86 protein-coding genes, 2 tRNA genes, 17 pseudogenes and 1 riboswitch are annotated in these 99,039 nt (G+C 58.4%); of the genes and pseudogenes, 51 read left to right on the forward strand and 54 right to left on the reverse strand.

Features of this window, described 5'->3' with window-relative positions; genetic code table 11:
* The 4 genes and pseudogenes from CES87_RS27490 to CES87_RS27505 all read left to right on the forward strand — a co-directional run.
* A pseudogene (locus tag CES87_RS27490) lies at positions 1-658 on the forward strand (MFS transporter); the annotation flags it as partial.
* A gap of 418 nt (positions 659-1,076) precedes the next feature.
* Positions 1,077-1,418 (forward strand): annotated as a pseudogene (locus tag CES87_RS27495) (LysE family translocator); the annotation flags it as partial.
* A gap of 197 nt (positions 1,419-1,615) precedes the next feature.
* Positions 1,616-1,780, forward strand: a complete 165-nt coding sequence (locus tag CES87_RS33750; protein WP_128608576.1) for a stress protein — start codon at positions 1,616-1,618, stop codon at positions 1,778-1,780.
* A 72-nt stretch (positions 1,781-1,852) separates the two neighbouring features.
* Positions 1,853-2,356: a DUF4142 domain-containing protein gene (locus CES87_RS27505; protein WP_128608577.1), complete on the forward strand. Its 504-nt coding sequence runs from the start codon at positions 1,853-1,855 to the stop codon at positions 2,354-2,356.
* Between the two features lie 37 nt (positions 2,357-2,393).
* Here CES87_RS27505 and CES87_RS27510 read toward each other — a convergent pair whose 3' ends face one another.
* Entirely contained in the window at positions 2,394-2,804 is a 411-nt protein-coding gene (locus CES87_RS27510) for a low affinity iron permease family protein (protein ID WP_128608578.1), read from the reverse strand.
* A 185-nt stretch (positions 2,805-2,989) separates the two neighbouring features.
* On the opposite strand from CES87_RS27510, the gene CES87_RS27515 reads away from it, so the two are divergent.
* Both CES87_RS27515 and tam read left to right on the forward strand, forming a co-directional pair.
* Complete coding sequence (locus CES87_RS27515; RefSeq protein ID WP_128608579.1) at positions 2,990-4,075, forward strand: type I restriction endonuclease; 1,086 nt, start codon at positions 2,990-2,992, stop codon at positions 4,073-4,075.
* Positions 4,076-4,244: 169 nt separating this feature from the next.
* On the forward strand, positions 4,245-5,015 hold the full coding sequence (gene tam, locus CES87_RS27520; RefSeq protein ID WP_128608580.1) for a trans-aconitate 2-methyltransferase: 771 nt from the start codon (positions 4,245-4,247) through the stop codon (positions 5,013-5,015).
* A 394-nt stretch (positions 5,016-5,409) separates the two neighbouring features.
* Here tam and CES87_RS27525 read toward each other — a convergent pair whose 3' ends face one another.
* From CES87_RS27525 to CES87_RS27595, 18 genes and pseudogenes are all read right to left on the reverse strand, one after another.
* Positions 5,410-5,679, reverse strand: a complete 270-nt coding sequence (locus CES87_RS27525) for a short-chain dehydrogenase (RefSeq protein ID WP_128608581.1) — start codon at positions 5,677-5,679, stop codon at positions 5,410-5,412.
* Positions 5,680-6,106: 427 nt separating this feature from the next.
* Positions 6,107-6,466 carry a type II toxin-antitoxin system HigA family antitoxin gene (locus CES87_RS27530; protein ID WP_128608582.1) on the reverse strand — a complete coding sequence of 120 codons (360 nt, stop codon included), beginning with the start codon at positions 6,464-6,466 and terminating at the stop codon, positions 6,107-6,109.
* A complete protein-coding gene (locus CES87_RS27535; RefSeq protein WP_128608583.1) occupies positions 6,466-6,768 on the reverse strand; it encodes a type II toxin-antitoxin system HigB family toxin in 303 nt (100 codons plus the stop codon). The genes CES87_RS27530 and CES87_RS27535 overlap by 1 nt, the downstream gene beginning before the upstream one ends.
* A 385-nt stretch (positions 6,769-7,153) precedes the next feature.
* Positions 7,154-7,227: transfer RNA gene (locus tag CES87_RS27540), tRNA-Gly, on the reverse strand.
* A 158-nt stretch (positions 7,228-7,385) separates the two neighbouring features.
* Positions 7,386-8,270: an alpha/beta fold hydrolase gene (locus tag CES87_RS27545; RefSeq protein WP_128608584.1), complete on the reverse strand. Its 885-nt coding sequence runs from the start codon at positions 8,268-8,270 to the stop codon at positions 7,386-7,388.
* Positions 8,271-8,581: 311 nt separating this feature from the next.
* Positions 8,582-9,274, reverse strand: coding sequence for a pseudouridine synthase (locus tag CES87_RS27550; RefSeq protein WP_128608585.1), 693 nt, complete (start codon positions 9,272-9,274; stop codon positions 8,582-8,584).
* A gap of 34 nt (positions 9,275-9,308) precedes the next feature.
* Positions 9,309-9,527 (reverse strand): cysteine-rich CWC family protein, encoded by a 219-nt coding sequence (locus CES87_RS27555; RefSeq protein WP_128608586.1) that lies wholly within the window; start codon positions 9,525-9,527, stop codon positions 9,309-9,311.
* Entirely contained in the window at positions 9,514-11,007 is a 1,494-nt protein-coding gene (locus CES87_RS27560; protein ID WP_128608587.1) for a diguanylate cyclase, read from the reverse strand. Before CES87_RS27560 ends, CES87_RS27555 begins: the two co-directional genes overlap by 14 nt.
* A 272-nt stretch (positions 11,008-11,279) precedes the next feature.
* Positions 11,280-13,052: an allophanate hydrolase gene (gene atzF, locus CES87_RS27565; protein WP_371858274.1), complete on the reverse strand. Its 1,773-nt coding sequence runs from the start codon at positions 13,050-13,052 to the stop codon at positions 11,280-11,282.
* A 24-nt stretch (positions 13,053-13,076) separates the two neighbouring features.
* A pseudogene (locus tag CES87_RS34645) lies at positions 13,077-14,367 on the reverse strand (carboxyltransferase domain-containing protein); the annotation flags it as partial.
* 141 nt (positions 14,368-14,508) lie between these two features.
* Positions 14,509-16,313 (reverse strand): annotated as a pseudogene (locus CES87_RS34650) (5-oxoprolinase/urea amidolyase family protein); the annotation flags it as partial.
* A gap of 117 nt (positions 16,314-16,430) precedes the next feature.
* Positions 16,431-16,699, reverse strand: a pseudogene (locus CES87_RS34655) (biotin carboxylase N-terminal domain-containing protein); the annotation flags it as partial.
* A gap of 85 nt (positions 16,700-16,784) precedes the next feature.
* Complete coding sequence (locus CES87_RS32470; protein WP_178081492.1) at positions 16,785-17,000, reverse strand: hypothetical protein; 216 nt, start codon at positions 16,998-17,000, stop codon at positions 16,785-16,787.
* Positions 16,991-17,656 (reverse strand): urea amidolyase associated protein UAAP2, encoded by a 666-nt coding sequence (locus CES87_RS27575; RefSeq protein ID WP_128608589.1) that lies wholly within the window; start codon positions 17,654-17,656, stop codon positions 16,991-16,993. Before CES87_RS27575 ends, CES87_RS32470 begins: the two co-directional genes overlap by 10 nt.
* Positions 17,657-17,667: 11 nt before the next feature.
* The gene (locus CES87_RS27580; protein ID WP_128608590.1) at positions 17,668-18,393 is read right to left on the reverse strand and encodes an urea amidolyase associated protein UAAP1; all 726 of its coding nucleotides are present in this window, start codon (positions 18,391-18,393) and stop codon (positions 17,668-17,670) included.
* A gap of 12 nt (positions 18,394-18,405) precedes the next feature.
* On the reverse strand, positions 18,406-19,194 hold the full coding sequence (locus CES87_RS27585; protein WP_128608591.1) for an ABC transporter ATP-binding protein: 789 nt from the start codon (positions 19,192-19,194) through the stop codon (positions 18,406-18,408).
* Positions 19,191-20,006, reverse strand: a complete 816-nt coding sequence (locus CES87_RS27590) for an ABC transporter permease (RefSeq protein WP_128608592.1) — start codon at positions 20,004-20,006, stop codon at positions 19,191-19,193. The genes CES87_RS27585 and CES87_RS27590 overlap by 4 nt, the downstream gene beginning before the upstream one ends.
* Positions 20,007-20,021: 15 nt before the next feature.
* Positions 20,022-21,088: pseudogene (locus tag CES87_RS27595) on the reverse strand (putative urea ABC transporter substrate-binding protein).
* A gap of 61 nt (positions 21,089-21,149) precedes the next feature.
* A riboswitch (guanidine-I (ykkC/yxkD leader) is annotated at positions 21,150-21,250 on the reverse strand.
* A 317-nt stretch (positions 21,251-21,567) separates the two neighbouring features.
* On the opposite strand from CES87_RS27595, the gene CES87_RS33755 reads away from it, so the two are divergent.
* Complete coding sequence (locus tag CES87_RS33755) at positions 21,568-22,011, forward strand: hypothetical protein (RefSeq protein ID WP_128608593.1); 444 nt, start codon at positions 21,568-21,570, stop codon at positions 22,009-22,011.
* 112 nt (positions 22,012-22,123) lie between these two features.
* Here the strand turns inward: CES87_RS33755 and CES87_RS27610 are convergent, their stop codons facing one another.
* Positions 22,124-23,236, reverse strand: a complete 1,113-nt coding sequence (locus CES87_RS27610; protein WP_128608594.1) for an enoyl-CoA hydratase/isomerase family protein — start codon at positions 23,234-23,236, stop codon at positions 22,124-22,126.
* Positions 23,237-23,368: 132 nt separating this feature from the next.
* Here CES87_RS27610 and ung point away from each other — a divergent pair, with 132 nt between their 5' ends.
* On the forward strand, positions 23,369-24,061 hold the full coding sequence (gene ung, locus CES87_RS27615) for a uracil-DNA glycosylase (RefSeq protein ID WP_128608595.1): 693 nt from the start codon (positions 23,369-23,371) through the stop codon (positions 24,059-24,061).
* Between the two features lie 118 nt (positions 24,062-24,179).
* On the opposite strand, the gene CES87_RS27620 is transcribed toward ung, so the two are convergent.
* The 5 genes and pseudogenes from CES87_RS27620 to CES87_RS27640 all read right to left on the reverse strand — a co-directional run bounded on the left by CES87_RS27620 (position 24,180) and on the right by CES87_RS27640 (position 29,554).
* On the reverse strand, positions 24,180-25,220 hold the full coding sequence (locus CES87_RS27620; RefSeq protein WP_128608596.1) for an AbrB family transcriptional regulator: 1,041 nt from the start codon (positions 25,218-25,220) through the stop codon (positions 24,180-24,182).
* Positions 25,213-26,726, reverse strand: a pseudogene (locus CES87_RS27625) (tripartite tricarboxylate transporter permease). The gene CES87_RS27620 and the pseudogene CES87_RS27625 overlap by 8 nt, the downstream one beginning before the upstream one ends.
* Before the next feature lies 1 nt (position 26,727).
* Positions 26,728-27,186, reverse strand: a complete 459-nt coding sequence (locus tag CES87_RS27630; RefSeq protein ID WP_128608597.1) for a tripartite tricarboxylate transporter TctB family protein — start codon at positions 27,184-27,186, stop codon at positions 26,728-26,730.
* A gap of 58 nt (positions 27,187-27,244) precedes the next feature.
* The gene (locus CES87_RS27635) at positions 27,245-28,222 is read right to left on the reverse strand and encodes a tripartite tricarboxylate transporter substrate binding protein (RefSeq protein ID WP_128608598.1); all 978 of its coding nucleotides are present in this window, start codon (positions 28,220-28,222) and stop codon (positions 27,245-27,247) included.
* 39 nt (positions 28,223-28,261) lie between these two features.
* Positions 28,262-29,554 carry an OprD family porin gene (locus tag CES87_RS27640; RefSeq protein ID WP_128608599.1) on the reverse strand — a complete coding sequence of 431 codons (1,293 nt, stop codon included), beginning with the start codon at positions 29,552-29,554 and terminating at the stop codon, positions 28,262-28,264.
* Between the two features lie 237 nt (positions 29,555-29,791).
* Here CES87_RS27640 and CES87_RS27645 point away from each other — a divergent pair, with 237 nt between their 5' ends.
* Both CES87_RS27645 and CES87_RS27650 read left to right on the forward strand, forming a co-directional pair.
* Positions 29,792-30,463: a response regulator gene (locus tag CES87_RS27645; protein WP_128608600.1), complete on the forward strand. Its 672-nt coding sequence runs from the start codon at positions 29,792-29,794 to the stop codon at positions 30,461-30,463.
* Positions 30,456-31,843, forward strand: a pseudogene (locus tag CES87_RS27650) (sensor histidine kinase). Before CES87_RS27645 ends, CES87_RS27650 begins: the two are co-directional and overlap by 8 nt.
* A gap of 145 nt (positions 31,844-31,988) precedes the next feature.
* On the opposite strand, the gene CES87_RS27655 reads toward CES87_RS27650, so the two are convergent.
* Positions 31,989-32,810: an HDOD domain-containing protein gene (locus tag CES87_RS27655; RefSeq protein ID WP_128608601.1), complete on the reverse strand. Its 822-nt coding sequence runs from the start codon at positions 32,808-32,810 to the stop codon at positions 31,989-31,991.
* A 35-nt stretch (positions 32,811-32,845) separates the two neighbouring features.
* Positions 32,846-33,787 (reverse strand): folate-binding protein YgfZ, encoded by a 942-nt coding sequence (locus CES87_RS27660; protein WP_128608602.1) that lies wholly within the window; start codon positions 33,785-33,787, stop codon positions 32,846-32,848.
* 149 nt (positions 33,788-33,936) lie between these two features.
* On the opposite strand from CES87_RS27660, the gene CES87_RS27665 reads away from it, so the two are divergent.
* Positions 33,937-34,191: a succinate dehydrogenase assembly factor 2 gene (locus CES87_RS27665; protein WP_077430733.1), complete on the forward strand. Its 255-nt coding sequence runs from the start codon at positions 33,937-33,939 to the stop codon at positions 34,189-34,191.
* Positions 34,175-34,627 (forward strand): protein YgfX, encoded by a 453-nt coding sequence (locus CES87_RS27670; protein ID WP_128608603.1) that lies wholly within the window; start codon positions 34,175-34,177, stop codon positions 34,625-34,627. Before CES87_RS27665 ends, CES87_RS27670 begins: the two co-directional genes overlap by 17 nt.
* On the opposite strand, the gene nadB is transcribed toward CES87_RS27670, so the two are convergent.
* Positions 34,596-36,212: an L-aspartate oxidase gene (gene nadB, locus CES87_RS27675; RefSeq protein ID WP_128608604.1), complete on the reverse strand. Its 1,617-nt coding sequence runs from the start codon at positions 36,210-36,212 to the stop codon at positions 34,596-34,598. The genes CES87_RS27670 and nadB overlap by 32 nt on opposite strands.
* A 557-nt stretch (positions 36,213-36,769) precedes the next feature.
* Here nadB and rpoE point away from each other — a divergent pair.
* The 4 genes from rpoE (at position 36,770) to CES87_RS27695 (ending at position 40,539) form a co-directional block, all read left to right on the forward strand.
* Positions 36,770-37,351, forward strand: coding sequence for an RNA polymerase sigma factor RpoE (rpoE, locus tag CES87_RS27680; protein ID WP_003172477.1), 582 nt, complete (start codon positions 36,770-36,772; stop codon positions 37,349-37,351).
* Positions 37,352-37,382: 31 nt separating this feature from the next.
* Positions 37,383-37,970 carry a sigma-E factor negative regulatory protein gene (locus tag CES87_RS27685; RefSeq protein WP_128608605.1) on the forward strand — a complete coding sequence of 196 codons (588 nt, stop codon included), beginning with the start codon at positions 37,383-37,385 and terminating at the stop codon, positions 37,968-37,970.
* Positions 37,971-37,978: 8 nt separating this feature from the next.
* On the forward strand, positions 37,979-38,935 hold the full coding sequence (locus CES87_RS27690; RefSeq protein WP_128608606.1) for a MucB/RseB C-terminal domain-containing protein: 957 nt from the start codon (positions 37,979-37,981) through the stop codon (positions 38,933-38,935).
* A gap of 176 nt (positions 38,936-39,111) precedes the next feature.
* On the forward strand, positions 39,112-40,539 hold the full coding sequence (locus CES87_RS27695) for a DegQ family serine endoprotease (protein ID WP_128608607.1): 1,428 nt from the start codon (positions 39,112-39,114) through the stop codon (positions 40,537-40,539).
* 79 nt (positions 40,540-40,618) lie between these two features.
* On the opposite strand, the gene CES87_RS27700 is transcribed toward CES87_RS27695, so the two are convergent.
* A complete protein-coding gene (locus CES87_RS27700) occupies positions 40,619-42,052 on the reverse strand; it encodes a M48 family metalloprotease (protein WP_128608608.1) in 1,434 nt (477 codons plus the stop codon).
* 98 nt (positions 42,053-42,150) lie between these two features.
* Between CES87_RS27700 and CES87_RS27705 the strand changes: the two genes are divergently transcribed.
* The gene (locus CES87_RS27705; RefSeq protein ID WP_128608609.1) at positions 42,151-42,390 is read left to right on the forward strand and encodes a sulfurtransferase TusA family protein; all 240 of its coding nucleotides are present in this window, start codon (positions 42,151-42,153) and stop codon (positions 42,388-42,390) included.
* A 31-nt stretch (positions 42,391-42,421) separates the two neighbouring features.
* Positions 42,422-43,491, forward strand: a pseudogene (locus CES87_RS27710) (AI-2E family transporter).
* Positions 43,492-43,625: 134 nt separating this feature from the next.
* On the opposite strand, the gene CES87_RS27715 reads toward CES87_RS27710, so the two are convergent.
* Together CES87_RS27715 and CES87_RS27720 are read right to left on the reverse strand one after the other, a co-directional pair.
* Entirely contained in the window at positions 43,626-44,099 is a 474-nt protein-coding gene (locus CES87_RS27715) for a peroxiredoxin (protein ID WP_128608610.1), read from the reverse strand.
* Between the two features lie 10 nt (positions 44,100-44,109).
* Complete coding sequence (locus CES87_RS27720) at positions 44,110-44,670, reverse strand: glycine cleavage system protein R (protein ID WP_128608611.1); 561 nt, start codon at positions 44,668-44,670, stop codon at positions 44,110-44,112.
* Positions 44,671-44,998: 328 nt separating this feature from the next.
* Between CES87_RS27720 and dapA the strand changes: the two genes are divergently transcribed.
* The 5 genes from dapA to CES87_RS27750 all read left to right on the forward strand — a co-directional run bounded on the left by dapA (position 44,999) and on the right by CES87_RS27750 (position 48,689).
* Complete coding sequence (gene dapA / locus CES87_RS27730; RefSeq protein ID WP_128608613.1) at positions 44,999-45,877, forward strand: 4-hydroxy-tetrahydrodipicolinate synthase; 879 nt, start codon at positions 44,999-45,001, stop codon at positions 45,875-45,877.
* Positions 45,878-45,894: 17 nt separating this feature from the next.
* On the forward strand, positions 45,895-47,010 hold the full coding sequence (bamC, locus tag CES87_RS27735) for an outer membrane protein assembly factor BamC (protein ID WP_128608614.1): 1,116 nt from the start codon (positions 45,895-45,897) through the stop codon (positions 47,008-47,010).
* Positions 47,011-47,014: 4 nt separating this feature from the next.
* Entirely contained in the window at positions 47,015-47,773 is a 759-nt protein-coding gene (locus CES87_RS27740; RefSeq protein ID WP_128608615.1) for an MBL fold metallo-hydrolase, read from the forward strand.
* A 28-nt stretch (positions 47,774-47,801) separates the two neighbouring features.
* On the forward strand, positions 47,802-48,515 hold the full coding sequence (gene purC, locus CES87_RS27745; RefSeq protein ID WP_128608616.1) for a phosphoribosylaminoimidazolesuccinocarboxamide synthase: 714 nt from the start codon (positions 47,802-47,804) through the stop codon (positions 48,513-48,515).
* An 84-nt stretch (positions 48,516-48,599) separates the two neighbouring features.
* Positions 48,600-48,689, forward strand: a tRNA-Ser gene (locus tag CES87_RS27750).
* 149 nt (positions 48,690-48,838) lie between these two features.
* Here CES87_RS27750 and CES87_RS27755 read toward each other — a convergent pair.
* The 4 genes from CES87_RS27755 to CES87_RS33765 form a co-directional block, all read right to left on the reverse strand.
* Entirely contained in the window at positions 48,839-49,390 is a 552-nt protein-coding gene (locus tag CES87_RS27755) for a TetR/AcrR family transcriptional regulator (protein WP_128608617.1), read from the reverse strand.
* Between the two features lie 211 nt (positions 49,391-49,601).
* Positions 49,602-50,972 carry an outer membrane protein transport protein gene (locus CES87_RS27760; protein WP_128608618.1) on the reverse strand — a complete coding sequence of 457 codons (1,371 nt, stop codon included), beginning with the start codon at positions 50,970-50,972 and terminating at the stop codon, positions 49,602-49,604.
* Positions 50,973-51,115: 143 nt separating this feature from the next.
* Positions 51,116-51,529, reverse strand: coding sequence for a GMC family oxidoreductase (locus CES87_RS33760; protein ID WP_256591117.1), 414 nt, complete (start codon positions 51,527-51,529; stop codon positions 51,116-51,118).
* Between the two features lie 633 nt (positions 51,530-52,162).
* A complete protein-coding gene (locus tag CES87_RS33765) occupies positions 52,163-52,759 on the reverse strand; it encodes an NAD(P)-binding protein (protein ID WP_256591118.1) in 597 nt (198 codons plus the stop codon).
* A 183-nt stretch (positions 52,760-52,942) separates the two neighbouring features.
* Here CES87_RS33765 and CES87_RS27770 point away from each other — a divergent pair, with 183 nt between their 5' ends.
* The 4 genes from CES87_RS27770 to CES87_RS27785 are packed head-to-tail and all read left to right on the forward strand — an operon-like array spanning position 52,943 to position 56,202.
* Entirely contained in the window at positions 52,943-53,788 is an 846-nt protein-coding gene (locus CES87_RS27770; protein WP_128608619.1) for an alpha/beta fold hydrolase, read from the forward strand.
* 35 nt (positions 53,789-53,823) lie between these two features.
* The gene (locus tag CES87_RS27775) at positions 53,824-54,222 is read left to right on the forward strand and encodes a helicase (protein WP_128608620.1); all 399 of its coding nucleotides are present in this window, start codon (positions 53,824-53,826) and stop codon (positions 54,220-54,222) included.
* 20 nt (positions 54,223-54,242) lie between these two features.
* Entirely contained in the window at positions 54,243-54,956 is a 714-nt protein-coding gene (locus CES87_RS27780) for a helix-turn-helix domain-containing protein (RefSeq protein ID WP_218196414.1), read from the forward strand.
* A complete protein-coding gene (locus CES87_RS27785) occupies positions 54,946-56,202 on the forward strand; it encodes an NADH:flavin oxidoreductase/NADH oxidase family protein (RefSeq protein WP_128608621.1) in 1,257 nt (418 codons plus the stop codon). The genes CES87_RS27780 and CES87_RS27785 overlap by 11 nt, the downstream gene beginning before the upstream one ends.
* Positions 56,203-56,389: 187 nt before the next feature.
* On the opposite strand, the gene CES87_RS27790 is transcribed toward CES87_RS27785, so the two are convergent.
* On the reverse strand, positions 56,390-56,965 hold the full coding sequence (locus CES87_RS27790; protein ID WP_128608622.1) for a TetR/AcrR family transcriptional regulator: 576 nt from the start codon (positions 56,963-56,965) through the stop codon (positions 56,390-56,392).
* Positions 56,966-57,100: 135 nt separating this feature from the next.
* On the opposite strand from CES87_RS27790, the gene CES87_RS27795 reads away from it, so the two are divergent.
* Together CES87_RS27795 and CES87_RS27800 are read left to right on the forward strand one after the other, a co-directional pair.
* On the forward strand, positions 57,101-58,192 hold the full coding sequence (locus CES87_RS27795; protein ID WP_128608655.1) for an alkene reductase: 1,092 nt from the start codon (positions 57,101-57,103) through the stop codon (positions 58,190-58,192).
* A 69-nt stretch (positions 58,193-58,261) separates the two neighbouring features.
* A complete protein-coding gene (locus CES87_RS27800; protein WP_128608623.1) occupies positions 58,262-59,047 on the forward strand; it encodes an SDR family oxidoreductase in 786 nt (261 codons plus the stop codon).
* Between the two features lie 163 nt (positions 59,048-59,210).
* On the opposite strand, the gene CES87_RS27805 is transcribed toward CES87_RS27800, so the two are convergent.
* Positions 59,211-59,417, reverse strand: coding sequence for a hypothetical protein (locus CES87_RS27805; RefSeq protein WP_128608624.1), 207 nt, complete (start codon positions 59,415-59,417; stop codon positions 59,211-59,213).
* A 246-nt stretch (positions 59,418-59,663) separates the two neighbouring features.
* Here CES87_RS27805 and CES87_RS27810 point away from each other — a divergent pair.
* Positions 59,664-60,589: pseudogene (locus tag CES87_RS27810) on the forward strand (LysR substrate-binding domain-containing protein).
* Positions 60,590-60,646: 57 nt separating this feature from the next.
* Positions 60,647-61,012 (forward strand): 5-carboxymethyl-2-hydroxymuconate Delta-isomerase, encoded by a 366-nt coding sequence (locus tag CES87_RS27815; protein ID WP_128608625.1) that lies wholly within the window; start codon positions 60,647-60,649, stop codon positions 61,010-61,012.
* Between the two features lie 3 nt (positions 61,013-61,015).
* Here the strand turns inward: CES87_RS27815 and CES87_RS27820 are convergent, their stop codons facing one another.
* The 3 genes from CES87_RS27820 to CES87_RS27830 all read right to left on the reverse strand — a co-directional run bounded on the left by CES87_RS27820 (position 61,016) and on the right by CES87_RS27830 (position 64,165).
* Positions 61,016-61,951: a LysR family transcriptional regulator gene (locus tag CES87_RS27820; protein ID WP_128608626.1), complete on the reverse strand. Its 936-nt coding sequence runs from the start codon at positions 61,949-61,951 to the stop codon at positions 61,016-61,018.
* 97 nt (positions 61,952-62,048) lie between these two features.
* On the reverse strand, positions 62,049-62,966 hold the full coding sequence (locus tag CES87_RS27825; RefSeq protein WP_128608627.1) for a DMT family transporter: 918 nt from the start codon (positions 62,964-62,966) through the stop codon (positions 62,049-62,051).
* A gap of 14 nt (positions 62,967-62,980) precedes the next feature.
* Positions 62,981-64,165: a cyanate transporter gene (locus CES87_RS27830; RefSeq protein WP_128608628.1), complete on the reverse strand. Its 1,185-nt coding sequence runs from the start codon at positions 64,163-64,165 to the stop codon at positions 62,981-62,983.
* A 243-nt stretch (positions 64,166-64,408) separates the two neighbouring features.
* Here CES87_RS27830 and CES87_RS27835 point away from each other — a divergent pair, with 243 nt between their 5' ends.
* The 5 genes and pseudogenes from CES87_RS27835 to CES87_RS27855 all read left to right on the forward strand — a co-directional run bounded on the left by CES87_RS27835 (position 64,409) and on the right by CES87_RS27855 (position 69,391).
* Positions 64,409-66,058, forward strand: a complete 1,650-nt coding sequence (locus tag CES87_RS27835) for a phosphoethanolamine transferase (protein ID WP_128608629.1) — start codon at positions 64,409-64,411, stop codon at positions 66,056-66,058.
* 72 nt (positions 66,059-66,130) lie between these two features.
* Entirely contained in the window at positions 66,131-66,793 is a 663-nt protein-coding gene (locus CES87_RS27840; RefSeq protein ID WP_128608630.1) for a class I SAM-dependent methyltransferase, read from the forward strand.
* A 123-nt stretch (positions 66,794-66,916) separates the two neighbouring features.
* Positions 66,917-68,050 carry a ribonuclease D gene (gene rnd, locus CES87_RS27845; RefSeq protein ID WP_128608631.1) on the forward strand — a complete coding sequence of 378 codons (1,134 nt, stop codon included), beginning with the start codon at positions 66,917-66,919 and terminating at the stop codon, positions 68,048-68,050.
* Positions 68,047-68,340, forward strand: coding sequence for a YcgL domain-containing protein (locus CES87_RS27850; RefSeq protein ID WP_128608632.1), 294 nt, complete (start codon positions 68,047-68,049; stop codon positions 68,338-68,340). The genes rnd and CES87_RS27850 overlap by 4 nt, the downstream gene beginning before the upstream one ends.
* A gap of 120 nt (positions 68,341-68,460) precedes the next feature.
* Positions 68,461-69,391 (forward strand): annotated as a pseudogene (locus CES87_RS27855) (D-2-hydroxyacid dehydrogenase).
* Between the two features lie 125 nt (positions 69,392-69,516).
* Here the strand turns inward: CES87_RS27855 and CES87_RS27860 are convergent.
* Positions 69,517-70,109 (reverse strand): annotated as a pseudogene (locus CES87_RS27860) (nitroreductase family protein).
* A 279-nt stretch (positions 70,110-70,388) separates the two neighbouring features.
* Here CES87_RS27860 and CES87_RS27865 point away from each other — a divergent pair.
* Both CES87_RS27865 and CES87_RS27870 read left to right on the forward strand, forming a co-directional pair.
* Complete coding sequence (locus tag CES87_RS27865) at positions 70,389-70,838, forward strand: YcgN family cysteine cluster protein (protein WP_128608633.1); 450 nt, start codon at positions 70,389-70,391, stop codon at positions 70,836-70,838.
* Between the two features lie 36 nt (positions 70,839-70,874).
* Complete coding sequence (locus tag CES87_RS27870; protein ID WP_128608634.1) at positions 70,875-72,101, forward strand: hypothetical protein; 1,227 nt, start codon at positions 70,875-70,877, stop codon at positions 72,099-72,101.
* A gap of 50 nt (positions 72,102-72,151) precedes the next feature.
* On the opposite strand, the gene CES87_RS27875 is transcribed toward CES87_RS27870, so the two are convergent.
* From CES87_RS27875 to CES87_RS27890, 4 genes and pseudogenes are all read right to left on the reverse strand, one after another.
* Positions 72,152-72,529 (reverse strand): DUF2892 domain-containing protein, encoded by a 378-nt coding sequence (locus tag CES87_RS27875; protein WP_128608635.1) that lies wholly within the window; start codon positions 72,527-72,529, stop codon positions 72,152-72,154.
* A 106-nt stretch (positions 72,530-72,635) separates the two neighbouring features.
* Positions 72,636-73,106, reverse strand: coding sequence for an RNA methyltransferase (locus CES87_RS27880; protein ID WP_007911337.1), 471 nt, complete (start codon positions 73,104-73,106; stop codon positions 72,636-72,638).
* Between the two features lie 183 nt (positions 73,107-73,289).
* On the reverse strand, positions 73,290-73,661 hold the full coding sequence (locus tag CES87_RS27885; protein ID WP_007944009.1) for a YajD family HNH nuclease: 372 nt from the start codon (positions 73,659-73,661) through the stop codon (positions 73,290-73,292).
* Between the two features lie 49 nt (positions 73,662-73,710).
* Positions 73,711-74,396 (reverse strand): annotated as a pseudogene (locus CES87_RS27890) (spermidine synthase).
* A gap of 95 nt (positions 74,397-74,491) precedes the next feature.
* Here CES87_RS27890 and CES87_RS27895 point away from each other — a divergent pair.
* Complete coding sequence (locus CES87_RS27895) at positions 74,492-74,782, forward strand: hypothetical protein (protein ID WP_128608636.1); 291 nt, start codon at positions 74,492-74,494, stop codon at positions 74,780-74,782.
* On the opposite strand, the gene CES87_RS27900 is transcribed toward CES87_RS27895, so the two are convergent.
* Entirely contained in the window at positions 74,779-75,252 is a 474-nt protein-coding gene (locus CES87_RS27900; RefSeq protein ID WP_128608637.1) for a cyclic nucleotide-binding domain-containing protein, read from the reverse strand. The two genes, CES87_RS27895 and CES87_RS27900, sit on opposite strands and share 4 nt — an antisense overlap.
* A 198-nt stretch (positions 75,253-75,450) precedes the next feature.
* Positions 75,451-77,504, reverse strand: a pseudogene (locus tag CES87_RS27905) (S9 family peptidase).
* Between the two features lie 213 nt (positions 77,505-77,717).
* Here CES87_RS27905 and CES87_RS27910 point away from each other — a divergent pair.
* The 3 genes from CES87_RS27910 to CES87_RS27920 are packed head-to-tail and all read left to right on the forward strand — an operon-like array spanning position 77,718 to position 79,580.
* Entirely contained in the window at positions 77,718-78,215 is a 498-nt protein-coding gene (locus tag CES87_RS27910) for an MFS transporter (RefSeq protein WP_128608638.1), read from the forward strand.
* A gap of 32 nt (positions 78,216-78,247) precedes the next feature.
* Positions 78,248-79,024, forward strand: coding sequence for a class II glutamine amidotransferase (locus CES87_RS27915; RefSeq protein WP_128608639.1), 777 nt, complete (start codon positions 78,248-78,250; stop codon positions 79,022-79,024).
* A 13-nt stretch (positions 79,025-79,037) separates the two neighbouring features.
* Positions 79,038-79,580: a DUF2937 family protein gene (locus tag CES87_RS27920; RefSeq protein ID WP_128608640.1), complete on the forward strand. Its 543-nt coding sequence runs from the start codon at positions 79,038-79,040 to the stop codon at positions 79,578-79,580.
* Between the two features lie 94 nt (positions 79,581-79,674).
* Here the strand turns inward: CES87_RS27920 and CES87_RS27925 are convergent, their stop codons facing one another.
* From CES87_RS27925 to CES87_RS27935, 3 genes and pseudogenes are all read right to left on the reverse strand, one after another.
* Complete coding sequence (locus tag CES87_RS27925) at positions 79,675-81,786, reverse strand: TonB-dependent receptor (RefSeq protein WP_128608641.1); 2,112 nt, start codon at positions 81,784-81,786, stop codon at positions 79,675-79,677.
* Positions 81,787-81,800: 14 nt separating this feature from the next.
* Positions 81,801-83,011: pseudogene (locus CES87_RS27930) on the reverse strand (MFS transporter).
* Positions 83,001-84,921 (reverse strand): annotated as a pseudogene (locus tag CES87_RS27935) (IucA/IucC family siderophore biosynthesis protein). Before CES87_RS27935 ends, CES87_RS27930 begins: the two co-directional pseudogenes overlap by 11 nt.
* A 263-nt stretch (positions 84,922-85,184) precedes the next feature.
* On the opposite strand from CES87_RS27935, the gene CES87_RS27940 reads away from it, so the two are divergent.
* Genes CES87_RS27940 through CES87_RS27950 form a run of 3 tightly spaced genes read left to right on the forward strand, consistent with a single transcriptional unit; the run spans position 85,185 to position 87,561 of the window.
* Positions 85,185-85,937, forward strand: coding sequence for a 5-oxoprolinase subunit PxpA (locus CES87_RS27940; RefSeq protein ID WP_128608642.1), 753 nt, complete (start codon positions 85,185-85,187; stop codon positions 85,935-85,937).
* Complete coding sequence (pxpB, locus tag CES87_RS27945; protein ID WP_128608643.1) at positions 85,934-86,638, forward strand: 5-oxoprolinase subunit PxpB; 705 nt, start codon at positions 85,934-85,936, stop codon at positions 86,636-86,638. Before CES87_RS27940 ends, pxpB begins: the two co-directional genes overlap by 4 nt.
* A complete protein-coding gene (locus CES87_RS27950; protein WP_128608644.1) occupies positions 86,635-87,561 on the forward strand; it encodes a biotin-dependent carboxyltransferase family protein in 927 nt (308 codons plus the stop codon). Before pxpB ends, CES87_RS27950 begins: the two co-directional genes overlap by 4 nt.
* A gap of 112 nt (positions 87,562-87,673) precedes the next feature.
* Here CES87_RS27950 and CES87_RS27955 read toward each other — a convergent pair whose 3' ends face one another.
* Positions 87,674-88,852: a VWA domain-containing protein gene (locus CES87_RS27955; protein WP_128608645.1), complete on the reverse strand. Its 1,179-nt coding sequence runs from the start codon at positions 88,850-88,852 to the stop codon at positions 87,674-87,676.
* Positions 88,853-88,877: 25 nt separating this feature from the next.
* On the reverse strand, positions 88,878-89,723 hold the full coding sequence (locus tag CES87_RS27960; RefSeq protein ID WP_128608646.1) for a MoxR family ATPase: 846 nt from the start codon (positions 89,721-89,723) through the stop codon (positions 88,878-88,880).
* A 203-nt stretch (positions 89,724-89,926) separates the two neighbouring features.
* Here CES87_RS27960 and CES87_RS27965 point away from each other — a divergent pair, with 203 nt between their 5' ends.
* Together CES87_RS27965 and CES87_RS27970 are read left to right on the forward strand one after the other, a co-directional pair.
* A complete protein-coding gene (locus CES87_RS27965; RefSeq protein ID WP_178081494.1) occupies positions 89,927-90,157 on the forward strand; it encodes a DUF4160 domain-containing protein in 231 nt (76 codons plus the stop codon).
* The gene (locus CES87_RS27970; RefSeq protein WP_128608648.1) at positions 90,145-90,639 is read left to right on the forward strand and encodes a DUF2442 domain-containing protein; all 495 of its coding nucleotides are present in this window, start codon (positions 90,145-90,147) and stop codon (positions 90,637-90,639) included. Before CES87_RS27965 ends, CES87_RS27970 begins: the two co-directional genes overlap by 13 nt.
* Here the strand turns inward: CES87_RS27970 and CES87_RS27975 are convergent.
* Complete coding sequence (locus CES87_RS27975) at positions 90,636-91,712, reverse strand: DUF748 domain-containing protein (RefSeq protein ID WP_128608649.1); 1,077 nt, start codon at positions 91,710-91,712, stop codon at positions 90,636-90,638. The genes CES87_RS27970 and CES87_RS27975 overlap by 4 nt on opposite strands.
* Before the next feature lie 127 nt (positions 91,713-91,839).
* Here CES87_RS27975 and cysK point away from each other — a divergent pair, with 127 nt between their 5' ends.
* A complete protein-coding gene (gene cysK / locus CES87_RS27980) occupies positions 91,840-92,814 on the forward strand; it encodes a cysteine synthase A (RefSeq protein WP_128608650.1) in 975 nt (324 codons plus the stop codon).
* A 276-nt stretch (positions 92,815-93,090) separates the two neighbouring features.
* Positions 93,091-94,029, forward strand: a complete 939-nt coding sequence (locus tag CES87_RS27985) for an aspartyl/asparaginyl beta-hydroxylase domain-containing protein (protein ID WP_128608651.1) — start codon at positions 93,091-93,093, stop codon at positions 94,027-94,029.
* Between the two features lie 168 nt (positions 94,030-94,197).
* Here the strand turns inward: CES87_RS27985 and CES87_RS27990 are convergent, their stop codons facing one another.
* The gene (locus CES87_RS27990) at positions 94,198-95,106 is read right to left on the reverse strand and encodes a DMT family transporter (protein WP_128608652.1); all 909 of its coding nucleotides are present in this window, start codon (positions 95,104-95,106) and stop codon (positions 94,198-94,200) included.
* Positions 95,107-95,284: 178 nt separating this feature from the next.
* Between CES87_RS27990 and aceK the strand changes: the two genes are divergently transcribed.
* Together aceK and hrpA are read left to right on the forward strand one after the other, a co-directional pair.
* Positions 95,285-97,003 carry a bifunctional isocitrate dehydrogenase kinase/phosphatase gene (gene aceK / locus CES87_RS27995; RefSeq protein ID WP_128608653.1) on the forward strand — a complete coding sequence of 573 codons (1,719 nt, stop codon included), beginning with the start codon at positions 95,285-95,287 and terminating at the stop codon, positions 97,001-97,003.
* Positions 97,004-97,178: 175 nt separating this feature from the next.
* A pseudogene (gene hrpA / locus CES87_RS28000) lies at positions 97,179-99,039 on the forward strand (ATP-dependent RNA helicase HrpA); the annotation flags it as partial.

Below are 99,039 nucleotides of genomic sequence, written 5' to 3' on the forward strand. Positions count from 1 at the left end.
GAAGACGCTGCTGGCCAGTCGCATCGCTCAGCATGAACCGCACAAGAGTGGTGGCTCGTGCTCGCGGCGCTGAAGATTCCGGGTTTCCTGACCCTGGGCCTGATCTACTTCCTGATTCAAGTGGCGTCCTACGGCTTGAATTTCTGGGCACCGCAACTGATCCGTAGCGCCGGTACCGAAAGCCCGGTGATGATCGGTCTGTTGACGGCTATCCCGTACATTTGCGGCGCCATCAGCATGGTGGTGATCGGGCGCTTGTCCGATGCCTCTGGCGAGCGGCGCAAGTTTGTCGCAGGGCTAGTCGCGGTCGGCGCGATCGGTTTCTTCTGCGCCGGGATCTTCGCCAACCATACGACCTTCCTGATTGTTGCGTTGGGCTTGCTTGGCGCCGGGATCATCGCCTCGATCCCGAGCTTCTGGACCCTGCCACCCAAACTGTTGGCCGGTGCCGGCGCAGGCGCTGCGGGCGGCATCGCGGTGATCAACACCCTGGGCCAGTTCGGGCGGCATCGTCAGCCCGGTCATGGTCGGACGGATCAAGGACCTGACCGGTAGCACCACACCGGCGCTATACGTGATAGGCGTCTGCGCGCTGATCGCAGTGGCGCTGCTGATGTGGGGACTGCCGCAGAAGCTGCGCACACTGGACAAGTTCTAACGGTTCGCAGACTACGCCGGTTCCTGCACGGACCACGCATCCGGGCAGGGGCTGGCGCAGACTGCGATTAAAGCACTGAAATCTGCAGTGCCAGATAAATCGCTTTCGCGAGCAAGCCCGCTCCCACAGTGGGTCGGTGGCGAACATAAAAATTGTGTTTCCGCAGTCCTGGTGGGAGCGGGCTTGCTCGCGAAGACGGACTGACAACCGCCATCGCACTGTCTGCTACTCACTCAACCCGCCGTTAGTAAAGCGGGTGCCTTTCTCTCTCTGCCGCGCCTGCGGCAGTGCCTTTCCCTTGATCCTCGACTCTCGAAGCCCCTGTCGGTGATGAAGTTCTTCGACGATCAGTCAGTCAACGCCCAATAACCTGATATAGACTGGCCACCATTGACCAGATAGTTCAAAAGGCCTTCCCATGACCCCATCGCTGCTAATGGCCGTGCTCGCCTCGGGTTTCATCTACGGCATCACCCCGGGCCGGGTGTGCTGGCGGGTTCGGGATTGGCGCGGCGCATGGGCGGCGGGCGGGGCGGGGTTTCTCTGCGGGCATTTGTTGGGGGATGTGATCTGGTGCAGCGCGGCGCTGGTGGCGATTGTCGGTGCGCGGGAAATCGGCAGCACCGCGTTTGATGTGCTGGGTGTGCTAAGCGGGCTCTATCTGTTCTGGCTCGGCTGGCGTGCGATGCGGGCGCGACGCAGTGGTGCGGAAGTGCCACAGGGGCCGGCGCGGCAGCCGTTCTGGCATGGCATCCTGTGGTAACGGTCAGGGATGGTTTCTTATTGCTGCATAGGTCGGAAACGTTTTTGGCGCGCGCGCATCACTTGCGTCTGGTCTGAACGTCGGCTGCCGTTCGTCGCAGCATGAGCGCATTTTTCTAAACCTTTTGGCGTGCGCAAATTCAGAATCTATGCGGGCTACTGCTCGCCGCGATTATCACCAAGAGGTAGAGAATCATGCCTAACTCAAGAAACTCGAACTCGGGCAACGCCAACGATCGAACCAAGGCGCCTGACGCTGGTCGCAAAGGTGGGAAAACCACTACCACGACTGTCGATAAAGAGCCTGCGAAACCCGACATGGGCCGTAAAGGCGGACAAGGGGAACAGAAATCCCGCTAGTGGATGAAGGTGGTTTTGATTGAGAAGCGGGGGCGAAAGCTCCCGTTTGAATTTTTAGAGGAGGGCGCGACCATGAGCCGGATGGCCACCCAATTTCGCAACACCGTTTTTGCTACTTTAATGGGGCTGAGTGCCAGCAGTGCGTTCGCCCAGACACCCACTGAATTCATCAACGATGCCTCGGCCAAAGAAGTGGCCGAAATCGAAGCCAGTCGCCTGGCGCACCAGAAATCCGAATCCAAAGAGGTCAAAGACTACACCATCGTCGTGATCAACGACCGCACTACCGCCAACCAGCGTCTGGCGAAAATCGCCAGGCAACTGGATTTGCCGGTCGCCCCGCGCGAAGAAGTGGTCGATAAAGCCAAAGCCTTGATGCCCGAAGTCATGGAAGGCGCGAGCTTCGATGAGGCCTATGCGGCCAGTCAGGTGAAAACCACCGAAGAAGCCATCGAGCAGCTCGAGCAAACGGCGCAGACCACCGACGTGCCGCAGATCAAGGCGTTCGCTGAAGAAACCCTGCCTAAGCTGCAGAATCACCTGCAGATGGCCAAAGCCTTGCAGGCCAGCCGCTAACCATTGGCGTGCGCGGGTGCCTCCCGCGCATTGCCGATCAGCATTCATTGAGATCCTGCTTGCCTTTTTCCTCGACGGCGTTGCCCTCAAGGGAAACCGTTTCGCCCTCGCCCAGTTTTCGGTATTGCTTTCTCAACGCTTCCAGCTGCTGCAGGTCCAGCGCCTCGAGCCCCAACATCGCGTTCTGAGCTTCTGTCGTCACCCGCAGCAACTCATCGATCTTCAGGTGCAAGATGTCTGTGTCGCGGTTTTGCGTGTTCTGGATCAGGAACACCATCAGGAAGGTGATGATGGTGGTCGAGGTATTGATGATCAGCTGCCAGGTATCGTCAAAATGAAAATACGGCCCACTCAAACCCCACAAGAAAATCAGGATGATCGCCCCCAGGAACGTCCTGGGATTACCTGCCCAGAGGGCGAGTTTCTGCGCAACTTTTGCGAATTTCATGGCCGTGTTCCTTATAAGAGGGCGCCTGAATTTCAGACAGTGACGGCGGGATGAAAATTCGACTGGTGTTGGGGGCTGCATTTCCTGATCGGTATCTTTCTTTGTGCCGGTTTGTGGCTAGTATCAATGGCAGTCAGTTTGCCAGCATGCAAAGACACGGATCGAAACCAGATAAGAGGCCACTCATGGAATTTTTCGAAAAGCTCGCAAGTCTCTCTGCCAAAGTTCGTCTACAGGGCGCTGCCATTCAGACTGAGGAGGCGACCAAGAATGCTTTCGTCATGCCCTTCATTAGCACGGTACTGGGCTACGATGTCTTCGATCCTACAGAGGTGACGCCTGAATTCGTTTGCGATATCGGAACGAAGAAGGGGGAGAAGATCGACTATGCAATCATGAAGGGAGGGGAGGTCCAGATCCTCATCGAGTGCAAAAAAATTGGTGAGTCGCTGCACATCAATCATGCCTCACAGCTGTTTCGCTATTTCCATGTCACCAGCGCTCGAATCTCCATTCTCACCAACGGTCAGGTCTACAAGTTTTTCACTGATCTGGATGCGCCCAATAAAATGGATGAGAAGCCCTTCCTTGAACTCGATCTGCTGGATATCGACGAGTACTCCGTCCCCGAATTGATCAAGCTCACCAAGTCAGCGTTTGATGTGGAGTCGATCATTAGCGCTGCAGGTGAGTTGAAATACGTCAGCCAAATCAAAAAGGTCATTGCTTCTCAGGTCAGTAAGCCAGACGACGATTTTGTAAAAGTGTTCGCTTCGCGCGTATACGATGGGGTGATTACTCAGAAGGTGCGCGAGCAATTTCATGAGCTAACGAGAAAGGCCGTAGTGCAGTTTCTCAACGACCAAATCAATGAAAGGCTCAAGTCGGCCATGAGTGGCGCTATCCAACCAGCGTTGGCCTCTTTGCCGGTTTCTTCCAGCGGTGCCGAGCAAACGGATGCAAGGGATGAGTCAGAGGACAAAGTTCTGACGACCTTGGAGGAATTGGAGGGCTATCACATCGTCCGGGCTGTGGTTCGATCTGTCGTAGATGCCAAGCGAATTGTTCAGCGCGATACCCAGAGTTACTTCGGCATTCTGCTCGACGACAACAACCGCAAACCGATCTGTCGTCTGCACTTCAACCGCTCGCAGAAGTACATCGGTATATTTGATGAAGAGAAAAACGAAACCCGGCATGCGATCAATTCAGTCGATGATATTTACGAGTATTCGGATCATTTGAAGAAAACCGTCGGGTATTACAATTAAGACCATTTTCCAGCGATGAAAAAAAACCGGCCAGTAACGCCGGTTTTTTGCTAAAGAGTTCACAGGCATATCCCGCCAAAGGTGGAATGGAGCTAAACCTGCGAGTGGCTGTATCGTAGCGAACCGGTTGTCTGTTCCGATTACGACAACGCACCGACAGGAGAACGCAATGAGTTGGTCCGCCAAACAATACGTCGCTTTTGAAGATGAACGCACCCGCCCCGCCCGTGACTTGCTGGCGGCGATCCCCGCCGGGGACGTGCGCTTGGTCATCGACATCGGTTGCGGCCCCGGGAATTCCACCGAGTTGCTGGTGGAGCGTTTTGCCGATGCCACGGTGCGCGGGCTGGACAGTTCGGCCGACATGATCGAAGCCGCCCGCAAGCGCTTGCCGCAGGTGCGTTTCGATATTGCTGATATTGATACCTGGAACGACAGTGGCCCCTTCGATGTGATTTTCGCCAATGCGGTGTTGCAGTGGGTACCGGATCACGCTGTGTTGCTGCCTTCGCTGGTGAACAAGCTTGCACCCGGTGGCAGTCTGGCGATTCAGATGCCGGACAATCTCAATGAGCCTTCACACCGCTTGATGCGCGAAGTCGCGGCTGATGGTCCCTGGGCGGGCAAGCTTGCCGGAGCCGCTGGGCAACGTACGGAAATGGCCGATGCCAGTGGCTATTACTCAATCCTGAAAGCCTGCTGCACCCGCGTCGATGTGTGGCGCACCACCTACCATCATCCGCTGGCGGGCGGTGCGTCGGGTGTGGTCGAGTGGTTCAAGGGCAGCGGTCTGCGGCCGTTTCTCGATCCGCTGGATGAGGCCGAACGCACGCACTATCTGAAGCAGTACCTGACGGCCATCGGGCAGTCCTATCCGGCGCTGCCTGATGGCTCGGTGCTGCTGCCGTTCCCGCGGTTGTTTCTGGTCGCGACCCGCTGATGTGAAAAAGGGACGGATGACGATAAGTGTCATCCGCCCCTTTTCTTTGTGCGCCTGGCGCTCAAGTATTCAAAAACAAACGAAGCAAAGCCGAACAACCCGATCATTGAAATGATCATGATCCCCAACTCTGAACTGTCCATGCTGACCTCTAAGCGAACGGTGAGTCGGCAGAATAGGGCATCTGCCGTCAGGCACAACACAGCGCTACGGCATCTTTACGTGTGTGCGGGGATCTATACGCAAACGATACCAATGCCTGCAAGAAACACTTGGCGCTGAGCGCCGCAAACCTTGTGGGAGCGAGCCTGCTCGCGATAGCGGTCGCACATTCGCATCTGAGTTGCCTGCCAGGCCGCCATCGTGAGCAAGCTCACTCCCACAGGGTGTTACGTCAGGACGGTTCTGCATCCATGCGTCGAGCGATAACGTCCAGCACATCGCAACCGTCACGCAAAGGCACGCAGCAGAGCAATGCAAAGTCGCTGAGGATTACCGAGTCAGTGGTGATGTCACCTCGCATTGCGAGGTTTTCAAGGATCTGCGTCACGGCTCGAATTCTGTAACTGGCCGTGCTGAGCAGGGAGTGCAGGGGTTGTGTGGTGTTGACGAACAGCGAGGGTAGATCGTCGGCGTTGCTGGTTAAAGCCATGAACTCTTGCATGAGTAAAGCTCCACTTAGTTGAGGTTTCCAGCCGATCGTCGCCAAACGAAAGGGTGGCAACTGTACGCAGGTTGGCGAACCGGAGTGGAAGCCGGCAGATCCGAAGATCTCCCGCATACAGTTGCCATAAAACGACAACTCTACAAATGCAAAAACGCCTGCAAGCAAGCCAGTGCGCTCTTGCATTCCACTTCAGGTCGCCAAACCCGACACGCCATTTTGGGCGCGCTCGGACTATAGACCTCGTGGCAAAAGCACAGCAATGCGCAAGTGTACGGACAATTCCCAGACGGTTGTAGGACGTTGCTTTATTTAAAAATGGCGTCGCCTGAGATCCAGCGCATCACTAAATGCCGTCCACAAAAAACCGGCCACAACGGGCCGGTTTTTTCGCAGCAACTCCTAAAACTGAAGTATGCCTGAAGCCTCAGGCCACGCCTGCAAGCAAGCTCTCGTAAGGAATTCGCAACCCATCGTGTAGGCGCTTGATCATCGACAGGCTCAATTTGCGCTTACGGTTCAGTACTTCGGATACGCGTCCGCTTGTACCAATAAAGGGTTCCAGGTCGCGAGGGGTCAAGCCCTGCTGATCCATGCGAAATTTAATGGCCTCAATCGGGTCGGAGGGTGGCATTGGATAATGCTCGTCTTCGTATTTCTCGATGAGCAGCGCCAAAATCTCCAATTCATCACCTTCAGGCGAACCAATCTCTGCCCCCCACAACTGCTCCACACGAGCAAATGCAGCCGTCAGATCTTCTTGGCTACGAATAGGTTTAATGTTCATTACACGGTCTCCGCGTTGATCTGATCATACTGGGCGTGGGTGCCAACAAACCGTATGAAGCCAAGCTGTCGCTGATAATCAATTGCCAGGATCACTCGGTACTTGTTGCCGCCGATGTTGAAGACAACCCTGCCGCCCTTAAGGATGCTTGCCGTTCTCAGCTCCGCCTTGACCTCTTGTGGTGTGCGATAGATGGCTTTTTCCATGTGTCGATACCATTCAGCAAGCGGTGTTTCGGCGTCAGCATGAGCTGGGCTGCTTTCCCAGAATTCCCGCAAGGTCCCTTTTGCAATCACTCGCACCGCACATCCTCCCGTTTTGGGAGATGTTAGTCTTCGCTTTGCAGAGATGCAATCTCTGATATGCAGCCAATTTGGACCACTCAAATTTAGGCCACAAAAAGCCAGCCACTTGGACCGGTTCACTGCTACCTCTACCGGTACGAAAAGACTATCGCTTGATGAAATTTGATAATAAATCGGTATTTTTCGAGAAAAACGTTAACGGATTCAGGTTGCTACCATTCCGGAAGCACTTGCAGAACAGTAGGGTGAGTTGGACCAAAATGGCGAATGACTCACTAACCCAATCCCACCAAACCCCAGATACAAAAAAACCGGCCATCAAGGCCGGTTTTTTCTTTACCTGCATCCCCCGTCAAAGAACGACGTGAGACAAAAATTCGATTGGAGCGGGTGAAGGGAATCGAACCCTCGTTATCAGCTTGGGAAGCTGGAGTAATGCCATTATACGACACCCGCTCAGAGCGGCTGACTTTGTACCAGATGTGCGCGTGGAAATGAAGTTTTTCTTTACGCCAGATGGCTTTAGCGCAGGTGAAACAAAGCGGACCGCGTTGCGGTCGTTCGCGGGCAAGCCTTGCTCCTACAGAGCGGGGCTTGCTCGCGATGACGCTGTTTCAGATGGCCAATGCATGGTGGTCCTGGACGTAGTGGTAACGCGGTCGGCTTTCGTGTTGCGAAGGCTTCAGGAATCCCAGCAGTGCATTACGGCTTTCCTGGCAGGCGGCTTTGTGTTCCATGTCGAGAAAGTGGCCGGTGGACAGCAGGGTGCTGAAAGTACTGTGTTGCACGTGACCGGCGAACAGTTGGGCGTCTTCGGCGGCGGTGTATTCGTCCCATTCGCCGTTCATGAACAGCACAGGAACATTGATCTTCTTCGCCGCGTTCAGGTAGCACTGCCGATCACTGTTAAGCACATCGCTGATGTGAAAGTGCATCTGTCCGTATTCATGCTCGGCCAGGCTGCTGACGTGACGGTAGTTGAAGCGTTTGAACAGCGATGGCAAGTGTTTGCCGATGGTGCTGTTCACCAGGTTGCCGACCCGGTCGCCGTCCCGGCTGCCGAGGTAATCGACACCGCGCTCGAGGTAATCGAGCATGTGTGCGTTGACCACCGGGGAGAACGAACTGATGACGGCTTTTTCGATGCGCCGTGGCCGTTGCGACAGCGCGACCAGGGTCGCGGCGCCACCGAAGGAAAATGACAGCACGTGTTCGGCGGCGAAGTGCTCGATCAGCTCCAGGAGGATCTGCCCTTCGATTTCCTTGGTCAGCATTTGCTCATGCAGGTTGTGGGCTTTTGACTTGCCCGCGTAAGGCTGGTCGTAGCAGACCACGTTGAATTGCGGATGAAGGTTTTTCACGGTTTGTGCAAACGACGCAGTCGTGGCCATCGAGCCATTGACCAGAATGATGGTCTTTTGCGCGGCGTCTGCGCGATAGAACTCTGTGTAAACCCGATACTGACCTTGTATATCCAGCACAGCAATTTCTGGCCTCATGTCATAAGACTCCTGGCAAGCGGGTATGCGCGCAAAAGAGATTGCACGAGCTTTGTGACAGGTAGGCATACGCCTTGGAATTTGCTGGCCCATGTCGATCCAATGCAGTCCGGTCGACGGGTATTGTTATTGGCGGGCAGTCTGCCGTATGAGGCCGGAACCCAAGGGCTCCTGACGGCAAAAAGTTTCTTGGAAGTATATTGTGACTCGTCGGTCACATTTCGGCCGACGTCCTGATTCAAGCAGGGGTCACATCATTGCGCAAGTGCTTTGGCAAATTGTTCTACAACTTCTGCTCAGCGGTAGGCTGCTTAGATCGATTCGATCTCTTCATCGCTTAACGGGCGGTATTCACCCGGTTTCAAGGCGTCGTCGAGTACCAGTGGGCCCATGCGCTCACGGTGCAGGCGCATCACTTTGTTGTCGAAGTGGCCGAACATCCGCTTCACCTGATGGTAACGACCCTCGACGATGCTCAGGCGTGCTGATTTCGGCCCCAGCAGTTCTAGCCCGGCCGGTTGGGTGGTGAGGTCTTCGAAGGCGAAGTACAGGCCCTCAGAGAATTTGATGGCGTATTCGGGGCCGATGTCCTGCTCGGTTTCGACGTAATAGACCTTCGGCAATTTGGTCCGCGGCTGAGTCAGGCGTCGTGACCAGCTGCCATCGTTGGTGATCAACATCAGGCCCGTCGTGTTGAAGTCCAGGCGACCGGCGATGTGCAGTTCGTCCTTGTTCGGCTCATGGATCAAGTCGAGCACGGTCGGGTGCTGCGGGTCACGGGTGGCGCTGACGCAACCGGCGGGTTTGTGCAGCATGAAGTGACGTAGCGGCTTGCCGGTTTGCAGTACCTCATCATCGACTTCGACGCGGCTGAACTCGCGGACTTCGGCGTGCGGATCGCTGACGATTTTTCCGTCAATCCTGACGCGCTTTTCTACCAGTAACAGGCGCACCTGCTTACGGTTGAAGCGGGGCAGGTTGCTGAGGAAACGGTCGACGCGCATGACTTAAGGATCGGTGAAGAAAGGGCCGCGCATCTTACTTGATCGGCTGGGCGGCTGCTTGCAACTGCGCCTCGACCTCGGCGCAGCGTGGGCACAGGCAGGAGGCGTTGCGCAGCTCGGCTGGCAGCGCTTGTAGCACCGCCGGGTCGATGCTGACGCCGTAGCACCAGCACGCCCGATCGGCGGTTCGCGGGTCGGCCAGGGTGCAGTCGTTGGGCGCGCCGCAGGCCGGGCAGAGATCAGACTGGTTCATAAACGGAGTGAGGCATTTCCACGCAGGTACGGTTGCGGCCACGTTGTTTGGCCCGATACATCGCATGATCGGCCCGCGACAGCAATGTGTGCAAGGTGTCATCGGCTTGCAGGGTGGTCAGGCCGATGCTGACTGTCAGCTGTAAGCTACTGCCGTTGTAGGCATAAAGCTGTAGTTCCACATGCTGACGAATTTTCTCGGCGATCATCAGACCGGTCTCACCGTCGGTGTCCTTGAGCAGCACGATGAACTCTTCACCGCCCCAGCGGCAGACGATGTCGGAGTGGCGCAGACAACTCTCCAGGTCCCGGGCGAAGCCGATCAGCACCTGATCGCCGGCCAGGTGGCCGTAGGTGTCGTTCAAGGCCTTGAAGTGGTCCAGATCCAGCAGCAACGCGGTCAGCGGTTTGGGTTCGCGCTGGGCCTCATGCATGGCTTGCGCGGCCAGCAGGTCGTAGCCGCGACGGTTGGGCAGTTCGGTCAGGCTGTCGAGAGTTGCCTGGGTCTGGATCTTGTTCTGGTAACGGTTGATCACCCGGTGGAGCAGAGCCAGCACGGTCAAGGTGACCACGAGGCAGATCAACAGGTTCAGGTACAGCGAGCGGCGGATATCGCTCAGGTCGCCATCTTCGCGTTTGTCGACGAACAAGTACCAGTTCAGTTCTGGAATGAACCGCACGTTGAGGAAATGTCCTTGGCCCTGACCGGAATATTCGTAGCTGCCGCTGTGGGGTTGGGGCAACTGGCTGACCAGGTTTTTCATGCTGTCCAGATCACTGAGGGGCTGCCCGGCCCGTGCTCCTTGCGGGCCGCCTTCGGCGCCGGTGAGCACCAGGCGTCCGAAGGTGTCGACGAAGTACACGCTGCGTTGGTAATGCTGCTGATACTTGTCGATCAGCTTGATCACCGCATCGACCGTCAGCCCGACGCCCGCCGCGCCAATGAAGCGGTTGTTGTAGTCGAAGACCTTGTAGTTGATGAAGAAGGTCAGGTTGTCTTTGTTGGCAAGATCCGGATCGACGTTTATCTCGTAGGGATCTTTCATGTCGCGCACGCGAAAGTACCAGGCATCGCGGGGTTCGGTGGCCTTGACCTGCTTGAGGACGCCCTTGGCGTGGTAGTAAGTGAGGCTGGTATTGGAAACGAAGAATGCGGTGTAGGCGCCGTAGTGGGTCATGACCTCGTTGAGGTAGCGGGTCATCTGGTCGGTGTCGCGTTCGCCGTTTACCACCCAGTCACGCATAAAGGTGTCGCGGGACATCATCGATGAAATCAGGATCGGTCTGACAAGGTCTTTCTGGATTTCCGAGTAGACGGTGTCCGATGTCAGCGGCAGTTCGGTGTTGACGATGTTGTCGCGGATCGACGTCCGCGAGGCGTAGTAGCTGAGGAAGGAGGTGGCCAGGAAACCTGCGCCCAACAATGCGACCAGCGTGAGTACTAACGAGCGTTGAGAGTACAGCGGCGAGCGAAGCGGCATGGCAATTCCATTGGCAATAATCCGATGGCGAGCATTCTAGAGGTAACTGCTGGGAAATGACCGCTGCATTTGTGGGGCGAATCGGTATGGATCAGGGTTTGGTGGCGCCTGAGCCGGCGCCTTCGCTGGCAAGCCAGCTCCAATTACAGGGGGGGCGTATTGATCGTTCCCATGCTCCGCGTGGGAATGCATCCTGTGACGCTCTGCGTCACGCCTGGGAAGGGACGCGGAGCGTCCCGGGCGGCATTCCCACGCAGAGCGTGGGAACGATCTCAGGAACGGGTATTCAGGTACGCACGCCATCCGCCCAGATGACTGATATCCACCGCACCCTCCAACCCATACCCCTCACAGATAAATCCGCTCTCCCAACGCCCATCCGCCAGTTGCACCCTACCCAACCCCAGCGGCGCTGGAATGCCGGTCAGGAACGAGCCCAATTCGCTGCTCGGCAATTCCCACACTTCCACGGCAATCGCCACACCGCCATCTTTCACCCGAACCATACCCGGACGGAATGGCGGGCCACCGGCCAAGGCATACAGGTGATAGTCGGGTGAACTGAACGTTGTTTCCACGAGTCGGGCGCTGCGCTGCTTGAGTTGCCAGTTCAACGCCAATCCGTCCAGATGCGCGCCACAGACCACCAGTCGCGCACGATCATGACGGGCGACAGCCGCAGGTGCAGGTATCGCCAGACCTTGCTGGCGCTGCAAGCCATCGGCCACGCTCAACAAGTATTGATCGGTAAACGCCCGGCCAAACAGCGTAACGCCCCAGGGCAAGCCGTTGTCCATGTAGCCGCTCGGTACCGCGATGGCGGCGTAGTCGAGCAGGTTCATGAAGTTGGTGTAGTAACCCAGTTCCGAGTTGCGCTGCACCGGTTCAGCCGCAAGCTCTGCCAGCGTGACAGGGCGACCGATGGTTGGCGTAATCACGCAATCGAGCCCTTCCAGCGCCTTGTCACACAGAGCTTTCAGGGCTTGCAACCGATACTGTGCGCGGAAGGTTTGTACGCCGCTCACCGCCGGTGCCTTGGCCAGCACGGTGCGAATCACCGGCAGCACGGCTTTGGGATTTTGCTCCATCAATTCACCGGCCACGCTGTAGCGCTCAGCCACCCACGGCCCTTCGTAAAGCAAACGCGCCGCTTCGAGAAACGGCGACAAGTTGAACTCCACCGCTTCCCCGCCCAACGCCTTGAGATGCTCGATGGCCCTACTGAACAACACCGGGCCTTGGGTGCAGCCGAAGAACTCCAGGTCCTGCTTGCGCGGTACGCCAAACTGGAATGGGCGAGGCGTGCCAAACGCCGAGCCGTCATTCCACAGTGGATTACTGCGGCTGTACTCGTCCCGTGGATCGAGGCGAGCGGTGAGCGCCAGCAACTGACTGGCCTCCCGCGCGGTTGCGGTAAACGTGGTCACGCAATCAAGTGTGCGACAGGCCGGCACAACGCCCGCCGTAGAGATCAAGCCTTTAGTGGCCTTCATCCCGACCAGATTGTTCAACGCCGCCGGCACCCGTCCGGAACCCGCGGTATCGGTACCCAACGCAAAACTCGCCACGCCCAGTGCGACCGCCAGCGAAGAACCTGCGCTGGAGCCTCCCGACGGATACTCGGGCAACACACTATTGGGGCACGCGCCATACGGTGAGCGACTGCCATTGAGCCCTGTGGCGAACTGGTCGAGATTGGTCTTGCCCAGAGGAATCGCCCCCAGTGCCAGCAACTGCTCGACTATAGTCGCCGAACGCTGCGGCACATAGGCGAACGCCGGGCAAGCAGCGGTGGTCGGAATACCTGCCAGGTCGATGTTGTCCTTGATCGCGAACGGCACGCCGTACAGCGGCAGGCTGTCGATATCGCGGCCATCGAGCGCGGCGAGGTACGGTTCCAGTTCCAGGTCGCTGAGCAAATGGATAAACAGGTGATAGTCCGGGTTCAGCGCCGCCGCTTTTTCCCGCAAATCCAACAGCAGTTTGCGCGGTGAGGTCTCGCCGGTGCGGTAGGCAATACGCAGGGCATCGAGTTGCAAATTCATGGCGTTCATCCTTTAGAAATGGGTTCAGTCGAGTTCCAGCACCACCACGCGCTGTCCGGCGCGCACCGCCGAACCGGGCTGCAGGCGAATCTCGCGCACCACGCCGGCCATTGGCGCGAGCAGTGGAATTTCCATCTTCATCGACTCCAGAATCACCAGCACATCCCCGGCCTCGACCCGGCTACCGGTTTGCACCTGGACCTGCCACAGGTTGCCGGCGATGTGGCTGTCGACGCTCATTTGATCGCTGCCCAGCGGCGCGTCTTCGGTCATTTGCGGAGCCGTTTCTTCGCTGTCGAAATGCGCCTGGCCGCTGGCAATCCAGCGCTCGCGCTCGGCGTTGAACGCGCCTTGTTGTTGAGCCCGAAATGCCGCGATGGTCTCGGCCTCTTTCGCCAGAAACGCCTGGTAATCCGCCAGGTTCAGCTGACTGTGCTCGATGTTCAGATCGAAGCGCCCGAGGGGGAAATCGCGGCGAATGCGCATCAGTTCATCGGCGCTCACCGGGTAGAAACGGATCTGGTCGAAGAAGCGCAGCAACCACGGTTTGCCATCGAACGCGGCGACTTCGCGGTAGCGGTTCCACATCTGCAAAGTGCGCCCGACAAACTGATAACCACCGGGGCCTTCCATGCCGTAGACACACATGTAGGCGCCGCCGATACCCACCGAGTTTTCCGCGGTCCAGGTGCGGGCCGGGTTGTACTTGGTGGTCACCAGGCGATGCCGCGGATCGAGCGGGGTGGCGACCGGTGCACCGAGATAGACATCGCCCAGGCCCATTACCAGATAGCTGGCATCGAACACCGTGCGCTGTACTTCATCAAGGTTCGGCAGGTCGTTGATGCGGCGGATGAACTCCAGGTTGCTCGGGCACCACGGTGCGTCCTTGCGCACGGTAGTCATGTATTTTTCGATCGCCAGCTGGCAAGCCGGGTCGTCCCAGGACAGCGGCAGGTGGACGATACGCGACGGCACTTGCAGGTCCTTGGCGGCACACACGGCATCCCATTCGCCCGCGACGATGCCCAGCAGATCGGCCAGCGGCAGTTGCTCGGGTTGGTAGTGCACTTGCAGCGAGCGGATGCCTGGGGTCAGGTCGATCACACCGTGCAGGTGTTTGCTTTCCAGCGCTTGCATGAGGGCGTGGGCGCGGAAGCGCAGGACGAGGTCGAGTTCGGGTGCGCCGATTTCCAGGAGCAGTGGGTGTCGCCGGACAGCCTCGCGACCAGACGCGTATCGTCCTGCCCGATATCCAACACCACAGGCGACACAACCCCCTGTAGGAGCTGGCTTGCCAGCGAAGAGGCGTGTCAGTCGATATTTGTGTATCTGACACACCGCTTTCGCTGGCAAGCCAGCTCCTACAGAGTTTTCGGGCGTCTTCAAGATTGACCGGCACGAACTGCACTTTGTCCCCAGCCTTGAGCTGCCCCAGTTGCCAAAGATCCGCCTCGATCACCGTCACCGGACACACGAATCCGCCGAGGCTTGGGCCATCCGGACCGAGGATTACCGGCATGTCGCCGGTGAAGTCCACGGCGCCAATCGCATAGGGATTGTCATGAATGTTCGACGGATGCAGCCCGGCTTCACCACCGTCGGCGCGCACCCATTCCGGCTTCGGTCCAATAAGACGCACGCCGGTGCGACTGGAGTTGAAATGCACTTCCCACTGCGTGGCGAAGAAGGTGCCGATGTAGTTTTGTGTGAAGTATTCCGGCGCGCCATGGGGCCGTAAATCACACGGATTTGCCTTACGACGGGCAGTTCGATGACCTGGGTTTCAGGCAGTTGTGCGCCCACGCTGCGGTCGCTCAAGGCCGGCACATGCAACACGTCGCCGGCCCGCAAGGCACGACCGCCGTGGCCGCCGAACTGTCCGAGGGTGAAGGTACTTTTGCTGCCCAGATAGTCGGGCACTTGCAGGCCACCGCGCAGGCACAGATAACTGCGCGCACCTGCACCGGCGATTGTGCCGAGGCTCAACGTAGCGCCTGCCGGCACCCGCAATGACGTGTTCATCGGTACGGTTTCGCCGTTGAGCGTCAGTGGAATTATCGCCCCGGTCACCGCGATCACGGCTTCGCAATTGAAGCGCAGCAATGGCCCGCTCATGGTGATTTCCAGCGCCGCAAAGCCTTCGTCGTTGCCCAGCAACAGATTACCCAGCCGCAAGGCCCGACTGTCCATCGGCCCCGACGGCGGCACGCCTACTGCCCAATAGCCAAGGCGGCCGGGGTAATCCTGAACGCTGGTCTGCGTGCCAGCGCTGAGCACTTCAAAGGTGTTGGCCTGATAGATCAAGCCATCAAGGCACCGGGTCCACGGCTGACCACTGGCGAACGGCACATCAAGCAGGATTTGCCGCAGGTAATCGCGGTTGGTTTCCACGCCATAGAGCAGGCTGTCGCCCAGGGCTTGATGCAGATCGGCGCGGGCTTCTTCGCGGGTCGGTGCCCAACTGATGACCTTGGCGATCATCGGATCGAAGTACGGCGGGATCTCGCAACCGGCCTCGACCCAGGTGTCGATGCGCAGATGTTTGCCATCGGTGACAGGGAAATTCACGGCGGTGAGCAAGCCGGGGCTCGGTTGAAAATCCCGGCCTGGATCTTCGGCATACAGCCGCGCCTGAATCGCATGACCCTCGGCTCGCAAGCCTCGATACAGCTCACTCAACGGCGGCAGATCACCGGCCGCCAGTTGCACCATCCAGCGCACCAGATCCACGCCCCACACCTGTTCGGTGACGCCATGTTCGACCTGCAAGCGGGTGTTCACTTCAAGAAAGTAAAAGCGCTGAGCGTCACTGTCGAAGACGAATTCCACGGTGCCGGCGCTGCGATAGTTCACCGCTTCCGCCAGTTTGATCGCAGCTGTGCACAGCTCATCGGCCATGCCGTCAGGCAGGTTCGGTGCCGGGGTTTCTTCGAGGACTTTCTGGTTGCGTCGTTGTACCGAGCAATCGCGCACGCCGAGGGCGATCACTTCACCGTGGCCGTCGCCAAACACTTGTACTTCCAGATGTCGGGCGCGCTGGATGTACTTCTCGATGAACACACCGGCATCGCTAAAATTGTTCTGGCCCAGGCGTTTGACCGCTTCGAAGGACTCACTCAACTCGGCCGCGCTACGGCACACACGCATGCCGATGCCGCCCCCGCCGGCAGTACTTTTGAGCATCACCGGGTAGCCGACCTGTTCGCCGGCGATCAGGGCCGCGTCGAGGCTGTCGAGCAGTTCAGTGCCTTCGAGCATCGGAACGCCATATTGTTTGGCCAGGGCGCGGGCGGTGTGCTTGAGGCCGAATACGCGCAGTTGCTCTGGCGTCGGACCGATGAAGGCAATATTGGCGGCTTCGCAGGCTTGGGCGAACGCGGCGTTTTCCGAGAGAAAGCCGTAGCCGGGATGGATCGCCGTGGCGCCGCTGGCTTTGGCGATAGCGAGGATTTCTCCACCGCCAGATACGTACCGGCGGCCGCGCCTTCACCGAGGCTGTGGGCCTCATCGGCTTGCAGCAGGTGCAGGCTGGCGGCATCGGCTTCGGAGTAAACGGCGACGCCCTGGACGTGCAGTTCGCGCAGGGTGCGCAGGATGCGGCAGGCAATGGCGCCACGGTTGGCAATCAGGACTTTTTCGAACATGGCAAAACCCCTGGAGGGGATGCGGGCCGTCCCGCAGTTTTTCGATGAGCGCCTGGGTCGTCCCCGGCGGAAAAATCAATTCGCTTCAGACCACCACCGAACCCCTGTAGGAGCGAGCCTGCTCGCGATGGTCGTGAACGATTACGCGTAAAACCAGATGCCCAGCGGTGGCTTCGAGTTTTTCGCGAGCAGGCTCGCTCCTACAGTGGGTGGTGGTGTTCTTGATGTTGAGGCATTGGCTGGAACGGGCCTGGCACAAGGCAAACAACCAGCGGCGCAAATGGCTGAGTTTCAGTTCCATACCAGCAGCTCCGCAGGGGTCGGGTTGTAGGCGTTGCATGGGTTGTTCAGTTGCGGGCAGTTGGAGATCAGTACGATCACGTCCATTTCGGCGCGCATGTCGACGTACTTGCCCGGGGCGGAAATCCCGTCTTCAAAGGTCAGGCCGCCGTCGGCAGTGACCGGCACGTTCATGAAGAAGTTGATGTTCGGCCCGATGTCACCTTTACCCAGTCGACCATCGTGCACACAGGCACGCAGATAGTTATCGCGGCAGCTGTGCATGTAGCGTTTTTCCAATGCGTAACGCACGGTGTTGCTCTCTTGCGCGCAGGCGCCGCCCAGGGTGTCGTGGCGGCCGCAGGTGTCGGCGACGATGGTCAGCATCGGCTTGCCGAGGTTGGAATACAGCACGCTGCCGGTGCTCAGGTAGACGCTGTTCTGCCGACGCAAGGTGCGTTGCACGTCGTAGCGTTCTTTTGGATTGGCAACGCTGTAGAACAACGTATCGACCGCCTGATTGCCTTCCAGATCAAGGATGCGCAAGGTCTGGCCGGCCTTGACCTCCATCAGCCAGGGTTCTCCGGCGGGGATGGTGGCGCGGTAGACCGCTGCTTCTGGTTGTCTGTTTGCGGCATTGCCATTAGAAGCGGCAGTAGTAGCGATGGCGAGTGACATGGCAGCGATCCTCAGGCGAACAGACGGTCGGTGTTGATGAAGCCGCGCTCGTTTTCCGGGCGCGAAGTGCGGCAGTGTTCGGCGACGCTGGCGTCGGCGTTCATCCAGCTGAGTTTCAAGGGTTTCGGCGCATATTCTGGCGCCGGGTCCATCGGGTGTTGCAGGGCGGTGAGCACCACCAGGGTGTCCATCGGCGCGTACAGCTCGATGTAATCGCCGGCCTTCGAGTTGCCTTCGACAAATTGGAAACGCCCGGCGTCATCGACGTTCACGCGGCTGAACAGGTTGAGGGTCATCAGCAAGTCCGACAGGCCCAAACCCCACTTGCCCAGTTCCACCAGCAGGTTGTCGGTGCCGTTGCGGAAAAAGCCATTGCGCAGTTCCTGATAGCGGCCCGCGCCGTATTTTTCCGCGACTTCTTCGGCGCAAAGCACGCCGCCGAGGCTGTCGCTCCAGCCGCAGGTGTCGGCAGTGATCGCCGCCAGTACCCGGCCCATGTCCGAGTACAGGCAATGGCCGGTGGTGAGCTTGGCGGTGTGTTGGCATTTGAGACTGTCGGGCAGGTTCAGGCGCTCGGTTTTTTCATTGGCGTTGAGCAGCGTCAGGCTGACATTGGCGCCGCCGCGAATGTCCGTCAGGCGCAGCAACTGGCCGCGTTTGAGCACGAATGAACGATGGCCGCCGCCGGGGAGCATTTCTTCGGCGAAGGGCGGAAACAGTTGGGTCGAATCAGTCATTTTCAAATTCCTCTAAGCGATACGAAGCGTGCCTGCCAACGTAGCCGGCAAGGCATCGACGGCGGCGCGCTGGGCACGGCGGTCGCTGTTCAAAGGGATGTCGTAAGTGATGCGCGCTCCATAGGCACCAGGCGCGTGCGGGTCGACACGGACCTTGTCGAACACCAGCAAACGGGTGCCGAGGCTGAAACCTTCGGACAGGTCGTGGGTGACCATGAACACCGTCAGGTGCGTCTCGCGCCACAGCTCCAGCAACAGGCTGTGCATGTCTTTGCGAATGCCCGGATCGAGGGCGCCGAACGGTTCGTCGAGCAGCAATACCCGCGGCTTCATAATCAGCGCCTGGGCGATGGCCAGGCGTTGCTGCATGCCACCGGAAAGCTGTGCCGGGTACTTGTCCAGCGAGTGGCCGAGGCCGACTTTGTGCAGCAGCAACGAAGCTTGTTCGCGGGCGTCTTTTTTGGCGCTGCCGAATAACCGGCCCAGTAGCGGTGAACGCGGCAGTTCGAGACCGAGGGCGACGTTGTCCAGAACGCTCAGGTGCGGGAATACCGAGTAGCGCTGGAACACCACGCCACGGCTCGCGTCCGGTTCGCCGGCCAGCGCTCGGCCGTCGAGGTGAATCTCGCCGCGACTGGCTTTTTCCTGCCCGAGCAACAACCGCAGGAAGGTCGATTTACCGCAACCCGATGCGCCAACCAACGTGCAGAACTCCCCTTCATTGACGTTCAGATTCAGGCCTTCGAGTACCACCTGATCGGCGTATTGCTGCCAGACGTTTTTCACGGTGATGAAGCTCATACCCGCGCTCCTTCGTACCAAGGGAAGGCACGCTGAGTCAGACGCTTAAGTCCCCAATCCATCAGCCAGGCGAGCAGGGTGATCCACACCACGTAAGGCAATATCACGTCCATCGCCAGGTAACGGCGCACCAGGAAAATCCGGTAGCCGAGGCCGTCGGTGGAGGCGATGGCTTCGGCGGCAATCAGGAATAACCAGGCCGAGCCGAGCATCAGCCGCAGCGAGATCAACAGGCGCGGCAGCAATTGCGGCAGCACCACTCGCAGCATCAAGGTCCAGGTTGAAGCGCCGAGGGTCTGGGCCTTGATCAGCAACTCCACGGGAATCTCCCGGGCGCGCTGTTCCAGATCACGGGCCAGGGCCGGGGTAATGCCGATCACGATCAGCATCACTTTCGACAGCTCGCCGAGACCGAAGACGATGAACAGGATCGGCAGGATCGCCAGCGGCGGTACCATCGACAGCACCGTCAGCAACGGCGACAACGGCGCGCCGAACAGCGGCAAAGTACCTGCCGCCATGCCCAGGCACAGTCCGGCCAACGCGCTGATGCCCAGGCCAATGGCCAGCCGTCGAAGGCTGGAAGCGGTGTCCTGCCAAAGTACATATTCACCGGTGCGTGTGTCGGCGACGAAGGCCAGGCGTTTCACCGCGTCGGTCATCTGCACGGCGCTGGGCAGCAGCTTGTCGTTGGGGTTTTCAGTCAGCCGCTCGGCCGAGCCCATGAAGTAGGCGAACAGCACCAGGGCGAACGGCAGGATCACCAGCAACAGGCGACTCGGGCGATCCGGGTGGCGATTGATCAGGCGCATGGCCAAGTCCTCTTCTTACAACTTGGCGTCGGCGGCCATCTGTACGTAACTCGGGTCGAAGCGCAGCTTGAGGTTGCCCTTGTCGCCGCTGGTCACGCCGTTGGCGAAGGCCATGCCGACCGCGCTGGTGTCCTTGGCGCCTTCACCCAGCAAGCCGTGCTGGAAAGAAAACTCGGCCACCTTGCGCATGGTGTCCGGCAGTTGCTTGCTGGTGCTGAACGCCAGCGCTTCCTTGGGCGTGGCGAACAATTTGGTGGTGTCCAGTTGCGCCTGGAAACCGGCCAGGTCGGTACCCGAGGCTTTGGCCATGTGTTCGAGGGCGGCGTTGCTGGCGGCGTTTTTCGCGTTCATCAATTCGACCACTTCGAACCACGCACCGGTCAGTGCTTTACCGAGGCCGGGTTGTCTTTGAGGGTCTGGGAGTTGACGACCATCATGTCCATGATTTCGCCGGGGATCTGGCTGGAATTGAAGACTTCCGTCACCGCAGGTTTGGCCTTGATATCCGAAAGCATCGGGTTCCAGGTGGTCACGGCATTGACCTGCTCGGTGTTGAAGGCGGCCGAGATGTCAGCGTCGGAGGTGTTGACCACTTTCAGGTCTTTCTCAGTGAGGTCCACCGAATCCAGGGCCCGGGCCAGTAGGTAGTGAGAGACCGATAGCTCCACCAGGTTGACGTCCATGCCCTTGAGATCGGCGACTTTTTTGCCTTCGCCCTTGAGTACGATGCCGTCGTTGCCGTTGGAGAAATCGCTGACGATCAGCGCGGTGCTGTCGACGCCACCGGCTGCCGGAATGGTCAGCGCATCCATGTTGGTCATGGTGCAACCGTCGAACTGGCCGGCGGTGTACTGGTTGATGGACTCGACATAATCGTTGAGCTGCACCACATCGATCTTGATGCCGTACTTCTTCGCCCATTTGTCGACGATGCCTTGGCTGCCGGCGTATTCCCAAGGCATCCAGCCGGCATAAATGGTCCAGCAAACGCTGAAATGGTCTTTTTGCGCAGCCTGGGAAGAGAAGCTCACGAAGGCTGCAAAAGCAGCGGCGAGCAGGGCGGGTAAACGAAGCTGGGACATGGTGATTCTCCAGTTGATCAAGGGCGGGCAGGAGTCAACGCGGCACCGCGAACGGTGGCTTGTCTCCCGGGCTTTTGTCCCGCCGTGTAACCTCAACTGGAGGTCGCTAACTCTCGGACCAGCCACTCGCGATTGCGAGCCGGAACCCTAGTCAGCCATTGCAAATTGTGGTGCCGCGAACCTGTGATGACTCCTGCACGGGTTTGCTAAAGCGAGAGCCGTGCCAAGTCCAATGGAGCGCTCTGGACCGGTGGTTTTGGATGGTTGACTCTTCGGTGGTGGAGGCAGTGTTGCCTTTAGATGGTGCGTAAATGCACCGTAATGGATCGTCGACGCCTTCCATCGGCGAGATGTTTCAACTTGTTACGGGGCCGCACCAGATTCCGAATTCGATGTCAGATATTTTGACAGTCACCGAATCATCGACTGTCGCCCGCCAGCGTCGCTGGTGTGGCTCACTCGCGGTCCAGGAGGCCGCCATGCTCTGTCGAAAGAAACTCCGCCGAATTCTACTGACTGCTGTATTGGGATTGTCCCTTGGTGGCTGCGTGCCTTATGAAGATGGAGGAGCCGGTTACTACAGTTCCGAGGTCTATACCTCGCCAGCGCCAGCCTATTATTCCGGCGGCGGGTCTTACTATTCAAACGACGGGTATTACACGCAGCCTCGCAGGTATTACGCACCGCCTGCCAGGTATTACCAGCCGACACCGCGGTATTACTACCAGCCACGGGTTTATCAGCCGGCGCCACGCTATTACCAGGCACGGCCAGATGATCGGGCGTATCAGAATCATGGTTGGGACGGTCGCCACCGTGGCAACTGGGACAATGATCATCGTGGCGGGCACAACAACAATCACGACGGTCGAGGCGACCGCGATGGGCGCGGCGATCGCGATGGCCGGGGCAACCACCGGTAGTCCGGTTTAACCGTAATCCCCCTGTAGGAGCGAGCCTGCTCGCGATGGAGTGTCAGTCGACATCAGTGTTGCTGTCACACCATCGCGAGCAGGCTCGCTCCTACAGTTTTGCTCAGTATTCCGACAAATCTGCCAGTGGATGCCTGCCTTCCCAAACCTTTTTGAAATGCGCCTCCACCACCGCATCCGGTACGTTGTTGACATCCGGCCAGTGCCAGCGAGGTTTTTGATCCTTGTCGATCAACCGCGCACGCACCCCTTCGCTGAACTCCGGATGACGACAGCAATTGAGGCTCAGGGTGTATTCCATCTGAAAGACTTGCGCCAGCGACATATGCCGGGCGCGGATGATCTGTTCCCACACCAGATGAGCGGTCAGCGGCGAACCTTCGCTCATGGTCCGAGCGGCGCGGCTGAGTAGTAGGTCGGTACTATCGCGCAACGCGCTGATCGCCTTCCAGGCGCAACGCACATCACTGACATCCAGCAGTTCATCGATCTGCGGGCGCCGCGGCAACCACTGTGCTTCGGGCATCCGGTCGACCGCTTCCTGTTGCAGGGCCTTGAGCAGACTGTTGAGCTGCATCGGCGTCTGTTCCTGCCAATTCAACTGCAACAAACCTTCGATCAATTTTTCCTGCTGCTCATCGAGCAGGAAGCGATCGGCCAGGTCCAGATCCATCGCGTCACGACCATTCATATGGGCGCCGGTCAAGCCGAGGAACAACCCGAGCTTTCCGGGCAGGCGCGACAGGAACCAACTGGCGCCAACGTCCGGGTACAGGCCGATGCTGATTTCCGGCATCGCCAGCCGACTGCTCGGGGTGACAATGCGAATGCCTGCCCCTTGCAGCAGACCCATGCCGCCACCGAGCACATAACCGTGCCCCCAGCAAATCAGCGGTTTGGGGTAAGTGTGCAGGCTGAAGTCCAGGCGATATTCCGCGTTAAAGAAGTGCGCGGCCAAGGGCGGCACTTCGCCCGGATGGACGCGACAGGCCTCCACCAGGCTGCGCACTTCGCCGCCGGCGCAAAAGGCTTTGGCACCGTTGCCACGTAGCAGGACGCAGACGATTTGCGGGTCTTTGGCCCAGGCGTCCATGTGGTCGCGCAACGCGTTGATCATCGGCAGGGACAGGGCGTTGAGCGACTTCTCGGCGTCGAGGGTGGCTATGCCGATGCGGGCGCCGTCGGTGCCGGTGAGTTCTTCGAAGTGCAGATTCATCGTGACCTCGATCGGGAATTTGAGGGTTAAGTATGATCGCTGTGTGGGAAAGTGCCGGATCTGCGTCAGATCAATTGACAAGCGCGATGGGCCTTCTTAGGGTTCGCCCCATTGTTTTTGCCGGATATGACCATGACTGCTGACGACCGTATCAAACTCGAACCGAGCTGGAAGGAGGCACTGCGTGCCGAATTCGACCAGCCCTACATGGCAGAGTTGCGAAATTTCCTGCAACAGGAGCGGGCGGCCGGCAAGGAAATCTATCCACCGGGACCAATGATTTTCAACGCGCTGAATTCGACGCCGCTGGACAAGGTCAAAGTCGTCATCCTCGGTCAGGACCCGTATCACGGCCCGGGCCAGGCCCATGGCTTGTGCTTCTCGGTGCAACCGGGGGTGCCAGCTCCACCGTCGCTGGTGAACATCTATAAAGAGTTGAAGCGCGACCTGAACATCGATATTCCTAACCACGGTTACCTGCAGAGCTGGGCCGAGCAGGGTGTGCTGATGCTCAATACCACCATGACCGTCGAGCGCGCCAACGCCAATGCGCACAAGGACAAGGGCTGGCAGTTTTTCACCGATCGGATCATTGAAGTGGTCAGCCAACAGCAACCGCATCTGGTGTTTATGCTGTGGGGCGCCCATGCCCAGAGCAAACAGAAGCTCATCGACGCGACCAAACACTTGGTGCTGACCTCGGTGCATCCGTCACCGCTCTCGGCCTATCGTGGCTTCCTCGGTTGCGGGCACTTCAGCCGGACCAACAAGTTCCTGGAGCAGAATGGCGAGACGCCAATCGAATGGCGGTTGCCGCCGGTTTGATGTGTTGTCTGTGATGGCCCTTTCGCGAGCAAGCCCGCTCCACATTTGATCGCATTCCACAGGGGGAACGCGGACAAATGTGGGAGCGGGCTTGCTCGCGAAGGGGGCGCCTCGGTCTTCAGGGTGACTCAGGCTGCCGGTTCCAATACTTGAACAACGGCTCCGCCAGAAACAACACAAACAACAACCGCATCACCTGCATCGCCGTCACCAGTGGCACCGACAATTGCAATGTCTCCGCCGTCAGGCTCATCTCGGCAATGCCGCCGGGCATCATGCCCAGGGTCAGCGACCGCAGGTCCAGATGGGTCAACGCACTCAAACCCAATGCCGCCGCAGTCGCAATCAACATGGTCAACACTGTGCCTATCAATGTCCGCCCCATGAACGACGGTGCGCGGCGGAAAAACTGCCGGTTGAAGTGACAACCCAGGCCGCTGCCGATCAGCCATTGGCCAATCTGGCTGCCGCCGTTGGGCAATCCGATGTGCAGGTCCCAACCGATGCTCACCGCTGCACTCACCAGCAACGGTCCGAACAGCCATGGGTTGGGTTGACGCAGACGCTCCCAGATCCAGGCCACTAACGCGCCAGCAGGAAACAAAATCGCCAGCCAGCGCCAATCGATGCTGCCGACGTGGGAGATCGGCGTGCCGTCGCCCAGCAAATATTTGAACGCCGCCGGCACACACAACACCACTACCAGCACTCGCAAGCTTTGCCCTGCGGCTACCCGGCTGAGCACCGCGCCGTTGCGGGCGCCGAGGTTGACCATCTCCCCGGAACCACCGGGCATGCTGGAGAAGAACGCCGTGGCGCGATCTTCACCGGTGCGCCGCATCAGCCAGACCCCGACCACTGCGGACAGGCTGGTGACCAATGCACCGAAGAAGATCAGACCGAAATGACTCAAAACCTGCTCCATCACCACGGGGGTGAAGTGCAGGCCGATGCCGATGCCAACGATCCACTGGCCGCACTTGCGACCGCCAGGGATTTCCGCCAACTGCCAGGGTGTCAGGCAGCGCACCAGGATGATCGCCAGCAACGAGCCGACCATCCACGGCAACGGCCAGCCGACCTGGCTGGCGAGGTAACCGCCCAGCAGGCCGACCAGTGGTGTGCCCCACCAGGCTTTGAACGGTGTTCGATCAGACATCGGCAATAACGCGCCGCGCCACCGAACGTTTGCGCCAGATCCGCACAACCGGCACCAGCAGCATGACCACGATCAACCCCCAGACACCGACGGTGATCCCGCTGGACCAGAGAATATCCAGCGAGCCGTTGGAGATCGACAAGGCCCGGCGCAGGTTCTGCTCCATCAAACCGCCGAGGATGAAGCCCAGCAAAACCGGCGACAACGGGAAGTCCAGCTTGCGCAGGATGTAGCCGAAGATGCCGATGCCGATCATCAGGAACAGGTCGAAGGTGGTGGCATGCACCGCGTACACGCCGATGGCGGTGATGATCGCGATCATCGGCACCAGCGCCCAGTTCGGTACGGCTAGGATTTTGGTGAAGATGCGGATCATTGGGATATTGAGGATCACCAGCATGATGTTGGCGATAAACAACGATGCGATCAGGCCCCAGACGATATCCGGTTGCTGTTGAAACAGCAGCGGGCCCGGTGTGATGTTGTACAGCGACAGAGCGCCGATCATCACCGCAGTGGTGCCCGACCCCGGTACACCGAGGGTCAGCATCGGCACCAGCGCGCCGCAGGCTTCAGCACCGATGGCGGTTTCCGGGGCGGCCAGGCCACGTTTGTCGCCTTGGCTGAATTTACCGTTTGGACCGGCAATGCGTTTTTCGGTCATGTAGGCCACGGCGCTGGCCAGCGTTGCACCGGCCCCCGGCAGCACACCCATGATGAAGCCGAGCACACCGCAGCGCATGTTCACCCAGAACACCGAAGCGGCTTCCTTGAAGTTGAACATCATCCGCCCTGTGGCCTGGAAGGCTTCCTGGCCACGGTGGGTTTTTTCCAGCAGCAACAGGATTTCGCTGATGGAGAACAGGCCCAGTACCAGCACCACGAATTGAATGCCGTCGGTGAGGTGGATGTTGTCGCCGGTGAACCGGTACACACCACTGTTGGCATCAATGCCGACGGTCGACAGAAACAGCCCGATCAGCGCGGCAATAAAGGTTTTCAGGGGACGGTCACCCGCCATGCCACCGAGGCAGACAATCGCAAATACCATCAGTACGAAATATTCCGCCGGGCCGAAGGCAATTGCCCATTTCGCCAGTATCGGCGCGAACACCACCATCCCGCAGGTTGCGATGAATGCGCCGATGAACGAACTCCAGGCCGACAGCGACAGCGCAACACCTGCCAGGCCTTGACGTGCCATCGGGTAGCCGTCGAGGGTGGTCATCACGGTGGACGCCTCGCCCGGGATGTTCAGCAGGATCGAGCTGATCCGGCCGCCGTATTCGCAACCCAGGTACACCGCAGCAAGCAGGATCAGCGCCGATTCCGGCGGCAGGCCCAGCGCAAACGCGATCGGTATCAACAACGCCACGCCATTGATCGGACCCAGCCCCGGCAGCAGGCCGACGACGGTGCCGATCAGCGTGCCGCTGAGTGCGGTTACCAGGTTGTAAGGGTCAGTGCGACGCCGAAGCCGTGACTCAAATATCCAAGCGTATCCATATCAGTTCTCCAGAACGTCGAGCAGGCCCAGAGGCAGTGGCACGTCCATGACTTTGTCGAACAGCAGGTACAGACCGACACTCATCAGGCTGATGATCACTGCGCCCGGCAACCATCGTCCGCCGTACAGGCGCGCCATCGGAATGCCAACCAGCATGCTGCTGAGGATGAAACCCAGCGGTTCGAACAGCCCGGCGAAGATCAGCAGCAACAGCACGCAAATACCGATCTTGGTCAGGGTTTCGCGATCCATCGGCGGATCTTCATCGGTGTGCTTGATCGGCGAAGGGCGATACACCATGTACACCAACGCCAGGCCCATCAGCCCCAGCATTAACAAGGGGAAGGCGCGTGGACCGATCGGTTCGTAGGAAAATGGTGCCTGATAGGGCCAGGCCATCAGCACCAGGCTGAGGCAGGCCAGCAACAGCACTGAAGCAAAAATGCGTTGTAAGAGCATGGGGAACTCCTGTGCCACGGTCCCGCAAAACGGGACCGTGGCCGCTAGACAGAGGCGATCACTGAATCAGGCCGAACTCTTTGGCCAGCACTTTGTAGTCCGCGACCTGCTTCTTCACGTAAGTGTCCAGCTCCGGGCCGGTCATGGCGAACGGGAACAGTTCACGCTGATCACGCAACTTGGCGAACTCTTCGGAAGCCAGCAGTTTGTCGAAGGCGTTTTTCCACCAGGCGTAGTCTTCGTCGCTGACTTTCGGCCCGAGGTAGAAGCCGCGAACCACCGGCCAGACGATGTCGTAGCCCTGCTCTTTGGCAGTTGGGATGTCTTTCATTTCCGGCTCGTCCAGACGCTTGTCGGAGAACACCGCCAGCAGGCGCATGTCACCGCTCTGGATGTGCGGCATGGAGTCGGAGATGTCGGTGCTGCCGACCTGGATGTGGCCGCCGAGCAGGGCGGTGGCGATTTCACCGCCGCCTTCGAGGGCGACGTAACGCAAGTCGCGCGGGTTGATCCCTGCGGCCTTGGCGATCAGCGCGGTTTGCATCCAGTCCTGGCTACCGACGGTGCCGCCGGAGCCGATCACCACTTTGCTCGGGTCTTTCTTCAGCGCCTGTACCAGATCGTCCAGGGTCTTGTAGGGTGAATCGCTTTTCACCGCGATGGCGCCGTAGCTGGTGCCGACAGCCGCGAGCCAGCGCACGTTGGTTTCATCGAAGCGGCCGAACTTGCCCTGAGCCAGGTTCAACAACGAACCGCTGGACCAAGCCACCAGAGTGCCTGCATCCGCCGGACGCTGGGCAACCACCGCGTTGTAAGCCACCGCGCCGACACCGCCGGGCATGTAGGTCACGCGCATCGGTTTGGTCAGCAGTTTTTCGTTGATCAGGGCGCTTTGCGCCAATTTGCAGGTCAGGTCGAAACCACCACCAGGGGACGCCGGGGCGATGCATTCGGGGCGTTTGGGCTCGGCCATCAATTGACCGGCAAACAGCACGCAGCTGGCGGCGAGAGCAACTTTACGCATTGACAGGTTCATTCAAGTCTCCTTGGGAGTTGTTGTTATGGACGTACTGAATTACCAAAGGGCAACGCTATAGCTCACCAGCAGACGCACTTCATCGGCATCGCGAGCGGAGTAATTGGAGCGGTAAGTGGCATTGCGCAGGCGCACGGCGACGTCCTTGAGGGCGCCGCTTTGTACTACGTATTTGATTTCGGTGTTGCGTTCCCACTCTTTGCCTTCGTCACCATTCTTGAGCTTGATGTTGTCACCGCTCACGTAACGGCTCATGAAACTCAGGCCGGGAACGCCGAGTCTGACGAAGTCGAAGTCGTAACGTGCCTGCCATGAGCGCTCTTCGGCACCGGCAAAGTCGTTGATTTGCACGAAGTTGACCAGGTACGGGTCGGCGCCATCCACATAGGGGAACGCGCTGTCGCCGGACATGTGCTGATAACCGGCGCTGAATTTGTGCCCGCTCAAGGCGTAACTCACCAGGCCGTTGAGGGATTTGTTGTCGATCTTGCCGCCACGGGCTGCACCCTCGTCATCACTGATCGCCAGGCGCAAATCAGTGCCGAACGTCCCGGGCCCGAATGGCTGCGAGGCAATCACACCGAGGAAGTGCTGGTTGTAGACTTCATCGAGTTGCGCGAAGTGATAGCTGCCGGTGATTTTGTCGGTGAACTTGTAGTCCACACCGCCGAAATCGAAATGTTTGCCGGCAACCGTACCGGCGAAGCGGCTGTTCTTGTTGTTGAGGGCGATGTCCTCGAAGTCCGTGCTGTCGCGGTCCTTGGCTTTCTCCAGACGCCCGCCGGTGAAGGTCAGGTTCTTGATCTCTTTGGAAGTCAGCAGACCACCTTCAAACGTCTGCGGCAGGATGCGCCCGTCGTTGGGTTTGAGGATCGGCAATTCCGGAATCAGGCTGCCTATCTTCAGTTCCGTGGCGGAGATTTTCACTTTGCCGGTCAGGCCAAGTTTGGAGTACTCGTCAGCCGCACGCCCGTTGTCGTGGGTCGGCAACAGTCCCGTGCCGGTGCGATCGGGGCTCGAATCGAGCTTGACCCCCAGCATGCCCAACGCATCGACCCCGAACCCCACGGTGCCATCGGTGTAACCCGACTTCAGGTTGAGCATGAAACCTTGGGCCCACTCGTCACGTTTGGATTGCTGGGCGCTGGTGCCATCACGAAAATCTCGATTGAAGTACATGTTGCGGGTTTCGAATGTGGCCGAACTGTCTTTGATGAAATCGGCCTGGCTCAACGGCGAAAAGCCCGCAAGAACGGCGGCACTGGCAAGGGCGGTGTGACTGAAACGGGAGAGGCGGGCAGGCGCGATCGCCTGGGTCTGCAAGGACTGCATAGGTGTTGTACTCCGTTTATTGTTCTTATTTGTCGAAAACGCTTCGAGGCGTTTTTCGGATCGCTGTATGGCAGCAGCGACGGCAGTCGAAACTGTCCGTAGCTGGACTCTAACGGGCTAACCTTTCGTTAACCTTTCAACGATCTTTAACATTTTTCAGACTTCACAGTGGCGGAGGCGGCTGTAAACTCCGCGCCGAAGAATGGCGTCGACCATCCCTGAATGAGGTAAAAATCCATGCGTGTTCTGCTCGTCGAAGACCATCTGCAGCTCGCCGAAAGTGTCGCCCAGGCGCTCAAGAGCACCGGGTTGACCGTGGACGTGCTGCACGATGGCGTGGCGGCCGATCTGGCGCTGGGCAGCGAGGAATACGCCATGGCGATCCTCGATGTCGGATTGCCGCGCATGGATGGTTTTGAAGTGCTGGCGAGATTGCGCGCACGGGGCAAGAACCTGCCGGTGTTGATGCTGACCGCACGCAGCGACGTCAAGGATCGCGTCCACGGTCTTAACCTGGGCGCCGACGATTACCTGGCCAAGCCTTTCGAACTCACCGAACTCGAAGCCCGGGTCAAAGCCTTGCTGCGCCGCAGTGTGTTGGGTGGTGAACGCGTGCAGCGCTGTGGCGTGCTGGCTTATGACCTGGAGACCCGGCGCTTCACCCTCGGTGAAGAGTTGCTGACCCTGACCTCCCGCGAGCAGGCCGTGCTCGAAGCCCTGATCGCCCGTCCTGGTCGGGTGATGAGCAAGGAACAACTGGCCTCCCAGGTCTTCGGTCTCGATGAAGAAGCCAGCCCCGATGCCATCGAAATCTACGTGCACCGCTTGCGCAAGAAACTCGACGGACAGCCGGTTGCCATCGTGACCTTTCGCGGCCTTGGCTACTTGCTGGAAAGCCGCGATGCATAAGCCCAGCAGTCTGCGCTGGCGCCTGCTGTGGAACCTGGCGCTGTTGCTGGTGGTGTTGATGGTGGCCAGTGGCTTGAGCGCCTACTGGAACGGTCGCGAAGCCGCCGATACGGCGTATGACCGGACCTTGCTGGCCTCGGCGCGAACCATCGCAGCGGGTGTCTCCCAGCGTGACGGAACGCTCAGTGCCGATGTGCCTTATGTGGCGCTGGACACGTTTGCCTACGACAGCGCCGGGCGAATTTTTTACCTGGTCAACGATATCCACCAGAACCTGATTTCCGGTTACGAAAACCTTCCCGCCCCACCTCCGGGAACGCCTCGCACCGATGACTATCCGGCTCTGGCGCGCTTTTACAACGCCACCTACCGTGGGCAGAACGTGCGGGTGGTCAGCCTGCTCAAACCTGTCAGCGAACCGAACATGAATGGCATGGCGGAAATTCGCGTCGCGGAAACCGATGAGGCCCGGGTCAGCATGGCGCGCAGCCTTGCGGCGGATACCTTGCTGCGGTTGGGCATGCTGGCGGTCGGTGCGCTGCTGCTGGTGTGGTTTGCCGTCAGTGCGGCGTTGCGTCCTTTGGAACGCTTGCGAACGGCGGTGGAAGAGCGCCAATCCGACGATCTGCGCCCGTTGCCGTTGGTGGAAGTGCAGCGCGAGTTGTGGCCGCTGGTGCGTGCGCTCAATCACTTTACTGAACGCCTGCGTGGGCAGTTTGAGCGTCAGGCGCAGTTCATCGCTGATGCCGCCATGAGTTGCGTACCCCGTTGGCAGCCCTCAAGGCGCGACTTGAGCTTGGCATGCGGGCGAGCGAACCTGACACCTGGCGCAGCACCCTGGAAACCGCCGCTCAGAGCACTGATCGCTTGACCCATCTGGCCAACCAGCTGCTTTCACTGGCAAGGGTCGAAAATGGCGCCCGGGCGATTGCCGAGGGCGGTGCGCAGTTACTCGATCTGAGCCAATTGGCGCGAGAGCTGGGCATGGCCATGGCGCCGCTGGCCCATAAACGCGGGGTAGCACTGGCACTGGAAGCGGATGAGCCAGTATGGCTGCGGGGCGAACCGACCTTGTTGCACGAGCTGTTGAGCAATCTGGTGGATAACGCGCTGGCCCATACACCACCGGGCGGCAACGTCATTTTGCGGGTCTCGGCGCCTGCGGTGCTGGAGGTCGAGGACGACGGCCCTGGCATTCCCTTTGATGAACGAGATCGGGTGTTCGAACGCTTTTACCGGCGCAACCAGCAAGTGGCGGGCTCAGGTTTGGGATTGGCGATCGTCGGCGAGATTTGCCGCGCGCACCTGGCGCAGATCAGCCTGCACGATGGCGAGCAGGCGGGGTTGAAGGTGCGGGTGAGTTTTATTGCGGGGGAGTGATGGCGTTTGTTCTGGCCTCTTCGTCGGAACGCCGCCCGGAGCAAGCCCGCTCCCACATTGAATCGAGTCGTTCACAGATTTTGTATCCGCTGGAGATCAAATGTGGGAGCGGGCTTGCTCGCGAAGGGGGCGACACGGTTTCTGATCAATAAAACATTGAACGCGTTTCTTCCAGGTCGGCGCACATCGCCTCGTTGTCGGGATCGATTCCGAGCTTGATAAAGGCCGGCACGCTGAAAGGGTCGATACGTGAGATCGGGTGGTCGGTGTCTCTGTGGCAATACAGGCTGGCCACCTGCACCAGATCCACATAGTCGACCTGCGCGGATTGCCGCTTGAAGTTCAGGTACAGCCGCGGGACCTGAACCAGCATGTCCGGAAACTCCCAGACCCTGAGCAATTTGTCGCCCAGCAGCGGGTGAATGTGGTCAATCACATGGTTGAGACTGACCGGATCGGAAAGCAGTTCATAGTGATCTTCGGCGTAGGTCAGGATCGGCAGTACACCGATCTGATGCACCAGTCCGCCAAGCGCCGCCTGATCGGGTTTGAGCTGGGTGTAGCTGCGGCACAATGCATAACTGACACCGGCGATTTCCAGGCTTTTGCGCCAGACATCGCGCATCTTCTGTTCCACCACCTCTGAGCGGGCATGGAAAATCTGTTCCATGACCAGGCCGATGGCCAGGTTGCTGCTGTAGTTGATGCCCAGGCGCGTGATCGCCGTGTGCAAATCGGTGACCTCCTGGGTCGCGCGCAGCAACGGGCTATTGACCACTTTGATCAGGCGCGCCGACAGCGCGGCATCGCGGCCGATCACTTTGCTCAGGGTGCTGATACTGATGTCCGGGTCTTCAGCGGCCTTGCGAATCTGCAAGGCCACTTCCGGTAACGTCGGCAGAACCAGGTCATCGTTATCGATGGCCTCAACCAAATCCTGTTGGATCTTATCCGCCAGCTCACTCATTTCGTTTCTCTAGGTGTCGCAAAAAAGTACTGCGTTTAACGCTGGATTTCGCGGTCGCGGTCCAGTTGATAAGGCAGGTCGAGCAAGTGCAGGACTTGGCCGTCGACCGCTCCGACGTGGATATCACCGGCCTGCGCCGCTTCGGCTTGTAGCACGGCCAGCAACTCAATGTTCTGCCCGGCGCGGGCGGCCAGCACCACTTCACCGATCGAGCTGCCGTGACTTGGGGAAAACAGCTGTGTACCGGGTTCAGGCAGTTCGCTGGCATCCAGCTGCACGCGATACAGACGGCGCTTGAGTTTGCCCAGGTACTGCATCCGCGCAACGATTTCCTGGCCGGTGTAGCAGCCTTTTTTGAAGCTCACGCCACCGACGGCTTGCAGATTGAGCATTTGCGGGATGAACAGCTCGCGGGTGCCCGGCATCACCTGGCCGATACCGGCGCGGATCTGGCCCAGCAGCCATTGATTAAGATCGCCTTCGGCCAGCAGGGCGGACAGTTTGCCTTTGATGCTGTCGGCTTGATCGGCGGCAACCCAAAGCTCGGCGCGTTCAGGAGAAACGCGAATGGCGATCAACCCGTCATGGCGTACGATGCTGTCGGTTTCTGCCGGCAACTCAAGCCCCAGGCCAATGAGTGCAGCATCGCCATGGTCGACGCCGAAGCGGGCCCAGGCGGCGCTTTCATCGGTCAATTTGGACTTGGAAAACACTGCGTACTTTTTCAGGTCCGCCAGTTGCGGTTCCAGCAACTCGCTGGCCATGGCCAGGAGCACGCCGTCACCTTCGAGCAGGATGCGGAAACTCGATTGCATCCGGCCTTTCTGCGTGCAGCGCGCGCCAAGGCTGGCCTGGGTGTCGCTCAGGTAATCGAGGTTGCAGGTCAATTGGCCTTGCAGGAACTTGCCGGCGTCCGCGCCGCGGACCGCCAGAACACCTTCATGAGACAGCGTGCAGAAAAAAGCGGAATCGGCCATGGGTCATCGCAGGGTAAAGAGTCTGACGGACATGATAAGGGGGCGCCTTCGAAATGGGTAGTTCACAAAGGATCGTTGGTGACCGACCAAAGCCGACTGTTCGATAGGGCGGGGGCCTGTATACTTGCGGCCTATTTGAGGAGCGCTCCATGGTCGAAGATGTTGAACTGAATCGCCTCTACTGGCACAGCCGCCGCGGCATGCTTGAGCTTGACGTGTTGCTGGTGCCGTTTGTGAAAGAGGTCTATGCGCACCTCAACGAGGTTGATCGCGCCTGCTACGTCAGGTTGCTCGAATGCGAAGATCAGGACATGTTCGGCTGGTTCATGGAACGCGCCGAATCGGAAGATCCGGAGCTTCAGCGCATGGTTCGCATGATCCTGGATCGTGTCCAGCCCAAGTAATTCGTTCGAATGCCGCTGGCATGCCTCAAGGCAGTTGCTGGCGGCGTATCTTTTGGCCCAGCTGTTCGCATTGGGCTCGCTATTTCTTCTCACTTTACCGCTCTGGGCCAGTTTGCTCGGTGTTTTGTGCTGTCTGCTGCATGGTGTTTGGGCGCTGCCTCGTCAGATTCTGCTGACGCACCCTCAGGCCTTCCGCGGTTTGCGGCGCAATACCGAAGGCTGGCAGTTGTGGAGTCAGGCGGCGGGATGGCAATCGGTGCAACTACGACCGGACAGTCTGGCGCTGCCGTTGGTCGTGGTGTTGCGTTTCCGTGTGAAGGGTGAGCGGCGAGTCAGAGCCATTTGCGTGCCCCGGGATTCGCAAGCGGCGGATCTGCACCGACGCCTGCGGGTCCGGCTCAAGTTCAGTCGGCGTAGGTGGGCGGCACCAGAATAGTGTCGAGGGCGACCGGCAGCATGTTCGGGTAGTCGAGAGTGTAATGCAGGCCGCGACTCTCCTTGCGCTCCATGGCTGACAGGATCATCAACTCGGCCACCTGAGCAAGGTTCCTCAATTCAATCAGGTCTCTGCTCACTTTATAGTTGCTGTAGAACTCGTCGATCTCGTCGAGCAACAGGCGCACCCGGTGCTGGGCCCTTTGCAGGCGCTTGTTGGTGCGCACGATGCCGACGTAGTCCCACATGAATCGGCGCAGTTCGTCCCAGTTGTGCGCAATGATCACGTCTTCATCAGAGTCGGTCACCTGGCTTGCATCCCAGACGGGCAGGGCGACGGGTGTCGAAACCTGCGGCAATCGTTCCAGAATGTCCGCCGCCGCCGAACGGGCGTAAACAAAACACTCCAGCAACGAGTTACTGGCCATGCGGTTGGCGCCATGCAGACCGGTGAAGCTGGTTTCGCCAATCGCGTACAGTCCCGGCACATCAGTGCGACCATGCTGGTCGACCATGACGCCGCCGCAGGTGTAGTGCGCTGCCGGAACCACCGGAATCGGTTGCTTGGTGATATCGATGGAAAACTCGAGGCAGCGTTCGTACATCGTCGGGAAGTGCGTTTTGATGAACTCTTCTGACTTGTGGCTGATGTCCAGATAGACGCAATCGATGCCCAGACGCTTCATTTCATGGTCGATGGCCCGGGCGACGATGTCCCGCGGGGCCAGTTCCGCCCGTGGGTCAAAGCGCTGCATGAAGCGTTCGCCGTTGGGCAGTTTCAGGTGCGCACCTTCGCCGCGCAGGGCTTCGGTGATGAGGAAACTCTTGGCTTGCGGGTGATACAGACAGGTTGGGTGGAACTGGTTGAATTCCAGGTTCGCCACCCGGCAGCCCGAACGCCAGGCCATGGCGATACCGTCACCGCAGGCGCCATCGGGGTTGCTAGTGTAGAGGTAGACCTTGGCTGCGCCACCGGAGGCTAAAATCACGAACCGCGCCCCGTAGGTGTCGACTTCGCCGGTACCACGATTGAGTACATAGGCACCCAGGCAGCGATCGCCCTCAAGGCCGAGGCGTTTTTCCGTGATCAGGTCGATAGCTACCCGCTGCTCCAGCAACTCGATGTTCGGCCGTTGTCTGGCTTGGGTCAGCAGTGTTCTGAAAATTGCCGCCCCGGTGGCATCGGCGGCATGAATGATACGTCGATGACTGTGACCGCCTTCGCGGGTCAGGTGAAACTCGAATCCACCGTCTTCAGTACCGGACTGTTCATCGCGGGTAAACGGCACGCCCTGATCGATCAGCCATTGGATCGCTTCTTTACTGTGCTCGACGGTAAAGCGCACGGCGTCTTCATGGCACAGGCCGCCGCCAGCATTGAGGGTGTCATCGACGTGGGATTCAACGGTATCGGTATCATCCAGGACGGCAGCGACACCACCCTGGGCCCAGAAGGTCGAGCCGTTGGCGAGGTCGCCTTTGCTCAGTACGGCAATGCGCAAATGACCAGGCAAGGTCAGTGCAAGGCTCAAGCCGGCAGCACCGCTGCCAATTACCAGAACATCGTGTTGAAACTGTTGGCTCATTTCAGGATTCCGCTCAAAGCGACCCGGGTCGGGATAGGCGCTGGACATCTGGAAGGCAAGGTCAGGCAACCGCACAGCCCACTAGTATATAGAGGGGGGAGCGGCACAATAGCCGAGCCCATATGGCATTGTGAAACTACTGTGACGGAAAATACCCGACGCTTCGTCGGAAGGTTTTTTGGCTGATTCGGCGACATGAGGACTGTATCGTGGATTTAACAGTCTTTTTCTCTTCACGGTTGCACAATGTCGGTGTCGCGCAGCTATAAATATTTGGAACTTTTGCCAAAGGCCCAAGATCAATAGACAGTTGCCTGATAAAAGGGACAGTGTCGGCTTCAGAGCAGGATCTGTGGATGGATCCATGCCGGCGAAACCGATGACAAGATTATTCGCGCAGCCGGGGCATCTCGCGCTGCGCTTTTCGTGCGTGCCGAATCAGAGCCCGCAGGAAACTTGCCTGGAGGGGGAGAACTTTTGCGAAAAGCCCGAGTCTATGTTTGCAAGTCCGGTCGTTTAGTTATGCAAGCCTCCTCCGAGCTTATCGAGGAGTGTTCATGCTAACCCAGGAAGAGGATCAGCAACTGGTCGAACGCGTTCAACGCGGCGACAAGCGTGCTTTCGATCTGCTAGTGCTGAAATATCAGCACAAAATTCTCGGGTTGATCGTGCGTTTTGTGCACGACACCCATGAAGCCCAGGATGTGGCGCAGGAAGCCTTTATCAAGGCGTACCGCGCACTTGGAAATTTTCGCGGAGACAGCGCGTTTTATACGTGGCTTTACCGCATCGCCATCAACACGGCGAAAAACTATCTGGTTTCACGCGGCCGCCGGCCGCCGGATAGCGATGTCAGTTCCGAGGACGCAGAGTTCTACGATGGCGATCATGGCCTCAAGGATCTCGAGTCGCCAGAGCGGGCTTTGCTTCGGGATGAGATCGAAGGCACCGTCCATCGAACCATTCAGCAACTGCCGGAAGATTTGCGTACCGCTTTAACTTTACGTGAATTCGATGGTCTGAGTTACGAGGACATTGCGAGCGTCATGCAATGTCCGGTGGGCACCGTGCGCTCCCGGATCTTCCGCGCCCGGGAGGCCATCGATAAAGCCCTGCAGCCGTTGTTGCAGGAAAACTAATGACAGCGGCGACAGCCAAGAGAGGAACGCCATGAGTCGTGAAGCCCTGCAGGAATCGCTGTCCGCAGTGATGGATAACGAAGCGGACGAATTGGAATTGCGGCGGGTGCTAAGTGCCTGCGACGATGTTGAAACCCGTGAAACCTGGGCTCGTTATCAGATCGCTCGGGCAGCGATGCACAAGGATCTGCTGCTTCCACGTCTGGACATCGCAGCGGCCGTTTCTGCAGCCCTGGCTGACGAAACCGTGCCGGCAAAAGCCACCCGTGGTCCTTGGCGCAGCTTGGGTCGTCTGGCCGTCGCTGCTTCGGTAACCGTTGCCGTACTCGCAGGTGTTCGTCTGTACAACCAGGACGAAATCGCTGGTGTCGAGCTGGCGCAGCAATCCAGCCAACAGAATCTGGTCGCTCCTCAAGTCAAGGGCCCGGCTGTTCTGGCAGGCTACAATGAGAGTTCGGAAGCCACTGGTCCTATGGCCAACGGCGTTCTGCAAGGTCAGCCAGGCTGGCACGATCAACGTATGCCAGGCTACTTGCGCCAACATGCTCAACAGGCGGCACTGAAAGGTACTGAGAGCGCTCTGCCTTACGCTCGTGCAGCAAGCCTGGAAAACCGCTAAGGAGGATCATGCGCGCCATACCTCTACTCACACTTCTGCTTGGTGGCTGGTTTGTTGTTCCAGCCCACGCCGATGAAGCCCAGGACTGGTTGACCCGTCTTGGTCAGGCCGAACAGCATCAAAGCTTTCACGGTACTTTCGTTTACGAGCGTAACGGTAGTTTTTCTACCCACAACATCTGGCACCGCGTACAGGATGGCAAAGTCCGCGAGCGGTTACTCCAGCTGGATGGCTCAGCGCAGGAGGTCGTACGCATTGATGGGCATACTCAATGCGTCAGCGGCACCCTGATAGCAGGGCTAGGGGATTCGTCAAACTCTGCAGCTCGTGCACTCGATCCACAAAAGCTCAAGAATTGGTATGACCTTGCCGTCATCGGCAAGTCGCGTGTAGCCGGGCGAGCGGCGGTGATAGTTTCACTGACGCCGCGCGACCAACACCGATACGGGTTTGAATTGCATCTGGATAAAGAGACCGGTCTGCCGCTTAAGTCATTGCTGCTGGATGACAAAGGGCGTTTGCTGGAGCGGTTCCAGTTCACGCAACTGGATACAGCCGATGTTCCTTCCGACAGCGATTTGCAACCTGGCGCTGATTGCAAGGCAGTTAACCTCGAAAGTGACAAGGCCTCGGCGGTCAAAGCCGCACAGGTCTGGCATTCAGACTGGTTGCCACCCGGTTTCGAGTTGACCAGCAGTACGGCACGTAAGGATCCTGAGACCAAAACCCAGGTCAATAGCCTGCTGTATGACGATGGTCTGGCGCGTTTCTCGGTTTTCCTTGAGCCTTTGAATGGCGCAGCAGTTACCGATACCCGCACTCAGTTAGGGCCAACCGTTGCAGTCTCCCGGCGCTTGACCACACCGCAAGGTGAGATAATGGTGACTGTGGTAGGTGAGATCCCGGTAGGTACCGCTGAACGGATTGCTTTATCCATGCGTACTGATGCCGCCGCCACGCAGTGAGCTGAGATCGAAATGTTTCGTGAGCATTTCAATTTGCAAATACCCACAAAATTTTTATAGGTCAGAGCCCCTCGGCTCTGGCCTTGTTTGTTGTTCCCGGAACAAAATACCGGCGTATCTTTCCCGGTGTTCCTTGATCCATATCGCTTAACCATGCTCGTCGTAACGGGAGCCGTATGTCGATACCACGTTTGAAGTCTTACCTCTCCATTTTTGCCACCGTGTTGGTGCTCGGTCAGGCGGTCGCTGCGCAAGCCGTCGAATTGCCTGACTTCACGCAGCTGGTCGAGCAGGCCTCGCCAGCGGTGGTGAACATCAGTACCACGCAGAAACTGCCGGACCGAAAAGTGAATCAGGAGATGCCTGATCTCGAAGGTTTGCCGCCAATGTTGCGCGAGTTCTTCGAGCGTGGCATGCCGCCACAACCGCGTTCGCCTCGCAGTGATCGCCAGCGTGAAGCTCAGTCCCTGGGTTCGGGGTTCATCATCTCGTCTGACGGCTACATCCTGACCAACAACCACGTGATCGCCGATGCCGATGAAATTCTTGTGCGTCTGGCGGATCGCAGCGAAATGAAGGCTAAACTGATCGGCACCGATCCGCGTTCAGACGTGGCGCTGTTGAAAATCGAAGGCAAGGATCTGCCAGTCCTGAAACTCGGCAAATCCCAGGATCTCAAGGCCGGCCAATGGGTCGTGGCAATCGGCTCGCCATTCGGCTTCGATCACACCGTGACCCAAGGCATTGTCAGCGCCGTCGGTCGCAGCCTGCCGAACGAAAACTACGTCCCGTTCATTCAGACCGACGTGCCGATCAACCCGGGTAACTCCGGTGGCCCGCTGTTTAACTTGAATGGCGAAGTGGTCGGGATCAACTCGCAGATCTACACCCGTTCCGGTGGCTTCATGGGTGTGTCGTTCGCAATTCCTATCGATGTGGCCATGGACGTTTCCAATCAGCTGAAAAACGGTGGCAAAGTCAGCCGTGGCTGGTTGGGTGTAGTGATTCAGGAAGTGAACAAGGATCTTGCCGAGTCGTTCGGTCTGGAGAAGCCGGCCGGTGCGCTGGTCGCCCAGATCCAGGATAATGGCCCGGCAGCCAAGGGTGGCCTGCAAGTCGGCGATGTGATCCTGAGCATGAATGATCAACCGATCGTGATGTCCGCCGATCTGCCGCATCTGGTCGGCGCACTGAAGGCTGGCTCCAAGGCCAATCTGGAAGTGATTCGTGAGGGCAAGCGCAAGAACGTCGAGCTGACGGTTGGCGCTATTCCTGATGAAGATAAAGAGCTGGATGCGTTGCCGAAATCGGGCACCGAGAGCAGCAGCAATCGCCTCGGTGTTTCGGTCGCCGAGATAACTGCCGAGCAGAAGAAAGCCTACGACCTCAAAGGCGGCGTCGTGATCAAGGAAGTTCAGGAGGGTCCTGCTGCGATGATCGGCTTGCAGCCAGGTGATGTGATTACTCATTTGAACAATCAGGCCATCGAATCCACCAAGCAATTCACTGACATCGCCAAGGCGCTGCCGAAGAATCGCTCGGTATCGATGCGGGTGCTGCGCCAAGGTCGTGCCAGCTTCATCACCTTCAAACTGGCTGAATAACCCGGTTGCTGGCTAAATAAAAAACCGCCTCGTATAAGAGGCGGTTTTTTGTGCCTGAAACTAATGGCTTCTGAAGCCATCAGCCCATCATGTCCTTGATCATGCGCTCCTGCTCCATTAACTCTCGCTGGCGGGCATCGATCCGGGACGACAGCGGGAAGTTCGTGCCGGCCTTGCGCTTGGCGAAATCCAGTTGCTGAATGGCCTGACGATAGTCACCGACCAGAGCGAAATATTCGGCACGAGCCTGATGCAGGCCGATGATGTTGCCCGACAGGCCGCGAGTCTCGGCCACCTGGTACCACACGTCCGGATCGTCCGGACGCGACTTGAGCAAACCTTCCAGCGCTTTTTCGGCGTCCGCAGCGCGGTTCTGTTTCAGCAGCAGGTCGACACGCACCTGGTTCAGCGGATAGTTACCAGGGTACTGAGTCAGCATCCGGTCCACCCGGGATTGCGCGTCCGGCAGACGATTATTGGTGATGTCCAGATCGATTTGCGCGAGGTTGTAAATGATCTCGTTTGGCGATTTGGCCAGCAGAAGTTTTAGGTTCTCCCTTGCCTCGTTCAGCTGACCGCCCTTGACCTGGGCGATTGCGAGTCCATAACGAGCGACATCGCTTTTCGGGTTTTCATCCAGTAGCGCGCGGAAGCGCTTGGCGCCCAATCCAGGAGTTTCTTCATAGATCAGTTGGACCCGTGCGCGAATCAGTTGATAGCGCAGGGTGTCTTCGATACCGCCCTGTGGGGCCTGTTCGGCGCGGTTACGGGTGTCGGCGATGCGCGATTCGGTAACCGGGTGAGTCAGCAGGAATTCCGGTGGCTTGGCGTCGTAGCGGTACTGACGCCCCAAGCGCTCGAACATGGTGGGCATTGAGCGCGGGTCGTAGCCGGCCTTTTCCAGATTGAGAATGCCGATACGGTCGGCTTCCTGCTCGTTTTGCCGCGAGAAACGCCGTTGTTCCTGAATCGCCGCCGCCTGAGTACCCGCAATGGCAGCGATCCCGGCATCGCCGGCACCGGCCGCGGCAATCACGATCCCGGCCAGCAACGCAGCCATCATCGGCACTTGCATGCGCTGCTGAGCTTCGACGCCACGGGCAAAGTGGCGCTGCGACAAGTGAGCCAGTTCGTGAGCCAGTACCGAGGCATATTCGCCTTCAGTCTGGGCGTTGAGGAACAATCCGCCGTTCACCCCGACAATCCCGCCCGGTGCCGCGAAGGCGTTGAGCTGCGGGCTGTTGATCAGGATGAACTCCAGGCGCCGGTCATTGACCTGGCTGGTTTCCACCAGTCGGTAAACGCTGGATTCGACATAGTCCTTGAGTTGCGGATCGTTAAGCTGCGACACCTGGCTGCGCAAGAGCGCAAGCCATGCGCGGCCCAACTGATATTCCTGCTGCGGCGAGACGATGGCAGAACTGGCGTCGCCGAGTGACGGCAGGTCGTCAGCGAAGCCCGGTGAGGCGAGCAGGCAAGCGAGCGTCAGCAGGGTAGGGCGCAAAAAAGTCATGCACAAAGCCTTAGTCGACAAAGACCTTACTGTAGCCGGACACCAGCCTTGCGACCAGATATTCTAGGCAACTCAACCACCTGAACCGGAGTAATGCAATGACCGACGCTGTAGCCCATGACGTTGAACTGGACGCCAGTGGCTTGAATTGTCCGTTGCCGTTACTCAAGGCCAAGATGGAACTCAACCGGATGACCAGTGGCACGATACTCAAGGTGATCGCTACCGATGCGGGCTCGCAGCGCGACTTTCGCACCTTTGCCCGATTGGCCGGTCATACGCTGCTTCGTGAAGAAGATGAGGCGGGCGTGTACCGCTACTGGTTGAAAAAAGCCTGAAGCCTGCGGCGTTTGTTCTTAAGGAAAATTGATGTTCAAAGTGCTACGCGACTGGATTCAGCGCTACTTCTCCGATGAAGAGGCTGTGATTCTGGCAGTTCTGCTGTTCCTGGCGTTTACCGCAGTGCTGACATTGGGAGGCATGCTGGCGCCAGTGCTGGCCGGCATGGTGCTGGCATACCTGATGCAGGGACTGGTGTTGACCCTCGAACGCCTGCGTGTGCCGGGTGGGCAGCGGTGGGGTTGGTCTTCGCACTGTTCATGGGGGGCTTGCTGGTGTTCATCGTGGTCGTGGTGCCGTTGCTTTGGCATCAGTTGATCACTTTGTTCAACGAATTGCCCGGCATGCTCGCCAAGTGGCAGTCGCTGTTGTTGCTGCTGCCGGAGCGTTATCCGCATCTGGTGTCCGACGAGCAGGTACTGCAGGCCATCGAAGTGGCACGGGGCGAGATCGGCAAGTTCGGGCAATGGGCGCTGACGTTCTCGCTGTCGAGCCTGCCGCTGTTGGTAAACATCATGATCTATCTGGTACTGGTGCCGATCCTGGTGTTTTTCTTCCTCAAGGATCGGGCGATGATCGGCCAGTGGGTGCGTGGTTACCTGCCCCGCGAGCGAGCGTTGATCACCCGTGTCGCCCATGAAATGAACCGGCAGATCGCGAACTACATTCGCGGCAAGGTCATCGAGATCTTCATTTGCGGTGGTGTGACCTACATCGCTTTCGTCGTTCTGGAACTCAATTACGCGGCGCTGCTGGCGTTGCTGGTCGGTGTCTCGGTGGTGGTGCCTTACGTCGGAGCCGTGGTAGTGACCGTGCCGGTGTTTTTGATAGCGCTGTTCCAGTGGGGCTGGAGCGATCAGTTCATTTATTTGATGGCGGTTTACGGAATCATCCAGACATTGGATGGCAACGTGCTGGTGCCTTTGCTGTTCTCGGAAGCGGTTAATTTGCACCCGGTGGCGATCATCTGTGCGGTGCTGTTGTTTGGCGGGTTGTGGGGCTTCTGGGGAGTGTTCTTCGCGATTCCCCTGGCGACCCTGTTTAAAGCCGTACTGGACGCGTGGCCGCGCAAGGAGCCAGTGGTGGCGCCTCTGCTTTAATCGTTAGCCTTGAAGGCCTCTTCGCGGGCAAGCCTCGCTCCTACGAATATGTGTCGTGCCCGCTTTCGCGATTGGCGCAAAATTTGTAGGAGCGAGGCTTGCCCGCGAAGGCGACAGAACAGGCGCCGAAGAAATCAGGCCTTGTTCAGCGTCTCAGCCGCAGCCAAAACCGCATCAACATGCCCCGGCACCTTCACCCCGCGCCATTCCTGACGCAACACGCCATTTTTGTCGATCAGGAACGTGCTGCGATCAACGCCCATGTATTCCTTGCCATAAAGCTTTTTCAACTTGATCACGTCGAACAGCTGGCAAAGCGCTTCTTCCTTGTCGCTGATCAGCTCGAAATTGAACGCTTGCTTGGCTTTGAAATTCTCGTGGGACTTCAGGCTGTCACGGGATACACCAAACACTTCAGTATTGGCCGCTTTGAAGGCTTCAAGCTGATCGCGAAAGCCCTGGCCTTGAGTGGTGCAGCCCGGCGTGCTGTCCTTCGGATAGAAGTAGATCACCACCTGCTTGCCTTTGAGCTCCGCCAGGCTGACGGTTTGCCCGCTGGTAGCGGGTGCTTCGAAGTCGGCAACCGGTTGGTCGATGGCAACGGCCATGAAAGCTTCCTTACATTGGGTTTTGTGGGCGCCACGGTTCGATCAGAGCATCCAGGTTCAATGCATCGGCGAAATCCAGGAACTGATCGCGCAACCAGCTGATTTGCACGCCAGCCGGCAAGGTCACGGTAAACGTGGCGTTGAGCATGGTGCCGCCGGTTTGCGGTGCCTGATAAGTGTCGCAGGTCAGATTTTCCAGCTCGACGTTGTGGTCTGTGAAGAACTGGCAAAGCTCATTGATGATGTCGGAGCGGTAGGCCGAGCTGACATAGGCAACATACGGCAGTGCCTGGGGACGATTCTCCAGGGCGGCGCTGCGCACTACGTTGACGGTGAAAGCGTGGCGTTTTGCCAGCGCCGGCAGACTTCCTTCCAGGCGCGCCAAAGCGTCCCAGCTGCCGGAGATCTCAAGGATCAGCGCACTGCACTCGCCATGACGGGTCAGGCGAGAGGTGACCACGGCGCAGCGGTTTTCATGGCTGGCGCGGCACAGGACGTTAGTCAGCTCCATGGGGTTGGCGCCGAGGGCACTGATGACAAGGAATTGTTCGCGAACTGTGGGGGTGGACATGCAGCATTCCTAAAGCGATGAGCGGTCGGTACTTCTATCGGCTTGTTTTACCAGGTTCGAGCCTGCGGATACGAACTCAGAAAGCCCCAGGCGCAGGTTGCAACGTGCTCCAGTATGGCAGGAGCGAGAGGTGGCAACGCTGGAATGGGGCTTGTGATGCCGAAAATGGAGGCTGAAACCCGATATAGGAGCTTATCAGTACCGATCAAAGTCTGAAGGGTAGCGAAAAGCGGCGCCAAGGGGAATGGCGGCAGCGCAGTACTTCGCTTGTGCAAGCATCTTGGCGCCAGTACCATTACGGCTCTCTTTTTCCGGCAGGAGCGGTTGCATGATTGCGGGCAGTATGGTGGCACTGGTCACACCCATGGATGCACAAGGTCGTCTCGACTGGGACAGCCTGAGCAAACTGGTGGACTTTCACCTGCAAAACGGCACCCACGCCATCGTGGCGGTTGGCACCACAGGCGAATCGGCCACCCTTGATGTGAACGAACACATCGAAGTCATCCGTCGCGTCGTGAAGCAGGTCAATGGTCGCATTCCGGTGATCGCCGGTACCGGCGCCAACTCGACTCGCGAAGCCATCGAGCTGACCACTAACGCGAAGACCGCCGGCGCTGACGCCTGCCTGCTGGTCACGCCGTACTACAACAAGCCGACCCAGGAAGGCCTGTACCAGCACTTCAAGACAATCGCCGAAGCCGTCGACATCCCGCAGATCCTCTATAACGTGCCAGGTCGCACCGCGTGCGACATGCAGGCCGAGACTGTGATCCGTCTGTCGACCGTCAAGAACATCATCGGCATCAAGGAAGCCACCGGCGACCTGAAGCGTGCCAAAGCAATCATCGACGGTGTCAGCAGTAATTTCCTGGTGATCTCCGGTGACGATGCCACCGCAGTCGAGCTGATTCTGCTGGGCGGCAAGGGCAATATTTCGGTCACCGCCAACGTCGCTCCGCGCGAAATGGCGGACCTGTGCATCGCCGCCCTCAACGGCGATGCCGAGAAGGCGCGTGCCATTCATGAAAAGCTGATGCCGCTCAATAAAACCCTCTTTATCGAATCCAATCCTATCCCCGTGAAATGGGCGCTGCACGAAATGGGCTTGATGCCGGACGGTATCCGTCTGCCGCTCACCTGGCTCAGCGCTGAATGTCACGAACCGCTGCGCCAGGCCATGCGCCTGTCCGGCGTCCTGGTTTAATTGAGGAAGTACAACGCATGAAGCGAATGGCCGGACTTTCCGCACTTGCCTTGATTATCTCCAGCACCAGTGGCTGTGGATGGATCTGGGGGCCGGAAGGTTATTTCCGTGACCGTGGTAGCGATTACCTGGAAGCGAAACAGACTGCACCGATGCAAATGCCACCGGATGTACAGACCGCCAAGCGCCTGGACCCGCTGCTGCCGATACCGCGCAACGTAGCGGATGACACCGTTAAAGGTGAGTACGTCGTTCCTCGGCCGCAGCCATTGTCGTCCGTTGCCGACGCCAGCGCCTACTCCCTGCAGAAGAGCGGCGATTCGCGCTCGATTCTTGCGCAGAACCCGCCAGCCCAAGTCTGGCCAGTGGCTGTGCAGTTTTTCCAGGACAACGGTTTCCGCCTGGACGAGCAGCGCCCGCAAACCGGCGAATTCACCACGACCTGGCAACATTCCGACGAACTGTCCGCAGCGATGGCCAAGCGCCTGAGCGCGGCCGGTGTCGCATCTGACAGCGAAATCCGTACCCGGGTGCGGATCGAGCCGGGTGTGCAACGCAATACCAGCGAAGTCTACGTGGTCACCGCCGAGCGTCCTGCGGGCAGTACCGCCGATGTTGCCTTCACCAACCGTTCGGTCAACACCGGTCTGGACGCGGCACTGGTCGATGACATGCTTGCAAGCATGAGCCGCATCTCGGAGAAGGGTGGTTCGGTCTCCATGCTGGCGTCCCGTGATTTCGATACCCCAAGCCGTGTCAGCCTGAGCGTGGACGGTAGCGGAAACCCTGTCCTGAACGTCGGCTCCGACCTGGATCGTGCCTGGTCGAGTGTCGGCCGTGCGCTGGAACAGGGCGAATGGCGGGTTGAAGACATCAACCGTAGCCTGGGCCTGTACTACATCAACCTGGCTGAAAAAGCCGAGAAGAAAGACGACAAGCCAGGTTTCTTCAGTGGCCTGTTCGGCAGCAAACCAGGCAAGGAGGAAGTTGAAGCTCGCGCCCAGCGTTATCAGGTTCGCCTGAGCAAGGTGGGTGATAGCGTCCAGGTCACTGTCGAGAAAAACATCAACACCGTGGCGCCGGCTGACGTGGCGCGCAAAGTGTTGACCGTGATTCAGGACAACCTGGGCTGACCACATGCGTTTTGCCGTTCTCGGCAGCGGTAGCCAAGGGAACGGCACGCTGATAGCCAGCGCTGACACGTGCGTGCTGGTAGATTGTGGTTTCTCCCTGCGGGAAACCGAAAAACGCCTGCTGCGCCTAGGTGTGAACCCTGCGCAGTTGAGCGCGATACTCGTGACCCACGAACATGCCGACCACGTGCATGGCGTGGGTTTACTGTCTCGGCGCTACAATCTGCCTGTCTACCTCAGTCGCGGGACTTTGCGCGGGATGCGCAAACCCATCGAGCCCGCGGGTTTCCTGGCGGGCGGTGAGCAATTGCAGATCGGCGATTTGAACATTGACGTTATTGCCGTGGCCCACGATGCGCAGGAGCCGACACAATACGTCTTCAGTGACGGTGAGCGACGCTTCGGCCTGCTGACCGACCTGGGTTCGTATTGCAACAAGGTACTGGACGGCTTTCGGGATCTCGATGCATTGATGATCGAGGCCAACCATTGCCGTGACATGCTGGCTCGCGGTCATTACCCGTACTTTCTCAAGCAGCGGGTAGGTGGCGAGCTGGGACATTTGAACAACCATCAGGCGGCATTCCTGGTGGCCGAGTTGGGCTGGCAAGGCCTGCAACACCTGGTCCTGGCCCATCTGAGCAGCAAGAACAACCTGCCGCAGCTGGCCCGGCAATGTTTTGTCGACACCCTTGGGTGCGACCCGGACTGGCTGCAACTGGCCGATCAAGATTCAGGGCTCGACTGGCGACATATCGCCTAGCCCACCTACTTAGCAAGCGGAGCCCATCATGGAAAAACGTGAAGAACTCTACCGCGGCAAAGCCAAATCGGTTTACAAGACCGACGACGCTGACCGCTTGATCCTGCTGTTTCGCAACGACACCTCGGCGTTCGACGGCAAGCGCATCGAGCAGCTCGACCGCAAAGGCATGGTGAACAACAAGTTCAACGCCTTCATCATGCAAAAGCTCGAAGCAGCCGGCGTGCCGACCCAATTCGACAAGCTGCTGGGCGACAACGAGTGCCTGGTGAAAAAGCTGGACATGATTCCGGTCGAGTGCGTCGTGCGTAACTACGCCGCCGGCAGCCTTGTCAAACGCCTGGGTGTCGAAGAGGGCATGAAACTCAACCCTTACACCTTCGAACTGTTCTTGAAAGACGACGCCAAGGGCGACCCGTTCATCAACGAATCCCACGTCGTGGCGTTTGGTTGGGGCACCGCCGAACAACTGGTTCGCATGAAAGAACTGTCGCTCAAGGTCAACGAAGTGCTGAGCAAACTGTTCGACGACGCCGGCCTGTTGCTGGTCGACTTCAAACTTGAGTTCGGCGTGTTCCACGACGGCACCATCGTCCTGGGCGACGAATTTAGCCCGGATGGCTGCCGTCTTTGGGACAAGGCCACCAAGAAGAAAATGGACAAAGACCGCTTCCGCCAGGGCCTCGGTGACGTCATCGAAGCCTACGAAGAAGTGGCCAATCGTCTGGGCGTACCGCTTTAACCGACGCAAGCATCTGATAGCACAGAAATATTTCGCGAAAGGGGGTTCGCTTCCGGCGAAAGTGTTGTTATGATGCGCGCCGTTGGAGAGATGCCAGAGTGGCCGAATGGGACGGATTCGAAATCCGTTGTACCTTCACCGGTACCTAGGGTTCGAATCCCTATCTCTCCGCCATACGTTTACGAAAAAGCCCTGATTATTCAGGGCTTTTTCGTTTGTGCATGTCTGAAAAAGTAATCAGACTGGGTCAGCGACGTCCCGGCAACGGTGTCAATTCGGCATCGGCGCTAACAATTAGGGCGCTTTGCGGCGAAACACACGCCTCAAAGCACTAACTTAATGGCGAGCGACAGCTTACAGCTGTCCAGGATTTCGTCGGCCAACAGCGCATCATCTGGGCAGGCCCGCGACAGCACAATGGCTCCGACCGCTTGTGCCAACAATGAAATTGCCTTGGCGCGGGCTTCCTTTTGCTCGTCAGCGGATAGCCCGGAACTCAGGTCTGAAATTAGCTTCTCTATGCCGATCTCAAACACGGACTTGATATCCTTATGTTGACGAGCAGCATCGCTTCCGAGCGCAGCGATCGCGCACCCTTGGCCTAGTGAGTCACGGTGAGCACGGGATAGGTAGTAATTGATGAAGTCACTCGTATTGGAGTCAGCAGTCAGTTGGGAGAGACCGCACGACGTAGCTTCGATCATCAGCGCCGACTTTGAGCGGAATTGGTTGTAAAACCCTCCATGGGTGAGTCCGGCGCCCGCCATCAGTTCCTTAACCCCAATACCGTCATAGCCGCGCTCGCGGAACAGCAGTGAAGCTGATTCAACAACACGTGCCCGATTTTCTCGCGCCTGTGCTTTGCTGATACTCATTTTCAGACCTCATTTGATTATCTGATTGATTAGTTGAGTTGGGACAAAGATGATAAAAATCAAAATGAACGTTGACCGGGGGGGGCTTGGTATTTTTCCAGTCGCAGATATCTCGGCGACTTTAGTGTTGGGGCGATCCATGTTCCTTTATAGGGAGCGCGCAACGCCCATTAGTAAACAAGAATAATGATGGCGTCATTCAAGAATCACGTTAAAACCGATGTGTTAGCTGTGCGGCTATAATATGAGCGCTATTGTTGTATTTGGCGCTAAATCCAGGTTGTAGACCATTTGTATCGGTTTGATTAACAGATGTGGTTGACTCCCATAGATAGGTATAGGCTACATCGATCGTCATATCAGAGTTGGGTGAATAAGCGGCGCCAAAAGCCAAGGCTTTTCGGTTTCCTACTGGAAGTCGCACGTTTCGGTCGGAGTTGCGGGCCGGCGAAGGATCAGCAGCCAAGCCACTGCGCAGTAGCCACTGTGAAGAGAGTTGGTACGAAACGCCAATAGCTGTCGACACAGTATTATGAAGTTTAAAGTCGTCTCCAACGTCACCGAATCCTAGCTGTTGGCCTAGGGAGGGTAATCCGCTGTTGATTGCTTCAATCCTCTGGATTCGACTCCACCGTGTCCAGATTGCACCTGCGTAACCAGTCCAGCGCTCATCGAAGCGATGGGTGAACGATGTATCCACTGACTCTGGTAGGGTCACATCCATCTTGTTGTTGTATTTTCCATCGAGGCCAAGCGCAGTGGGACTGTCGCTTATTTTAGTGTGGCCATCAACATGGAAGTCAAGTTTGGAGTGATAAGTTAATCCCCATGTGGTTGATTCGTTCATATCAACCATCAGGCCAAAGTTATAGCCAATGGCAGTATCATTGCCTTTTACAGTAAGCTGTGTGTCCTTCCCATCATTCAAAGCCCCTGTGGCTAAATACGACTGGAGGTTGTTCTCAATGCGATTGAATGTGGTGCCAATGCCAATAGCAACTTTATCGTTTAAGCGGAACGAGACAGCGGGGTGCAATGTTTTAACCTGAACCTTGCTGTAGGAGCCATGGTAGCGACCTTGGAAGGAACTCTCATAATCATTAACGAGGCCGTATGACGCATACAGACCAATGCCAGCGGTAAAGCGTTCGTCGATTGGCGAGGAGAAGTATCCAAAAGGAATAGCTGTAAGAGGTACGGAGTTACCGTCAGTGGTGCCCGGCGCAGTACTTCTTACATCGCTTATGTCAACGTTTGCGTCAATTAATGCCAGTCCGCCGCTTATCTCTGTTTTTTTGATTTTGCTTAAGCCCGCTGGGTTTCCATACACGGTGCTTGCGTCTATTGCTGACGAGGAGCGGCCAGCATAAGCAGTCCCTGCAGCACTAGCGCTTTGTTCATTGAGGGCAAGTCCATTTGCCCACGAAGCAGATGGAATCCCTAGTGTTAGTAATAGAGTCGCCCTGAAGAGTATTGAGCTATGCGGGGTAGGGTATGCGTTTTTATTCAGTTTAGATTGGACGTTAGGGCTGGGGGGAGATGGCACGCCAACGGATGGTTCAACAATTTTTTTTATATTCATCGGATGACCAATTTTTGTTTTTAAATGTAGGCAATGGTGCCGTTTTCCCGCTAAGGATGGCAGTTCTTAATATGTCTAATCTGGTTCTGTATTGATGTGGTTATTATCGATTGCCGAGGCGCGGTCGCCCGTAAAGCAACCTGTTATTCCAACTGGGTCATCGCAATCCGAGTCTCGACTTGAGATTCCCCTTTCGTTGGTATGTGCGACATCGCGTGTTCCGCTAGTGCAGTGATCGTCAGGCTTGGGTTCACGCCAAGGTTGGCACTGAGCATTGATCCGTCGCAGATCAGCAGGTTGCGATATCCAAACACTCTATTTTGCGCGTCCATGACACCATGGCGATCGGATTCCGCCATGGCGCAACCGCCCATGCAGTGCGCCGTTGTTGGAATGTTGAAGAGGATTTCGCTGAGGAAGGTGGTCGCTATACCACCTAGTGCCTTGGCACCCTTCTCGACGAAGGCATTCGCTTCTGGAATGAACGTAGGAATTGGGCCGCCTTCTGTCACAAGACGGCTTCCAAACGGCCAATACCATCGACGTTTCAGACGCATGTTGATATGAGCATCGGACCGTTTGCATCACCAGCAACAACATGTTTTCCCGTGCGAAGCCTCTGGGGTTGTGTACCCGTAGTGCCTGCATTGGGTGTCTGAGCAATGTCAGTATCCAAGTACCAATTCGCCTCCAGCCAGCGCGACCACCGCTCATCAGCGTCATCATCAGCCCTATGGCATCTGACCCTTCCGGATAGCGTACGACACCTATATGAGTGCGCTCGTCCAGGTAAATGCTGGCCCCGCCCGCCAAGCCTGGCGACATGCTTTTATCTGTGGAAGGGAAACGGACGCCGATAAGTGACTCGGCATTGGTGCGTATCCGTTTGCCCAGATCCTGACTGATCCGAGGCAGAGAGCCTTTCTCCCTGAGCCGGAACAGCAACTCCATCGTTCCTAACGAGGATGCTGCGAACACCACGCCTCGGGCGCGGAAGACCCGCTTATTCTTGCGGAACCAGGAAGTCGAACATTGCGTGTGGATCTCGTAGCCATCGCTGCCGTCTGCTTTGCCATTCAACGGTCGGACGTCTACGACTTGAGTTTGCGCAAAGACTTGAGCTCCGTGCTTCTCAGCCAAAAACAGGTAGTTCTTGTCGAGTGTGTTCTTGGCATTGTGCCGGCAGCCCATCATGCAGCCGCCGCAGCCCACGCAACTGCCTCGCTCAGGGCCTTCACCGCCGAAGTACGGATCGGGATAGGTTTTGCCCGCGACCTCGCCCTCTGGAGCGAAGAAGGTACCAACATTGGGTGCGTGAAAGGTGTGGGCGACGCCGTTGAGCTCCGCCATCCTTTTAAGGCGCAAATCCGCTTCTCCCAGAATTTGCCCTCAGTCACTCCCAGCATCCTTTCGGCCTCTGCATAGTGCCTTGGCATGATGCTCTTCCAATCTGCCAGACCTGCCCATGAGCCCTCGCCCCAAACCTTATCCGAAGGCCTCAGCAGTGCGTTGGCGTAAGTGATGGAGCCTCCGCCGACCGCATTGCCGCTTGCGACCACCACGTGTCGAAACATCCGCATGCTGTAGAAGCCGAACATTTTCAGCGCAGGCATCCACATCCATCTACGCAGATCCCAGTTGCTTTTCGGAAAGTCCTCGGCACGCCAGCGGCGCCCCATTTCCATCACGCCAACACGGTAGCCCTTCTCCGTCAGCCGGTGCGCCGAAACGCTGCCGCCGAAGCCCGAGCCTATGACGATGAAGTCAAAGTCGAAAGCCAGTTCCACGATACGCTCCCATTTTTATTTTTTGGAGAGGTCATGGCCTGCAAAAGCAGGGCACGGCCCAGTCACGAATTCACTATACGATTCGTATTTCATTAATGCTATATTTTTTGTATAGTAAATACCGACGGTCACAGGCTAGAATTGCTCCAGCCTCAGAATCCGAAACCGCTCGTGAGGAAAGATATGACCGATACGCATCAGACTGCCCCAACCCGCTTCAGCGAGATCGACGGTGTCCGCTTCGCCTACCGCAGGTGGGGAAATACGGCCACCGAACAGCCGCCGCTGCTGATGCTTCAGCACTTTCGCGGTGGCATGGATCACTGGGATCCGCTGATGACCGACGGCTTGGCCGAGGGACGGGAAGTGATCCTCTTTAATGGTCGTGGCGTGGCATCTTCGTCCGGCCAGCCACGCCGTCGCATTGAAGACATGGCTGATGATGCCGCCGCCTTCGTACGTGCCTTGGGCCTGGAGAAAGTCGATGTATTGGGCTTCTCACTTGGAGGCTTCCAGGCATTGGATCTGACATGGCGACACCCCGCACTTATTCGTAAGCTGATGCTATTGGGTACAGGCCCGCGTGGAGGCAACCCGGACATGGAACCCAAGGTGCTGACGACCGCGCCGCGTCCAGTTCCGACCTACGAAGACTTTGAGTACCTGTTTTTTGGCCGTTCAGAGGTGGCAAAGCGAGCTGCAAGCGAGTTCTGGGAGCGCCGGCATGAGCGCGAGGATCAGGATCCGCCTACTTCGCAGGAAGTCGCATCAGCGCAGATCGAGGCAAACATGCTGTATCTGCCGAGGGTGTCCGAAGACGATCCGTTTGCGTACTTACGTCAGATCAAGCAACCGACGTTTATCCTAAATGGCGTGAACGACGTAATGATTCCGACCATCAATTCGTTCTACATGGCGCGCAACATGCCGAACGCGCAGTTATTTATTTATCCGGATGCCGGGCACGGCGCGCAGTTCCAGTACCCGGAGCGCTTTCTCTATCACGCCGCCAGATTTCTCAGCGAATAACGTCAACCCCGATCCACCGACTCAAGGTTGTCACCATGCTCAAGTTCAAATTTCTATTATGGATGTTCACCCAGCTGCTGAAACGGCAGGTCAGGATAAACCCCAATTGCGCCCGCTACATAGAAGGCGAGGATCTTGTGTTCCAGATCCGTACCGATGCTGGTATCGGCCGCTATTTCGTCATCCGAAACGGCGCCATCCGCTCCGTTGCCGGCCTGGCCGACAATCCGCGCTTCACTTTGAAATTCAAAGACGCCGATAAGGGTTTTGCAATTCTCTCGGCCAAGGACAGCCAGGCAGCGTTCCTTAGGGGGCTGGGTAACGAGGAGTTGGTTATCAGCGGTGATTTCCTCAAGGTAATGTTTTTCCAGGGACTGACTGCTTACCTGCAGCCACCCACAGTGGTCGCTCCCTATGACCGCACTGCGTTTTAACGACGATGGCGCCTGACAAAATGCTAAACAAGACCTATGGGCAGCTTTGTCCGATTGCCAGAAGCCTCGATGTGCTAGGCGAGCGCTGGACGCTACTGGTGCTGCGCGAACTGCTATTGGGCCCAAAGCGGTTCAAAGAGCTGTTGGCGGTATTGCCGGCAATGGGGACTAATCGGTTGTCCGCACGCCTGAAGGTGCTGGTAGACAACGGAATCGCCAGGCCTGCTACAGCGCCAATTTCCGCCTACGAATTAACGGAATTGGGCGAGCAGTTGCGTAAGCCACTGCTCGCGCTAGGACTCTGGGGGCTGAGTTTGCCCGTGGACGAACGCATCGACCCCGCGACTGCACGCGCCGAACTCATAGCCCTCAGCCTTACGGGCATCGGCCGGTCCGATGCAAGCATTGGATTACGCGCCACATACGAGTTTCACGTGGGCGAGGAAGTCTTCCACATACGCGTGGACGACAGCGAGATACTCGCGCGCTCAGGTTATGCCCCTGCGGCCGATGTGGTCATCCACTGCGATCTGAATACCTTCATGGCGCTGGCCCTACGACAAATTTCGCCGGCAGACGCGTTGCGCGAAGGTCGGGCTCATCTACCGCACACACAGCTCGAAACCTTTGAGCAACTGTTTCAAGTGCTCGAATTCAATCCGGAAAACTTACCGGACGCATTGCTTGCTGCTCTTCCTCATTCCAGCCTTGTGGGAACACCAGATGAAAGCTGAAACAAACCTGCTGAACCAATCCCTGCAACTGCCCAACGGAAGCGTGCTGCGCAATCGACTGGCCAAGGCATCGATGAGCGAGACGCTGGGCACTTACGATAACCGTCCCACCCTGGGGCTGGTCGGACTGTACCGTCGCTGGGCAGCTTCCGGTCTGGGACTCATCATTACGGGGAATGTGATGATTGACCGTCGCGCCCTTGGCGAACCGGGCAATGTCGTAATCGAGGACGAGAAAGATCTGCCGGTACTGCGACAGTGGGCGAAGGTTGCTACCGACCAGGGGGCGGCGATCTGGGTGCAACTCAATCACCCTGGCAAACAATCGACAAAGGGGCTGAACGCCAGCAACCTTGCTCCATCGGCTGTTCCGTTCCGAGAGGATATGGCTGCCTTTTTCGAAACCCCGCGTGAAGCCACTGTTGCCGAGATCCAGGACATCATCGAGCGTTTCGGGCGCAGTGCCGCCATCTGCAAAAAAGCTGGTTTCAGTGGCGTGGAAATCCACGGAGCGCACGGCTACCTAATCAATCAGTTCCTCTCACCCCATCACAATCGGCGCGAAGACGAATGGGGTGGCACACCGCAGAAGCGTCGCCGTTTTGTGCTGGCCGTCTACGCCGAAATTCGACGTCAAGTCGGAGCGGACTTCCCGGTGGGGATTAAACTCAACTCGGCCGATTTCCAGCGGGGTGGTTTCACTGAAGAGGAGTCGATGGAAACTATCCGCGCGCTGATCGACGCTGGTATTGATCTAATCGAGATATCCGGCGGCACCTACGAGGCTCCAGCCATGAGTGGTGCGATGCATGAGCCGAAAAAAGGCTCTACCGTAGCGCGCGAAGCCTACTTCTTAGAGTTCGCCGCGAAGGTTCGAGCTAACGTACAAGTGCCCTTGATGGTCACAGGCGGTTTTCGCACTGCGGCAGGGATGAACGAGGCACTGCGCTCGGGATCACTGGATGTGGTCGGTCTGGCACGATTGTTGGCCATTGATCCGGATGCTCCAGCGGCATTGCTGAAGGGGAGCGACAGCAATCAACAGGTGCGACCAATCAATACTGGCATCAAGGCCGTGGATCGCATGGGGATTATGGAAATCCTCTGGTACACCGGACAACTCAAACGCATTGCCAAAGGTGGCGAACCTCGTCCCAACGAAAGTGGATTCTGGGCATTCCTTAAAGCTGCGTTCGGTAGTGGGTGGGGGGCATTGCGCACTCGCCGCTTGCGGGCACGCTCCTGAAACCGGCATAAGCTGTGGGCCCCGGGACGTGGCATTATGGAGCCCCAAACGCTGGCGATCTGGGCGCATATCGCGCCAGCACTGGTCGCGCGCGGCTGGATATTCGATGGCGGATGGGTACTTGGGATTGGAGGATGCATTGCCCCACCGTAGAGGCATGCAACCATTACGACCGATACGACTGGATTTATTCCTTCATTGGCAGGCGTGCGAGTGCTGCCGAGCAACAGGCCTCAAGGATCTCGTCAGCCAGTGGGGAGTCATCGGGACAGGCTCTTGAAAGCATGATCGCGCCCACCATCTGGGCAAATGCATCGATTCGTCTGGCTCGCGCTTCGCGCTGTGCTACCGCCCCTCGTGATCCGAGATCCTCCTCAAGTTGGGTCAGGGACAACTCAAGGCCGTCGGCGAACACTTTCTTGACCTGCTCTGGCTGGCGCGAAGCATCTGCGGACAATGCCGCTATCGTGCAACCTGCGCCGGGTTCATCGCGATGCTCACGTGACAGGTAGTGCTTGATGAACTCGGCTGGCTCGACGCCCGCTGCCAAGGATGCCGAGTACGAAAAACCGCAGGCGGACGACTCGGCAATAAGATCGGTTTTACTACCGAAGTGCTTGTAGAAACCGCCATGGGTAAAGCCTGCGGCACCCATTAGGTCAGCCAGGCTGGCCCCGTCGAAACCACGCTCACGAAACAGGGTAGAGGCTGTTTCGATGATGTGCGCACGGTTGGCCTGCGCCTGTGCTTTGGAGACTTTCATAGTGGAGTTCATTCCTGTTGATGCCAGGTTATTAGCGTCAGGATGCATGGATGTCAGTCGACATCAAAGTTTCTTGACGGTTTAGAGTTCAGTCATCATCATAAAAATCCAAGCCCATTTGAAGGTACGTGGATCATGACTGACAAGACGCTTTTCGCACCCTATCGCCTTGGCTCTTTGACATTGGTCAATCGCATTGTGATGGCCCCGCTGACCCGTAATCGCGCTGGCAAAGGCCTGGCACCGTCAGAGCTGGCAGCTACCTACTACGCCCAACGTGCATCTGCAGGCCTTATCATCACCGAGGCTACCCAGGTTTCTGAACAGGCCCAAGGCTATCAGGACACTCCTGGCCTATTCACCCAGCCACAGATTGATGGATGGCTCAAAGTTACCGACGCCGTGCACGCCAAGGGCAGTCGGATTTTTGTTCAGTTGTGGCACGTTGGCCGAATCTCACACGTAGACCTGCAGCCAGGTGGTGGCGCGCCTGTTGCCCCCTCTGCTATCCGTGCAGAGACGAAGACCTTCGTTAATAACGGTTTTGTCGATGTTTCCGAACCGCGTGCGTTGGCGCTGGATGAGCTGCCGGGCATCGTTGAGGATTTCCGTCAGGCAGCAGCGAATGCGATCAGTGCCGGTTTTGATGGTGTAGAGATCCATGGCGCAAACGGCTATCTGCTTGAACAGTTCATTAAAGACGGCGCCAACCAGCGTGCAGATGCCTACGGTGGCTCAGTCGAAAACCGGGCGCGTCTGTTGCTGGAGGTTACCTCGGCGGTGGTCAAGGAAATCGGGGCCGAGCGCACAGGCGTACGTATTTCACCAGTGTCCCCAGCCAACGCTATTTCGTGCAGCGACCCGCAGCCGCAGTACAACTACATCGCCGAACAGCTTGACGCCCTAGGCGTGGTTTACCTGCATGTCGTTGAGGGCGCGACAGGTGGCCCGCGCGATGTAGCGCCGTTTGACTATGACGCGCTTCGCACCCGATTCAAGCAAACCTACCTGGCCAATAACGGCTATGACCTTGACTTGGCCCAAGCTCACCTTGAGGAAAGCAAGGCTGACCTGTTCGCCTTCGGTAAGGCTTTCATTAGCAACCCAGACCTGGTTGAACGGTTTAAAACCGGTGCGCCACTGGCAGCTTTGAATCCAGCGACCCTCTTTGGCGGTGGTGCAGAAGGCTACACCGACTATCCATCGCTGGCCGATACCAACGCGTAATAAGCGCTGTGCAGCTGCGCTACGTACGGCTGTCGTTACCATCTTTAGCTAACTGAGAAAACTGAATCCATGAGCACGCTTACGACTGTTGTCATCACAGGCGCATCGACAGGCATCGGTGCCACCTATGCCGAGCGCTTCGCCCGCCGTGGCCATAATCTGGTACTGGTAGCGCGCGATAAATCGCGGATGGACGCACTCGCCACACGCCTGAGCGATGAAACCGGCGTTTCCATAGACGTACTGCAGGCCGACCTGACTGATCCAAACGACTTAGCCACTGTTGAAACGCGCCTGCGTGAAGATTCGCGTATCGGTATCCTCATCAACAATGCCGGGCTTGCCCAGTCAGGCGGCTTCACCGAGCAGACCGCTCAGAGTATCAACAGTCTTGTGGCCCTTAACATCACCGCCCTGACACGCCTCGCAGCGGCTATCGCACCACGGCTCGTCTCGGCTGGAGAGGGTGCCATTGTCAACATTGGTTCGGTCGTGGGCCTGGCGCCGGAATTCAACATGTCGGTCTACGGTGCAACCAAGGCCTACGTGCTGTTTCTTTCGCAAGGCTTGAGTCTGGAATTGGCATCGAAAGGAGTGTACGTACAGGCCGTACTTCCTGCCGCCACGCGCACCGAGATATGGGAACGGGCCGGGGTAGACATCAAAACATTGTCCGCTGTTATGGAAGTGGGCGAGTTAGTCGACGCAGCACTGGTCGGCTATGATCGCCGCGAATTAGTAACGATTCCGCCTCTTCACGTTGTCGAGCGCTGGGAAGCGTTGGACTCAACACGGCAAGCATTGCTTTCTGACATCCGCCAGGCACATGCGGCGGAGCGTTATCAAGCGCTCTGAACTTAACAGCCTCGTCTGGTACCTCCTACGATGAGGTACTGGACTGTGGCACCGAACTGACTGGTAAATCAAGGGGACTTGCGGTCAGGCTCCGATCAAGGAGATCTAGGTTTCAAGCGGTGAAGCTGCTCAGTCAGAGCAGCTTCGTTTCGACCGGGCGGTCTCAGGGTTGTGAGTGGCCCAGTTTTCGTTTGATCAGCTCGTAGACGTCCTTGTGAGTGGAGTTGTGCAGGGATTTGTCCTTGCAGGCGGTTGCCAGAAAGGTTTTGACCTCTTCCCTGGCGTGAGGATAAAGGCCTGCAACGTAGTCGGCTTCGTGTGCCTGGGTGCAATTGAAGTGTTTGTCGTCTTTCGCTTTGTCTCTAGCCATTGAGCGGCTCCTTTTGAGTTTGAACGATTGTGGGTAGCCAAGGCTGGATTGCCCGGCGCTTCCAGAGCTTAGGAGCGCACGTCGTTCCCGCCAGATGAGCAACAAAATCAGGAAGAGGCTGTAGGACGAGACGTGTGATCGCTTTTGCATTAAACGCAAAATGCTTCAAGCATTCGTTCAGTCGCATAGACGCCGATTGCGACACCTACCTAAACTGTCGGCAGTTACTGGGCGCGGGGTCAATGGATGAATCGCAACGAACTACGCAAGGCCGACATCAACCTGATGGTGGTGTTTGAAACGCTGATGCTGGAGCGCAATGTCACCAACGTGGCGAAGAAGCTGTTTCTAGGTCAACCGACCATCAGTTCGGCGCTCAACCGCTTGCGTACGATGTTCAACGATCCGTTGTTCATTCGCGTCGGTCATCGAATGGAGCCTACGGCGCGGGCCGAAGAGATCTTTCGGCACCTTTCGCCGGCGCTGGATTCGTTATCGGTGGCGCTGAGTTTGACCCATGATTTCGACCCGAGCAGCAGCACCATGACCTTTCGTATCGGTATGTCGGACGATGTCGAGTTTGGCCTGTTACCGCCATTGCTGCGCGCATTGCGCCAGGAAGCGCCGAAGGTGGTATTCGTGGTGCAGAATGTCGATCACTGGCGGATTTCCGATCTGCTGGTGTCCGGCGATATAACGGTCGGTATCACCCAGACTCGCGGCCTGCCGGCAAACGCCAAGCGCAAACTGCTGCGGCATATCTACCCGGCTGTATTGCGGGCCGATGCGTCCGATACACCGCTGACCATCGATGAATATTGCTCGCGCCCGCATGTGCTGGTGTCGCACATCGCCAACGTCAGCGGGTTCGCCGATGAGTGGCTGGCGCAGCTCGGCCGTTCGCGTCAGGTGGTGCTCTCGGTACCGCAATACAGCTCGTTGCCGGCATTGCTGGCCGGTACCGATCTGATTGCCAGCCTGCCGGATTACGCCGCTGAGGCGATGGCGGCGTCCGGTCAATTGTACAAGGAGCCATTTCCGTTCAAGGCTCCGACCCTCGAGCTGTCCATGGTCTGGCTCAGTCATGTCGACGGTGATCCGCCGAACGTTGGCTGCGCTCACGACTTGAAGCGTTCATGGGGGAGCGCAATCTGTTGTCGCTGACCCAGTGATCGGGGCAGCGCTATGTTTTATCTACGAACTTTCCACCTATCTACAGGAGTAACGCCATGCCACACCTGCACTTGGAGTACACCGCCAACTTGCCTGATCTGAATGCCGATGTGGCGTTGATGCGGCTCAACAACACACTGGTGGGTTCCGGTCAGTTCGGCGCCGAATTCGACATCAAGAGTCGCGCGGTGAAGGTCGAGACATTCAAGGTAGGCACTGCATTGGCTGAGCGGGCGTTCGTGCATGTGAAGCTGGCGCTGTTGAGCGGGCGTTCGCCGCAGATCAAGCAGCAGTTGTCTGAAAGCCTGTTGGCAGTGGTGAAAGATCTGTGTAAATGGCCGGCGAACGTGGAAGTCCAGTTGTGTGTGGAGATTCTTGATATCGATCGCGAGTCGTATACCAAGACTGCCATCGGCGTCTGAATTTCAGGTCGTTTGAGTCTCGGCGCAGGCCTTGATCACTTGCTCGCGTAACCAGGTGTTGGCGTTGTCCTGATCGGCATGTTGACTCCACTGCATGTCGAGGGTGAATCCCGGCAAGCCATTGGGCGCTTCACGGTGATCGAAGACGGCGTCATTGGTTAGCAATTGCTGGATGCGCCGAGGCAGAGTCAGGACGAAGTCGGTGCCAATGATCATTTTCAGTGCCGCACTGTAGCTATTGGCTCGCGCAACAATCTGCCGTTGCCGTGCTTGTCGCGCTAACCAGCCGTCGACCATGTTGGTGGTGGACGTCCAGGGTGTCGGGAACACATGTCGGTGCTCGACGAAGGTTTGCAGGCTCAAGCGCGGCTCCAGCGGGGCCGCGCGTTTATCGAAGACGCAAACCAGTTCATCTTTCAGCAGGGTCTGCGTGTTGAAGTCGCGGTGACTTCGATGAAAGTTCGGACCAAAACCAATCACCAGGTCGAGGCTACCGTCACGCAGTGCCTCTGCCGGGATGTCGGCTTCAAATTTGTGCATGTTGACCATCACCGGAAGACCGGCACAAGCGAAGTTCTTCAACAGACGGGGCAGGATCAACTGCTCGAAGTATTCCGGTGCGCAAATGTTGTAGGTCGCCGGTTGCAAGGCTGGATCGAACGTTGGCGCCCCGGCGTGACACAGGTTGATGCTTTCGAGGATCTTCAGCATATGGGGATACATGCTGCCGGCCTTGTAAGTGGGGTGCATGCCCGTGCGCGTGTTGATGAACAGCTCGTCTTCGAAGCTGCTGCGCAGTTTTTTCAAGCAGTAGCTCACTGTGGACTGGCTAACACACAGCGCCTCGGAGACTCCGGTGACGCTGTTCTGCTCATACACGGCGACGAACACCATGAGGTCCTGCATATCCAGCTTTCTTAGCGCGTTACTGTTCAGCATCCATTGCGTCTCGCGGTGTTCATTGCGCAAATCGTGCGCAATTGTGTGCGAATGATCCTAGCGGAATGAGGGCGCGAGGAGAACGTCCTGTCAGTGTTCAGTTCTGAACCGAAACGGGCATCGCGCGCCGGCCGGATATCAGCAGCGCAAGCATACCGACCCCGACTAAGGCTGCGCCCACCGCTTCCAGCGGCAGTGGCGATTGTCGCCACCAGAACCAATGAAACAATGTGATGAACAAGGTGCTCAGATAAATGTAGGAAATCACCGAGGACGGAGCGATCACGCCAATGGCTCGGTGCAACAGCCAGAAAGTCGCCAGGGTGGCAAACAGCGCCAGGTATACCAGCCAGTAAAAATCGTTCATCGTCAGCAATGATGCCGAACGCCATCCGCCGCTGAACCCGCAGAACGCCAGCAGAAACAGTGCGCCGAACAGCATGTTCCAGAAAGTCATGGACACCGGCCCGCGACCCTTGAGGCTATCGGCCTTGAGTCGCTGGCTGAGGGGTGAGTAGAGTGCCATCGCGAGGCAACCGACTCCGTACACCAACAGTGCGTACAGCGCAGGTAGTTCGCCTGGAGCGGTGCCTTTCATCACCAGCAATATGGCCCCGGCAGCGGCAATCAGCATCGGCACCACCCGATGTTTCAGGCTACTGTCAGGCATCAACACCGCTTCGAACGCCAGAGTCAGCAGTGGCACCAGCGTGAATATCGTTCCGGTATTGACTGCTGAGGTATAGCGCAGAGCCTCGAACAGCGAGCCGAAATACACTGCCAGCAACAGGCCGAGTACGGCATGGCCGAGCAGTCCTCGGGCGGTCATGGAACTATCGCCCTTGATCAGCAGCAGAGGCAAAAACACCAAGGCACAAAACAGCAGGCGCAAACCGGTCAGCAGGATCGGATCGATGGTTTGACTGACCTGCGCCGCCGCAGCAAACGAGGCGGCGATCAACAAGGCCCAAAGCAACATGCCGGCATGAGCGACGGCGAAACCGCTGTGTTTCATGATGGGTTTTCCGGTCAGTGAATGTTGCGGGCGTAGTGCCGTGGATCGAAGCGCGAGACCATCAACAGCAGCAGCGCCATGACCCCGGTGAGTGACCACCAGGCCCATTCGAAACTGCCGAGTTGATCGCGGATCATCCCGGCGATCAGCGGCGATAGACCGGCGATCAGGTAGCCGATGCCTTGCACGAATGCGGTCAGGCTACCGGCGCGGCGGGGATCATCCAGGTGGTCCAGCGACACGATCAGGCTCATCGGAAACAGCCCGCCTATACCGAGGCCCAACAGGCATGGCCACAAAAGGGACAAGTGTTGCGGACAGAGAATCAGCCCGCAGAAACCGGTCATGATCAGCGTCAGCAACACCACCAGCACTGCGCGCCGGTCACGGCTGCGATTGGCGATGGCGGGGGTCACCAGGCCCGACAGCACTTCCATGGCCGTCAAGAAACCCAACAATAGTCCGGCGTGTTGTTCGCTCCAGCCTTTTTCCACGTAATACGGAGCCAGCCAAGCCAGCACGCAGGTATAGGACGCCGTGCCCAGACCAAAGAAGATCGCGAGTAACCAGGCGCGGGAATTGGCGAAGAAGGATGCATTGCCAGATGCCTTTGCATCCTGCATCGGCGCGTTTGAACGTTGGGCGCACCAAAACAGCAACGCCAGTACCCCCAATAGCGCCCAGATCGCCAGCCCGGCACGCCAACTACCGGTGCGGGCCATCACCAGTGGTGCGAAAGCGGCCGCGATGGTGGCGCCGCCCATGATCGACGTGACGTAGAGTCCCATGCACAGGGCGACATTGTCGCTAAAGCGGGATTTGATCAGCGCCGGTACCAGTGCCTGGATCAGCGCGATGCCAATGCCGGCCAATATGGCGCTGAGGATCAGTTCGCTCGCCGAATCAAGGAACAGGCGCGACATCGTGGCCACAACGATAATCAATAACGACAGCACGACCGTGCGTTGCTCGCCGAGGCGCTGGCTGATCGCAAACCCGAAGAACATCGCCAGCCCCATGGCCATTACCGGTAGCGTGGTCAGCAGTGACGCCAGGCTGAAGCTGAGCGTGATGTCGCCGCGAATCGCCGACAGCAAAGGCCCGACCGCGGCCATGGAGGGCCGCAGGTTCAAGGCGATGAGAACGATGCTGAGCATCAGCCAGAGGGGTGGGCGAGAGGTGGCGCGAATGTTTTCCATAATCGGTCCCTGAGAAGCAGGAGCCGATTAGGCGCGCAGGGGCTGGAGGCGGCAAATCAGAAAATCCGGGGTGGTATTTGGAAATTAAATAATGCCGGGGCGACGCCGATCTGCGGGGCCAACTATTCGTTGGCTTCTTTTTCACAAAAAATTGATGGTCGGATGCTTAAAATTAAAGCCGTCGCGGAAAATGAAATTTTCACATTTGCCGAGGGTACTTCTTTTCAGGAACAGCCGATCACCATGTTGAAGATTAAAGCCGTGCGCCCAGAGTGGGTGACACTGATTGCCAGCGCCTTTTTATTGACAGCCTTCAATTTTGTTTTGTGGCAGCACCTGTTCGAAATCACGGCGGCTGACGGCAAAGGCATTGTCATGCGCGTGGCATTCGGTGCGATGATTCTCGCCGCCTTCAACATTGTGCTGACGCTGCTGGCGTTCCGGCCTGTCATGAAACCGGTCCTGACGCTGCTGTTCATGATCAGCGCAGGCGTGGCGTATTTCATGAGTCAATACGGTGTGTTGATCGATGCTGGCATGTTGCGCAACTTCGCCGAAACCAATGCCACGGAAGTGCAGGGTTTATTGTCGATAAAATTGCTTGTTTATATTGTGCTGCTCGGTATTTTGCCATCGTGGTTGCTATGGAAAACCCCGATTAATTATCGTCGCTGGCATCGTGAACTGTTAAGTAAGGCCCTGGTGAGCGTCGCATCATTTGCGGTTATCGGTGGTGTTGCGCTTGTTAACTATCAAGGCTTGTCATCGCTTTTTCGCAATCACCATGAGCTGCGCTTGATGGTGGTGCCGAGCAATTACATCGGCGCTTCGTTCGGTTACATGCGTGAACAAGTCGCGTCTGCGCGACAACCCTTTGTCAAAGTCGGTGAAGATGCCCAGCGAAAGCCCGCCTGGCAAACTCACGGCCGTAAATCCCTGACCGTGCTGGTGGTGGGTGAAAGTGCCAGGGCGGAGAACTTCGGTATCCTGGGCTATGACCGCGACACCACGCCAAAACTGAGCAAAGAAGCTGGCCTGATCGCTTTCACGGATGTGCATTCCTGCGGTACTGAAACCGCCGTGTCGGTGCCTTGCATGTTTTCCAACATGGGCCGCAAGGATTACAACGCCAGCAAGGCGAAGAATGAAGAAGGCCTGCTGGACGTGCTCAAACGTGCGGGTATTGATGTTATCTGGCGTGATAACCAATCCGGCTGTAAAGGTACTTGCGACCGCGTGACGATCGACGATGTCAGTAACTTGAAAGACCCGGTGCTGTGCGCCAATAGTGAGTGCCGTGACGAAATCCTGCTGCAAGGCTTGCAGCACTTTATCGATAACCTGGATAAAGACACGGTACTGGTATTGCACCAGATGGGCAGTCACGGCCCGGAATACTTCAAGCGTTACCCGAAAGAGTACGAACGCTTTACCCCGGTCTGTGAAAGTAATGCGCTGAACAATTGCAGTCGCGAAAGTATCGTCAACGGCTACGACAACACCCTGGTGTATACCGACCACGTGCTATCGACCCTCATCGATCTTTTGCGCAGCAAACAGGACAAGGTCGATACCGCGATGCTGTACCTGTCGGATCACGGCGAGTCCCTGGGCGAGTACAACCTGTTCCTGCACGGCACGCCTTACCTGCTGGCGCCGGAGCAACAAAAGCATGTGGCAATGCTGGCCTGGTTCTCCGACAGCTATCAAAAGTCGTTTTCGGTAGACACCCACTGCCTGCAACTGGGCCGTGAAAAGCCCCTGAGCCAGGACAATCTATTCCATTCGATGCTGGGTCTGCTAGAGGTCAACAGCAAGGTCTACAACCGGGATCTGGATATGTTTGCCGGATGTCGTGGAGCGGTGGTCGACGGCGTGCTGGCCAACGAATGAGTGCTCCAACCTTTTTTTATGTAATAGCCGCTAGTTTGCGGCTGGTGCAACGATCATAAAGAGCCATCGCACATGCCTGCCCAATCCCGATCCGCCATTGAGCTTGAGTTCGCCCGGCGCTACGACCAGGAACACGCCCGTGTCTGTTTACAACCGCGCGCGCAAGACCTGCCCGGGCGTTTGGCGTTCTGGCGTGAGGAGCAGCTGGTGCGTCATGCGCTCAAGGTCTGCGGTGAGCCGGGACTGATTCTCGATGTGGCGTGCGGTGTCGGGCGGTTCTGGCCGGTGCTGGCCGAACATGCCAATCGGGTGATTCTCGCGACTGATCCGTCCCAAGACATTCTCGATCATGCCCGAACCCATCATCCCCAGAACCTGCTGAAACGAGTGAGGACCTTTCAAAGTTCTGCTGTTTCCATTGGGCTGTCTGTGAATGCCGTTGATTGCATTTTTTGCATGCAGCTGTTTCAACACCTGGCCAGCCCCGAGCACCGTTTGGCAATGCTCGGCGAGTTTCACCGGGTCAGTCGCGATACGGTGATTGTGGCGATACGGGTTGGTGGTCGTTTCAAAGCGCGACACACAGACGTGCAGGGGCTTGCAGCCCGACCGCTGGCAAGCAAGGCTGAGGTTGAGGCCGAGTTCAGGCAAGCGGGTTTTAGCGTGCTCAGCCATCAAGACTTCCTGCCCGGCTGGGCGCCGATGCGGGTTTACGTGTTGCGTAAGGTCGGCTAATCCGGCTTTGTCGGACTATTCTTTTCGTTAAGCAGGTATTTTCGCTAACGCTCTTGTTCAGTGGATGCGCGGAAATCGCCGGGGGCGATATATACTGCGCGCCATTCTTCAAGGGAGAGCCGTGTGGCCATCGATATTCACTGGATTCGCGACAACGATAGCCTCGGCCAATTTTGCGCCGAATGGCAAAAGCTGCCATTCGTTGCCCTCGACACCGAATTCATGCGGGTCGACACCTTCTATCCGATCGCCGGCCTGTTGCAGGTGGGCGATGGCACGCGCGCCTACCTGATTGATCCGCTGACCATCGACAACTGGCAGCCGCTGGCCGCGTTGCTGGAAAACCCTGCGGTACTCAAAGTCCTGCATGCCTGCAGCGAAGACCTCGAAGTCCTGTTGCGCCTGACCGGCAGCCTGCCGTTACCGTTGTTCGACACGCAACTGGCTGCCGCTTATCTGAATCTGGGCTTTTCCATGGGCTATTCGCGGCTTGTGCAGGAAGTGCTCGGCATCGACCTGCCCAAGGGTGAAACCCGTTCCGACTGGCTGCAACGCCCGCTTTCCGAGACTCAGATCAGCTACGCCGCCGAAGACGCCGTGCACTTGGCGGAAGTTTTCGTGCAGCTTCGTCCGAAGCTGTCTGATGACAAGTATGCATGGGTCCTGGAAGACGGCGCCGAGCTGGTGGCCAACCTGCGCCGCGAGACCGATCCGTATGAGGTCTATCGCGACGCCAAGCTGGCCTGGAAACTGTCCCGCGCCCAACTCGCTGTGTTGCGTGAACTCTGCGCCTGGCGTGAGACAGAGGCCCGCGCCCGTGACTTGCCGCGCAACCGTATCATTCGCGAGCATTCGCTGTGGCCACTGGCGCGCACGCAGCCAGACAACCTCGGCGCATTGGCGAAAATCGAAGACATGCACCCGCGTACCGTGCGTCAGGATGGCGAGTTTCTGCTTGATCTGATCAAGCGCTCTGGCAGTGTGTCGCCAGATCAGTGGCCGCCAGCCGTGCCGGAGCCGCTGCCGGTAGACGCCGCTGCGTTGCTCAAGCAGATGAAAGCCATCGGCCAGGCCGAAGCCGAGCGCCTGGACATCGCACCAGAGCTGATGCTGCGCAAGAAAACCTTGGAAGCGTTGCTAAAAAGCGGCTTCCCCAATGGTCCCTACCAATTGCCTGATTCGCTGCGTGGCTGGCGCCGCGAATTGATGGGCCAGGCGCTGCTCGACAGCTTGTCCACCGCCGGAGAACAGCCTTGAAACGTATTTGCTCCATCTACCGCAGTTCGAAGAGAAACGAGATGTACCTCTATGTGCTCAAAAGCGATGCACTGGAGCGCGTGCCTGAACCTCTGATGATCGCCTTCGGTAAAGCCATCCACGCTTTCGATATGGTGCTTTCGCCCGAGCGCAAACTGTCGCGCGAGGACATCACCGTCGTGTTGGAAAACCTCGACAAGCAGGGTTACCACCTGCAAATGCCGCCGGCCGAAGACGAATACATCGAACACTTGCCGGAAGAGTTGCTGCGACGCAACGACCCGATGTAATCGGCAGAAAGGCTCTTTTCAGAGCCTTTGTGAACACTGGAATGATTTTGGCGATGGCCAGGGCGATGCAGCAGTATGGCGACGATGGCCATCTGCAGCGCTTTTTTTTAAGGTTAAAGCATGCGCGTTCTGATTGCTGAACACGACCACCCTGTGTACACCCGACTGCTGCGCGAGTCCGCGCCTGATCTGGAAGTGCTGACCAGCGGTGACTCCGCCGAATTGGCCCGCCAGGCCACCGAGTGTTCGGTCTGGCTCGGTCAACCCGACCTGCTGGCGACCCTGCTGCGTCAAGGCCACCAACCACAATGGCTGCAATCAACCTGGGCGGGCATCACGCCGCTGCTGGCTGACGGTCTGCCACGCCACTATCGCCTGACCCGTGCGGTGGGATTTTCGGCCAGGTCATGGCCGAATACGTGCTTACCTACATGCTCGGTCATGAGCGTGAAGTGTTGGCACGGCTGGTCAGCCAGGTTGAGCGCAAGTGGGACAGTCGTCATGGCCAGAGCCTGGCGGGGCGCAAGGTGCTGATCGTCGGCACCGGTGACATCGGGCAGACTGTGGCGCAGTTCCTCGTACCTTTTGGTGTCGAGTTGTACGGCATCGCCAGTGAGGCCCGTAAGCAGGCGCCGTTCGTCGAAGTCGGTGCTATGGCCGATTTGCCGCGCTTGGTTGGTGAAGTGGATTATGTAATCAATCTACTGCCAAATACCCCGAACACCCACGATATCTACAACGCGGCGCTGTTCAAGCAATTCAAGCCAACCGGGTTGTTCATCAACGTCGGGCGCGGTGTGGCGGTGGTCGATGCGGACTTGGTGGAAGCCTTGAAAGAGGGCCATCTGGCGGGGGCGGTGATCGACGTCTGCCGTCAGGAGCCGTTGCCGCAGCGCCATCCGTTCTGGACCGCCTGGGCCTGCTGCTGACCGGCCACAGTTCGGCACCGACTTCGCCGTCCTTGATGGTGAAACTGTTTGTCGAGAATCTGCGGGCGTTTCAGACGGGCGAGGCGCTGCGCGGGGAAGTGGATTTCGATCGCGGATATTGAATCCACCCGATCTACTGTAGGAGCCGAGCTTGCTCGCGATTAGGCCATCACATTCAACATCATTGTTGACTGTTAGACCGCCATCGCGAGCAAGCTCGGCTCCTACAGTAGATCTTCGTTGTGGCTTAGAGGGTGAAATCGCCTTCAGCCGCGAGTTCGCTCAGCGGACGGCGCGGGCTTGGCTCTTCACGGGCTTGCAGGTACTCAGCCAAGGTTGCCTTGTCGCCCAGTTTGCCGATCGCCACGGCGGCGTGCAGGGCATAGCCCTCGGGAATGTTCAGCTCCTTGCGGGTCAGCTCCTGATCGAAACCGGCCATGCCGTGGGTATGCCAGCCGCTGATGCTCGCTTGCAGCGCCAGGTGGCCCCAGGCCGAGCCAGTGTCGAAGGTGTGCCACAGGGCCGGGGTTTCCTCGGTGGCGCCAGGCACCGCGAAGGTGGTTTTCGAGATCACGATCACCAGTGCCGAGGCGTGTTGCGCCCAGCTGCGGTTGAACTCGTTCAACAGGCCAGATAACGCTCCCAGTTCGGCGTGTCGCGACGCGCGTAGAGAAATCGCCAAGGCTGCGAGTTATAGGCCGACGGCGCCCAGCGCGCGGCTTCGAAGAAACTCAACAGGGTTTCCTCGGGGATGGTTTCGCCGGTGAAGGCGCGGGGCGACCAGCGATCGGTGAACTGAGGGTGAATGGCGTAATCGGCAACGCGTGGGTTTGCACTCATCAAGAGATTCCTTGCTACGTTTGGAAGTGAGGGACGTCTAAACCTGCGGGCGCAGTTGAGCTGAGCGGTAAGGTTTGTCGAGAGCCTTGGCGGTTCATCGCAATGCAACGCGGTCGAGCGTTAATGGCACGCAGGTAGGGCTCCTTGCGACAGGCAAAGCTACTTGCAGATGCCAAAACTGACAAGCCCCGATCTACCGGCAGTCGCCAGTGCTTGGCCCACGGGGCTGCGGGCACTAGACTGGCGGCCTTTTCACAACCTGATGTTGATGCTCGAGCCATGGCCGCCAAAGTCGAACCGTTCTGGATACGCAAAACCCTCGATCAACTCGATCAAGAGGAATGGGAGTCGCTGTGCGACGGTTGTGGCCTGTGTTGCCTGCAAAAGCTCGAAGATGAAGACGACAACAGCGTCTATTACACGCGTATCGCCTGCAAGCTGCTGGACCTGAAAACCTGCCAGTGCAGCGATTACCCGAATCGTCGCGACTCGGTGCCGGACTGCATCCAGCTCACGCCGGGCAAGGCCGATGAATTCAAATGGCTGCCGCCGACCTGCGGATATCGACTGGTCAGCGAGGGCAAGGATTTACCGCTGTGGCATCACCTGGTGTGCGGTGATCGCGATGCGGTGCATCACGAACGAATTTCCCAGTCCGGGCGCATGCTTGCCGAAGGTAGCGTGGCCGAAGACGATTGGGAAGATCATCTGATTTTCCGCGCGGGTTAAGCGTCCAGCGAGTTCAGGTTTCAACAAGGAGTGTGTATGGCTGTGGGATGGCGGCGAGCGTTCGTGGTTGGACTACTGACCCTGAGCTCGTCCGTGTGGGCGGCCAAGAAGGTCGATCTGGATTATCACGTGCACCTTTTGCCGCAAAGCGACCAGGCGGAAGTGCGTCTGACGCTGGCGCAAGGCTCAGCGGTACGCAGCCTGGATTTCGACCTTGGCGACGGCAGCAATTACAGTGATTTCAAGGCCGACGGCCAGTGGCAACTGACACCGGGCACGCAAACCCGTGGTGTCTGGCGCCCGGCCACCGACAAGGCCAGCCTGACCTACCGCGTACGCATCAGCCACGACCGCAAGAACGGCAGCTTCGACACACGCATGACCCCGACCTGGGCGTTGCTGCGCGGTGATGATCTGGTGCCTCCCGCCAAACTCGATCAGCAGGACGGCATCGAACTGGTGTCACGCCTTGAATTCGAGTTGCCCAGCGGCTGGAAAAGCGTCGAAACCGCCTGGCCGCGAATCGGCAAGAACAAGTTCAGAATCGACAACGTATCCCGATTGTTCGACCGACCAACCGGTTGGATGCTCGCCGGTCACCTTGGCAGCCGTCGTACCCGTCTGGGGGAAACCGAAGTGACCGTGGCCTCACCCCAGGGGCAGGGCATGCGGCGTATGGATGTGCTGACCCTGCTGACGTTTGTCTGGCCGCAAGTGCAAGCTGTGTTCCCTCGTCATCCTTCCAAACTGCTGATTGTCGGCGCCAACGATCCGATGTGGCGCGGCAGCCTGGCAGCACATGAATCGATCTACCTAAACACGCGTTTGCCACTGGTCAGCGAAAGCGGCACCAGCGCGTTGGTGCGTGAGTTGGCGCAGTTGTTCGGGCGGATCAACGATCAGCGGCACAGTGACTGGATCAGCGAAGGTTTTGCCGAGTATTACGCCATCGAACTGGTGCGCCGCGCGGGTGGCATGAGTGACGAGCGTTACCAGAGTTTGCAGGGGCGTTTAGCGAAGGACAGTCAGAAAGTCACCACCTTGCGCGGCGAACAGATCAGCCCGGCGCAGATTTCAAAAGCGGTGGTGTTGTTGCAGGAACTGGATCGCGAGATTCGCCTGAAGACCCGCAACAAGCGTTCGCTGGATGATGTGTTGCGCGGGGTGATGCGTTTGGGGAGCGTGGATACCAAGGAGTTTGTTCAGCTCTCGGAAAGTGTCATTGGCGATTCTTCCAAAGTCCTTGATACCGATTTGCTGTAGGAGCGAGGCTTGCCCGCGAAGGGGCCTTAAGCCTCACTGGACTTTCCGGGTCAAACCCCTGTTTTCGGCGACTTCAACGAATCATTCCCGGTCACTGTCGCAGTTTTAGTCGCCGCTTCGGCATTGGCCTTCAGCCGGTTCAAATCTTCAGCGGCGCGCTGGATTTTCGCTCGTACGTTATCCATATCCTGACGGCTTTTCTCCAGCAAGCTTTTCGCCGAGCTATGGCCGGTGATACCGCGTGCCAGCGCTACGCCACCGATGGCCACTTGAATCAAACCGAAGATCCCGCCACGGCGCAGGCCCTTGCCCACCATGACCACGCCACCGGCCAGGGAGCCAATGCGTTCCCAGCCGTGAACGTTCTGGTCTGTAGAAGTCTGGAACGGGGTGGATTCAATGCGCTCTACGCGTTTGAGTTCGCTCATGATTTATCTCCAGGCAGGAAGGGCTGCTTCGGTAATAGATGCTTCAGGATGGATACCTAAGCTGACTGCCGTGGCGACCAGCTTGTTCCATCGAATGTGCCGTAATTCAGCGAAATTTAGGCCCTGAGCGGGTGTTGAGGCCTTTGGCCATGCGGTCATAGAGTACGACATTGACCGTGGCGGCGAGGTTCATGCAGCCGGTGGTCGGGATGTAGACCACGTCTTCACACCAGTCGCGAATCTCTTTATCCAGTGAGCCGTCTTCCGGGCCAAAGATGTACAGCGCGCGGTCCGGGTGGGTGTACTCAGGCAATGGGCGGGCGCCTTCGACCAACTCCACGGCGACCGGTACGCAGTTCAGCGGCAGAATCTTCTTCAGGTCGTCGATGCCGATCAGCGGGATGTCGTAGTGGACGCGCTTGGTATCGGTGACGAAGTCGGCGGCGCGCTCATAGCGCTTGCCGGTGTAGAACACCGAGGCCACGCCATAACAGCCAGCGGCGCGCATCACCGAACCGACGTTCTCCGGTGATTTGGGGTTATACAAACCAATGCAGCTGTACCGTTTGTCTGCCACGAGCGGGGTGCCTTTCGGGAAAAAAGCGCGATTATACGGGGATTGGGGGAGGGGTGTTCAGTTTGAGATTGGTGGTGCCAAGGAGATAGCTTTCGCGGGCAAGCCTCGCTCCTACAGGAGATGCGCAGTCCCTGTAGGAGCGAGGCTCGCCCGCGAAGAGGCCAGCATGCCCAGCGAAGATCTTCAGTCTTCTTTTTTCATCAGGCCAGCCAACGCAGCAAACGGGTTATGCGTCGCCTTGGCGATTTTCGGCGTGCTCAGCGAACCTTCGCCGAAATACTGCTGGTCGGTATAACGCGAGTGTTCGTTGTCATGGCAATAGAGGCACAACAGCTCCCAGTTCGAACCGTCCTGCGGGTTGTTGTCGTGATTATGGTCGCGGTGGTGCACTGTAAGTTCGCTCAGGCGCTTGCCGGAGAATTCGCGGGCGCAGCGGCCGCATACGTGCGGGTACATTTTCAGGGCCTTGTCGCGGTAGCCCATTTCTTTGTCGCGCTGGTTGTCGGCGAGGATGCGGTCGAGCTTCGATGTGTTGGTTGGGGTGGACGAACTCATGGGTTCACCTTTGTAGAAAGACTAATGACGGTAATGATCAGAGTTTAGCTCAGCCCTTGAGCTTCTCGGCAATCCAGATGGTGTGGCGGGTGCCTTTGTTGCCGTGGGCGAAGACCTGCACTTCCTCGGCCTTGAAACCGGCTTTTTTCAGTTTGTCGGAAAACTGCCGGTCTGCGCTGGCAGACCAGACCGCCAGCACGCCTTTCGGTCGCAGGGCCTTGGCGCAGGCGCTGAGGCCGCCGGCGGAGTACAGCCAGCTGTTGGCCTTCTGGGTCAGGCCTTCGGGCCGTTGTCGACGTCGAGCATGATCGCATCGAAACCTTGCGGCTCGGCTTGCAGTACCTTGGCCACGTCTTCCATGCGGATGACGGTGCGCGGGTCAAGCAACGGTTTGCCGGCTTTCTCGCCCAGCGGCCCGCGGTTCCATTCCACAACACCGGGTACCAGTTCGGCGACCACCACTTCAGCGCTCTTGCCCAAGTGCTTGAGCGCCGAGGCGAGGGTGAAGCCCATGCCCAGGCCACCGATCAACACTCGCGAATTCGGCCGACCGGCGACCTTGCGGCAGGGGATCTCGGCCAGGGCATCCTCGGAGCCGTGCATGCGCGTGTTCATCAGTTGTCCGCCGTCACCGCCCTGGATCTTGATGACGAAATCCTCGCCGTATTCGAACAGGCACAGGGCACCGCCGTTTTCGGGAATAGGGGTGGTGTCGAGCAGAACGAAACGTTTCATGGGGCTCACTTGAGGAGAAAATGGCAACAGGGGGAAGGCAAACGGACGCAGTTGGGAGTAGCCTGCAAATGACAACAAGGCCAACGGAGCCATTGATGAAGTGCACCATTCTAACGGTCATTGCCCTGGCCGCGCTCTCGATTACTGCAGTGCAGGCCCAACAGCTGCAAACCGTACCGGTCAGTCCTGCGTCGATGCCGGGATCGCCTGGCACCGCGACGCCCACGCCGTATCCGCAAATCACACCCGCACCTTTGCCCAAAGTCGGCCCCGGCAGCAGCGGCCCACCGTTGGTCCCGATCGAGATGCCTAGCCCGCCGACCAAGGATCAACCGGTGCCGGGGATCGAGCAGAACCCGCCGAAGGTCAAGTCTCCCGGCGGTTAGGCCTGCTGGGAAAGCAGTTGCCCGTCGGCCATGCGCAAGCGTTTGGAGAGGGAAACGGCGAGGGCGCGGATGATCTTGGCGGCGATTTTTGGTGCATCGTTGAGCATCTTTTCCAGCGAATCCTTGCCCAGGTTGAGCAACTGACAGTTGCTCGCCGCCACGCAACTGGCCGAGCGACGTTCGCCATCCAGCACGGCCATTTCGCCGAACGAGCGGCCACTGCGCAAGGTAGCAATGGTCACCTGCTGCCCGTCGCTGGTGGTCTTCTGCACGGCCACCTGGCCGGTGTGGATGATGCACATGAAGCTGCCGGGATCGCCCTCGTGGAAAATCTCTTCGCCCTGGGCAATGGTGCTGATGCTGAAATAGCCCGAGGCCGCAGCGAAGTCCGCCGGCAACAGCTGGTTGAACAGGCCGCAGTCCATCAGCCAGTCGCGAATTTCGTTGTTCAGCAAGGTCTTTTCTGACATGTCGTGCGGTCTTTATTGTTGTGTCTGATTCCGGGTTTGACATTGCCCCTGTAGGAGCGAGCGGTGCGACGATTCGACTTGCCCGCGAAGGCGTCATCAGCCTTACTGCGAATACCGAGTTTTTCCCTTCGCGGGCAAGCCTCGCTCCTACAAGGGCTCTGAGGTGTTTCTTAAGACCGGCACGCCAGCCCAAGTTCCTCAGGCAATCCCCAATACCTTGAACAAAAATGCATATTCGAGTGCTACGTCACGCAATCCCTGGTATCGACCACTCATCCCGCCATGCCCGGCGCCCAGTTCGGTCTTGAGCAGCAGGAGATTGTTGTCGGTTTTGGTCGCGCGCAATTTGGCCACCCACTTGGCCGCTTCCCAGTACTGCACTCGACTGTCGTTGTAGCCGGCGATGACCAGTGTGGCCGGATACGCTTGAGCAGTGACGTTTTCGTACGGGGCGTAGGCCTTGATCCGATCATAGACGTCCGCTTCTTCAGGGTTGCCCCACTCGTCGTATTCAGTGACGGTCAACGGCAGATCCGGGTCGAGCATGGTATTGAGCACATCGACGAATGGCACTTCGGCAATCGCTGCGCCAAACAGCTCTGGCCTTTGATTCAGCACCGCCCCGATCAACAGGCCACCGGCACTGCCACCGCTAATCGCCAGTTGTGGCGCGGTGGTGAATCCATTGGCGATCAAATGCTCGGCGCAGGCGATGAAGTCGCTGAAAGTATTGTGCTTGTGTTCCTGCTTGCCGGCGCGATACCACGCCTCACCCAGCTCTCCACCGCCGCGCACGTGAGCGATGGCAAATGCCATGCCGCGATCGAGCAGGCTTAGGCGCGCGTGTGAGAACCACGGGTCGAGGCTTTCGCCATAAGCGCCGTAGCCGTACAAATAAAGCGGAGTCGGCTTACCGAGCGCTTCGCGTTTGACTACAAGGCTGATCGGCACCTTGGTGCCGTCGGGCGCAGTAGCCCACAGGCGCTGGCTGACGTAAGCATCGGCGTCGAACGGGCCGAGCACCGGAGTTTCCTTGAGAACTTTCTGCTCACCGTTGACCAGTTCCAGCTGACGGATTTGCGCTGGACGGTTCAACGCTTCATAACGCAAGCGAATCCGCTCGCTGACGAACTCCAGGCTGTTCTGCACATGCAGGCTGTAGGCCGCGTCCGGCAGTTGCACCCGGTAGCTCGGCAAGCCCTGTGGGTGAACTTCAATGATCGGCAAGCCACCTTCACGCAGGCTCAAGGTCATGGCGCCGGCGTTCAGGCTCATACCTTCGATCATCACTGTATCGCTATGGGGAATCAGGTTCTGCCAGGCGGATTCGATGGGCGCGATGCCGGTATCAACAGCCGTGTACAAGGCGAAATTGATGCCGTCGCGGTTGGTGCGGATGAACCAGGTCCATTGACCGTCGAGCGCACCGTGGTCAACGTCGTACTCATGGTCCTCGACCCGTGGCGCAATGCAGGTGAAGGCTTGCTGTGGCTGGTTGGCATCCAGTACCCAGACTTCGCTGGTGGTCTTGCTGCCCAAGGACAGCAGCAACTGCTGTTCGGAACTTGCGCGGTAGCAATGCATGAAGAAACGGCCGTCCGGCTCATGAAACACTTCTTCGGCCGCCGTGCCATCCAGGCGATAGCGGAACAACTTGTGCGGGCGATGGGTGTCGTCCAGTTCGCCGAAAAACAGGGTCAGGCTGTCATTGGCCCAGGTCATGCTGCCGTCACAGTCCTGGAATTCCAGCTCGCTGACGCGTCCGTCGGATAATTCCTTCACGAACAGTGTGTAGATCTCATCGCCTGTGGAGTCGATGCTGTAGGCCAGGCGCTGGTGGTCCGGGCTGATGCTGAACGCGCCGAGGGAAAAGAAGCCGCCATTGGCCAGAGCGTTCGGGTCCAGCAGCAGGAGTTCCTGGCTTTCATCGAGTGTCAGGCTGTCGTCGGCCGGGCGCGGGCAACGGTAGTGCCGGGCGTATTCGTCACCCGCGGTGGTGCGGGTGTAATACAGGTACGGTCCCCAAGGGAGGGCAAAGACAGGTCAGTTTCGAGAATCCGCCCCTTGATCTCTTCGAACAGGGTCTCACGCAACCCGGCCTGATCGGCGGTCCGTGCCTCCTGATAGCTGTTTTCAGCCTTCAGGTAGTCGAGCACCGCATCGGTGTCGCGCTCCTGCAGCCAGGCATACGGGTCATCACCCTCGTCCTTGCGAGCGATCGGGGCGTCGGAAACGTTGGCAGATAAGGGCATGAAGGGCTCTCGATCAATGTACGAAATAGGGCTTCGCAACCTGTGGGAGCGGGCTTGCTCGCGAAGAGGTCAGCCCATTCAACATCTCTGTTGACTGATACACCGCTTTCGCGAGCAAGCCCGCTCCCACAGGGATTGCGCGTTGCTGTCCGGATTTGGGCAGCCTGACGTGCGAAAAGTCGTTACTATAAGCGCCTCTTTGCCTGCCTTGCCATGGACACCATGACCGAGAACGACTATCTGATCGCTTGGGGCCTTTACGCCTTTGCCGCTTTGGGCTGCCTGTTGGTGTGGATGCGCCTTACCCGCTGGATGTGGCGCTGGCTGCGTGAGCCGCTGCGGTTGCTGGTGGCCGTGCTGCTGTTTTCCCCGACCATCATCGACCCGGTGAAGGAAAAGGTCGCCCCGGCCATCGCCATCACCGCCCTCGACCTGTTGTTCAAGGTCGGCAACAACGCTTGGCGGGCGATTTCCGATCTGTTCATGTACGGCATGATCGCTTTCGGCATTTACCTGGTGTTTGTGGCAATCCGCTTCCCGATCGAGCGCGCCTCCAACGCGCGCAAGGAAAAGGCCGCTGCCGCCAAAGCAGCGTCCCTCGCTGAGGAACAGGAGGAGGATCATCCTTTCGGCGGTGCAGGCGATGATCGCTACGGTCGTCCTCCCGTGCCGAGCAACCCACAGCGTATGCGGGTCGAACCGCGTTTGTAACTTTGCCCCTGGCTTGAAGCGAGAGTCCGAGCATGTGTGAGTTATTGGGCATGAGCGCCAATGTCCCGACCGATATTGTGTTCAGCTTCACTGGGCTGATGCAGCGCGGCGGGCGCACCGGTCCGCACCGTGACGGTTGGGGCATCGCTTTTTACGAAGGCCGGGGCTTGCGCTTGTTTCAGGACCCGGCGGCGAGCTGCGAGTCGGAAGTCGCCAATCTGGTGCAACGCTACCCGATCAAGAGCGAAGTGGTGATCGGGCACATCCGCCAGGCCAACGTCGGCAAGGTCTGTTTGTCCAACACCCATCCGTTCGTGCGCGAATTGTGGGGCCGCAACTGGTGTTTCGCCCATAACGGCCAGTTGGCGGACTTCCAGCCTTCCGCCAGTTTCTACCGCCCTGTGGGCGATACCGACAGCGAAGCGGCGTTCTGTGATTTGCTCAACCGCGTGCGTGCCGCGTTCCCCGAGCCGGTCGAGGTCGAAGAGCTGCTACCGGACCTGGTGGCCGCATGCGCCGAGTACCGTAGCAAGGGCGTGTTCAACTGCCTGCTCAGCGATGGCGACTGGCTGTTCTGCTATTGCTCGACCAAGCTGGCGCAAATCACCCGTCGCGCGCCCTTCGGCCCGGCACGCTTGAAGGATGTCGATGTAATCGTCGATTTCCAGGCCGAAACCACGCCCAATGACGTGGTCACGGTGATCGCCACCGAACCCTTGACCGAAAACGAAACCTGGACCCGCTACGAACCGGGCCAATGGAGCCTGTGGCGGCGCGGTGAATGCGTCAGCCAGGGCATGACCGAATAAGGATCTGCTCCCCATGTTGCTCAGTTATCTACGGCTGGTGTTGTTTGCGGCGGGCCTGCTGATCGGTGTCCAGGTGCCGGGGTTCATCAACGATTATGCCAAGCGAGTCGAAGCGCATTTGATTGAAGCGCAGACGGGGTTGAGCGGGTTTCAGGGTACGGCCAATCAGTTCTTCAAGGGTGATATGCAGGCACTGGTGGCTCATTACCGCGCCAGCGAAGACCCGATCTTTCGCAGCGATGCCGACAGCCTGAGCAATCTGCTGACCCGTCAACTGGCGCTAGACAAGCAGTTCCAGGCAATGCAAGGCCCGTGGTACATCCGCTTCCTGCAAGTGGTGCTGGCCGCTGACCCGGACATTCGCAAGGAAACGTGGAATGGCTACAGCTACCAGATCCTGTTGACGCCACAAGCGATGATCTGGGGCATGAGCGGCGCGTTGTTGCTGTCGTTCGGGATTGAATGTCTGTTCCGCTTGATCGATTGGGTTGTGTTGGGCGGCAAGCGTCTGCGCCAGAGTCGCCCAATCGAAGAGCGGGATTTGCGGGGCCTCTAACCCGCCATACCCAGACTTTTGTAGCAGCTTGCTGCTACAAAAGGGCGAGTAACCCCGTGCCTGTTTAACTGACGGGCATTAGCTGGCTTCTTTTTTACCAATCAACCGAGTAGCTCATGCTGAGCGTGCGGCCTTCGGCGTTGGCGTACGGCGCTCTGGCATTGGCCTGGGTGAATAGGTTCTCGTACGTGCGGTTGGTCAGGTTGTACACGCCGCCTTCAAGACGACCCACCGGTAATTGCACGGAGCCAAGCAGGTCCACCAGCGTATAGCCTTCGATGTCGCGTCCGTTGTTGTCCTTGGCGGCGGCGTCGTAATCGGCCAAGCGCATGCCTTGCAGACGCAGGGTAAAGTCGTCATCGGTATAGCCGACAAACAGCGTGGTCTTGGCTGGTGAGATGCGCGTTGCCGGCAGATCAATCCATTTGCCGTTCTGCTCGGTCTCACCTTTGGCCCAGGCATAAGTGCCGCCCACCGACCAGTGGTCGGTCGCGCGGTAGGTCAGGCTGTTTTCGATGCCGCGAACTCGTTCTTTCTGATTGATCAGGCGCAATACGCGATCATTGGCATCGTAGAACTGGGTCACGTCCGAGGTGTTTTCATACACGGTGACGTCGGCCTGCCAGTCATCCCAGTTACCGCGCCAGCCCAGCTCGTAACTGTCGACCTTTATGGCTTGGGCGTTGAGACTCTGGATGTCAAAGGTACTGCTGACATCACGCATGAAGCGCTGGATATCCGGTAGCGAAAACCCCTGGCTGTAATTGGCGAAGACGTCCTGGTTTTCACTCAGGTGGTAAACCGCCCCCAGGTTGTACAGCGTGGCATCGTATTTGAGGGTGTCACCCGGCAGCTTTGCACGTATACCGGTCTGGACGATCTGACCATAAGCGATGCTGTCGGAGACCTCGCTTTCGATCCATTCACGGCGCACACCGCCACGCAAGGTCCAGTCACCGATGTCCCAGGACATCTGCCCGAACAGCGATTTGGTGGTGGTTTCGATGTCCGGGCCCAGCTCGTAGGTGGTTCCGGTCTTGGTGTACGTCAGGCCGTTGAGCGCGTACTGATCACCTCGCTGGCGGGAGCGTTCATTGTTATAATCGGCGCCCCAGACCAGATTGCCCGTGGCACTCCCGATCGCCGGCAGCGGCGTGTCGATGGCCGCGCGCAGTCCGTACACATCCTGGACACTGTTGTTGTCGGAAATCCCTGCCTTGCCTCGTGATAGGTCCGGAAAGAACAGTGCATCGGCGCGACGCCAGTAACTTTCCAGTTGCAGGCCCTGACCGTAGAAATCCGTGTCGGTGTAGTTGAGGTTGATCGCCTGGTTATGGGTATAGGGTTGGTCGTCGAGCTTCAGCCCCTGGACTGCCACGGCTTGCTGCAGGTTTTTCGGGTCTTTTGTGTAGCCAGTGTCCTGCTGGTCCTTGTAGTCCTGGAGCGACAGGCTGATTTTTTTGTCGGCATCCAGCTCGTAACCGAAACGACCTTGCAGGTCATAGGTTTCGGTATCCATGTTGCTGCCCTGGGACGTGTCTTGAGGAATGCGGTTGCCGTTGCCATCGTACTGATCGTTACGCTGGGTCAGGTCGGCTGAGACGTACCAGTCCAGTGCATCCTTGCGCCCCGTCGCACTCTGAAAGGCTTCGTACGCGAAGCCTTTACGGTTGAGGTTGTTGCCTGTGGTCATGCCCAGTTTGCTGCTGTAGGCAATGTCCTGGCCCTGATTACGCTTGGTGATGATATTGATGATGCCGCCTGAAGCACCGGCACCGTAGATGCTGCTGGCGCCGGAGATCACTTCGATGCGTTCGATGCTGGCCGGGGCAATGCTGTTGAGCTGGCGGAAGTTGTCACGCGTGGCGTTCTGCGAGACGCCGTCGATCAACACCAGCATGTTGCGCCCGCGCAGGGTCTGGCCGAAGTTGCTCATCCCGCCGCTGGACGGCGCCAGGCCGGGAACGAGTTGCCCGAGGATGTCGGAGACCCGGCGACCCGCGCCGCTCTGCTCGCGGACCTGCTGTTCGTCGATAACCTGGACCGAGCCCGGAATCGAAGCAATGGTCGCTTCGCTGCGGGTAGCGGAGACGACGGTGGCTTGCAGGTTCAAGGTACTTGGCTGCTGCTCGCTATCCTCGGCCCAGGTCTGGGCGCTGAAGGTACCGAGCAGCGGAATCAACAGGGAAGCTTTGATTTTGGACATGACGTGGTCTTTTTTTAGTTGTGATAAGTGTGAGTAGACGAAGTCGAGCGGTCAGGGACGGTGTTGAACGACCGCACCCAGCGGATCCCCAGCGCGGCTATGGCGTAGGTCAGCGCCACCAGCCAGAAGCTGTTGGCCAGACCGATCAGGCCCATGCCGATCCCGCCAAGGACGACACCGATCAGAGCGCCAGCCTTGGCCGCGCTGTTGCCGAGGCCGAGGGCGAAGCCCTGCTGGTTCACGGAAATGGTGTTGGCGATCAGGGCATAGGCGACGGGCAGCAGCGCGCCTTGCCATGCGCCCCAGACGAGTCGACTGACGAGAAACCCCAACCATTCGTTGGCCAATGCCGTGGCCGCCAGCGTCAGGGCACATAGCCAGGTCACGCCTTCGATGACGCGCAAGGTGTAGGCCGGTTGCCAGCGGTCGAACAGGCGTCCCCACAGCGGCGCGCAAATGGCCAGGGTTGCAGCGCTCGCCGCGTAGGTGGCGCCGATAAGCCAGCTTGGGGCGTGCAGAATGTTCGCGACGTACAGCGCGTAGAACGACTGTGGCATCATCTTCGCGGCCTGAATCAACACGATCACCAACAGGATTCCACCGATCCAGCCTTTGGGCAGAGCCACCGGTTCAACAGCTTTTTTCTTCGAGGTCCGAGCCTTGTCAGCTGGCAGGAAAAAACTTCCCAGTGCGCACAGCAGGCAAATCGCCGTCGCGCCATAACAGAGCAGGGCAAACCCCGAGATGTCCATCAGAAACCGCCGAGCACGGGGCCGATCAACGAGCCGACGGCGGTTGCCGATTGCAGACGGGCCAGGGTGTGTCCACGTCTGGAACTGTCGCAACAGGCCAGGGCATAGGCTTGCGCGGTCGCGAGAAATCCCGCCAATGCGCCTTGCATCACGCGAATCCCAACCAGCAGCCAAGGATCGAGAGTGATGGCCGCCAACCCTTGGCACAGCGCGAGTGCCAGCAACGCCCGAACGATCATCGGTTTGTGTCCGGTGCGATCGCCCAACTGGCCCCACATGGGAGTCAGGAGCATGGCCGCCAGCATCGGACCGGCATAGACCATTGCCGATAACAGCGCGGTGTGGCCGGCACCCTCCGGCCCCAGCAGATGCTGAATCTGCAAAGGCCAGAACGGGCCGCTCATTTCCATCGCGCCCATGGACACACACTGGATGACGATCAGCAGTCGCAAGGCACGACCGTCAGCGAGCATGGACGTTTGGTCGCAGCGGGTTATTCAGGCGTCCGACGATGTCAGCATGACTGTCGAGCAAGCGCATGCGCATGAACGATTTGGCGGGCCAATCCTGTTCCAGCAGAGCCTGACGCTCGCTTTCCCAACGGGCCGGTTCAACGCGCACGCGCAAGGTCTCGAAGCACTGTGCAACGTGCGCGGCCAATCGCTCCCAAAGGGTATTTTCCGGCACATTCCAATGGCTGGCACAGAGCAAAGTCAGCTCACCCAGGTGGCACATGAATGTCGTGTGCAGAAGTTTGTCGCGAACAAAGCCGGACTCGTCATACAGCGTCATTTTCGGATCGTGCAACTGGATATCCAGGCCCTTGGCGTGCAGGGTCTGGCGATCGATACGCACGTCGCCGAAATCTCGTAACAGCAGCCGATTCAACTGCCCGTCAGCGCCCATCACCATGAAACTGTTTTGCTGATGCGCTTCGAAGGCCACGCCATACATCAGGTAAATGCCCAGCAGGCTCGGTACGGCAATCGACAGGTAATCATCGAAAAACCTCAACATGGCCTCGCTGTTGTCATCGCCTTGAGCCAGTTTTACCCAATCACGCAATAACGGTTGTTCGAATTCGTTGACGGCGAACAGGCTGCCGACCGGCACCGCCAACTCGCCTTGTTGCAGCAGGGTAAGCGGGTTGTCGCGATACAGCACGCCAGCATGGCGAGAGCGCTCGTCATCGGCCGGTTGGGGGCGTAGTGCACGCCGATGCGCTCTGGAACGATGTTCAGCAGACGCTGGATCTGTGGTTCCCGATCGAGGATTTGCAGTATCAGTGCGCTGATGCGCGGACCCATCCGGGCCGAGCGCGGCGATACGGTGCGCTGCACGCTGGTCAGTCGCAAAGCCACCGGCAACTTGACCATCGGCGCCGTGCGACTGCCTTCCGGCAGGACCGTGCGGAAGGACATGGTCGGGTGGCCGGTAAAAGCGATGATGTCGGTGATGATCAGCAGGTTGTCGGCGATTTCGTTGGCGAAGGAATTTGGGAGCTCTTCACGGGCTTGCCAAGGGTGCGACGGGAGCGGGAGGTAGTCCTTAACTTCCAGACCCAGTTGTTGCAAGTGGCGCTGCAATTGCTCGGCGGCCTGTGGGAAGTGCCCCTGCCACCAATTCCGGTAGTCGGTGGTGCCAGCCAAGGTTTCGACATGTGCGTACTGGCGGTGCAGGGCGCACAGGACAATTGGAAAGCTGGCTTCAAATTCTGGTGAGAAGGCGATGACCTGATCGGCGCTCAAGCCCAGTTTTGTCTTGTAGTTCGGGTGCCACGGATGACCGAGAGTGCCCCACTGTTCTAGCAATGACGTGGGATTGCGGTGGCTTGGGTCGGCTTTGAGCCAAGCGAGCAGATTGTTGTCGTACTCGGTGTCGATCTGCTCCCTCAAGCGCTCGGTCCAACCGTGGTGGAACGCAAGGCAAAGGGTGTCGTTGCTGAAGCTGTCATCCAGTTCCTTGGCCAGACGTTCCAGTACTTGCGCAGAGGCTGGTGGGTTGAGCTGAGTGCTGAGGTGGGCGAGCAGTTCGCTGGGCAACTGGATCTTTTGCGGCAGCCTGTCGGGCGTATGCAGGACGATGCTGCCACGTACGTCCAGCTGTTCATTCGTCCGCCGGACAAGTGCTCGAAGTAAAGATGCGCGCCATCGCCAAGCGGCAGCCGGCAACGCCTGTCTTCGTCGTATTCACAGGCGGCGGGGTTGATCAGCTCTTCACGAAACAGCGCCTGTATCAGGCGTTGGAAACACCGCTGGGCGGCGAGCTCCAGAGCATTGCTCAAATGATCGAGGGTGATACGGTGAGACTGGAAAGCCTGAGTACCAAGGGCTTCACTCCAGCGAGCGAGCAATTGCTGTTGTTTTTGCGTGTAGTCGCGCATCAGGTCCGACTCCTTCTGGACAATTGATTAGCGCGCAGAGAATACCGTCATGAAAAAATAATGCAAATGATAGTGGTTCATATTTACAGATTGGGAGATGTCCTTCAGATAAAGGCATATGGCTTGCTCAAAACCAAAGCGCTCGCCCTAGCCATTTGGAGCTGCAAGATCGGCTATTGCCTGGATGTACCTGATAATCTGCAGGTATGTCTTACGGATATATCCGACAGCTGATAAGAATAAAGCCTAAGGGAGTGTTCATCGTGAGCCGCCTGCTATTGAACTGCGACATCGGCGAGAGTTTCGGCAACTGGACCATGGGTCTGGACGCGGAAGTCATGCCCTTTATCGATTGCGCCAACATCGCCTGCGGTTTCCATGCCGGCGACCCGAGCATCATGCGCAAGACCGTCAGCCTCGCCCTCAGCCACGGCGTGCAGATCGGCGCTCATCCGGCTTACCAGGACCTGGTGGGATTCGGCCGCCGTTCGATGGCCTACACCTCCCAGGAACTCCAGGACATTTTGCATTACCAGATCGGCGCGCTCGACGGCATCTGCCGGGCCCAAGGCGGCCGGGTCAGCTACGTCAAACCTCACGGGGCAATGTACAACGACATGATGGCCAACCCGGCGCAACTGCGCGCGGTGCTGCAGGCCGTGGCCGCTTATGACCGCAGCTTGCCGTTGATGCTGATGGCTACCCGCGACAACAGTGCCGCACAGCAGTTGGGCGATGAGTACGGCGTGACCCTGTGGTTCGAAGCCTTCGCCGATCGTGCTTACGATAGTGCCGGTATGCTGGTCTCGCGAAGCCTGCCGGGGGCGGTGCATCACGACCCGGAAAAAATCATCGAGCAGGCACTGATCATTGCCCGTGATGACCACCTCACCGCCAGTGACGGCAGCGCCTTGCACTTGCAGGCCAACACCCTGTGCGTGCACGGCGACAACGCCAGTTCGGTCGCTGCCGTGCAACGTATCCGGCAAGCTTTGAATGAGCAGAGCGCGTCATGAACTTGCGCGTGGCAGTGGTCGCGGTCGATTGCCTGATGGTGCGTCTGTTCGATGAGATCGCCGAAGCCAATATGCCATGGATGCTCGCGGCCAGCGAAAGCCTGCGGGCGGCGTTCGGCGGGCACCTGATTGATCTGGTGCCGTCCTACACGACATTGATGGTGCATTACGACCTGACCGCGTTAAGCCCGGCCCAGGCCCGGGAATTGATCGCTCAAGCACTGATCGATCTGTCGCCCAATGCGCGTACTCGCGGCGCCTGTCATGTATTACCGGTGTGGTACGACTTGAGCGTCGGTCCGGAGCTGAGTCTGTTGTCACGACGCAGCGGGCTGGCGGTGGAGGAGGTGATCCGCCGCCACAGCGAGCGTGAATATCAGGTATTCGCCTTGGGTTTCGCACCGGGGTTTGCGTTCATGGGGCTGGTGGAAGAAGTGCTCGCCGCGCCGCGTCTGAATACGCCACGCAAGAAAGTCGCCGCCGGCAGTGTTGGCATCGCCGAACGGCAGACGGCCGCTTATCCGGTGGTGTCACCGGGTGGCTGGAACCTGATCGGCCGCACGCCGGCCAAATTGTTCGACCGCAACCGGGATGGCTACAGCCTGATGCAACCGGGCGACACCGTGCGCTTCGAAGCGGTCGGTCATGCCGAGTTCATCAACCTGGGCGGTGACGACATGCCACTGGAGGCGCTGGCATGAGCCGTCTTACGATTGAAGCGAGTACGCCGCTGTGCCTGTTGCAGGATGCCGGCCGTTTCGGTGTGCGACATCTGGGCGTGACCCAGGGTGGCGGGCTGGATTGGCGATCGATGTCCTGGGCCAACTGGCTGCTGGATAACGAGCTGGATGCGGCGGTGATCGAAATCACCCTCGGCGGGTTCACCGTGGTGGCGCAAGACGATTGCGTACTGGCGCTGGCCGGGGCGGATCTGGGCGCGCAGGTGGATGGCGAGCCGTTAGCGCCGTGGCGCAGTTTCCGGCTACACAAAGGTCAGTGTTTGCAATTCACCCAGCCGTTGCTCGGTGCTCGCGCCTATCTGGCCGCGCCGGGAGGCTTCGATGCGCCGAAGGTGTTGGGCAGCAGCGCGACGGTAGTCCGTGAAGAGCTCGGCGGTCTGGATGGAATGGGCCGTGCACTGAGTAAAGGCGCGACTTTGAGCTATTCGGGCAATTCGGTGATGTTGCTGCGGGAATTGACGGCGGACCAGCGGCCCGACTTGAACCTTGATGCGCCATTGGACCTGGTACTCGGTGCACAAATCGGCGAGTTCAGCGGGCAAAGTCTGTTCGATGCATTCAACAGTGTGTGGAACCTCGACAGCCGTGCCGACCGGATGGGCATTCGCCTGTTGGGCACGGCGTTGCAGTACCAGGGCAAACCGATGATTTCCGAAGGCATCCCGCTGGGTGCTGTCCAGGTGCCGCCGGACGGGCAACCGATTGTGTTGCTCAATGATCGGCAGACCATTGGCGGTTATCCGCGTTTGGGAGCGTTGACGCCGCTTGCGCTGGCTCGGTTGGCGCAGTGCCTGCCGGGGGCGCAGGTGCGGTTGCGGCCGGTGGTGCAGGACGTGGCGCATCGCGAACACGTTGAGTATTTACGTCGCTTTTCAGGCCGTTAAAAGCTTCGCGGGCAAGCCTCGCTCCTACAAGTACAACGCATGGTGCATGTACACCGTGACCTGTAGGAGCGAGGCTTGCCCGCGAAGGCGGCATCTCAGACACCAATAATCTCTACTTTGAAAGAAACCGCATCCCTTCTTCAAGCCCCCGCAACGTCAGCGGATACATCTGGTCTTCAATCAGATCCCGCACGATGTTGGTCGACGAGGTGTAGCCCCAGGTGTCTTTCGGATACGGGTTGATCCAGATGAGTTTCTTGTACTTCTCCCTGAAACGCTGCATCCACACGTAACCGGCTTCTTCGTTCCAGTGCTCGACGCTGCCGCCAGCCTGGGTGATTTCGTAGGGCGCCATGGCGGCGTCACCGATGAAGATAACTTTGTAGTCGGCGCCGTACTTGTGCAGCAGATCCATGGTTGAGGTGCGCTCGGAGGTGCGGCGCATGTTGTTCTTCCACACCGATTCATAAATGAAGTTGTGGAAGTAGAAGTACTCCAGATGCTTGAACTCGGTCTTGCAGGCCGAGAACAGCTCCTCGCAGATTTTCACGTGAGCGTCCATCGAGCCGCCGATGTCGAACAGCAGCAGTAGCTTGACGGTGTTGCGTCGTTCCGGACGCATCTGGATATTCAGCAATCCGGCATCTTTGGCGGTGTGGTCGATCGTGCCGTCGATGTCCAGCTCTTCTGCCGCACCCTGACGGGCAAACTTGCGCAGTCGGCGCAGGGCAACCTTGATGTTGCGCGTGCCAAGTTCCACCGAGTCATCGAGGTTCTTGTACTCGCGCTGATCCCAGACTTTGGCGGCTCTGCCCTGGCGCTTGCCGGCGTCGCCGACCCTGATACCTTCGGGGTTGAAACCGCCGGAACCGAACGGGCTGGTGCCACCGGTGCCGATCCACTTGTTGCCGCCGGCATGGCGCCCCTTCTGTTCCTCCAAGCGCTTTTTGAACTCTTCAATCAGCTTGTCCAGGCCGCCGAGGGACTGGATTGCCGCCCGCTCTTCGTCGGTCAGCGAGCGTTCAAACTCCTTGCGTAGCCAGTCTTCAGGAATCAAAGCCTGCAAGTGGTCGTCGAGTTTTTCCAGGCCGTTGAAGTAGGCACTGAAGGCCCGGTCGAACTTGTCGAAATGCCGTTCATCCTTCACCAGGATCGCCCGGGACAAGTAGTAAAACTCATCCATGTCAGCGAAGGTCACGCGCTGTTTCAGCGCGTTGATCAGGTCCAGCAGCTCGCGCACCGAGACGGGTACCTTGGCGGCGCGCATTTCATTGAACAGGTTGAGCAACATGGCGTTGGCCTCTGCTTGTCGTCGCTTAGCGACTGCCGCGACGACTCATGAAAGCCAGACGCTCAAGCAATTGCACGTCTTGTTCGTTTTTCACCAAAGCCCCGGCCAGCGGCGGGATGGCCTTGGTCGGATCGCGTTCGCGCAGCACCGCTTCGCCAATGTTGTCGGCCATCAGCAGTTTCAGCCAATCTACCAGTTCGGAAGTCGAGGGCTTCTTCTTCAGGCCAGGCACCTTGCGCACATCGAAGAACACGTCCAGTGCTTCGCTGACCAGGTCTTTCTTGATGTCCGGGTAGTGCACGTCGACGATGCGCTGCATCGTGACGCGATCCGGGAAGGCGATGTAGTGGAAGAAGCAGCGACGCAGGAATGCGTCCGGCAGCTCTTTTTCATTGTTGGAGGTAATGATGATGATCGGGCGCTTCTTGGCCTTGATGGTCTCGTCGATCTCGTAAACGTAGAACTCCATCTTGTCGAGTTCTTGCAGCAGGTCGTTGGGGAACTCGATGTCGGCTTTGTCGATTTCGTCGATCAGCAGAATCACCCGCTCTTCAGACTCGAAAGCCTCCCAGAGCTTGCCCTTTTTCAAGTAATTACGAACGTCGTGGACCTTTTCCGTGCCCAGCTGTGAATCGCGCAGGCGGCTGACCGCGTCGTACTCGTAAAGGCCTTGATGAGCCTTGGTGGTGGACTTGATGTGCCAGGTAATCAGCCTGGCGCCAAAGGATTCGGCCAGTTGCTCGGCGAGCATGGTCTTGCCGGTACCCGGTTCGCCCTTGACCAGCAACGGCCGCTCCAGGGTGATGGCGGCGTTGACCGCCAGCTTCAGGTCATCGGTGGCGACGTAGGCCTGGGTGCCTTCGAACTTCATCTGCTAATCCTCGAACGGTAACGCCGACCTGAAAGAGGCAGGGCGGGGCGCAATAAATGGTCAGCCCCGACTATAACGCGGTGCCCGGTCGACTGTGAACGCAGACGGCTTATTCAGTCTCTGAATGAGGCGTCACATCTTGACTCGGTTTCGGCGGCGGGCCAGTATTGAGCTATCGCCATTTTGGCGATAGCTTGCGAGGCATGTCTACTAAATATCGATTTCGAGATACGTATCGCATTCCGTTGCGAGAGAAGGATCATCCGCCACCCCACGTCCACCTGACCGGTGGCGGACTGGATGTCATGCTCAGCCTGGAGCCCGTCGACGTGATGATGGGCAAGGCACCGCCACTGATTATCAAGGAAGCGCTGGAATGGGTGAGGGCCCATCAAGCGCAATTGCTGGAGGATTGGAAACGATGTTACCCATGAAACGACCACGGCTATTAGAGGTGCGGGCATTGTCGGATTATCGACTGGCGCTGACCTTTATCGACGGACAGCAACTTACCCTTGATCTGAGCCGCGACCTGCTGGCCTTTCCAGGATTACGGCCATTGCAGGGGCGCGCCTTCGAAGTTGCGGTGGTGGGCGATGACGGCTGGTGTGTGGAATGGCCTGAACAGGATATCCAGATTGGTGCCGACACCTTGTATCTGGATGCATTGGCGCAAAACGCATCCGACGAAAATACCCGCATCTTCATCGACTGGCGCGCTCGCACCGGATTACCGCTCAATCAGGCAGCTGAAGCACTGGGCGTCAGTGCCCGTAGCATCAGCCGCTACAGCAGCGGCCGCGAAGCTGTGCCGCGTTCTTTGGCCCTCGCCTGTCTTGGCTGGGATTTCCTGCAACAGCAATCGTCGAGGGCCGCCGAAGAGAATGGTCGGTACACCGTCACTCGTAAACGCTAACCGGCATCCGGCTTCGGCCGTTCATAGCGGGCAGTAAATGCCTGAATGAAGCCATTGCGTAAAATCTGCAAAAACGCCTCGAACGCGTTGATATTTTTCTGGTGTACGTTACCGCTCAACTCTATTCGGGTGGCGAACTGGTTCTTGCCCTGGTTTTTCAGCACGGTTTCGGAGCCGCCGACGATGGCCTCCCAAATGGAGCGGAAAATACCCTTGTCCTTGTTTTCCACGTCCTGGTGCCAATTGAAAACTTCGACATCTTTGAGTAGCGGTTTGATATAGCCGGTCAGTTTGGCCTTTTTGGCTTGCGCTTCTATCACCACGTCGCCATGACCGGCGTTGAAATCAAACTTGCCGTACGCCGAAGCGAAGTCGTTCATGCGTTTGAGCTCGATGTCCTTCGCCCTCAGACGGAATTCGAAGTCCTCGAAATTACTCAGCGGGTCAAAAGTAGCGGTGGTTTCCAGAGGTGCGTGCCCCAGCAACAGGGCTTTACCTTCAAAGCGGGCGTCGCGTTTGCCTTCGGTGTCGACCACGTTGGTCAGGTTGTAAATGCTGGCGTTGACCTTCGTGGCGTTCATGTTCACAGGTGGTTTGGAGTTGAAGTTTCGAAAGCTGATCTTGCCGTCATCGATCCGCACTTCATTCAATGTGATTGGCAGCAGTTTTCCAAGTTGGGCACGCCAGTCGGTGCCCTTACCGGTCTGGGAGTTCTTTTTGTTGGCGCCGCCGTCGACAAAATTGACCTCGGGATTGACGAACCTCACCTGCGCCACCACCGCATGGTCGTACCAAAGCGAATGCCAGCTGACTGCAAGGTCGATCAGCGGTGCGTCGATGAACGGCACCGGTACCTTGCCGTCAACCTTGACGATTTTCAGACCGTTGATTTTGTAGGCGCCACGCCATAGTGCAAGGTCGACATCAGTGACCTGTCCGCGGTATTCGCCCATGTCCGCCAGCTTGTCATTGAGGTAGTCGCGGACAAGGTAGGGCAGGGCGACGCGAAGGGTGATCAGCAGCACAACGAGGGCGGCAAGGGTCCACAGCAGCCAGCTGTATTGACGTTTCATGATGGCAAATCTCTGGCGATCTAAAGCCATTGACTGCGCTGATGACCGGACGTTCGACCTGACTGGACGACCACGGGCAACAGGCATACCTTTGTCCGCTTATTAATGCTGTATCAAGGACCCAGCCATGAGTCGTATTTTCGCTGACAACGCCCACTCCATCGGCAATACGCCGCTGGTGCAGATCAACCGTATCGCGCCGCGCGGTGTAACCATCCTGGCCAAGATCGAAGGGCGCAACCCGGGTTATTCGGTCAAATGCCGGATCGGCGCGAACATGATCTGGGACGCCGAAAGCACCGGCAAACTCAAGCCTGGCATGACCATTGTCGAGCCGACCTCCGGTAATACGGGCATCGGCCTGGCCTTCGTGGCGGCCGCGCGCGGTTACAAATTGATGCTGACCATGCCTTCGTCCATGAGCATCGAACGACGCAAGGTGCTCAAGGCGCTGGGGGCGGAACTGGTGCTGACCGAGCCGGCGAAGGGCATGAAGGGTGCGATCGAGAAGGCGGGTGAAATCGTTGCCAGCGATCCGTCCAGATATTTCATGCCGGCGCAGTTCGATAACCCGGCCAATCCAGCCATTCACGAAAAAACCACAGGCCCGGAAATCTGGAACGACACCGACGGTGCCGTTGATGTCCTGGTTTCAGGTGTCGGAACCGGTGGCACCATCACCGGCGTTTCGCGGTATATCAAGAATACCCAGGGCAAGCCGATTATCTCGGTGGCTGTGGAGCCAGCCGTATCGCCAGTGATCACCCAGGCGCTGGCCGGTGAAGAGATCAAGCCCAGCCCGCACAAGATTCAGGGTATCGGTGCCGGTTTTGTGCCGAAGAACCTGGACCTGTCGATCGTCGATCGGGTGGAATTGGTCAGCGACGAGGAGTCCAAGGCCATGGCCCTGCGGTTGATGCAGGAAGAAGGGATTTTGTGCGGTATCTCGTGCGGGGCGGCAATGGCGGTGGCGGTTCGGTTGGCCGAGACCCCGGAAATGCAGGGCAAGACCATCGTGGTGATTCTGCCGGATTCCGGGGAACGTTATCTGTCGAGCATGTTGTTCAGCGATTTGTTTACCGAGCAGGAGAACCAGCAGTAACGTGTGGGATGGTTCGCGCCAGTGCAGGCGTTAACGCGGGCGTTGGTCTGTAGGAGCAAGGCTTGCCCGCGACTGACCGCGCAGCGGTCACAAAAAAAGCGTGACTCAGATCAGCGGACGTTCAGCCGTTCTGTGTTAAGAAAGTTTTATTGCGCAAACCTTAATACAGAATGTTGGAACACGCGGGTTTTTCCCGAGGTTGGTAGTGTTTATCATGCTGGATGTCACGTCGTGTAAATGGCGTTGCGCAAAGTGTCTAATACCAAGGAGTTGTTGATGACCTTTTCCTTTGCCGCGAAAGCGTCGGTGTTGCTGCTGTTTCTCGGCAGTACGCTCTATGTGCATTTACGCGGCAAGGCGCGATTGCCGGTCCTGCGTCAATTCGTCAATCATTCCGCGCTGTTCGCACCCTATAACGCGTTGATGTATATGTTTTCCGGCGTGCCTTCCAAACCCTATCTGGACCGCAGCAAGTTCCCTGAACTGGACGTGCTCAAAGACAATTGGGAAGTTATTCGCGACGAAGCGATGCACCTGTTTGACGAGGGCTATATTCGCGCCGCCGAAAAGAACAACGACGCCGGTTTCGGCTCGTTCTTCAAGAAAGGCTGGAAGCGTTTCTACCTCAAGTGGTACGACAAACCGTTACCTTCAGCCGAACTGCTGTGCCCGAAAACAGTGGCACTGGTCAGTAGCATTCCCAACGTCAAAGGTGCCATGTTCGCTCTGCTGCCGGGCGGTAGTCACCTTAATCCGCACCGTGACCCGTTCGCCGGTTCCCTGCGTTATCACCTGGGCCTGTCGACACCCAACTCTGACGACTGCCGCATCTTCGTCGACGGTCAGGTCTACGCCTGGCGTGACGGGGAGGATGTGATGTTCGATGAGACTTACGTGCATTGGGTCAAGAACGAAACCGACAAGACCCGGGTCATTCTGTTCTGCGACATCGAGCGGCCGCTGAGCAATCGCCTTATGACTCGCATCAATCGCTGGATCAGTGGCCTGTTGGGCCGCGCAACAGCGCCGCAGAACCTCGATGATGAACGTGTGGGCGGGATCAATCAGGCCTATGCGTGGAGCAAAAACTCCACTGATAAGGTCAGCGGCGTAGTCAAGCAGTGGAAGCGTCGCAACCCTAAAGCCTATCGTGTGTTGCGGCCGGTACTTGCTGTGGTGGTGTTGACGCTGTTGGGGTACTGGCTGTTTGGCTGAGGATTGTTGAAAGAAAAAAACCGCTATTTGGAAGCGCAGTGACGCGGCATTGTAGTTTACGGCGATCGGACCACCGCTTTCGCTGGCAAGCCAGCTCCCACAGGTCGTGCGCATAAGCCCTGTAGGAGCTGGCTTGCCAGCGAAGGCGTCATCACCAGCACTACATAATTACCGGACAACCGCCTCAACCTTCTTCACCGCCGCCGGCTTCAACACCAACCACAACGCCGCTGCAATCAACACCCCACCATAAATATGCGCCATCGACAGCGGCTCATCGAGAAACAGCGCCCCCCACAACACTCCGAACGGCGGGATCATGAAGGTCACGGTCATCGATTTCACAGGGCCGATCGAGCTCAGCAAGCGGAAGTAAATGATGTACGCAAACGCGGTGCAGCCCAGGCCCAACCCCAGCAAAGACAGCCAGACATTCCATCCGCCCCAACTCGCCGGTGGCTGGCTGATCACGCTGTAGCCGAATAACGGCAATACGAACAGTGTCGCCCCGAGCATGCTGCCCAGCGCAGACAGGCGACTGTCGAGGCCACCGGCCTGATCGAGCCAGCGGCGGGCGAGAAACCCGGCGAAGCCGTAGCAGGTGGTAGCGAGCAGGCAGGCGACGGCGCCCATCAACAGTTTCATGTCGAACGCCATGGGGCCGGCACGGGTCAGGACACCGACGCCAAACAGGCCGAGAAATACCCCGCCCAGCTTGGCGGGGGTGAGCCGTTCACTGAAGAACAGGCCACCGATCAACACGCCCATCAACGGCGTGGTCGCATTGAAAATCGCCGAATAACCGGCCGGCAGCACCAGTGCCGCGACGCTGTAAAGCGTTGCCGGCAGGCCCGAGTTGAGCACCCCGAGCAGCAGCACGGTCTTGAGCTTGCCCTTGAAGTCCCAACGGATACGCATCAGGCCGAGTATCACCAACAGGCCGACAGCGGCAATCGAGACGCGGAAAAAAGCCGTGGGAACTGTGCCAATCACCGGGGCGATGATGCGCATGAACAGGAAGCTCGCGCCCCAGATAGCCGCCAGTGTCAGCATACGAATAATATCGACAGGGCTCACGGTGTACTCCTCCTTGTTGGGGACGAGAGTGTTGCCGAGCGTCTTGAGTCTGGCAACCGCAAAACGGGCATTAAACTCTCCAGAGCGTCGATGACGCGGCGGCTGGAAAATTACGCTTCTCCTGCACCCGTTTCACTGGCTAAGCTCAGGGCTCACGAATTCCCGCAGAGGTCTCAACATGCCGCAACACTGGCCAGCCGCCGATATCGCCCGACTGATCCTCGATGGCTTTGATGATTACCGAGAGCATTTCCGGCAGATCACCGACGGTGCCCGGGCGCGATTCGAGCAGGCCCGGTGGCAGGAGACGCAAGTCGCCTCGGCGGCGCGGATTAACCTCTATGAAGAGAAAGTCAGCGAAACGGTCGACCGGCTGCGCATCGCTTTCGACACCGACACGCTGGATGTCAGCTGCTGGCCGCTGGTCAAAAGCGCCTATATCAGCCTGATCGACCTGCGTTTCGACGATGAGCTGTCCGAGACCTGGTACAACTCGATTTTCTGCGGGCTGTTCAGCCATGACCTGATCAGCGACGGCTGCATGTTTATCCATACCACCCGACCAAGCTTGCGTCGGGCCCGGGCTGCGCAAACCCGCACCTACAAACCCCAGGGCCAGTTGTCGGCCATGCTGGCGAGCATCTTCGCCGACTACCGCTTCAGCGAGGAATACGCCAATCTGCCCGGCGATCTGCGCCGCCTCGAAGCGCAACTGCGCGAGAATCTGCCGGACTGGGTATGCAAGGATCCGCAATTGAGCGTCGAACTGTTTTCCTCGGTGCTCTACCGCAACAAGGGCGCCTACCTGGTGGGGCGCATCTACACCGCCGATGAACAATGGCCGCTGGCGATTCCGCTGCTGCACCTTGAAGGTCGCGGCATCCAGATCGATGCACTGATTACTGACGAAGCCGACGTGTCGATCATTTTCTCTTTCACCCGTTCGTATTTCATGGTGGATGTGCCGGTACCGGCGGAGTTTATCGGCTTCCTCAAACGCATCCTGCCGGGCAAGCACATCGCCGAGCTGTACACCTCGATCGGCTTCTACAAGCACGGCAAATCGGAGTTTTACCGTGCGCTGATCAATCACCTGGCCAATACCGACGATCAATTCATCATGGCCCCGGGCGTACGCGGGATGGTGATGAGCGTGTTCACCCTGCCGGGGTTCAACACCGTTTTCAAAATCATCAAGGACCGTTTCTCTCCATCGAAAAACGTCGACCGCGCCACGGTGATCGAGAAGTACAGACTGGTGAAAAGTGTCGATCGGGTCGGGCGCATGGCCGATACCCAGGAATTCGCCGACTTCCGTTTCCCGCTGAGTAAGTTCGACCCGACGTGCCTGGAAGAGCTGCTGGAAGTCGCGCCGTCCACGGTATCTGTGGAAGGCGACACAGTGCTGATTCGCCACTGCTGGACCGAGCGGCGGATGACGCCGTTGAACCTGTACCTGGAAAACGCCAACGAGGCGCAGGTCCGCGAGGCACTGGAAGATTACGGTCTGGCGATCAAGCAACTGGCGGCGGCGAACATCTTTCCCGGCGACATGCTGCTGAAAAACTTTGGCGTTACCCGTCACGGCCGCGTGGTGTTCTACGACTACGACGAGATCTGCTTTCTCACCGAAGCCAACTTCCGCCACATTCCGCAACCGCGTACGCCCGAGGATGAAATGGCCTCGGAACCGTGGTACTCGATCGGGCCGCTGGATGTATTCCCGGAAGAATTTCCGCCGTTCCTGTTTGCCGATTCCGGGCAGCGCAAGTTGTTCGACCAGCTGCACGGCGAGTTGTACAACGCCGATTACTGGAAAAGCCTGCAAGAGGCGATTCGGGCGGGGAAGGTGATTGATGTTTTCCCTTACCGCCGCAAAGGCCTCGATACCGAGTAACGCCGCAATACCCTATAGAAGCTGGCTTGCCAGCGAAGGCGGCCTGATAGACACCCACAATGTGACTGTTACACCGCCTTCGCCAGCAAGCCGGCTCCTACAGGGGATCTCGTTCGTCCTTCAAATCTGCGACAATCGCCCCCCTGCGCCACTAGACGACTGAATTGCGTACCCGATGACCGACGAATCGCCCTCCATCGACAAACTGCTGAAAACCTCGATCACGCCATGATTGCCGACCGCCACCGGCTGCGGCGGCAGTTGCTTGAACTGCGCAAGAACCCCGATGAGGCCAAACTGGCCCAGTGGGTGGCGCGCATGCAGGCGTCCTCTGATCAGGTGCTGGCGCGCAAGGCCAGTCTGCCAGTGATTCGGTATGACGACAGCTTGCCGATCGCCGCAAGCGCGACGAAATCAAGAAAGCGCTGGAAAAGCATCAGGTGCTGATCATTGCAGGCGAAACCGGCTCGGGTAAAACCACCCAGTTGCCGAAGATCTGCCTGGAAATCGGTCGCGGCCAGCATGGCTTGATCGGCCACACCCAGCCGCGCCGGATTGCTGCACGCAGCGTGGCAAGCCGGGTGGCCGAGGAACTGGGCACGCCGTTGGGCGCCTTGGTCGGCTATCAGGTGCGGTTCGAGGATCAGAGCGATTCCAATACCCTGATCAAACTGATGACCGACGGCATCCTGCTGGCGGAAACCCAGAACGACCGTTATCTGGAACGCTACGACACGATCATCGTCGACGAAGCCCACGAACGCAGCCTCAACATCGATTTCCTGCTCGGTTATCTGAAAACCCTGCTGCCGCGCCGTCCGGACCTGAAAGTCATCATCACTTCGGCAACCATCGATCTGGAGCGGTTCTCCAAGCATTTCGATGATGCGCCGATTGTCGAGGTCTCTGGCCGCACCTTCCCGGTGGACACCTGGTATCGCCCGCTGACCCTGGAGCAGGACGAAGAGGGCAACCGCGTCGAAGACGACCTGACGGTGGATCAGGCGATCCTCGCCACCCTCGACGAAATCGCCGCTTTTGAGCGCAGTGAACGGCGCAGTCCCGGCGATGTGCTGGTGTTCCTGCCGGGCGAACGGGAGATTCGCGACGCCGCCGACATGCTGCGCAAGGCCCAGCTCAAACACACCGAGATTCTGCCGCTGTACGCGCGCCTGTCACCGGCCGAGCAGCAGCGGATTTTCCAGTCGCATCCGGGGCGTCGCGTGGTCCTTGCGACCAACGTCGCGGAAACCTCGCTGACGGTGCCGGGCATTCGCTACGTGATCGACAGCGGCACTGCGCGCATCAGCCGCTACAGCTACCGCGCCAAGGTCCAGCGCCTGCCCATCGAAGCGATTTCCCAAGCCAGTGCCAACCAGCGTAAAGGCCGTTGCGGCGGGTCGAGCCGGGCATCTGCATACGCCTGTATAGCGAAGAGGACTTCCTCGGGCGCCCTGAATTCACCGATCCGGAAATCCTGCGGACCAACCTCGCGGCGGTAATTTTGCAGATGCTGCATCTGCGCCTCGGTGAAATCACCGCGTTTCCGTTTATCGAGCCACCGGATGGCAAGGCCATCAGCGACGGTTTCAACCTGCTGCAAGAACTCTCGGCGGTGGATCGCAACAGTCAGTTGACCCCGCTTGGTCGCCAGTTGGCGCGGCTGCCGGTGGACCCGCGCATGGGGCGCATGCTGCTGGAAGCAGCGAAGCTCGGCAGCTTGCAGGAAGTGCTGATCGTCGCCAGCGCCATGTCGATCCAGGACCCGCGCGAACGCCCGCCGGAGCGTCAGCAGGCAGCGGACCAGGCCCACGCGCAATGGAAAGATGCTGATTCGGACTTCGCCGGGCTGGTCAATCTGTGGCGTGGTTTCGAGGAACAGCGTCAGGCGCTGACCGCCAGCCCGTTGCGTAATTGGTGTCGCAAGAACTTCTCAATTACCTGCGTTTGCGTGAGTGGCGCGATTCCCATCGCCAGTTGAGCCTTATCTGCCGTGACATGCAGCTAAGCCTCAATAAAGAGCCGGCGGATTACCC

This window comes from Pseudomonas sp. ERMR1:02 (genome assembly GCF_002277815.1).
Taxonomy (GTDB): domain Bacteria; phylum Pseudomonadota; class Gammaproteobacteria; order Pseudomonadales; family Pseudomonadaceae; genus Aquipseudomonas.

Excerpts from the sequence above, each read along its gene's own strand:
- CES87_RS33750 (WP_128608576.1), top strand. The coding sequence starts at position 1,616 with ATGCCTAACTCAAGAAACTCGAACTCGGGCAACGCCAACGATCGAACC.
- CES87_RS27505 (WP_128608577.1), top strand. The coding sequence starts at position 1,853 with ATGAGCCGGATGGCCACCCAATTTCGCAACACCGTTTTTGCTACTTTA.
- CES87_RS27510 (WP_128608578.1), bottom strand. The coding sequence starts at position 2,804 with ATGAAATTCGCAAAAGTTGCGCAGAAACTCGCCCTCTGGGCAGGTAAT.
- CES87_RS27515 (WP_128608579.1), top strand. The coding sequence starts at position 2,990 with ATGGAATTTTTCGAAAAGCTCGCAAGTCTCTCTGCCAAAGTTCGTCTA.
- tam (WP_128608580.1), top strand. The coding sequence starts at position 4,245 with ATGAGTTGGTCCGCCAAACAATACGTCGCTTTTGAAGATGAACGCACC.
- CES87_RS27525 (WP_128608581.1), bottom strand. The coding sequence starts at position 5,679 with ATGCAAGAGTTCATGGCTTTAACCAGCAACGCCGACGATCTACCCTCG.
- CES87_RS27530 (WP_128608582.1), bottom strand. The coding sequence starts at position 6,466 with ATGAACATTAAACCTATTCGTAGCCAAGAAGATCTGACGGCTGCATTT.
- CES87_RS27545 (WP_128608584.1), bottom strand. The coding sequence starts at position 8,270 with ATGAGGCCAGAAATTGCTGTGCTGGATATACAAGGTCAGTATCGGGTT.
- CES87_RS27550 (WP_128608585.1), bottom strand. The coding sequence starts at position 9,274 with ATGCGCGTCGACCGTTTCCTCAGCAACCTGCCCCGCTTCAACCGTAAG.
- CES87_RS27555 (WP_128608586.1), bottom strand. The coding sequence starts at position 9,527 with ATGAACCAGTCTGATCTCTGCCCGGCCTGCGGCGCGCCCAACGACTGC.
- CES87_RS27560 (WP_128608587.1), bottom strand. The coding sequence starts at position 11,007 with ATGCCGCTTCGCTCGCCGCTGTACTCTCAACGCTCGTTAGTACTCACG.
- atzF (WP_371858274.1), bottom strand. The coding sequence starts at position 13,052 with ATGAATTTGCAACTCGATGCCCTGCGTATTGCCTACCGCACCGGCGAG.
- CES87_RS32470 (WP_178081492.1), bottom strand. The coding sequence starts at position 17,000 with ATGGAACTGAAACTCAGCCATTTGCGCCGCTGGTTGTTTGCCTTGTGC.
- CES87_RS27575 (WP_128608589.1), bottom strand. The coding sequence starts at position 17,656 with ATGTCACTCGCCATCGCTACTACTGCCGCTTCTAATGGCAATGCCGCA.
- CES87_RS27580 (WP_128608590.1), bottom strand. The coding sequence starts at position 18,393 with ATGACTGATTCGACCCAACTGTTTCCGCCCTTCGCCGAAGAAATGCTC.
- CES87_RS27585 (WP_128608591.1), bottom strand. The coding sequence starts at position 19,194 with ATGAGCTTCATCACCGTGAAAAACGTCTGGCAGCAATACGCCGATCAG.
- CES87_RS27590 (WP_128608592.1), bottom strand. The coding sequence starts at position 20,006 with ATGCGCCTGATCAATCGCCACCCGGATCGCCCGAGTCGCCTGTTGCTG.
- CES87_RS33755 (WP_128608593.1), top strand. The coding sequence starts at position 21,568 with ATGCTCTGTCGAAAGAAACTCCGCCGAATTCTACTGACTGCTGTATTG.
- CES87_RS27610 (WP_128608594.1), bottom strand. The coding sequence starts at position 23,236 with ATGAATCTGCACTTCGAAGAACTCACCGGCACCGACGGCGCCCGCATC.
- ung (WP_128608595.1), top strand. The coding sequence starts at position 23,369 with ATGACTGCTGACGACCGTATCAAACTCGAACCGAGCTGGAAGGAGGCA.
- CES87_RS27620 (WP_128608596.1), bottom strand. The coding sequence starts at position 25,220 with ATGTCTGATCGAACACCGTTCAAAGCCTGGTGGGGCACACCACTGGTC.
- CES87_RS27630 (WP_128608597.1), bottom strand. The coding sequence starts at position 27,186 with ATGCTCTTACAACGCATTTTTGCTTCAGTGCTGTTGCTGGCCTGCCTC.
- CES87_RS27635 (WP_128608598.1), bottom strand. The coding sequence starts at position 28,222 with ATGAACCTGTCAATGCGTAAAGTTGCTCTCGCCGCCAGCTGCGTGCTG.
- CES87_RS27640 (WP_128608599.1), bottom strand. The coding sequence starts at position 29,554 with ATGCAGTCCTTGCAGACCCAGGCGATCGCGCCTGCCCGCCTCTCCCGT.
- CES87_RS27645 (WP_128608600.1), top strand. The coding sequence starts at position 29,792 with ATGCGTGTTCTGCTCGTCGAAGACCATCTGCAGCTCGCCGAAAGTGTC.
- CES87_RS27655 (WP_128608601.1), bottom strand. The coding sequence starts at position 32,810 with ATGAGTGAGCTGGCGGATAAGATCCAACAGGATTTGGTTGAGGCCATC.
- CES87_RS27660 (WP_128608602.1), bottom strand. The coding sequence starts at position 33,787 with ATGGCCGATTCCGCTTTTTTCTGCACGCTGTCTCATGAAGGTGTTCTG.
- CES87_RS27665 (WP_077430733.1), top strand. The coding sequence starts at position 33,937 with ATGGTCGAAGATGTTGAACTGAATCGCCTCTACTGGCACAGCCGCCGC.
- nadB (WP_128608604.1), bottom strand. The coding sequence starts at position 36,212 with ATGAGCCAACAGTTTCAACACGATGTTCTGGTAATTGGCAGCGGTGCT.
- rpoE (WP_003172477.1), top strand. The coding sequence starts at position 36,770 with ATGCTAACCCAGGAAGAGGATCAGCAACTGGTCGAACGCGTTCAACGC.
- CES87_RS27685 (WP_128608605.1), top strand. The coding sequence starts at position 37,383 with ATGAGTCGTGAAGCCCTGCAGGAATCGCTGTCCGCAGTGATGGATAAC.
- CES87_RS27690 (WP_128608606.1), top strand. The coding sequence starts at position 37,979 with ATGCGCGCCATACCTCTACTCACACTTCTGCTTGGTGGCTGGTTTGTT.
- CES87_RS27695 (WP_128608607.1), top strand. The coding sequence starts at position 39,112 with ATGTCGATACCACGTTTGAAGTCTTACCTCTCCATTTTTGCCACCGTG.
- CES87_RS27700 (WP_128608608.1), bottom strand. The coding sequence starts at position 42,052 with ATGACTTTTTTGCGCCCTACCCTGCTGACGCTCGCTTGCCTGCTCGCC.
- CES87_RS27705 (WP_128608609.1), top strand. The coding sequence starts at position 42,151 with ATGACCGACGCTGTAGCCCATGACGTTGAACTGGACGCCAGTGGCTTG.
- CES87_RS27715 (WP_128608610.1), bottom strand. The coding sequence starts at position 44,099 with ATGGCCGTTGCCATCGACCAACCGGTTGCCGACTTCGAAGCACCCGCT.
- CES87_RS27720 (WP_128608611.1), bottom strand. The coding sequence starts at position 44,670 with ATGTCCACCCCCACAGTTCGCGAACAATTCCTTGTCATCAGTGCCCTC.
- dapA (WP_128608613.1), top strand. The coding sequence starts at position 44,999 with ATGATTGCGGGCAGTATGGTGGCACTGGTCACACCCATGGATGCACAA.
- bamC (WP_128608614.1), top strand. The coding sequence starts at position 45,895 with ATGAAGCGAATGGCCGGACTTTCCGCACTTGCCTTGATTATCTCCAGC.
- CES87_RS27740 (WP_128608615.1), top strand. The coding sequence starts at position 47,015 with ATGCGTTTTGCCGTTCTCGGCAGCGGTAGCCAAGGGAACGGCACGCTG.
- purC (WP_128608616.1), top strand. The coding sequence starts at position 47,802 with ATGGAAAAACGTGAAGAACTCTACCGCGGCAAAGCCAAATCGGTTTAC.
- CES87_RS27755 (WP_128608617.1), bottom strand. The coding sequence starts at position 49,390 with ATGAGTATCAGCAAAGCACAGGCGCGAGAAAATCGGGCACGTGTTGTT.
- CES87_RS27760 (WP_128608618.1), bottom strand. The coding sequence starts at position 50,972 with ATGAATATAAAAAAAATTGTTGAACCATCCGTTGGCGTGCCATCTCCC.
- CES87_RS33760 (WP_256591117.1), bottom strand. The coding sequence starts at position 51,529 with ATGCGTCTGAAACGTCGATGGTATTGGCCGTTTGGAAGCCGTCTTGTG.
- CES87_RS27770 (WP_128608619.1), top strand. The coding sequence starts at position 52,943 with ATGACCGATACGCATCAGACTGCCCCAACCCGCTTCAGCGAGATCGAC.
- CES87_RS27775 (WP_128608620.1), top strand. The coding sequence starts at position 53,824 with ATGCTCAAGTTCAAATTTCTATTATGGATGTTCACCCAGCTGCTGAAA.
- CES87_RS27780 (WP_218196414.1), top strand. The coding sequence starts at position 54,243 with ATGCTAAACAAGACCTATGGGCAGCTTTGTCCGATTGCCAGAAGCCTC.
- CES87_RS27785 (WP_128608621.1), top strand. The coding sequence starts at position 54,946 with ATGAAAGCTGAAACAAACCTGCTGAACCAATCCCTGCAACTGCCCAAC.
- CES87_RS27790 (WP_128608622.1), bottom strand. The coding sequence starts at position 56,965 with ATGAAAGTCTCCAAAGCACAGGCGCAGGCCAACCGTGCGCACATCATC.
- CES87_RS27795 (WP_128608655.1), top strand. The coding sequence starts at position 57,101 with ATGACTGACAAGACGCTTTTCGCACCCTATCGCCTTGGCTCTTTGACA.
- CES87_RS27800 (WP_128608623.1), top strand. The coding sequence starts at position 58,262 with ATGAGCACGCTTACGACTGTTGTCATCACAGGCGCATCGACAGGCATC.
- CES87_RS27805 (WP_128608624.1), bottom strand. The coding sequence starts at position 59,417 with ATGGCTAGAGACAAAGCGAAAGACGACAAACACTTCAATTGCACCCAG.
- CES87_RS27815 (WP_128608625.1), top strand. The coding sequence starts at position 60,647 with ATGCCACACCTGCACTTGGAGTACACCGCCAACTTGCCTGATCTGAAT.
- CES87_RS27820 (WP_128608626.1), bottom strand. The coding sequence starts at position 61,951 with ATGCTGAACAGTAACGCGCTAAGAAAGCTGGATATGCAGGACCTCATG.
- CES87_RS27825 (WP_128608627.1), bottom strand. The coding sequence starts at position 62,966 with ATGAAACACAGCGGTTTCGCCGTCGCTCATGCCGGCATGTTGCTTTGG.
- CES87_RS27830 (WP_128608628.1), bottom strand. The coding sequence starts at position 64,165 with ATGGAAAACATTCGCGCCACCTCTCGCCCACCCCTCTGGCTGATGCTC.
- CES87_RS27835 (WP_128608629.1), top strand. The coding sequence starts at position 64,409 with ATGTTGAAGATTAAAGCCGTGCGCCCAGAGTGGGTGACACTGATTGCC.
- CES87_RS27840 (WP_128608630.1), top strand. The coding sequence starts at position 66,131 with ATGCCTGCCCAATCCCGATCCGCCATTGAGCTTGAGTTCGCCCGGCGC.
- CES87_RS27865 (WP_128608633.1), top strand. The coding sequence starts at position 70,389 with ATGGCCGCCAAAGTCGAACCGTTCTGGATACGCAAAACCCTCGATCAA.
- CES87_RS27870 (WP_128608634.1), top strand. The coding sequence starts at position 70,875 with ATGGCTGTGGGATGGCGGCGAGCGTTCGTGGTTGGACTACTGACCCTG.
- CES87_RS27875 (WP_128608635.1), bottom strand. The coding sequence starts at position 72,529 with ATGAGCGAACTCAAACGCGTAGAGCGCATTGAATCCACCCCGTTCCAG.
- CES87_RS27885 (WP_007944009.1), bottom strand. The coding sequence starts at position 73,661 with ATGAGTTCGTCCACCCCAACCAACACATCGAAGCTCGACCGCATCCTC.
- CES87_RS27895 (WP_128608636.1), top strand. The coding sequence starts at position 74,492 with ATGAAGTGCACCATTCTAACGGTCATTGCCCTGGCCGCGCTCTCGATT.
- CES87_RS27900 (WP_128608637.1), bottom strand. The coding sequence starts at position 75,252 with ATGTCAGAAAAGACCTTGCTGAACAACGAAATTCGCGACTGGCTGATG.
- CES87_RS27910 (WP_128608638.1), top strand. The coding sequence starts at position 77,718 with ATGGACACCATGACCGAGAACGACTATCTGATCGCTTGGGGCCTTTAC.
- CES87_RS27915 (WP_128608639.1), top strand. The coding sequence starts at position 78,248 with ATGTGTGAGTTATTGGGCATGAGCGCCAATGTCCCGACCGATATTGTG.
- CES87_RS27920 (WP_128608640.1), top strand. The coding sequence starts at position 79,038 with ATGTTGCTCAGTTATCTACGGCTGGTGTTGTTTGCGGCGGGCCTGCTG.
- CES87_RS27925 (WP_128608641.1), bottom strand. The coding sequence starts at position 81,786 with ATGTCCAAAATCAAAGCTTCCCTGTTGATTCCGCTGCTCGGTACCTTC.
- pxpB (WP_128608643.1), top strand. The coding sequence starts at position 85,934 with ATGAACTTGCGCGTGGCAGTGGTCGCGGTCGATTGCCTGATGGTGCGT.
- CES87_RS27950 (WP_128608644.1), top strand. The coding sequence starts at position 86,635 with ATGAGCCGTCTTACGATTGAAGCGAGTACGCCGCTGTGCCTGTTGCAG.
- CES87_RS27955 (WP_128608645.1), bottom strand. The coding sequence starts at position 88,852 with ATGTTGCTCAACCTGTTCAATGAAATGCGCGCCGCCAAGGTACCCGTC.
- CES87_RS27960 (WP_128608646.1), bottom strand. The coding sequence starts at position 89,723 with ATGAAGTTCGAAGGCACCCAGGCCTACGTCGCCACCGATGACCTGAAG.
- CES87_RS27965 (WP_178081494.1), top strand. The coding sequence starts at position 89,927 with ATGTCTACTAAATATCGATTTCGAGATACGTATCGCATTCCGTTGCGA.
- CES87_RS27970 (WP_128608648.1), top strand. The coding sequence starts at position 90,145 with ATGTTACCCATGAAACGACCACGGCTATTAGAGGTGCGGGCATTGTCG.
- CES87_RS27975 (WP_128608649.1), bottom strand. The coding sequence starts at position 91,712 with ATGAAACGTCAATACAGCTGGCTGCTGTGGACCCTTGCCGCCCTCGTT.
- cysK (WP_128608650.1), top strand. The coding sequence starts at position 91,840 with ATGAGTCGTATTTTCGCTGACAACGCCCACTCCATCGGCAATACGCCG.
- CES87_RS27985 (WP_128608651.1), top strand. The coding sequence starts at position 93,091 with ATGACCTTTTCCTTTGCCGCGAAAGCGTCGGTGTTGCTGCTGTTTCTC.
- aceK (WP_128608653.1), top strand. The coding sequence starts at position 95,285 with ATGCCGCAACACTGGCCAGCCGCCGATATCGCCCGACTGATCCTCGAT.